General features: G+C 73.9%; 100 protein-coding genes (1 of these 100 running past the window's edge). 47 read left to right on the top strand and 53 right to left on the bottom strand.

The features are described 5' to 3' along the window. Positions 1–433 carry the end of a family 10 glycosylhydrolase gene (locus ABZ573_RS17520; protein WP_358119048.1) on the top strand. 1,592 nt of this gene lie to the left of the window's left edge, so only the last 433 of its 2,025 coding nucleotides appear in the window; its start codon lies off the left edge, out of view; its stop codon occupies positions 431–433. A gap of 132 nt (positions 434–565) precedes the next feature. Then, a complete protein-coding gene (locus ABZ573_RS17515) occupies positions 566–1,780 on the top strand; it encodes a PQQ-binding-like beta-propeller repeat protein (protein WP_358119046.1) in 1,215 nt (404 codons plus the stop codon). 43 nt (positions 1,781–1,823) lie between these two features. On the opposite strand, the gene glgB is transcribed toward ABZ573_RS17515, so the two are convergent. The 3 genes from glgB to ABZ573_RS17500 all read right to left on the bottom strand — a co-directional run bounded on the left by glgB (position 1,824) and on the right by ABZ573_RS17500 (position 6,533). Further along, positions 1,824–3,926: a 1,4-alpha-glucan branching protein GlgB gene (gene glgB / locus ABZ573_RS17510; protein WP_327031082.1), complete on the bottom strand. Its 2,103-nt coding sequence runs from the start codon at positions 3,924–3,926 to the stop codon at positions 1,824–1,826. Next, positions 3,914–6,007 (bottom strand): maltotransferase domain-containing protein, encoded by a 2,094-nt coding sequence (locus ABZ573_RS17505; protein WP_358119043.1) that lies wholly within the window; start codon positions 6,005–6,007, stop codon positions 3,914–3,916. The genes glgB and ABZ573_RS17505 overlap by 13 nt, the downstream gene beginning before the upstream one ends. A 298-nt stretch (positions 6,008–6,305) precedes the next feature. Beyond that, positions 6,306–6,533, bottom strand: a complete 228-nt coding sequence (locus ABZ573_RS17500; RefSeq protein WP_327027548.1) for a winged helix-turn-helix domain-containing protein — start codon at positions 6,531–6,533, stop codon at positions 6,306–6,308. A gap of 265 nt (positions 6,534–6,798) precedes the next feature. Here ABZ573_RS17500 and ABZ573_RS17495 point away from each other — a divergent pair, with 265 nt between their 5' ends. From ABZ573_RS17495 to ABZ573_RS17480, 4 genes are all read left to right on the top strand, one after another. Continuing rightward, on the top strand, positions 6,799–6,996 hold the full coding sequence (locus ABZ573_RS17495; RefSeq protein ID WP_327027549.1) for a hypothetical protein: 198 nt from the start codon (positions 6,799–6,801) through the stop codon (positions 6,994–6,996). A 16-nt stretch (positions 6,997–7,012) separates the two neighbouring features. Further along, entirely contained in the window at positions 7,013–8,188 is a 1,176-nt protein-coding gene (locus ABZ573_RS17490) for a helix-turn-helix domain-containing protein (protein ID WP_358119041.1), read from the top strand. Between the two features lie 70 nt (positions 8,189–8,258). Further along, positions 8,259–8,498, top strand: coding sequence for an AbrB/MazE/SpoVT family DNA-binding domain-containing protein (locus tag ABZ573_RS17485; protein WP_327027552.1), 240 nt, complete (start codon positions 8,259–8,261; stop codon positions 8,496–8,498). Continuing rightward, complete coding sequence (locus ABZ573_RS17480) at positions 8,488–8,943, top strand: type II toxin-antitoxin system VapC family toxin (RefSeq protein WP_358119038.1); 456 nt, start codon at positions 8,488–8,490, stop codon at positions 8,941–8,943. The genes ABZ573_RS17485 and ABZ573_RS17480 overlap by 11 nt, the downstream gene beginning before the upstream one ends. Positions 8,944–9,012: 69 nt before the next feature. On the opposite strand, the gene ABZ573_RS17475 is transcribed toward ABZ573_RS17480, so the two are convergent. After that, positions 9,013–9,528 carry a DUF3592 domain-containing protein gene (locus ABZ573_RS17475; protein WP_358119036.1) on the bottom strand — a complete coding sequence of 172 codons (516 nt, stop codon included), beginning with the start codon at positions 9,526–9,528 and terminating at the stop codon, positions 9,013–9,015. A gap of 70 nt (positions 9,529–9,598) precedes the next feature. Continuing rightward, positions 9,599–10,801, bottom strand: coding sequence for a glycogen synthase (gene glgA / locus ABZ573_RS17470; protein ID WP_358119034.1), 1,203 nt, complete (start codon positions 10,799–10,801; stop codon positions 9,599–9,601). 95 nt (positions 10,802–10,896) lie between these two features. Between glgA and glgC the strand changes: the two genes are divergently transcribed. Together glgC and pgm are read left to right on the top strand one after the other, a co-directional pair. Beyond that, on the top strand, positions 10,897–12,129 hold the full coding sequence (gene glgC, locus ABZ573_RS17465; protein ID WP_132235810.1) for a glucose-1-phosphate adenylyltransferase: 1,233 nt from the start codon (positions 10,897–10,899) through the stop codon (positions 12,127–12,129). Then, positions 12,126–13,772, top strand: coding sequence for a phosphoglucomutase (alpha-D-glucose-1,6-bisphosphate-dependent) (pgm, locus tag ABZ573_RS17460; RefSeq protein ID WP_358119032.1), 1,647 nt, complete (start codon positions 12,126–12,128; stop codon positions 13,770–13,772). Before glgC ends, pgm begins: the two co-directional genes overlap by 4 nt. 401 nt (positions 13,773–14,173) lie before the next feature. On the opposite strand, the gene ABZ573_RS17455 is transcribed toward pgm, so the two are convergent. Then, entirely contained in the window at positions 14,174–15,103 is a 930-nt protein-coding gene (locus ABZ573_RS17455) for an NAD(+)/NADH kinase (protein WP_151455447.1), read from the bottom strand. A 212-nt stretch (positions 15,104–15,315) separates the two neighbouring features. On the opposite strand from ABZ573_RS17455, the gene ABZ573_RS17450 reads away from it, so the two are divergent. The 5 genes from ABZ573_RS17450 (at position 15,316) to ABZ573_RS17430 (ending at position 21,339) form a co-directional block, all read left to right on the top strand. Continuing rightward, on the top strand, positions 15,316–16,260 hold the full coding sequence (locus tag ABZ573_RS17450; RefSeq protein WP_151455448.1) for an NAD-dependent epimerase/dehydratase family protein: 945 nt from the start codon (positions 15,316–15,318) through the stop codon (positions 16,258–16,260). A 220-nt stretch (positions 16,261–16,480) separates the two neighbouring features. After that, positions 16,481–17,419, top strand: a complete 939-nt coding sequence (locus ABZ573_RS17445; protein ID WP_225852284.1) for an NAD-dependent epimerase/dehydratase family protein — start codon at positions 16,481–16,483, stop codon at positions 17,417–17,419. Positions 17,420–17,433: 14 nt separating this feature from the next. Next, positions 17,434–18,831, top strand: a complete 1,398-nt coding sequence (locus ABZ573_RS17440; protein WP_327027557.1) for an oligosaccharide flippase family protein — start codon at positions 17,434–17,436, stop codon at positions 18,829–18,831. A 134-nt stretch (positions 18,832–18,965) separates the two neighbouring features. Further along, on the top strand, positions 18,966–20,183 hold the full coding sequence (locus ABZ573_RS17435) for a glycosyltransferase (protein ID WP_327027559.1): 1,218 nt from the start codon (positions 18,966–18,968) through the stop codon (positions 20,181–20,183). Beyond that, the gene (locus ABZ573_RS17430) at positions 20,161–21,339 is read left to right on the top strand and encodes a glycosyltransferase family 4 protein (protein ID WP_151455452.1); all 1,179 of its coding nucleotides are present in this window, start codon (positions 20,161–20,163) and stop codon (positions 21,337–21,339) included. The genes ABZ573_RS17435 and ABZ573_RS17430 overlap by 23 nt, the downstream gene beginning before the upstream one ends. On the opposite strand, the gene ABZ573_RS17425 is transcribed toward ABZ573_RS17430, so the two are convergent. Then, a complete protein-coding gene (locus ABZ573_RS17425) occupies positions 21,226–22,581 on the bottom strand; it encodes an O-antigen ligase family protein (RefSeq protein ID WP_327027561.1) in 1,356 nt (451 codons plus the stop codon). The genes ABZ573_RS17430 and ABZ573_RS17425 overlap by 114 nt on opposite strands. A gap of 194 nt (positions 22,582–22,775) precedes the next feature. Between ABZ573_RS17425 and ABZ573_RS17420 the strand changes: the two genes are divergently transcribed. The 4 genes from ABZ573_RS17420 to wecB are packed head-to-tail and all read left to right on the top strand — an operon-like array spanning position 22,776 to position 27,293. Beyond that, a complete protein-coding gene (locus tag ABZ573_RS17420) occupies positions 22,776–23,816 on the top strand; it encodes an SDR family NAD(P)-dependent oxidoreductase (RefSeq protein WP_305069292.1) in 1,041 nt (346 codons plus the stop codon). Next, entirely contained in the window at positions 23,810–24,937 is a 1,128-nt protein-coding gene (locus ABZ573_RS17415; RefSeq protein WP_358119027.1) for an NAD-dependent epimerase/dehydratase family protein, read from the top strand. Before ABZ573_RS17420 ends, ABZ573_RS17415 begins: the two co-directional genes overlap by 7 nt. After that, positions 24,934–26,172 carry a glycosyltransferase family 4 protein gene (locus tag ABZ573_RS17410; RefSeq protein WP_358119025.1) on the top strand — a complete coding sequence of 413 codons (1,239 nt, stop codon included), beginning with the start codon at positions 24,934–24,936 and terminating at the stop codon, positions 26,170–26,172. Before ABZ573_RS17415 ends, ABZ573_RS17410 begins: the two co-directional genes overlap by 4 nt. Then, positions 26,169–27,293 carry a UDP-N-acetylglucosamine 2-epimerase (non-hydrolyzing) gene (gene wecB, locus ABZ573_RS17405; RefSeq protein WP_151455457.1) on the top strand — a complete coding sequence of 375 codons (1,125 nt, stop codon included), beginning with the start codon at positions 26,169–26,171 and terminating at the stop codon, positions 27,291–27,293. Before ABZ573_RS17410 ends, wecB begins: the two co-directional genes overlap by 4 nt. A 62-nt stretch (positions 27,294–27,355) precedes the next feature. Here wecB and ABZ573_RS17400 read toward each other — a convergent pair whose 3' ends face one another. From ABZ573_RS17400 to ABZ573_RS17375, 6 genes are all read right to left on the bottom strand, one after another. Further along, positions 27,356–29,227, bottom strand: coding sequence for a nucleoside-diphosphate sugar epimerase/dehydratase (locus ABZ573_RS17400; RefSeq protein ID WP_327027565.1), 1,872 nt, complete (start codon positions 29,225–29,227; stop codon positions 27,356–27,358). A 149-nt stretch (positions 29,228–29,376) separates the two neighbouring features. After that, positions 29,377–30,021, bottom strand: a complete 645-nt coding sequence (locus tag ABZ573_RS17395) for an acetyltransferase (RefSeq protein WP_358119022.1) — start codon at positions 30,019–30,021, stop codon at positions 29,377–29,379. Further along, entirely contained in the window at positions 30,018–31,166 is a 1,149-nt protein-coding gene (locus tag ABZ573_RS17390; protein ID WP_358119020.1) for an aminotransferase class I/II-fold pyridoxal phosphate-dependent enzyme, read from the bottom strand. Before ABZ573_RS17390 ends, ABZ573_RS17395 begins: the two co-directional genes overlap by 4 nt. Further along, positions 31,163–31,858 (bottom strand): sugar transferase, encoded by a 696-nt coding sequence (locus ABZ573_RS17385; protein WP_358119018.1) that lies wholly within the window; start codon positions 31,856–31,858, stop codon positions 31,163–31,165. Before ABZ573_RS17385 ends, ABZ573_RS17390 begins: the two co-directional genes overlap by 4 nt. Positions 31,859–32,251: 393 nt before the next feature. Beyond that, positions 32,252–32,686, bottom strand: coding sequence for a hypothetical protein (locus ABZ573_RS17380; RefSeq protein WP_151455460.1), 435 nt, complete (start codon positions 32,684–32,686; stop codon positions 32,252–32,254). Between the two features lie 479 nt (positions 32,687–33,165). Beyond that, complete coding sequence (locus ABZ573_RS17375; protein WP_358119016.1) at positions 33,166–35,709, bottom strand: Tex family protein; 2,544 nt, start codon at positions 35,707–35,709, stop codon at positions 33,166–33,168. A 148-nt stretch (positions 35,710–35,857) separates the two neighbouring features. On the opposite strand from ABZ573_RS17375, the gene dgt reads away from it, so the two are divergent. Then, positions 35,858–37,369 carry a dGTP triphosphohydrolase gene (dgt, locus tag ABZ573_RS17370; RefSeq protein ID WP_327027573.1) on the top strand — a complete coding sequence of 504 codons (1,512 nt, stop codon included), beginning with the start codon at positions 35,858–35,860 and terminating at the stop codon, positions 37,367–37,369. A 30-nt stretch (positions 37,370–37,399) separates the two neighbouring features. Here dgt and ABZ573_RS17365 read toward each other — a convergent pair whose 3' ends face one another. The 7 genes from ABZ573_RS17365 to ABZ573_RS17335 all read right to left on the bottom strand — a co-directional run bounded on the left by ABZ573_RS17365 (position 37,400) and on the right by ABZ573_RS17335 (position 46,038). Next, on the bottom strand, positions 37,400–38,545 hold the full coding sequence (locus tag ABZ573_RS17365; RefSeq protein ID WP_151456734.1) for an MBL fold metallo-hydrolase: 1,146 nt from the start codon (positions 38,543–38,545) through the stop codon (positions 37,400–37,402). 110 nt (positions 38,546–38,655) lie between these two features. Beyond that, the gene (locus tag ABZ573_RS17360) at positions 38,656–39,657 is read right to left on the bottom strand and encodes a serine hydrolase (protein WP_225852431.1); all 1,002 of its coding nucleotides are present in this window, start codon (positions 39,655–39,657) and stop codon (positions 38,656–38,658) included. A gap of 86 nt (positions 39,658–39,743) precedes the next feature. Continuing rightward, the gene (locus ABZ573_RS17355) at positions 39,744–40,688 is read right to left on the bottom strand and encodes an SDR family NAD(P)-dependent oxidoreductase (protein ID WP_358119013.1); all 945 of its coding nucleotides are present in this window, start codon (positions 40,686–40,688) and stop codon (positions 39,744–39,746) included. After that, positions 40,685–41,869, bottom strand: a complete 1,185-nt coding sequence (locus tag ABZ573_RS17350) for a zinc-dependent alcohol dehydrogenase (RefSeq protein WP_327027576.1) — start codon at positions 41,867–41,869, stop codon at positions 40,685–40,687. Before ABZ573_RS17350 ends, ABZ573_RS17355 begins: the two co-directional genes overlap by 4 nt. Positions 41,870–42,606: 737 nt before the next feature. Continuing rightward, entirely contained in the window at positions 42,607–43,371 is a 765-nt protein-coding gene (locus tag ABZ573_RS17345) for a succinate dehydrogenase/fumarate reductase iron-sulfur subunit (RefSeq protein ID WP_132235856.1), read from the bottom strand. Further along, positions 43,368–45,305 (bottom strand): fumarate reductase/succinate dehydrogenase flavoprotein subunit, encoded by a 1,938-nt coding sequence (locus ABZ573_RS17340; protein WP_358119010.1) that lies wholly within the window; start codon positions 45,303–45,305, stop codon positions 43,368–43,370. Before ABZ573_RS17340 ends, ABZ573_RS17345 begins: the two co-directional genes overlap by 4 nt. Position 45,306: 1 nt before the next feature. Continuing rightward, positions 45,307–46,038: a succinate dehydrogenase cytochrome b subunit gene (locus ABZ573_RS17335; protein ID WP_151456382.1), complete on the bottom strand. Its 732-nt coding sequence runs from the start codon at positions 46,036–46,038 to the stop codon at positions 45,307–45,309. A gap of 35 nt (positions 46,039–46,073) precedes the next feature. Here ABZ573_RS17335 and ABZ573_RS17330 point away from each other — a divergent pair, with 35 nt between their 5' ends. Continuing rightward, positions 46,074–47,003: a LysR family transcriptional regulator gene (locus tag ABZ573_RS17330; protein WP_151456383.1), complete on the top strand. Its 930-nt coding sequence runs from the start codon at positions 46,074–46,076 to the stop codon at positions 47,001–47,003. Between the two features lie 153 nt (positions 47,004–47,156). Continuing rightward, positions 47,157–48,497, top strand: a complete 1,341-nt coding sequence (locus tag ABZ573_RS17325; protein ID WP_151456384.1) for an FAD-dependent monooxygenase — start codon at positions 47,157–47,159, stop codon at positions 48,495–48,497. On the opposite strand, the gene hrpA is transcribed toward ABZ573_RS17325, so the two are convergent. Beyond that, on the bottom strand, positions 48,464–52,486 hold the full coding sequence (hrpA, locus tag ABZ573_RS17320) for an ATP-dependent RNA helicase HrpA (protein WP_358119007.1): 4,023 nt from the start codon (positions 52,484–52,486) through the stop codon (positions 48,464–48,466). The genes ABZ573_RS17325 and hrpA overlap by 34 nt on opposite strands. 190 nt (positions 52,487–52,676) lie before the next feature. Here hrpA and ABZ573_RS17315 point away from each other — a divergent pair, with 190 nt between their 5' ends. Beyond that, positions 52,677–53,117 (top strand): cytidine deaminase, encoded by a 441-nt coding sequence (locus ABZ573_RS17315; protein ID WP_132235868.1) that lies wholly within the window; start codon positions 52,677–52,679, stop codon positions 53,115–53,117. 12 nt (positions 53,118–53,129) lie between these two features. On the opposite strand, the gene ABZ573_RS17310 is transcribed toward ABZ573_RS17315, so the two are convergent. Then, complete coding sequence (locus ABZ573_RS17310) at positions 53,130–53,489, bottom strand: YciI family protein (protein WP_151456386.1); 360 nt, start codon at positions 53,487–53,489, stop codon at positions 53,130–53,132. Between the two features lie 154 nt (positions 53,490–53,643). Here ABZ573_RS17310 and ABZ573_RS17305 point away from each other — a divergent pair, with 154 nt between their 5' ends. From ABZ573_RS17305 to ABZ573_RS17290, 4 genes are read left to right on the top strand one after another with little or no spacing between them, the layout of a single operon-like run. Next, entirely contained in the window at positions 53,644–54,690 is a 1,047-nt protein-coding gene (locus ABZ573_RS17305; protein WP_327027582.1) for an iron ABC transporter permease, read from the top strand. Beyond that, the gene (locus ABZ573_RS17300) at positions 54,687–55,778 is read left to right on the top strand and encodes an iron ABC transporter permease (RefSeq protein ID WP_358119003.1); all 1,092 of its coding nucleotides are present in this window, start codon (positions 54,687–54,689) and stop codon (positions 55,776–55,778) included. Before ABZ573_RS17305 ends, ABZ573_RS17300 begins: the two co-directional genes overlap by 4 nt. Positions 55,779–55,803: 25 nt before the next feature. Then, on the top strand, positions 55,804–56,652 hold the full coding sequence (locus tag ABZ573_RS17295) for an ABC transporter ATP-binding protein (RefSeq protein ID WP_358119001.1): 849 nt from the start codon (positions 55,804–55,806) through the stop codon (positions 56,650–56,652). Then, positions 56,652–57,596, top strand: coding sequence for an iron-siderophore ABC transporter substrate-binding protein (locus ABZ573_RS17290; RefSeq protein WP_358118999.1), 945 nt, complete (start codon positions 56,652–56,654; stop codon positions 57,594–57,596). The genes ABZ573_RS17295 and ABZ573_RS17290 overlap by 1 nt, the downstream gene beginning before the upstream one ends. A gap of 22 nt (positions 57,597–57,618) precedes the next feature. Here the strand turns inward: ABZ573_RS17290 and ABZ573_RS17285 are convergent, their stop codons facing one another. The 3 genes from ABZ573_RS17285 to ABZ573_RS17275 all read right to left on the bottom strand — a co-directional run bounded on the left by ABZ573_RS17285 (position 57,619) and on the right by ABZ573_RS17275 (position 61,491). Next, entirely contained in the window at positions 57,619–58,710 is a 1,092-nt protein-coding gene (locus ABZ573_RS17285) for a glycosyltransferase family 2 protein (protein WP_327027587.1), read from the bottom strand. A 57-nt stretch (positions 58,711–58,767) separates the two neighbouring features. Then, a complete protein-coding gene (locus ABZ573_RS17280) occupies positions 58,768–60,552 on the bottom strand; it encodes a hypothetical protein (RefSeq protein ID WP_225852255.1) in 1,785 nt (594 codons plus the stop codon). A 294-nt stretch (positions 60,553–60,846) separates the two neighbouring features. Beyond that, on the bottom strand, positions 60,847–61,491 hold the full coding sequence (locus ABZ573_RS17275; protein WP_151455206.1) for a hypothetical protein: 645 nt from the start codon (positions 61,489–61,491) through the stop codon (positions 60,847–60,849). A gap of 194 nt (positions 61,492–61,685) precedes the next feature. Here ABZ573_RS17275 and ABZ573_RS17270 point away from each other — a divergent pair, with 194 nt between their 5' ends. Together ABZ573_RS17270 and helR are read left to right on the top strand one after the other, a co-directional pair. Next, positions 61,686–62,069, top strand: coding sequence for a hypothetical protein (locus tag ABZ573_RS17270; protein WP_358118996.1), 384 nt, complete (start codon positions 61,686–61,688; stop codon positions 62,067–62,069). Between the two features lie 427 nt (positions 62,070–62,496). Continuing rightward, a complete protein-coding gene (gene helR / locus ABZ573_RS17265; protein ID WP_358119162.1) occupies positions 62,497–64,644 on the top strand; it encodes an RNA polymerase recycling motor ATPase HelR in 2,148 nt (715 codons plus the stop codon). Between the two features lie 61 nt (positions 64,645–64,705). Here helR and ABZ573_RS17260 read toward each other — a convergent pair whose 3' ends face one another. From ABZ573_RS17260 to trmB, 3 genes are all read right to left on the bottom strand, one after another. Beyond that, positions 64,706–66,076, bottom strand: coding sequence for an MFS transporter (locus tag ABZ573_RS17260; RefSeq protein WP_358118994.1), 1,371 nt, complete (start codon positions 66,074–66,076; stop codon positions 64,706–64,708). A gap of 357 nt (positions 66,077–66,433) precedes the next feature. After that, positions 66,434–68,938 carry a DEAD/DEAH box helicase gene (locus ABZ573_RS17255; protein ID WP_151455210.1) on the bottom strand — a complete coding sequence of 835 codons (2,505 nt, stop codon included), beginning with the start codon at positions 68,936–68,938 and terminating at the stop codon, positions 66,434–66,436. Between the two features lie 112 nt (positions 68,939–69,050). After that, complete coding sequence (gene trmB / locus ABZ573_RS17250) at positions 69,051–69,680, bottom strand: tRNA (guanosine(46)-N7)-methyltransferase TrmB (RefSeq protein ID WP_358119160.1); 630 nt, start codon at positions 69,678–69,680, stop codon at positions 69,051–69,053. 228 nt (positions 69,681–69,908) lie between these two features. Between trmB and ABZ573_RS17245 the strand changes: the two genes are divergently transcribed. Beyond that, on the top strand, positions 69,909–70,535 hold the full coding sequence (locus ABZ573_RS17245; RefSeq protein WP_358119158.1) for a hypothetical protein: 627 nt from the start codon (positions 69,909–69,911) through the stop codon (positions 70,533–70,535). 8 nt (positions 70,536–70,543) lie between these two features. Continuing rightward, positions 70,544–71,221 (top strand): class F sortase, encoded by a 678-nt coding sequence (locus ABZ573_RS17240; protein WP_151455212.1) that lies wholly within the window; start codon positions 70,544–70,546, stop codon positions 71,219–71,221. Positions 71,222–71,259: 38 nt separating this feature from the next. Here the strand turns inward: ABZ573_RS17240 and ABZ573_RS17235 are convergent, their stop codons facing one another. From ABZ573_RS17235 to ABZ573_RS17225, 3 genes are read right to left on the bottom strand one after another with little or no spacing between them, the layout of a single operon-like run. Further along, positions 71,260–71,574 (bottom strand): antibiotic biosynthesis monooxygenase, encoded by a 315-nt coding sequence (locus ABZ573_RS17235; protein WP_151455213.1) that lies wholly within the window; start codon positions 71,572–71,574, stop codon positions 71,260–71,262. 28 nt (positions 71,575–71,602) lie between these two features. Then, on the bottom strand, positions 71,603–72,400 hold the full coding sequence (locus tag ABZ573_RS17230; protein ID WP_151455214.1) for an exodeoxyribonuclease III: 798 nt from the start codon (positions 72,398–72,400) through the stop codon (positions 71,603–71,605). 37 nt (positions 72,401–72,437) lie between these two features. Then, positions 72,438–73,358, bottom strand: a complete 921-nt coding sequence (locus ABZ573_RS17225) for a PAC2 family protein (RefSeq protein ID WP_151455215.1) — start codon at positions 73,356–73,358, stop codon at positions 72,438–72,440. 417 nt (positions 73,359–73,775) lie between these two features. Between ABZ573_RS17225 and ABZ573_RS17220 the strand changes: the two genes are divergently transcribed. The 3 genes from ABZ573_RS17220 (at position 73,776) to ABZ573_RS17210 (ending at position 75,662) form a co-directional block, all read left to right on the top strand. Then, positions 73,776–74,618, top strand: coding sequence for a peptidase M23 (locus ABZ573_RS17220; RefSeq protein WP_358118990.1), 843 nt, complete (start codon positions 73,776–73,778; stop codon positions 74,616–74,618). A gap of 103 nt (positions 74,619–74,721) precedes the next feature. Beyond that, on the top strand, positions 74,722–74,865 hold the full coding sequence (locus ABZ573_RS17215) for a hypothetical protein (RefSeq protein ID WP_165947802.1): 144 nt from the start codon (positions 74,722–74,724) through the stop codon (positions 74,863–74,865). A 98-nt stretch (positions 74,866–74,963) separates the two neighbouring features. After that, positions 74,964–75,662, top strand: coding sequence for an EcsC family protein (locus ABZ573_RS17210; RefSeq protein ID WP_225852261.1), 699 nt, complete (start codon positions 74,964–74,966; stop codon positions 75,660–75,662). Between the two features lie 72 nt (positions 75,663–75,734). Here the strand turns inward: ABZ573_RS17210 and ABZ573_RS17205 are convergent, their stop codons facing one another. Both ABZ573_RS17205 and ABZ573_RS17200 read right to left on the bottom strand, forming a co-directional pair. Further along, on the bottom strand, positions 75,735–76,586 hold the full coding sequence (locus ABZ573_RS17205; RefSeq protein ID WP_327027603.1) for a GDSL-type esterase/lipase family protein: 852 nt from the start codon (positions 76,584–76,586) through the stop codon (positions 75,735–75,737). A 200-nt stretch (positions 76,587–76,786) separates the two neighbouring features. Continuing rightward, positions 76,787–77,410, bottom strand: coding sequence for an antibiotic biosynthesis monooxygenase (locus ABZ573_RS17200; protein ID WP_311412887.1), 624 nt, complete (start codon positions 77,408–77,410; stop codon positions 76,787–76,789). A 234-nt stretch (positions 77,411–77,644) separates the two neighbouring features. Between ABZ573_RS17200 and ABZ573_RS17195 the strand changes: the two genes are divergently transcribed. The 3 genes from ABZ573_RS17195 to ABZ573_RS17185 are packed head-to-tail and all read left to right on the top strand — an operon-like array spanning position 77,645 to position 80,354. Beyond that, positions 77,645–77,908: a DUF6343 family protein gene (locus ABZ573_RS17195; RefSeq protein ID WP_151456710.1), complete on the top strand. Its 264-nt coding sequence runs from the start codon at positions 77,645–77,647 to the stop codon at positions 77,906–77,908. Positions 77,909–77,920: 12 nt separating this feature from the next. Continuing rightward, entirely contained in the window at positions 77,921–79,333 is a 1,413-nt protein-coding gene (locus tag ABZ573_RS17190) for an NADP-dependent succinic semialdehyde dehydrogenase (RefSeq protein WP_327027605.1), read from the top strand. A gap of 55 nt (positions 79,334–79,388) precedes the next feature. Then, positions 79,389–80,354, top strand: coding sequence for a TIGR03885 family FMN-dependent LLM class oxidoreductase (locus ABZ573_RS17185; protein WP_358118986.1), 966 nt, complete (start codon positions 79,389–79,391; stop codon positions 80,352–80,354). A 52-nt stretch (positions 80,355–80,406) separates the two neighbouring features. Here ABZ573_RS17185 and ABZ573_RS17180 read toward each other — a convergent pair whose 3' ends face one another. The 3 genes from ABZ573_RS17180 to ABZ573_RS17170 form a co-directional block, all read right to left on the bottom strand. Further along, on the bottom strand, positions 80,407–80,940 hold the full coding sequence (locus ABZ573_RS17180) for a GNAT family N-acetyltransferase (protein WP_358118984.1): 534 nt from the start codon (positions 80,938–80,940) through the stop codon (positions 80,407–80,409). A 76-nt stretch (positions 80,941–81,016) separates the two neighbouring features. Further along, positions 81,017–81,931, bottom strand: coding sequence for a hypothetical protein (locus ABZ573_RS17175; protein WP_358118982.1), 915 nt, complete (start codon positions 81,929–81,931; stop codon positions 81,017–81,019). Positions 81,932–82,142: 211 nt separating this feature from the next. Continuing rightward, positions 82,143–84,755 (bottom strand): glycoside hydrolase family 9 protein, encoded by a 2,613-nt coding sequence (locus ABZ573_RS17170; RefSeq protein WP_358118980.1) that lies wholly within the window; start codon positions 84,753–84,755, stop codon positions 82,143–82,145. A gap of 228 nt (positions 84,756–84,983) precedes the next feature. Between ABZ573_RS17170 and ABZ573_RS17165 the strand changes: the two genes are divergently transcribed. Further along, on the top strand, positions 84,984–85,709 hold the full coding sequence (locus ABZ573_RS17165) for a protein phosphatase 2C domain-containing protein (protein ID WP_151456716.1): 726 nt from the start codon (positions 84,984–84,986) through the stop codon (positions 85,707–85,709). 86 nt (positions 85,710–85,795) lie between these two features. Here ABZ573_RS17165 and hrpB read toward each other — a convergent pair whose 3' ends face one another. Genes hrpB through ABZ573_RS17150 form a run of 3 tightly spaced genes read right to left on the bottom strand, consistent with a single transcriptional unit; the run spans position 85,796 to position 89,515 of the window. Continuing rightward, positions 85,796–88,402, bottom strand: coding sequence for an ATP-dependent helicase HrpB (hrpB, locus tag ABZ573_RS17160; RefSeq protein ID WP_358118978.1), 2,607 nt, complete (start codon positions 88,400–88,402; stop codon positions 85,796–85,798). Between the two features lie 30 nt (positions 88,403–88,432). Continuing rightward, the gene (locus tag ABZ573_RS17155) at positions 88,433–88,633 is read right to left on the bottom strand and encodes a DUF397 domain-containing protein (RefSeq protein ID WP_132235920.1); all 201 of its coding nucleotides are present in this window, start codon (positions 88,631–88,633) and stop codon (positions 88,433–88,435) included. Positions 88,634–88,672: 39 nt separating this feature from the next. Continuing rightward, the gene (locus ABZ573_RS17150; RefSeq protein WP_151456261.1) at positions 88,673–89,515 is read right to left on the bottom strand and encodes a helix-turn-helix transcriptional regulator; all 843 of its coding nucleotides are present in this window, start codon (positions 89,513–89,515) and stop codon (positions 88,673–88,675) included. Positions 89,516–89,641: 126 nt separating this feature from the next. Here ABZ573_RS17150 and ABZ573_RS17145 point away from each other — a divergent pair, with 126 nt between their 5' ends. The 3 genes from ABZ573_RS17145 to ABZ573_RS17135 are packed head-to-tail and all read left to right on the top strand — an operon-like array spanning position 89,642 to position 92,467. Beyond that, positions 89,642–90,283: a GPP34 family phosphoprotein gene (locus ABZ573_RS17145; protein ID WP_151456262.1), complete on the top strand. Its 642-nt coding sequence runs from the start codon at positions 89,642–89,644 to the stop codon at positions 90,281–90,283. A 40-nt stretch (positions 90,284–90,323) separates the two neighbouring features. After that, entirely contained in the window at positions 90,324–91,853 is a 1,530-nt protein-coding gene (locus ABZ573_RS17140; protein ID WP_327027615.1) for an APC family permease, read from the top strand. Continuing rightward, a complete protein-coding gene (locus tag ABZ573_RS17135) occupies positions 91,850–92,467 on the top strand; it encodes a GNAT family N-acetyltransferase (RefSeq protein WP_358118974.1) in 618 nt (205 codons plus the stop codon). The genes ABZ573_RS17140 and ABZ573_RS17135 overlap by 4 nt, the downstream gene beginning before the upstream one ends. A 148-nt stretch (positions 92,468–92,615) precedes the next feature. Here the strand turns inward: ABZ573_RS17135 and ABZ573_RS17130 are convergent, their stop codons facing one another. Further along, positions 92,616–93,443 carry a SigB/SigF/SigG family RNA polymerase sigma factor gene (locus tag ABZ573_RS17130; protein ID WP_358118972.1) on the bottom strand — a complete coding sequence of 276 codons (828 nt, stop codon included), beginning with the start codon at positions 93,441–93,443 and terminating at the stop codon, positions 92,616–92,618. Between the two features lie 376 nt (positions 93,444–93,819). Between ABZ573_RS17130 and ABZ573_RS17125 the strand changes: the two genes are divergently transcribed. Then, a complete protein-coding gene (locus ABZ573_RS17125; protein WP_358118970.1) occupies positions 93,820–94,563 on the top strand; it encodes a hypothetical protein in 744 nt (247 codons plus the stop codon). Between the two features lie 29 nt (positions 94,564–94,592). Here ABZ573_RS17125 and ABZ573_RS17120 read toward each other — a convergent pair whose 3' ends face one another. After that, the gene (locus ABZ573_RS17120) at positions 94,593–96,182 is read right to left on the bottom strand and encodes a phospholipase D-like domain-containing protein (RefSeq protein WP_358118968.1); all 1,590 of its coding nucleotides are present in this window, start codon (positions 96,180–96,182) and stop codon (positions 94,593–94,595) included. A 142-nt stretch (positions 96,183–96,324) separates the two neighbouring features. On the opposite strand from ABZ573_RS17120, the gene ABZ573_RS17115 reads away from it, so the two are divergent. Next, the gene (locus ABZ573_RS17115; RefSeq protein WP_255474758.1) at positions 96,325–96,453 is read left to right on the top strand and encodes a hypothetical protein; all 129 of its coding nucleotides are present in this window, start codon (positions 96,325–96,327) and stop codon (positions 96,451–96,453) included. Between the two features lie 81 nt (positions 96,454–96,534). Here the strand turns inward: ABZ573_RS17115 and ABZ573_RS17110 are convergent, their stop codons facing one another. From ABZ573_RS17110 to ABZ573_RS17090, 5 genes are all read right to left on the bottom strand, one after another. After that, the gene (locus ABZ573_RS17110; protein ID WP_151456267.1) at positions 96,535–97,521 is read right to left on the bottom strand and encodes a pirin family protein; all 987 of its coding nucleotides are present in this window, start codon (positions 97,519–97,521) and stop codon (positions 96,535–96,537) included. A gap of 10 nt (positions 97,522–97,531) precedes the next feature. Beyond that, positions 97,532–98,014 carry a MarR family transcriptional regulator gene (locus ABZ573_RS17105; RefSeq protein WP_151456268.1) on the bottom strand — a complete coding sequence of 161 codons (483 nt, stop codon included), beginning with the start codon at positions 98,012–98,014 and terminating at the stop codon, positions 97,532–97,534. 219 nt (positions 98,015–98,233) lie between these two features. Then, on the bottom strand, positions 98,234–98,818 hold the full coding sequence (locus ABZ573_RS17100; RefSeq protein ID WP_151456269.1) for a general stress protein: 585 nt from the start codon (positions 98,816–98,818) through the stop codon (positions 98,234–98,236). A gap of 52 nt (positions 98,819–98,870) precedes the next feature. Next, positions 98,871–99,680, bottom strand: coding sequence for a helix-turn-helix transcriptional regulator (locus ABZ573_RS17095; RefSeq protein ID WP_327027621.1), 810 nt, complete (start codon positions 99,678–99,680; stop codon positions 98,871–98,873). A gap of 77 nt (positions 99,681–99,757) precedes the next feature. Next, complete coding sequence (locus ABZ573_RS17090) at positions 99,758–101,122, bottom strand: glycoside hydrolase family 6 protein (RefSeq protein ID WP_358118964.1); 1,365 nt, start codon at positions 101,120–101,122, stop codon at positions 99,758–99,760. A gap of 159 nt (positions 101,123–101,281) precedes the next feature. Here ABZ573_RS17090 and ABZ573_RS17085 point away from each other — a divergent pair, with 159 nt between their 5' ends. Beyond that, complete coding sequence (locus ABZ573_RS17085) at positions 101,282–101,797, top strand: YfcE family phosphodiesterase (protein WP_358118962.1); 516 nt, start codon at positions 101,282–101,284, stop codon at positions 101,795–101,797. Here the strand turns inward: ABZ573_RS17085 and ABZ573_RS17080 are convergent. After that, a complete protein-coding gene (locus ABZ573_RS17080) occupies positions 101,791–102,006 on the bottom strand; it encodes a DUF3072 domain-containing protein (protein ID WP_327027624.1) in 216 nt (71 codons plus the stop codon). The two genes, ABZ573_RS17085 and ABZ573_RS17080, sit on opposite strands and share 7 nt — an antisense overlap. A gap of 164 nt (positions 102,007–102,170) precedes the next feature. Here ABZ573_RS17080 and ABZ573_RS17075 point away from each other — a divergent pair, with 164 nt between their 5' ends. Beyond that, positions 102,171–103,112: an FAD-dependent oxidoreductase gene (locus ABZ573_RS17075; protein ID WP_192581624.1), complete on the top strand. Its 942-nt coding sequence runs from the start codon at positions 102,171–102,173 to the stop codon at positions 103,110–103,112. 36 nt (positions 103,113–103,148) lie between these two features. Here the strand turns inward: ABZ573_RS17075 and ABZ573_RS17070 are convergent, their stop codons facing one another. From ABZ573_RS17070 to ABZ573_RS17060, 3 genes are all read right to left on the bottom strand, one after another. After that, positions 103,149–104,438: a cation:proton antiporter gene (locus ABZ573_RS17070; RefSeq protein WP_327027625.1), complete on the bottom strand. Its 1,290-nt coding sequence runs from the start codon at positions 104,436–104,438 to the stop codon at positions 103,149–103,151. A gap of 105 nt (positions 104,439–104,543) precedes the next feature. After that, positions 104,544–105,221 (bottom strand): HAD family hydrolase, encoded by a 678-nt coding sequence (locus ABZ573_RS17065; RefSeq protein ID WP_151455763.1) that lies wholly within the window; start codon positions 105,219–105,221, stop codon positions 104,544–104,546. A gap of 40 nt (positions 105,222–105,261) precedes the next feature. Next, positions 105,262–107,388 carry a SpoIIE family protein phosphatase gene (locus ABZ573_RS17060; RefSeq protein WP_358118959.1) on the bottom strand — a complete coding sequence of 709 codons (2,127 nt, stop codon included), beginning with the start codon at positions 107,386–107,388 and terminating at the stop codon, positions 105,262–105,264. Positions 107,389–107,577: 189 nt separating this feature from the next. Between ABZ573_RS17060 and ABZ573_RS17055 the strand changes: the two genes are divergently transcribed. Next, on the top strand, positions 107,578–108,444 hold the full coding sequence (locus ABZ573_RS17055; RefSeq protein WP_151455765.1) for a hypothetical protein: 867 nt from the start codon (positions 107,578–107,580) through the stop codon (positions 108,442–108,444). Positions 108,445–108,534: 90 nt separating this feature from the next. Here the strand turns inward: ABZ573_RS17055 and ABZ573_RS17050 are convergent, their stop codons facing one another. Then, positions 108,535–108,912: a DUF6401 family natural product biosynthesis protein gene (locus ABZ573_RS17050; RefSeq protein WP_358118957.1), complete on the bottom strand. Its 378-nt coding sequence runs from the start codon at positions 108,910–108,912 to the stop codon at positions 108,535–108,537. A gap of 162 nt (positions 108,913–109,074) precedes the next feature. Here ABZ573_RS17050 and ABZ573_RS17045 point away from each other — a divergent pair, with 162 nt between their 5' ends. After that, positions 109,075–109,524 (top strand): hypothetical protein, encoded by a 450-nt coding sequence (locus ABZ573_RS17045; RefSeq protein ID WP_151455767.1) that lies wholly within the window; start codon positions 109,075–109,077, stop codon positions 109,522–109,524. 79 nt (positions 109,525–109,603) lie between these two features. Here ABZ573_RS17045 and ABZ573_RS17040 read toward each other — a convergent pair whose 3' ends face one another. Next, positions 109,604–111,373, bottom strand: coding sequence for an ABC transporter ATP-binding protein (locus tag ABZ573_RS17040; RefSeq protein ID WP_327027629.1), 1,770 nt, complete (start codon positions 111,371–111,373; stop codon positions 109,604–109,606). Between the two features lie 74 nt (positions 111,374–111,447). Here ABZ573_RS17040 and ABZ573_RS17035 point away from each other — a divergent pair, with 74 nt between their 5' ends. Then, the gene (locus ABZ573_RS17035; protein ID WP_358118954.1) at positions 111,448–112,011 is read left to right on the top strand and encodes a TetR/AcrR family transcriptional regulator; all 564 of its coding nucleotides are present in this window, start codon (positions 111,448–111,450) and stop codon (positions 112,009–112,011) included. Positions 112,012–112,052: 41 nt separating this feature from the next. Here ABZ573_RS17035 and ABZ573_RS17030 read toward each other — a convergent pair whose 3' ends face one another. Beyond that, complete coding sequence (locus tag ABZ573_RS17030) at positions 112,053–112,265, bottom strand: hypothetical protein (protein WP_132235960.1); 213 nt, start codon at positions 112,263–112,265, stop codon at positions 112,053–112,055. A 154-nt stretch (positions 112,266–112,419) separates the two neighbouring features. Here ABZ573_RS17030 and ABZ573_RS17025 point away from each other — a divergent pair, with 154 nt between their 5' ends. Beyond that, positions 112,420–113,616, top strand: a complete 1,197-nt coding sequence (locus tag ABZ573_RS17025; protein WP_358118952.1) for an MFS transporter — start codon at positions 112,420–112,422, stop codon at positions 113,614–113,616. Positions 113,617–113,789 lie beyond the last annotated feature (173 nt).

Raw genomic sequence — 113,789 nt, 5'->3', positions numbered from 1 at the left:
GGTGGTCACCGGCACCGGCGGTACGTTCAGTGTGATCGTGGACAACGCCACGGCCGGCGGCTTCACGGCCGCCACCACCTGGGGCACGTCGTCGTACCTCCCGGCGCGCTACGGGGCCAACTACCGGTTCGCCAGCCCGCAGGCGGTCAGCGACCCGGCCTGGTTCACCGCGACGCTGCCCGCCGCGGGCTCGTACCGGGTCGAGGTCTGGTACCCGGCCGACCCCGGCTACAACAGCGCCACGCCGCACCTGGTGGCGACGGCGAACGGGAACGTCACCGCCACCGTCGACCAGCGCAGCGGCGGCGGGCAGTGGCGGGTGCTCGGCACCTACGACCTCGCCGCGGGGACGCGTCAGGTCGTCGGGGTCAGCCGCTGGACCAGCACCCAGGGGTACGTCGTCGCCGACGCCGTCCGGATCACCCGCCTCTGAGCATGCCCGTTCCCCGGGGCGTCCCGCCGCCCCGGGGAACGGGCCGGCCAACGCTAGAGTCGGGCCGACAAATACGTTTCCGTGACCGCGGGAGGGCTCATGCGCCGACGTGTTGCCGCCGGTTCGGCAGCCGTGCTGGCGCTGGCCGTAGGTGTCTCGGGATGTAGTGACGACACGCCACCGCCTCCGCCGAAGACCACCGCCACCGCGAGCCCTTCCGAGTCGTCGGCACTCGACCCTCCGCTGGCCTTCGCCGCGAAGCCGGTCCGGATACCGCTGCCCAGCAGGATGTTCCAGCTCCGGGACGGGGCCGCGTATCTGCTGGACGGCAAGAACGCCCTCGCCGCGTACGACCTGGCCACGGGTGCGCGTCGCTGGAGTGCGCCGCTGGCCGGTCCGCCGGTCAGGCTGGGCAACACCGGGCCGATGATCGCGGAGGTGGACGGCAAGCCGACCGCCTTCGTGACCTATCGGGTGGATATCGTAGGCAGCGGAACGGTTCCCGCCCGCACCGTGCTGCGGGTGGCGAGCTTCGGGCTGGCCGATGGCGTGCCCGGCTGGCAGTCGGATGTGGACGACAGGGGCATCCCCGAGGACGGCAGCCTCGGGGTCGACAAGGTGGTGGCGGCCAGCTCCGACCATGTCGTGCTGTCCACCGACTCGTACGACACGGGCGTCAGCGGCGACTTCACCGCCGTTCTCGACGCCAGGACCGGCAAGGTCCGGTGGACGAAGCCCGCCTTCCAGGCCCGAGCCCTCGACGGCGACGTCGTCGCCGGCATGACTTCCGGAGCGGATGCGCACAGGGTCCCGAGTTCGACGATCGGGCTCGCCGCCTCGGACGGTTCCCAGGTGTGGGCCCATGAGGAGACGAAGCCCGCCGGCAACCTGATCAACGGCCCACTCGGCGGCGGGCTGCTCCAGGTGTACCCGGTGGGCCGCCGCGGCGACGGGCCCAACGGGATCGTCGACATCAGGACCGGTCGCGAGGTCATCCGCCTGGAGACGGGAGGTGGCGCCAGCGTCTGCCGATACGACGACGAGAGCGTCGTCGTCTGCTCGCAGCACCTCGTCAGCCGGACCGGAACCATGGTCGCGTATGACACCACGTCCCACGAGCGACTGTGGCAGGTGCCCGGGAAGGATTCCGGGCGGGAGGCGCCCAAAATCACGGCCGCCCGACGTGGCGTGGTCTACGGATCCACCAGCAACGGGCCGCTGATCCTCGACGCGCGCACGGGGCAGGACAGGGTCACGGATCTCCCCTTCGTCCCCGAAGTCGTCGTTCCGGGCTTCGGGATCGACGTCGAACAGAGGGAGATGACGGTCCATCCCGCGATCGGCTGAGCCTTGCAGCGAGGAGGACGGCCGAGGCGTCTCCGGCGTACGGTCAGTCGCGGCGCAGCCAGAGCACGCCGAGCGGGGGCACCCGCAGCGCGGCCGAGGCGGGCAGCCCGTGCCACGGCACGTCCTCGGCGTGCACGGCGCCCAGGTTACCCACCCCCGAGCCGCCGTAGTGGTGGGCGTCGGTGTTGAGCACCTCCGCCCACGTGCCGCCGGCCGGCAGCCCGATCCGGTAGTCCTCGAGTGGCAGGGCGGAGAAGTTCGCCACGCAGACCAGGGTCGCGCCGTCGGGGGCGATCCGGACGAACGAGACGGTGTTGTTGGCGACGTCGTCGCCGGCGATCCAGCGGAAGCCGGCCGGCTCGGTGTCCTGCGCCCACAGCGCGGGGGTGTCCCGGTAGACGCGGTTCAGGTCGCCGACGAGCCGCTGCACCCCGGCGCGGGCCGGGTCGTGCAGCAGGTACCAGTCGAGGCCCCGCTCCTCGCTCCACTCCCGGTCGTCGGCCAGCTCGCAGCCCATGAAGAGCAACTGCTTGCCGGGATGCGCCCACATGTACGCCAGCAGCGCGCGTACGTTGGCCAGCCGCTGCCAGGTGTCGCCGGGCATCTTGCCGGCCAGGGAGCCCTTGCCGTGCACCACCTCGTCGTGGCTGATCGGCAGCACGTAGTTCTCGCTCCAGGCGTACGCCAGGGAGAACGTGAGCTGATGGTGGTGGTGCTGCCGGTGGACCGGGTCCTTCGACGTGTAGAGCAGGGTGTCGTGCATCCAGCCCATGTTCCACTTGAACCCGAAGCCGAGCCCGCCGTCGGCCGTGGCGCGGGTGACCCCCGGCCATGCGGTGGACTCCTCGGCGATCATCGTCACCCCGGCGTGGTGCTTGTAGACCGTCGCGTTGACCTCCTGCATGAAGGCGATGGCCTCCAGGTTCTCCCGGCCGCCGTGCCGGTTGGGCAGCCACTGCCCCTCCTGGCGCGAGTAGTCCAGGTAGAGCATCGAGGCGACCGCGTCCACCCGCAGCCCGTCGACGTGGAACTGGTCGCACCAGTAGAGCGCGTTGGCGACCAGGAAGTTGCGCACCTCCGGGCGGCCGAAGTCGAAGACGTACGTGCCCCAGTCGGGGTGCTCGCCCCGGCGCGGGTCGGGGTGCTCGTAGAGGGCGGTGCCGTCGAAGCGACCGAGGGCCCACTCGTCCTTGGGGAAGTGCGCCGGCACCCAGTCCAAGATCACGCCGATGCCGGCGGCGTGCAGCGCGTCCACGAGGTGCCGGAACTCGTCGGGATCGCCGAAGCGGGACGTCGGCGCGTAGTAGCCGGTGACCTGGTAGCCCCAGGACCCGCCGAACGGGTGCTCCATCACGGGCAGCAACTCCACGTGGGTGAAGCCCAGCTCCGTGACGTACGCGGTCAGCTGCTCGGCCAGCTCCCGGTAGCTCAGCCCGGGGCGCCACGAGCCGAGGTGCACCTCGTAGACGCTCATCGGCTCCTGGTGCGGCTGCCGCCGGGCCCGCCGCGCCAGCCAGTCGGCGTCGCCCCACTCGTACGTCGAGTGGTGCACCACCGACGCGGTGGCCGGCGGCACCTCCGCGTACGCCGCCAGGGGGTCGGCCTTGTCCCGCCACTGCCCGTCGGCGCCCAGGATCCGGTACTTGTAGCGGGCCCCCGCCCCGACGCCCGGGACGAACAGCTCCCACACCCCGCTGCCGCCGAGCGAGCGCATCGGCCAGCCGTCGTCCGGCGCCCAGCCCGCGAAGTCCCCGACCACCCGCACGCCGCGCGCGTTCGGCGCCCAGACGGTGAACGCCACGCCCTCGTCGAAGACCCGCGCGCCGAGGGCCTCCCAGAGCCGCTCGTGCCGGCCCTCGCCGATCAGGTGCAGGTCCAGCTCGCCCAGCGTGGGCGGGTAGCGGTACGGGTCGTCGTGGATCCGGCCGTCGACCTCGACGCGGTAGTCGAGCACCTCGCCCGCGACCTCCGCCTCGAAGACGCCGACGTCGTGCACCCGCCGCATCCGGTGCCGCTCGCCGTCGACGACGAGGGCGACGTCGGCGGCGCCCCGGCGCAGCGTCCGGACGACCGTCCGCCCGTCGGCCGGGTGCGCGCCGAGGACGGCGTGCGGGTCGTGCGTGGCGCCGGCGATCAACTGGTCCATCGGGCGTCGTCCTTCTGGGCGGGAGCGGTGGGGGCGGTGCCGCCCGAGAGGTCGTCGGGGACGTCTTCGACGGTCAGGTCCGGCGCCGCCTGCGCCGGCGCGGGGCCGACACCGGGGGCGGGTCGCCGCACCGTCAGCACGTGCGCCGGTTGCAGGTACGGGTCGAGGCGCACGGCGTTGCGCTGCCCCCAGTCGTAGCTGGCGCCGGTCAGCTCGTCGCGCACCGTGAACCGGTCGTGCCAGTCGAGGCCGAGCGCGGGCATGTCAAGCGTGGTGTTGCCCCACTGCACCTCACGCGAGTCGAACGAGCAGACCACGAGCACGGTGTTGCCCGTCTCCGGGTCGTGCTTGGACCAGCAGAGCAGCGCCGGGTTGTCGATGTCGTGGAAGACCAGGTTGCGCAGCTGGTGCAGGGCCGGGTTCTCCCGGCGTACGCGGTTGAGCACCGCGATGAACGGCGCGAGGGAGCGGCCCTGCGCCTGCGCGCCGGCCCAGTCCCGGGGGCGCAGCTCGTACTTCTCGTTGTCCAGGTACTCCTCCGCGCCGGGGCGGGCGACGTGCTCGAACAGTTCGTAGCCGGCGTACATGCCCCAGGAGGGGGAGAGCAGCGCGGCCAGCACCGCCCGGATCTTGAACATCGGCGGGCCGCCGTGCTGCAACGACTCGTGCAGGATGTCCGGCGTGTTCGGCCAGAAGTTGGGCCGCATGTAGTCGGCCGCCTCGACCAGCTCCTCGCAGTACGCCCGCATCTCCGCCGCCGACGTGCGCCAGGTGAAGTACGTGTACGACTGGGTGAAGCCGATCTTGCCCAGCCCGTGCATGATCGCCGGCCGGGTGAACGCCTCGGCGAGGAAGAGCACGTCCGGGTCGACCTTCTTCACCTCGGCGATCAGCCAGTGCCAGAAGTCGAACGGCTTGGTGTGCGGGTTGTCCACCCGGAAGATCCGGATGCCCTCGCCGACCCAGTGCAGCACCACCCGCAGGACCTCGGCCCGGATGCCCTCCGGGTCGTTGTCGAAGTTGACCGGGTAGATGTCCTGGTACTTCTTCGGCGGGTTCTCCGCGTACGCGATGCTGCCGTCGGCCCGGGTGGTGAACCACTCCGGGTGCTCGGTCACCCACGGGTGGTCCGGCGCGCACTGCAACGCCAGGTCCATCGCCACCTCGAGGCCCTGCTCGGCGGCGGCGGCGACGAAGTCGCGGAAGTCCTCCGGCGTACCCAGGTCGGGGTGGATGGTGTCGTGGCCGCCCTCGGCGGCGCCGATGGCCCACGGCGAGCCGACGTCGTCCGGCCCGGCGGTCAGCGAGTTGTTGGGGCCCTTGCGGTTGACCCGGCCGATCGGGTGGATCGGCGGCAGGTAGAGCACGTCGAAGCCCATCGCCGCGACGCCGGGCAGGCGCTCGACGGCGGTGGCGAACGTGCCGGAGCGCGCCGGCGCGTCGGCGGTGGCCGGGACGGCCCCCTCCGAGCGGGGGAAGAACTCGTACCAGGCGGAGAAGAGCGCCCGCCGGCGGTCCACCCAGAGCCGGTGCTCCGCGCCGGTGGTGACCAGCTCCCGGACCGGGTGCTCCCAGAGCAGGTCGGCCAGCTCCAGCGCGGGGGCGACCCGCCGGGGCAGCTCCCTGTCGGCGTCGCCCAGCGCCGCCACCGCCGCGCGGACCCGCCCCGCGTCGCCGGCCGGCACCAGCTCCACGGCCGCGGTCAGCACCCGGGCGCCCTCGGCGAGGTCGTTGGCCAGGTCCGCCGGCCCCTGCCCGGCGGCGATCTTCTTGGTGACCGCGTTCTGCCAGGTCAGGTACGGGTCCTGGAACGCCTCCACGGTGAACACCCACTCGCCGACCGCGTCGGGGCGGATCACCGCGTGCCAGCGGTCCTGCCCGGGCTCGCCGGGGCGCATCCGGGTGAACGGTCGGGCCCGCCCGTCGGGACCACGCCAGACCACGTTGCAGCCGAGCGCGTCGTGCCCCTCCCGGTAGGCGCGGGCCGACACCGGCACCGGCTCGTCGACCACCGCCTTGGCCGGGTAGCGACCGCAGGAGACGACGGGGGAGACGTCTTCGATCGGGAACCGTCCAGTCACCGGTTCAACCTACTGCGCGAGATCCTTTCGCGCGCGGCCAAGCACCCCATCGCCCTCCCTCCTGACGTGTCCAGAGAGGTCCGGTCAGGGCCCGGCGGACACCTGGTGCCCGCACCATCCGCCCGAGTCCGCCGTCGTCGCTCAAGGCGCGGTGGCTGGCGTGGGCACGGTGGCGGGGTGTGGATAGTGGCGTTGTAGATCTTGGTACCAAATGGCCCCTCCAAGGGCCGTTTCCTGCCAAGATCTACTGCAATCCCGAGATTCGGAACGCTATGCCCAGGGGGTGGAAGATTGGGGTTCAGGCGGGCGGTTCGGTTGCCACGAAGGAGCCCTTGCCCTGCCGGGTCACGATCCAGCCTCTCTCCTCCAGGATCCGCAGCGCGTATCGCACGGGCCATGCGCTCGATTGGTACTGCTCGCGCATCTCGGCGATAGACGGCAGCTTGTCGCCGGGCTGAAGGGTGCCCGCGCGGATTGAGGCCGTGACATCGGCGATGATCTGCTCATACAGCGGTGCTTGCGGCATGGTGGCGCCACCTCTCGTCAGCGAACCGATCTTCGCACCCGAGTGACGCGCCGTGCATGCTCTGTTGACTGTGAAGGCAGTGCCTTCTAAGTTGGGATGGCAGGGGTTCTCTCGTCAGCAGCGGAGCGCCCCGGGGCCGGGCGAGGGAACGCGGACCGTCCTCTCCACCGACCCGCCCTGGCCCACCTCGCCCTGATCCACACCGCATGCTTCGCGCACCTCGTCCTGACCGCACGCTTTGTACTCACCCGCAAGGAGGCTCACCATGCAGGAGCGTCCGCCCGACGGGCCGCTGCCGGCGGCACACCCGGTCCCGGGTGCCCGCGCTCGGCACCCCGACGGGGATCAGGTGCCCTGTCCGCCCCGCCCGCAGCGCGCGCCGCTCACCCGTCGCCAGTACGCCTACGGCATCACGGTGGCGCTGCTCGTACTCGTGCTCGTCGCGGTCGGGATCCTGCGGTGAGCGGGACGGGCCGGCGGTGACGGGCCTGCCGGTGGGCCGGCGGGTCGCCCAGTGGCGGGTGCGGCGCAACATGACCCAGCAGCAGTTCGCCGACCGTCTCGGCAAGTCGAAGAGCTGGGTGGACAAGGTCGAGCGCGGAGTGCGCCCGCTGGAACGGATGTCCAACCTGCGGGAGGTCGCCGAGGCGCTGCGGATCGACATGGAGGTGCTGCTCGCGGAGCGGATCGGGCAACCGGACGTCGCCGTTGCCGGTGTGGCGCGGATCCGGGCCGCTCTGGCCCGCTACCACGTCGAGGCGTCGTCCCGGCCGCCCGACGTCGCGAAGGTACGGGCTCGCCTCGACCACGCCGAGCAGAGCTACCGGCACGCCCGGTATCCGATCCTGCTCGGCCTGCTGCCCGGGTTGCTCGACGCCGCCCGCGAGGCGCGGGTTGCCCGCCCCGGCCGGGCTGCCGACGAGCTGCTGGTGTCCGCGTACGGGCTCGTCGCCCTGGTGCTTGTCAAGGTCGGTCAGGGGGAGTTGGCGTGGCTGGCCGCCGACCGGGGGATGGCCGTCGCGCTGGCCACGGACGACGCGCGGCTGGCCGCCGTCGCCACCGTACCGCTGAGTCAGGCGTTGCGGGCCGTCGGCCGGCGGCGCTCCGCGATGGAGACGGCGCTCGTGGCCGCCCGCCGTCTCCCGCCGCGCGAGTCGGCCGAGAGTGCCCTGTCGCCGGGCGGTGACGGTGCCCCGTCGCTGCGCGTGACGTTGCTGCTCCAGGCCGCCCTCGCCGCTGCCGGCCGGGGAGACGGGCGCCGGGTGGCCGGCCTGCTCGACCAGGCCGCGGCAGCGGTCGGCACCGTCGGCGGCGGCTTCGGCCGGGCGTCGGTCGAGGCGGCGCGGGTGGTGGCCGAGGCCGCCGTCGGAGACGTACAGGCGGCGACGGTACGGCACGAGCGGCTGGTCTGCGGTGAGCAGTGGCGGTGGCTGCCGCCCGAGCACCGGGCGGCGTACCTGCTCGACGTGGCCCGCGTACACGCTCTCGCCGGCGACATGGTCCGGGCGGGGCGGGCGCTGCTGGACGCCGAACGCACCGCGCACAGCGAGGTGCACGACCGCCCGGCGGTGCGCGACCTGGTCGCCACCGTGGCCCGGTACGCCGCCGCCCCCGCCGGCCTGGCCCGCCTCGCCGCCGCCCTGCACGCCACCTGAGGCGGCCTGTGGCCTGCCCGAACCCATCCCCGACACGTATCGTTTGTATTACGTGGTAGAGGGGGGCGTCATGAAACTCAACAGCAAGGGCCAGGTCACGATCCCGGCCGCGTTGCGGGCCCGACACGGGCTGCACGAGGGCGACGAGGTCGACGTCGTGGAGGAGGGCGGTGCGCTGCGGATCGTCCGGGTGAGTGGCGCGGAGACCAGGGGCCAGCGCCTGGTCCGGCACATGCGCGGTCGCGGCGGTGCGAAGCAGACCAGCGGTATGTCCACCGACGAGCTGATGGAGCTGCTACGTGGGGAGTGAGCGGCTCCGCGCGCTGGCACCGCGGCCCACCGACTCCGCCACGACGCTGGTGGACACGAACGTGTTGCTCGACATCTTCACCGAGGACCCGAACTGGGCGGGCTGGTCGAGTGACGCCCTCGCCGCCGCCCGGGACGCCGGCGCCCTGGTGGTCAACCCGATCGTCTACGCCGAGGTCTCCGTCCGGTTCGACACCATCGAGGAACTCGACGAGGCGCTTCCAGCAGCGGACTTCCTCCGCGAGGAACTGCCCTACCCGGCCGGGTTCCTGGCCGGGAAGGCCTACGCCAGATACCGCTCCCAGGGAGGGGTCAAGCGATCGCCGATCGCCGACTTCTACATCGGGGCGCACGCAGCGGTGTGCGGGTACCGGTTGCTCACCCGCGACGGCACCCGCTACCGCACCTATTTCCCGAAGCTCGATCTGATCACCCCGACGGGCTGAGGCCGCGCGGCCAGCGAGCCGGCCGGCGTTTCGCCGCCGCCCTGCACGCCACCTGACCCCGCTTCGCCATCAGGCGAAGCGGCGTCCGGATCGCCAGTCTTCGGCGTTCTCGCGCCATATCGGCCAGGTGCGCCACAGGAACACACCGCCACCCGATCCCAACGCCACGACCAGGCCGATGCCGACCCACGCCGCGTACCGGTCGTCGCCGATGCGTACGTCGCGCACGATCGCGTCGGGTGAGGCGGGGTCATAGACCACGGTGGCCGCATCGCCCACCCGCGGCCGTGGACGCCAGTAGTAGTCGCTGACCTGCGTGACGACGTCATGGCCGTCGGCGGTGGTGAACGAGGCCACCACGTACGAGTCCCGCTGAAGACCGTGCACTTCCAGCACCGTCGCCGTGGCGCGCACGCCGTACGTGTTCAACCGGTGCGTGCGGTACGCCGAGTCGATCTGGAGCAGTAAGAGCCCCACGGCCCCGACCAGCAGGACCACGAGGCTGAGCAGAGGGTGGCGCAGCCAGTACCCGGGCAGCCACCGGCTGCGCAGCCGGATCGGCGCACGTCTCCTCCGCCAGCCCATGCCGCCATTCTGCCCACCGTCGGCGACTGGGGTCTCGACGGTCAGGTGCCGGATCGACGACCCTGCCGACTCACTTCAGCAGCGAGCGGTAGAGGTCGAGGGTGCGGGCGGCGATGGTGTCCCAGGAGAAGTGGTCGACGGCGCGTTGCCGGCCGGCCCGGCCGAAGTCGGCGGTGCGAGCCGGGTCGGCGAGCAGCTCGTTCATCGCCGCCGCCAGGTCGGCCACGAAGCGTTCCGGGTCCAGCGGCCGGCCGGAACCGTCGGTGGCCTGCTCGATGGGGACCAGCAGCCCCGTCTCGCCGTCGGCGACCACCTCGGGGATGCCGCCGGTGGCGGTGGCCACCACCGCCGTCTCGCAGGCCATCGCCTCCAGGTTCACGATGCCCATCGGCTCGTAGACCGAGGGGCAGACGAAGACCGTGGCGTGGGTGAGCACCTGGATCACCTCGTGCTTCGGCAGCATCTCCGCGACCCACACCACCCCGGAGCGCTTCGCCCGCAGCTCCGTCACCAGGCCCTCCACCTCGGCGGCGATGTCCGGGGTGTCCGGTGCGCCGGCGAGCAGCACCAGCTGGGTGTCCGCCGGCAGGTCGCGCGCCGCGCGCAGCAGGTAGGGCAGGCCCTTCTGCCGGGTGATCCGCCCCACGTACACCACGCTGGGCAGGGCCGGGTCGATGCCGAGCCGGCCCACCACGTCCGTGCCGTGGTCCGGGGCGTACTGCGCCGTGTCGATGCCGTTGTGCACCACCCGGACCCGGTCCGGGTTCACCGCCGGGTAGGCGGTCAGCACGTCGCGCCGCATCCCCTCGCTGACCGCGACGACCGCGTCGGCCGCCTCGAACGCCGTGCGCTCGCACCAGGAGGAGAGCGCGTAGCCGCCGCCGAGCTGCTCGGCCTTCCACGGCCGCAGCGGCTCCAGGCTGTGCGCGGTCACCACGTGCGGCACGTCGTGCAGCAGCTTCGCCGTGTGCCCCGCGAAGTTGGCGTACCACGTGTGACTGTGCACCACGTCGGTGCCGGCGCAGGCCGCGGCCATCTCCAGGTCCACGCCCATCGTCCGCAGCGCGGCGTTCGCGCCGGTCAGGCCCGCCGGTTCGGCGTACGCGGTGACACCCGCCTCGGTGCGTGGCGCGCCGAAGCAGTGCACCCGTACGTCGGCGAGCCGGCGCAGCTCCCGGGCCAGGTACTCGACGTGCACACCGGCGCCGCCATACACCTCGGGCGGGTACTCACGGGTCAGCAGGTCGACGCGCAGCCCGGCGGAGTCGTTCATGAACGGCACCCTAGTGCAGAACGCGCCGCCGCACCCGGCTGTGGAACTGTGCCGTACGAGTGGTGAAGTGACGGCGGGGTAGATAGCGTCTGGACATGGCTGCCAAGGTGCTCGCGATCGTCCTGGCCGGCGGAGAAGGCAAGCGCCTGATGCCGCTCACCACGGACCGGGCCAAGCCGGCCGTCCCGTTCGGCGGGATGTACCGCATGGTCGACTTCGTCCTGTCCAACCTGGCGAACGCCGGCTATCTCAAGATCGTCGTGCTGACCCAGTACAAGTCCCACTCGCTGGACCGGCACATCACCAAGACGTGGCGGATGTCGACCCTGCTCGGCAACTACGTCACTCCGGTGCCGGCGCAGCAGCGCCGCGGCCCGTGGTGGTTCGCCGGCTCCGCCGACGCGATCTACCAGAGCTTCAACCTCATCCACGACGAGCAGCCCGACCACGTGATCGTCTTCGGCGCCGACCACATCTACCGGATGGACCCCCGGCAGATGGTGGAGGACCACATCGCCTCCGGCGCCGGCGTCACCGTGGCCGGCATCCGGCAGCCGTTGTCGATGGCCGACCAGTTCGGCGTCATCGAGGTCGGCGAGGACGGCCGGCGGATCCGGGCGTTCCGCGAGAAGCCCACCGACGCGGTCGGCCTGCCCGACGCGCCCGACCAGATCTACGCGTCGATGGGCAACTACGTGTTCAGCACCAAGGCGCTGTGCGAGGCGGTCGAGCGCGACGCGGAGGACAAGACCAGCAAGCACGACATGGGCGGCAGCATCATCCCGATGCTGGTGGAGCGCGGCGAGGCCAACGTCTACGACTTCCGCGACAACGAGGTGCCCGGCAGCACCGACCGGGACCGCGGCTACTGGCGCGACGTGGGGACGCTCGACTCCTTCTACGACGCCCACATGGACCTGATCAACGTGCACCCGGTGTTCAACCTCTACAACTTCGACTGGCCCATCTACACCGGGCAGCTGACGTACCCGCCGGCCAAGTTCGTGCACCAGTGGGGTGAGCGGGTCGGCCGGGCGGTCGCCTCGATGGTGTCGCCCGGCGCGGTGATCTCCGGCTCGCTGGTGGAGAACTCGGTCGTCTCGCCCAAGGTGAAGGTGCACTCCTGGGCGCACGTGGACGGCGCGGTGCTGATGGAGGGGGTCGACATCGGCCGGCACGCGGTCGTGCGCCGGGCGATCCTCGACAAGAACGTGATCGTGCCCGAGGGGGCCGAGATCGGCGTCGACCTGGAGAAGGACCGGCAGCGCTACACGGTCTCCGACAACGGCATCGTGGTGATCGGCAAGGGACAGAAGGTGGAACCGTGAGCAGTCATCCCCGGGCCGGCAAGCCCGCCCAGCCCGCCGACCTGGTCGACGTGCCGCGGCTGGTGACCGCCTACTACGCCGAGCACCCCGATCCGCAGGACCCGGCGCAGCAGGTCTCCTTCGGCACGTCCGGGCACCGCGGGTCGAGCCTGCGCCACGCGTTCAACTCCGACCACATCCTCGCGGTCACCCAGGCGCTCTGCGACTACCGCCGCGAGCAGGGCCTGGACGGGCCGCTCTTCCTCGGCCGCGACACCCACGCGCTCTCCGCCCCGGCCGCCGTGGACGCGCTGGAGGTCCTCGCCGCCAACGAGGTCTCCGTGCTGCTCGACAGCCGCGACGGCTACACGCCCACCCCGGCGGTGTCGCACGCCATCCTCACCCACAACCGGGGGCGTACCAGCGGGCTCGCCGACGGCATCGTCATCACCCCGTCGCACAACCCGCCCGACGACGGCGGCTTCAAGTACAACCCCACCCACGGCGGCCCGGCGGACACCGACGTCACGAGGTGGATCCAGGACCGGGCCAACGCGATCCTCGCCGACGGACTGAAGGAGGTCCGGCGGATCCCGTACGCCCGGGCCCGCGCCGCCGACACCACCGGGTCGTACGACTTCCTCGCCCGCTACGTCGACGACCTGCCGGCGGCGATCGACATCGACGCGATCCGCGACGCCGGGGTGCGCATCGGCGCCGACCCGCTCGGCGGCGCGAGCGTGGCCTACTGGGGCGAGATCGCCGAGCGGCACCGGCTGGACCTGACCGTGGTCAACCCGACGGTCGACCCGACCTGGCGGTTCATGACCCTGGACGGCGACGGCAAGATCCGGATGGACTGCTCCTCGCCGAACGCGATGGCCTCCCTGATCGCCGCCCGCGCCGACTACCAGGTCTCCACCGGCAACGACGCTGACGCCGACCGGCACGGCATCGTCACCCCCGACGGCGGCCTGATGAACCCCAACCACTACCTCGCGGTGGCGATCGGCCACCTGTTCCGCACCCGCACGCAGTGGGGCCCCGCCGCCGCCGTCGGCAAGACCCTGGTCTCCTCCTCGATGATCGACCGGGTCGCCGCCGACCTGGGCCGCCCGCTGCTGGAGGTGCCGGTCGGCTTCAAGTGGTTCGTCCCCGGGCTGCTCGACGGCGCGGTGGGCTTCGGCGGCGAGGAGAGCGCCGGCGCGTCCTTCCTGCGCCGCGACGGGGGCACCTGGACCACCGACAAGGACGGCCTCCTGCTCTGCCTGCTCGCCGCCGAGATCATCGCGACCACCGGCCGCACCCCCAGCGAGCACTGGGCGGAGCTGGCCGAGCGCTTCGGCGCGCCCGCGTACGCCCGCATCGACGCGCCGGCGACCCGCGAGCAGAAGGCCGTGCTCGGCAAGCTCTCGCCGGAGCAGGTGACCGCCACCGAGCTGGCCGGCGAGCCGATCACCGCGACCCTCACCACCGCGCCCGGCAACGACGCGCCGATCGGCGGGCTCAAGGTGACCACCGAGTCGGGCTGGTTCGCCGCCCGGCCGTCGGGCACCGAGGACGTCTACAAGATCTACGCCGAGTCCTTCCAGGGCCCGGAGCACCTCGCCCGGATCCAGCAGGAGGCGAAGGACCTGGTCTCGGAGGTCCTCGAACGGGCCTGAGCACCTGGCTCGCCTCCCACCGCAGCCGACACCGGTGTGCGCCGGACCGAGCGGCGCCGGTGCCGGCGTCAGAAGGCCGTGCGCGACTGTCGAGCTGCCCCATGCCCGAGGGCAGGAGGGGGCGCTCTCCGGCGCGGGCGCCTGCTGACGGGAGCGCTCCTGCCAGGCCCGCCGTGCGTGCCTGGCCGGTCGTGCTGGCCTGCCGTGCCTGCCGTGCCTGCCTGGCCGGTCGAGCCTGCCTCGCTGTCGAGCTGAGTCGTCTACGACATCAGCTCGACAGCGTGTGTCGGGCCCAGCGTGTGTCGGGCCCAGCGTGTGTCGGGCCCAGCGTGTGTCGGGCCCAGCGTGTGTCGGGCCCAGCGTGTGCCGGGCCCAGGCTGGCCTGGGTGCAGGTGGGCGGGTCAGCGGGGCGGGGGCAGCTCGCGGCGGTTGAACTTCTCCCGCAGGCCCTCCGGCAGCAGTTCGCGGAGCTGGTCGGGAAGCAGCGGCAGGTCCAGCAGGCTCAGCTTGAGCTGGTTGCGTTCCTGGTAGCGGCGCGGGTCCAGGCGGACGACCAGGCCGGCGTCGTGCCGGTAGCGGATCTGCACGACGCCCTCCGTCGCGGCGTCCCGGATGACCAGGCCGTCCACCTCCACCGCGACCGGGCCGGAGCCCTCGCGCAGTTGCAGGCGGACCGTCTCGTGGGGGGAGAGCACCAGCGCACGGGAGATGCCGGCCATCGGGGCGGACGGGGTCACCACCACCGCCTCGGTGGCCGGCGAGACGAGCGGGCCGCCGGCGGCGTAGCTGTAGGCGGTCGAGCCGGTCGGGGTGCTGACCACCAGCGCGTCGCAGCGGTAGTACCCGTACTGCTGCCCGTCGACGGCGAGGGAGGCGCTGACGAAGCCGGCACCGGGCTGGCGGATCAGCGCGATGTCGTTGAACGCGACGAGGTCGTCGCCGCAGACGTCGCAGGCCAGGCAGCTGTGGTTCTCCACCGTGAAGTCGTGCGCCACCAGCCGGTCCAGGGCCCTCGGTAGCTCCGGCGGCTCCACCTCGACGAGGAAGCCGAGCTTGCCGACGTGTACGCCGAGCACCGGCTTCGGATCGTGGACGGCCGACCGGAGCGCGCCGAGCATCGTCCCGTCGCCGCCGATGGCGATCAGCGCGTCCGACCGGTGGGCCACCTCGCCCACCGGCAGCGGTTCGACCGTGGCCGGTACGCGGTGCCGGTCCTCGGCGCGTACGGCCAGGGAGATGTGGTGTCGGGCGGCCCAGGTCACGATGGTGTCGACCACCGCGGAGACGTCCCGGGTGGGGTGCAGCACCAGCCCGAGCCGGCTCCGGTCCATGCCTACAGCTCATCACATCCCGGGGTCCCGGGACGGGCGTACCGCGAGGCGGGCGGGCGACCGCGCGACGTGTCACTTCGTCACGTCCGGAGCTTTCCGCGTGACGCGCCGGTGCACGGGTCGTTGGTGGAGACGGGAGCGGGTCCGCAGGGGCTCGATGTCCCGGGCCCGCGTGCAGGTGGCGCGCCGGGCGGGAACCACGAGGAGGATCTTTGAAGATCGTCGTTACCGGTGGCGCCGGTTTCATCGGCTCCAACCTGGTACGCGCCCTCGCCGACACGCCGCAGGTCACCGAGGTGGTGGCCGTCGACGACCTCTCCACCGGGTTGCTGGAGAACCTGATCGACCTGCCGGTGCGGCTGTTCACGGGGACGATCCTCGACCCCGATCTGCTCGACGAGGCGGTCAGCGGGGCGGCCGGCGTGGTGCATCTCGGCGCCCTCGGCTCGGTGCCCCGCTCCATCGACGACCCGCTGCGCAGCCACCACGCCAACGCCACCGGCACCCTGAGCGTGCTGGAGGCCGTCCGGCGCCACGGGGTCCCCCACGTCGTGGTCGCCTCGTCGTCCTCCGTCTACGGCGCCAACCCCGTCCTGCCCCGCCAGGAGACGCTGCGGCCGATGCCGGTCAGCCCGTACGCGGTCTCGAAGCTGGCCACGGAGGCCTACGCGCTCGCGTACGCCGCCTGTTACGGCATCGGCGTGCTGCCGTTCCGCTTCTTCAACGTCTACGGGCCCCGGCAGGCAGCCAACCACGCGTACGCCGCCGTGGTGCCGAGGTTCGTCTCGGCGGCGCTGGAGGGCCGGCCGCTCCAGGTGCACGGCGACGGCACCCAGTCCCGTGACTTCACCTACGTCGGCAGCGTCACGGACGTGATCGTCGACGCGGTCCTGCGCCGCGTCTGCTCCCCCGACGTGGTGAACCTCGCCTTCGGCGCGCGGCTCTCGCTGCTGGAGCTGATCGCGGAGCTGGAGGAGGTGCTCGGTCGCCGGCTCGAGGTGGAGCACGGCCCGTCGCGGGCGGGCGACGTGCGCCACTCCGACGCGGACGACGGGGTGCTGCGCGCGCTCTTCCCCGACGTGACGCCGGTGCCGCGCGCCCAGGCCCTGCGGGCGACCGTGCAGTGGTACGAGGCGCACGCGGAGCAGCTTGCCTGACGGCGGACCGGCCACCGGCCGGGGCGCGGGCGGCGGTGGCCGGTACCCGCCCGAACGGGTTGGCGGGAGCCGCCGGTGCGACGGCACCCCGTCCTGATCCGCAACCGTGACCTTGGGTGTTGCTTGTCGTTGACTGTCAAGAAGGGTGCAAAAAGGTCATTTCGCCTAGTTGGCGCCGGTAGGCGGCAACACGCGACATCGGGGGAAACAGTTGAAGATCGTGGTCAGCGGCGGGGCCGGTTTCATCGGTTCGAACCTGGTCCGGGCGCTCGCCGAGCAGCCGCGGATCAGCGAGATCGTGGTGGTCGACGACCTGTCGACCGGTTCGCTGGACAATCTGCTGGACGCGCCCGCCCGGGTCCTCGTCGGCTCGGTCTGCGACCCGGACGTGCTGGACGACGCGCTACCGGGCGCCGCGAGCGTCGTGCACCTCGGTGCCCTCGGTTCGGTGCCCGGGTCGATCGACGATCCGGCGCGCAGCCACCACGCCAACGCCACGGGAACGGTGAGCGTGCTGGAGGCGGTGCGCCGCCACGACGTGCCGCACGTGGTGGTCGCCTCGTCCTCCTCGGTCTACGGGGCGGCTCCGGGGATGCCCCGGCACGAGGCGCTGCGGCCGATGCCGGTGAGCCCCTACGCGGTCTCCAAGCTCGCCACCGAGACCTACACCCTCGCCTACGCTGCCTGCTTCCACCTCGCCGTGCTCCCGTTCCGCTTCTTCAACGTGTACGGGCCGCGGCAGGATCCCGAGCACCCCTACGCCGCCGTGGTGCCGAGGTTCATCGCCGACGCGCTCGACGGCCGGCCCCTGACGCTGCACGGCGACGGCCAGCAGACCCGCGACTTCACCTACGTCGCCGACGTCACCGACATCATCACCGACGCCGTGGTGCGCCGCGTCGGCGCGCCCGACGTGGTCAACCTGGCGTTCGGCACCCGTACGTCGCTGCGGGATCTGGTCGCCGAGCTGGAGGTCGTGCTCGGCCGGCGGCTCGAGGTGGAGCACGGCCCACCGCGGCCCGGCGACGTCCGCGACTCGCAGGCCGACTGCACCCGGCTGCAGGAGCTGTTCCCCGCCGCCCGGCCGCACTCGCTGCGCGCCGGTCTGGCGGCGACGGTCGAGTGGCACTCGGCTGCCCGCGCGCTGAGTCCGGTCTAGGGCGGCCGACCGCGATGCACCCCGCCGTCACGCAGCCGGCCGACGCCCGATCCGCGCCGGCCGACCCGGCTGCGGACGACAGGGGCCGTGACCGGAGGCTGGTCGCCGGCATCGCGACGACGGTGGGCAGTCGGGCGGTCGGTGCCGTCGTGCCGCTGCTGCTGCTCCCGCTCACCCATCGGTATCTCGGCACGGAGCTGTTCAGCCTGTGGCAGGCGGTGACGGCACTGACCGCGATGGCGGCCTTCGCCGACCTAGGCCTGGGCAACGGGCTGATGACCAAGTTGGCGGACACCCAGGCCCGGGGCGAGACCGCCCAGGCCAGACGCTACGTCTCCACCGCCTACCTGACCCTGGCCGGCGCGGCGGTCGCGGCCTGCGCCGCCCTCTGGATCGGGGCGCTCGCCATCCCGTGGACCTCCGTGTTCAACCTGCCCAGCGCCGAGCTGGTGCCGACCGCCCGGTCCATGACGCTGGTCTGCCTGACCGTCTTCATCCTCAACGTGCCGATGTCGCTGGTCATCCGGGTGCAGTACGGCGTCCAGCAGGTCGCCCGCGCCAACACGTGGCAGTTGGCCGGGTCCCTGCTCTGCCTTCCGCTGACCCTGGCCGCCGTGGCCCTCGACGCCGCGCCGGTGACCTTGGTGGCCGCCGTGGTGATCGGTCCGCTGCTGGGCAACGCGGTGAACAGCCTGTGGTTCTACATCCGGCGGATGCCGGAGCTGGCCCCGTCGTTGCGGTGCGTGGAGAGGGCCGCCGCCCGGGAGCTGCTCCGGCTGGGCGGGATGTTCCTGCTGCTCACGGCAGCGCTGACGGTCGCGACCAACGCCGACCCGCTGATCGTGGCACAGACCCGTGGCCTGGCCGACGTGGCCGTGTTCGCCGTGGCCGCCCGCCTGATCGCCCAGCTCGGGCTGCTCATGTCGATGGTGAGCGCGGCGGCGTGGCCGGCGCACGGTGAGGCGCTGGCCCACGGGCGGGTGGCCTGGATCCGCCGCCGCACCAGGCGGATGACCCTCGTGGCCGCGACAGCCGTCGGGCTGCCGAGCATCGTGGTGGCGCTCGTCGGTGGGCAACCGTTGGCCGCGCTGATGGGGATGACGCAGGCACCGGACCGGTGGCTGCTCGCCGGCCTCGGTGCCTGGTGGATGGTGCTCGCGGTGGCCTCGCCCTGGTTCATGGTGCAGAACGCCGCCGGGGTGGTCCGTCCGCAGCTCGTCGCCTGGGCGGCGTACCTCGTCCTGGCGGTGCCGCTGAAGTGGTGGGGCGCCGGGGCGCTGGGGATGGCCGCGGTGCCGTGGCTGGGTGCGGCAGTCGCACTGGTGACGGTGTTCCCGGCGGCGCTGCTGGGTTACCGCCAGGTGCTGGCCCGAGCCGGCCCGGCGGTCCAGGGCCAGCGGGTCGCGGCATGAGCGGACCGCCGGACCGGCCGCGCCTGGTCGCGGTGCCACCACAGCAGGGGCCCGGTGACCCGGGCTTTCGTCGCCCGCCCGGCGGAGGTCTCCGCCGTGGCCGTACCCGGCCCGGTGCCGGAGAGGACAGTGCCATGACGGATTCATCCGGTTGGGTGGCGTACGTGGGGCCGTTCCGCTACCCGTGGGGCGAGGCATGCTCCCGGCGGGTCGACGGGATCGCCCGGTCGCTGGCCCTGGCCGGCCGGCACGTGGTGGTGGTCGGCGGGGAGCACACCCCGGCCGAGCCTCGACCGGTCGACGTCGTGACGGGGCCGGGCACGATAACCCACGTCGGAGTGGGCGAGTTGCCGCCCGCCGGGGCGAGCCCGGCGGCCAGGGCGACCCAGGTGCTCCTCCGCTGGGGAGCGCGGACCGTCGCCTGGCTGGCGGCGCAACCGACCCGACCGTCACATGTCGTGGTCTACGGCGGCGGGACGCCGTACATGGTCCACCTGCGCCGGTGGTGCCGGCGCCACGGGATTCCGCTGGTGGTCGACGTGGTCGAGTGGTACAGCCCTCGGCAACTGGTCGGCGGAGCGCTGGGCCCCCTGCACCTGTCTGCGAAGCTCGCCCTGCGCCACCACTACCCGCGCTGCTCCGGCGTCATCGCCATCAGCACCCTGCTCGAGGAGCACTTTCGGCAGCGGGGCTGCCAGGTCGTGCGGGTGCCGCCGACCCTCGACGTGCGGCAGCTGGCGAGCACACCGGAGACCCCGGCCACCGGGTGGGACGGGCTCACCCTGGTCTACGCCGGCACCCCCGGCCGCAAGGACCTGCTCGGCACCGTCGTCGAGGCGGTCGAGGCGGTGGCGCGCTCCGGTGCGCGGCTGCGGCTGAGGGTGGTGGGGCCGTCCCGCCAACAGCTGCGCGATCTGCTCGGCGGCGACCCGCCGGAGATGGTGGAGGTGGTCGGCCGGGTGCCGCAGTGGACGGTGCCGCAGCTGTTGCGCGAGGCCGACTTCAGCGTTCTGCTCCGGCCGCCGGCGCGTTACGCCAACGCCGGCTTCCCGACGAAGGTCTGCGAGTCGATGGCGAACGGCACCCCGGTGATCTGCAACCTGACCAGCGACCTGGGCCGCTACCTGGAGGACGGCGTCAATGCCCTGGTCTGCACCGACCACTCCGTGGCCGCGCTGGCGGCGACGCTGCACCGGGCGGTGCGGCTGACCGCCGAGGAACGGCTGCTCATGCGCAAGGCCGCCCGGGAGCAGGCGCTGGACTCCTTCGACGTCCGGGCGTACGCACAACCGCTGGCCCGGCTGCTCGATTCTGTACAGGAGGTAACGGGTGCCGGACACCGGGGGCACTGAGATGCCGGAGCGGATGCGGGTGTGCGTGGTGGGGCCCCTGCCGCCACCGATGGGAGGCATCGCCCGCGGGGTGGCGATGCTGGTCGACCGGTTCCGCGACGATCCGGAGGTCCACATCGAGGTGGTCGACATCGCCCAGCGGTGGCGCGGCGTGCACGACCTCGTGCCGGGGCGACGCCTGACGGCGGGGGTACGCCAGCTCACGGCCGGCGCCGTGGCACTGCGCCGCGTCCTGGCCGCGGGCCGGACCGACGTCGTGCACCTGCATTCGTCCGGTGGCCCCGGCGTCCTCCGGGACCTGGCGTTACTGCTCATCACCCGGGTGTACCGGCGACCGGCCGTCTACCACCTGCACTTCGGGCGGATCCCCGAGATCGCGGGGCGCGGCAGTCGGGAGTGGCGGTCGATGGCCTCGGCGATGCGGCTGGCGACGGTCGTTCTGGTCCTCGACGAGGCGTCCGAGTCCACCGTCCGCAACCAGCTCCCCACGGTGTGGGTGCGGCGGATGCCGAACGGAGTGGACCTCGACCGGCTTCCGGCGCCACACCGGAACCCCGCGCCGGCGGAACGCACGGTGCTGTTCGTCGGCTGGTTCCTGCACGCCAAGGGGGTCGAGGACCTGCTGGCCGCGTGGCGGACGGCCGCGCAGCCGGGTTGGCGGCTGCTCTTCGTCGGCCCCGCCGATCCGGCCTACCTGCGATCGGTGACCGAGCGGCACCAGCCGCCGGCGTCGGTGTCCTTCCTGGGCGAGCTGCCGCACCCGGACGTCCTCGCCATGATGGCCCGCTGCGACCTGTTCGTCCTGCCCAGCCACACCGAGGGGTTCCCCAACGTGGTGGTCGAGGCGATGGCGCTCGGCTGCCCGGTCGTCGCCACCGACGTGGGGGCGACCGCCGAGATCCTCGGCGACGACAGCGGGGTGGTCGTCGCGCCCTCGGACCCCGCCGGCCTCGCCGCGGCGCTGCGGGATCTGATGACCGACCCGGCGCGCCGTGCTGAGCTGGCCGACCGGGCCCGGGCCCGGGTGCACCGGCTCTACGGGCTACAGAGCGTGCTGCGCCAGCACACCGACCTGTGGCGTCGGGTCGCTGGTTCCCCCCGGCACGACCGCCGGCCGCCGGCCGCCGCTCCGGGGAAGCACCCCGTCGGGTCCTGACCGGTGGTCTCTGCGGTGGTGCCGGCCGCCGGTGCCGTGCGGGCGGCTCGACGGGTCGGCCGTGAGGGCGGGCACGAGCGAGAACAACGCCAGCGGTAGCCAGGCGGCCAGGGCGGCCTCCCAGTGCCCGGTGAGCCAGATCGGCAGGAACATCACCAGGAACAGCCCGGCCAGCCGCGCGCCGAGCCGGGAGGCGCGCCCGACGGGCCAAATGGCGGCGGCCAGGACGGCCGCGTAGCACAGCACGCCCACGAGCCCGAGGTCGGCGCCGAGGGTGAGGACCAGACTGTGGGCGCCGATTCCCCAGGAGCTGACCGCCATGAACGCGCCCGCCCCGATCCCGGCGAGCGGGGACTGCCCCCAGACAGCGACGGCCTCGGGCCAGACCAGCATCCGGCCGGCGAGGTCACCGGTCGCCCGGTCGGCGACGAGGCCGTCGAGGCGCAGCATCGTCGCCTCGCCCAGGCCGAGCGGTACCAGGAGCAGGACCGCCGGGACGACCACCGCCGCGACCAGCCAGCACGCCCGGGGGGCCGCCCGGCTGCACACCAGGTAGACGGCGCCGAGCAGCAGCGCGGCCAGCGCGCCCCGCGTGCCGCTGAGCAGCACCGCGTAGCCCAGCAGCGGCACGCACGCGTAGAGCGCGAGGCGGACCGCGCGGGGCAGCCCACCGACGCTGCCCAGCAACACCGCCAGCAGGATTCCGGCGACCATCGTGTAGGCGGTCAGGTTGATGTTGACTCCCTCGATGCCGTACCGGACGCTGAGGTCGAAGGCTCCCGTCCGGTCGAGGTCGCCGCCGGTGGAGGGTGCCCGGATCAGCTCGACCGCCCGGATGAGACAGCCGGCGATGAACGCGACGCCGACCGCGAGCAGATCGCGGGTGGTGGTCACGATGTGCCGCACCGCGACCAGCAGCAGCAGGCAGGTGCCGTACAGGTAGACGGTGCTGCGGGTCGCCGAGGTGTCGAGCGTCCACCCGAGGCTGGCGACCACCCACACGCCGAGCAGCAGGGCGAGCACGTCGACCAGCCCCGGCCGGGGGATGCGACCACTGAGGACGACGGCGGCCAACAGGGCGGGGCCCAGCGGGGTCTGGTCCACCGACCAGCCCACCATCAGGGCGACGACGCTGACGATCGCGACGCTGACCAGTGTGGCGTAACGCCGATGGGCCCGTCGCCGGTGCGTGCCGGGCGAGCGGGCGGGTCCGGACAGGAGGCCTGGAGGTACGTCGCCCACGCTGTAGTCCTTCGTGTCGGTGGCCAGGCGGCATATCCGCTGCTCGCCGAGTCTCCCACCTATTCCTTAATGAAGCGGGCATTCGTAGCGATTGTCGGATGAAAGGCGTTTCTCCGGTACGGGAGTGGTCGTTCCTCACAACGAACCCGCCGGGCGTACGGGGCGGGGCACGGCGAACCGACATGGGAGCGGGAGTGACCACAAATTCCAACGGCCAGCGGGTACTCATCACCGGCGGCACGGGTTCCTTCGGCAAGACGATGGTCCGCCGCCTCCTCGACCGTGGCGTCGGCGAGGTCCGGGTGCTCAGCCGCGACGAGGCCAAGCAGGACGACATGCGCCGGCAGCTCGGCGACGACCGGGTCCGCTACCACGTCGGGGACGTGCGCGACTACGACTCGGTGCTGCGGGCCAGCCGGGGGATCGACTACGTCTTCCACGCGGCGGCGCTCAAGCAGGTGCCCTCCTGCGAGTTCTTCCCGCTGGAGGCGGTGCGGACCAACGTCCTGGGCAGCGCCAACGTCGTCGAGGCGGCGGAGCGTAACGGCGTCGGCTCCGTGGTCGTGCTGAGCACCGACAAGGCCGTCCACCCCGTCAACGCGATGGGGATGAGCAAGGCCATGATGGAGAAGGTCGCCCAGGCGCACGCCCGGAACAACCCGAACAGCGCGACGACGGTCTCCTGCGTCCGGTACGGCAACGTCATGTACTCGCGCGGCTCGGTGATCCCACTGTTCATCGAGCAGATCAAGGCGGGCCGGGCGCCCACCGTCACGGACCCGGGGATGACCCGCTTCCTGATGTCGCTGGACGACTCGGTGGAGCTGGTCGAGCACGCCTTCCAGCACGCCCGGCCCGGCGACATCTTCATCCGCAAGGCCGTCGCCTGCACCGTCGGCGACCTGGCCGAGGCGGTCTGCGAACTCTTCGACGTGCCCGCGAAGCTCGACGTGATCGGCGTACGGCACGGCGAGAAGCAGGACGAGACGCTGGCCAGCCGGGAGGAACTCGCCCAGGCGGACGACTTCGGCGACTTCCTCCGGGTGCCGCTGGACGCCCGTGACCTCAACTACGCGCTCTACGTCTCCGAGGGCGAGCTGGGCCGGGGGCCGCGGGAGGACTTCAACTCCGCCAACGCGCCGCGGCTGGGCGTACCGGAGATCGTCGAGCTGCTGAGGACGCTGCCGGAGGTACGCGCGGAGCTGGCCCTGCGGGACCCGGTGCTGGCGTGCTGAGGCTGGCGGTCACCGGCGCCGGCGGCTTCCTCGGCTGGCACGTGCGGGTGCTGCTGCGCGTCCTCGGCCGACCGGAGCCGGTCGTCGTCACCCGGGCCGACCTGACCGACCCGGAGCGGGTCGCGGCGAAGCTCGACGGCGTCGACCGGGTGCTGCACCTGGCCGGGGTCAACCGGGGCGAGCCGGCCGACGTCGCCGCCGGCAACGTGCAGCTCGCCGCCCAGCTCGCGCAGGGCCTCAAGCACTGCCCGACGCCCCCCGGCGCGGTGGTCTTCGCCAACTCGGTGCAGGCCGGCAACGGCACCCCCTACGGCGACGCCAAGGCCGCCGCCGCCGGCATCCTGGCCGACACGGGCCTGCCGTTCGACGACGTCCTGCTGCCCAACCTGTACGGCGAGCACGGCCGGCCGTACTACAACTCGGCGGTCGCGACGTTCTGCCGGCTGCTCGCCGAGGGCGGGCAACCGGAGGTGCACGGCGACCGCGAGCTGAGCCTGGTGCACGTCACCGACGCGGCGGCCCGGCTCGTCGGCGTCCCGGCCGGCGGCTCCTGGGACCCCGCCATGCCGGCGCTGCGGACCGGCGTACGGGCCCTCGCCGACCGGCTCGCCGACGTCGCCGCCACCTACCGCACGGGGGAACTGCCGGCCCTGGTGGACCGGCACGACGTGCGGCTGTTCAACACCTACCGCTCGCACTGCTTCCCGGCGCACTACCCGCTGGCGCTGCCGCGCCGGGCGGACGCCCGGGGCGAGCTGGTCGAGACGGTCCGGACGCACGGGGGAGGCGGCCAGACCTTCTGCTCCACCACGCGCCCCGGCATCACCCGGGGCGAGCACTTCCACCTGGCCAAGGTGGAGCGCTTCGTCGTGCTGCGCGGCACGGCGGAGATCAGCCTGCGCCGCGTCGGCGACACCGGGGTGGTGCGGTTCGCGGTCTCCGGCGACGAACCGGTGCTCGTGGACATGCCCACGATGTGGGCGCACAAGCTGGTCAACACCGGCGGCGACGACCTGGTCACCATGTTCTGGACGAACGAGCTGTTCGACCCGGAACGGCCGGACACCTGGCCCGAGCCGGTGGAGACGGGCCGGCCGGAGCGCGCCGTGGCCGTCCCGTGAGGATCGGCCTGGTCAGCCAGTGGTACCCGCCCGAAGGGGTGTTCATCCCCGGCAACCTGGCGCGGCAACTGGCCGAACGCGACCACGACGTGCGGGTGCTCACCACCTTTCCGAGCTATCCGCACGGCCGGATCTTCCCCGGCTGGCGGCAGCGCTGGCGACACACCGAGGTCGACGGGCCGGTCGCCGTGCGGCGGGTGCCCGCCTATCCCAGCCACGACACGTCCGCCGCCCGGCGCGCGCTGAGCCACCTGTCCTTCGGGGCCAGCAGCGCGCTGGGCGGCGTCCGCTGGTTGGCGGGCGTGGACGTCACCTACGTCTACCACCCGCCACCCACCTCGGCGGCCGCGGCGGCGCTGGTCCGCCTGGCCCGGCGTACGCCGATCGTGCTGCACGTCCAGGACCTGTGGCCGGAGTCGGTGCTCGGCTCGGGCATGGCGCCCGCCGGCCGGGCGGGCCGGGCCCTGGAACGCGGCGTCGCCGCACTGATGCGCGCGACGTACCGCCTCGCCGGCGCCGTGGTGGTGATCTCGCCGGCGATGGCCGACCTGGTCGTGGCCCGGGGCGCGGACCCGGACCGGGTGCGGGTGGTGTGGAACTGGACCGACGACGCGCTGTTCCGGCCGGTGCCGGCCACCGACGAGGCCCGCGCGGCGCTCGGCCACCGCGGGCGCTGCACGGTGATGTTCGCCGGCAACATCGGCCTCCTGCAGGGGATCGAGACCGCGATCCGGGCGGCGGCCGTCGTGCGCGACCGGATCGACCTGGTGCTGGTGGGCTCCGGTGCCGGCGAGGAGGCCGCGCGCCGGCTCGCCGCGGAGCTCGGCGCCGACAACGTGCGGTTCGTCGGCCGGCGGCCCGCCGAACGGATGGCCGCGCTGTACGCCGCCGCCGACTGGCAGCTGATCTGCCTGCGCGACCTGCCCGCGCTGCGCGGCAGCATCCCGTCGAAGTTGCAGGCCGCGCTGGCCTGCGGCAGCCCCGTGATCGCGTCGGTGGGCGGCGACGCCGCGGCCCTGGTCCGCTCGGCCGGGGTCGGCCTCGTCTCCCCGCCGGGGGACTGGCGTGCGCTCGCCGCGCGCTTCTCCGTCGCGGCGGCCGAGTCCGCGGACGCCCGGGCGGAACTGGGCCGCCGGGCCCGACGGGTCTACCAGGAGCGCATGTCGCTGCGGGTGGGCGTGGACCAGTTCGAGGACATCATGACCAAGCTGGCAGCAGAGAGAGGACGGGCATGACCCGGATCATGACGGTGGTCGGCACCCGACCGGAGATCATCCGACTGTCCCGGGTGATCGCCCGGCTCGACGACACCGTGGACCACCTGCTGGTGCACACCGGGCAGAACTGGGACAGCACCCTCTCCGACGTCTTCTTCAAGGAGCTGCGGCTGCGCGAGCCGGACCGCTTCCTGCGGGTGGACACCTCGTCGCTCGGCCGGGTGCTGGGCGGCGTGCTGGTCGGCATGGAGACGGCGATCGCCGAGACCCGACCGGACGCGCTGCTCGTGCTCGGCGACACCAACAGCTGCATCGCCGCGCTGATGGCCCGGCGGATGCGGGTGCCGGTCTACCACATGGAAGCCGGCAACCGCTGCTTCGACCTCAACGTCCCCGAGGAGACCAACCGGCGGCTCGTCGACCACGTCGCCGACTTCAACCTCGTCTACACCGAGCACGCGCGGCGCAACCTGCTGGCCGAAGGGCTGCACCCACGCCGGATCCTGCACACCGGCTCGCCCATGCGGGAGGTGCTGGAGCACTACCGCGCGGACGTCGCCGCGTCGGGCGTCCTGCGCCAGCTCGACCTCGCACCCGGCCGGTACTTCGTGGTCAGCGCGCACCGCGAGGAGAACGTGGACCAGCCGGACCGCCTCCAGCGCCTGCTCGACTGTCTCCGGGCCGTCCGCGACCGGTGGGGGCACCCGGTGCTGGTCTCCACGCACCCGCGTACCCGCAAGCGGTTGGAGGCCCTGGCGCCGGACGCCGCCGCCCTCGACGGGATCGCGTTCCACGAGCCGTTCGGCCTCTTCGACTATGTGCACCTGCAGACCAGGGCGTTCTGCGCGCTCTCCGACAGCGGCACGATCAGCGAGGAGGCCGCGATCCTCGGCTTCCCCGCGGTGACGCTGCGCGAGTCGATCGAGCGCCCCGAGGCGCTGGACGCCGGCGGGATCATCATGACCGGGCTCGACCCGCAGGGCGTCGTGGAGGCGGTCGAGGTCACCGTGGCCCAGGTCGCCGCCCAGGGGGTGCCGTGCCCCGTCGACTACCGGGTCCCGGACACCTCCCGCCGGGTGGTCGACTTCATCCTCTCCACCGTCCGCCGGCACCACGACTGGGCGGGCATCCGCCGCTGACCCGTACCGCGAGGGCCGGCGACCGGAAGCTCCGGTCGCCGGCCCTCACCGTGTGGCGCGCGTCAGCGGGACAACGGCACCTGCACCGAGGCGCGGGGGACCGGCACGACCGGGTGGTCGCAGAGCGCGGCGAGCTGCGCGGCCACCTTCTCCGGATCGTCGTACGGGTCGAGCCCGCTGACCTCGATCGGGTCCAGGGCCGGCACCGCTACATGTGACACCAGCGGGTGCAGCGGCCGGGTGTCGGTCTCGCCGGTGCCGAACAGGTCCTCGTGCAGCTTCTCGCCGGGGCGCAGCCCGGTGTAGACGATCGGCACGCCGCTCTCCGCCTGCTCGGCCATCTGCCGGGCCAGGTCGGCGATGCGGACGGGCTCGCCCATGTCCAGCACCAGCGCCTCCCCGTCGCGGCCGATCTCGGCGGCCTGCAACACCAGGTGCACCGCCTCCTGCACCGTCATCAGGTAGCGGGTCACCTCCGGGTGGGTGACGGTCAGCGGGTGGCCCAGCTCGATCTGCCGCTGGAACGCGGTCACCACCGAGCCACGGCTGCTCAGCACGTTGCCGAAGCGGACGCTGAGGAAGGTGCCGGGGAACCGGGAGGCAGCGTGCGCGGTCAGCCGCTCGGTGATCCGCTTCGAGTAGCCGAGGACGCTGATCGGGTCGGCTGCCTTGTCGGTGGAGATGTTGACGAAGCGGGCCACGTCGCGGCACGCGTCGAGCACGGAGAGGGTGCCCCAGACGTTCGTCTTCACCGCCTCGCCGGGGTGCCGCTGGAGCAGCGTGAGGTGCTTGAGCGCGGCGGCGTGGAAGATGACGTCCGGCCGGCGCTCGCGGATGATCCGCCGGATGCCCTCGTCGTCGCGGAGATCGGCGAGGATCAGCTCGGGGCCGTCCAGCAGGGCGCGGCCGGCCAGCGACATCTGCAGGCCGTGCAGGGCCGACTCGTCGCGGTCGAGCATCATCAGCTCGCCCGGGTCCGCCTTCATCACCTGCCGGCACAGCTCCGAGCCGATGGAACCGCCGGCGCCGGTGACCAGGACCCGTCGACCGCTGAGCCCGTTGCCGCTCAGCGCCATGTCGGCGACCACCTGCCGGCGGCCCAGCAGGTCGTCGATCTGCACGTCGCGGACGTCGGTGACGGTGATCCGGTGGTCGACGAGGTCCCGGACCGGAGGCAGCACCTTGAACGTCGCCCCGGTCCGGAGGGTGGCCTCGCGGATCTGCCGGATCAGCGCGGCGTCGGCGTTGGCGACGGAGAAGATCACCGTCGTCGCGCCGGTGCGCCGTACGGCCGCCGCCACGTCCTGACGGCCACCGAGCACGCGTACGCCGCCGATGCGCAGGTCCCGCTTGTCGGGGTCGTCGTCGAGGGCGCCCACGGGCCGGTAGCGTCCACGCGGATCGCCGAGCATGGCCCGCAGCAGCCCCTGCCCGGCGTCGCCGAGCCCGAACAGCAGCACGGGGTTGGAGGACCGGGCGTCGGGCCGCATGGCCAGGTCACGGCGGTGCCGGTAGGTGAACCGGGCGGTCAGCATGAACAACAGGGCCAGGGCGCCGCCGACCAGCGGCGTGCTCGCCGGCACCGGTCGTACGCCGGCCGGCAGCAGCCCGATCAGCATGATCGCGGCCGTGGTGGCCGCCGTGCCCGCGACCCCCTGCACCTCCTGGAGGCTGCCCAGCGGGTGGCGTCCGGAGTAGATCCGGCGAACCGCCGCGACGGCGACGTGCACGACGGCGGCGAGGATGCCGCAGGTGGCGGCGCGCGCGAGCTGGCCGGAGGCCAGGTCGAGTTCGTAACGGAACCAGACCGCTGCGGTGAACCCACCGACCCAGGCGGTGCTGTCGGTGGCGAGGAATCCGATTGTGCGGCGACGCGCCCTGGCCCGGTGTGAACTCTGTTCACCGAGTCGGGTGGCCTCTGTTTCGGGCGGCATCTGTGCTCCCTGTCCGTCTCCGAGGGCTTCCGCCACAGGGCGGAAGGAGCTTTAGGGCTCTTTAGGTTGATACATGCCCGAACATGATTTTTGGCGTCTTTCGGGTTGGATGACCGATTTTTCGTCCGCGGGGCCGAGGGCTCGTCGGGTCAACGGGCGGGCACGCCCTTGACCACGACACCGTCCGGCACGTCCCGGACGACGCAGGCGCCCGCCCCGACGGTGCTGTCCCGGCCCACCCGCAGGCCCTGCAATACGGCCGCCGTCGTGCCGACCAGCACCCCCTCCGCCAGGTGGCAGTCGCCCGAGACGGCGGCCAGCGGATTGACCGAGACGAAGTCGGCGAGGGTGCAGTCGTGCCCGACCGTGGCGTTCTGGTTGAGGTGCACGTGCCGGCCGAGCGTGACGTTGGTGGTGACCCGGGCCCCCGCGAAGGCGACGAGGCCCGGGCCGTGCACCGTGTCCGGCCCGATCGTCGCCGCCGGATGCACGAGGCTCGCCGCCGGCGTGCCGTACGCCTCGACCCGGGCGGCGACCGCCCGCCGGACGCGCGGGTCGCCGATGCCGATGACGTGGTGCGCGTCCGGGGGCGCGTCGCGCAGCCAGGCGACGCCGCCGAGATAGGGCACGTCGAGCCGTTGCACCCGCTTCAGGTTCTCCTCGGAGGGCCGGTCGTCGACGAACCCGAGGAGGCGCCAGCGTGGCCGGCCGGCGGTGACGTCCATCGCCCGCGCGATCGTGAGGACCTCCCGGCCGTGCCCGCCGCAGCCGACGACCACCAGCGGGACCGTCACGCCGTCGACCCTCCCGTACGGGCCGCCAGGAACTCGTCGACGGCGGCGAGGACGAGGCCGACCTGCCGCTCGTTCATCGCGCTGCCGCTGGGCAGGGCCAGCCCGTCGGCGAACAGCCGCTCGGCCACTCCGGTGACGAGGCACTCGGCGTCGGCGTACGCCGGTTGCAGGTGCATCGGCTTCCAGACCGGGCGGGTCTCGATGTCCCGCCCCGCCAGGTGGGCGGCCAGGTCGGCGGCCCGCCAGCCGGCCCGCCGCGGGTCGACCGCGATGGTGGTCAGCCAGCAGTTGGAGCCGGGGTCCTCCACGCCGAGCAGCCGCACACCCGGGACCGGGGCGAAGAGCTTGGCGTACTGGTCGCGCAGGTGCCGGCGCCGGGCGATCATCCCGTCCAGCCGGACGAGCTGGGCGCGGCCCAACGCGGCGAGCAGGTTGCTCAGCCGGTAGTTGTAGCCCGTCTCGCGGTGCTCGTAGTGCGGCGTCGGCTCGCGGGCCTGGGTCGACAGGAACCGGGCCCGGGCCAGCAGGGCCGCGTCGTCGGAGACGAGCATCCCGCCGCCCGAGGTGGTCATGATCTTGTTGCCGTTGAAGGAGAGGATGCCCACCTGCCCGAAGGAGCCGGCGGGCCGGCCGTGATGGGTCGCGCCGAGGGACTCCGCGGCGTCCTCGACCACCGGTACGCCCGCCGCCGCGCAGACCGGGGCCAGCGCGGTGTGGTCGGCGCAGCTGCCGAAGAGGTCGACGGGGACGACCGCGCCGACGCGCTGGCCCCGGAGGACGAGTGCCCGGATCAGCTCGTCCACGAGGGCCACGTCGAGGTTCCCGGAGTGCGGGTCGCAGTCGACGAAGACCGGCCGGGCACCGGCGTAGCGGACCGCGTTCGCGCTCGCCACGAACGTCAGCGTCGGCACGATGACGGCGTCGCCGGGCCCGACTCCCACTCCGAGCAGCGCCAGGTGCAGCGCGGCCGTGCCGGAACTCACGGCGACGGCCCCGTGCGTGCCCACCCGCGTGGCGACCTCGCGCTCGAACGCGTCGAGGTCCGGGCCGACGGGCGCGACCCAGCCGGACCGCAGGGCCGCGACGACGTACGACTCCTCCAGCGGCCCGACGTCGGGCGGGGACAGGTGGATGGTCCCGCTCATCGGCCACCTCCGGCGGGGACGGTGAGGGTGGGGTCCGGTCCGGGTACTGCCGGGGCGGGCGGGGGCGTGCCGAGGAACTCGGGAGCCGTGGCCGAGCCCGCCGCGGAGATCCCCTCGCGGCGCAGCACGGTGCGGACGGTCGCGGCGAGGATCGACAGGTCCAGCCGCAGGCTGCGGTGGTCGACGTACCAGACGTCCAGGTCCAGCTTCTCCTCCCAGCCCAGGCTGTTGCGGCCACGCACCTGGGCCAGCCCGGTGACGCCCGGCCTGACCTCGTGCCGGCGGGCCTGGGTGGGGGAGTAGCGCGGCAGGTACTCGGTGAGCAGGGGACGGGGGCCGACCAGGCTCATGTCGCCGCGCAGCACGTTCCACAGCGTCGGCAGCTCGTCCAGGCTGGTGGAGCGCAGGAAGCGCCCCAGCGGCGTCAGCCGGTCCCCGTCGCGCACCCGTCCCCGCAGCGGATCCGGCGGGAGCATGGTGCGGAACTTGACCAGCTCGAACACCCGGCCGTGCCGCCCCGCGCGGGGCTGCCGGAACAGCACCGGCCGACCGAGTCCCGCCGCCACCAGCACCGCCACGACGAGGACCAGTGGCGCGGTCAGCACCAGCAGCACCGCGGCCGCCAGCACGTCGATCGCCCGCTTCAGGGCCTCCGGTCGGGGCCGCTCCGCGAGGCTTCCAGGCGTGTCCACGGAACCAGGCAAGGCTTCGACCTCCAGGGGCAGAGTCGGGCACCAGTTGACAAACACGTTCTAACAGGGATGAACACGCCAGCGGTGCGAAATCGCGACACTCGCCGCCGATCCCGACAGGTCAACCGCGCAACGGCCCGTCAGGACGCGGCCCGACGCCGAAGACGTGCCCCTCGACCCGCGTCGCGGCCCTGGTCGGGCGGCACGTGGGCCGACGCCGGCCGGTGCCGCCGCCCGCGACTGCGCAAGGGACCGGCCAGCCCCGCGCCCTCGGCGGGCCGCTACCCACCCGCCGGCTGATGGTCGGCGCACCCGCCTGCCGATGCCACGGCACCCGCCTGCCGAAGTCACCGCACCCGACTGCCGATGTCCGGCGCTCCCGCCTGCCTACGCTCAGGGCGTCGCGTCGCCGCCTTCGAGCCGGCGGACCAGTAGCGTGCGCAGGGGGATCGACTCGCCGTCGCGACCACCCGCGCCGACCACGAGCGGCGGCGGACTCGGCTGGGGCTCGGCCCCGAACAGCAGGGCGCGCGGTCCGCCGGCCACGGTCAGCAGGTGGAACCGCCCGTCGACGTCGACGGCCCTGGTGCGGGCCCGGTCGACGTACCAGCCGCGCAGCCCCGTCCGGTAGCTGCCGCGCCCGTCGAGGCCCCGGGCCGTGAGCCGTTCCGTGGGCAGGCCGCGCCGGGTCGCCTCGGCGACGAACCAACCGACCAGCTCCGCCGCCTCGGCGTGCTCGGCCGCCCGCCGGCGCTCGTCGGCCGCCGCGTGCGCCCGCACCGCCCGCCGCTGCCGTTCCCGCCACTCCAGGCCGTCGCCCCGATCCACGACCGCGACGGTACGCCCCACCGCCCGTCACCGGAAAGCACCACCGCGCCCTGTCGCCGGTCCGGCCGGTCGACAGGCGCGCCCGCCGGGCGCTGATGGCCGTGGGTAGGTCCGCGGGCGATTAGGTCGGCACGACGCTGTCGAGCTGAGTCGTTTGCGACGACGGGCGCTGGTGGTCGTGGGTGGGTCCGCGGGTGAGAGGTCGGCGTGACGCTGTCGAGCTGAGTCGTTTGCGACATCAGGCGGTTGCCTGAACCGTCGTTGAATCGTCTACGACATCAGCTCGACAGCGTCGCGCGTGCGTCCCGTGCCGCCCTGGAATCCGGCCGGCCTGGCCCTACATGCCGCCGTCGCTCCGTCCGGGCGACCCGGGCCGTGTCGGGCCAGTGCGGCCTGGGCGGTGTCAGGCCAGTGCGGCCCGGGCCGTGTCGGGCGAGTGCGGTCCGGGCCGTGTCGGGCGAGTGCGGCCCGGGCCCGTGTCAGGCCAGTCCGGCCCGGCGCAGCGCGTCCGCCATGGCGTCGTTGGCCGGCGCGGGTCCCGCTGCGCCACGGCCCTGCCGTTGCGCCCCGCCCCGCCCGCCGCCCTGCCCGGACTGACCGCCCTGACCGCCGCGCCCGCCGCCGCCCTGACCACCACCGGACTGGCCGCCGCGTCCGCCGCCCTGGGCGCCTTGGGCGCCCCGGTCACCGCGTCCACCGCCCTGGCCGGGCTGGCCGCCCTGACCCGCCTGGGCGACCTGGCCGCCCCGCGAGGCGCCCCGGTCGCCGCGCGGTCCGCCCTGCCCGCCACGTTCGCGGCGCCCGCCGTCCGGGCCGCCGCGTCCGGCGCCCGCCTCCGCGTCGTCCTCCAACCGGAGGGTGAGCGAGATCCGCTTGCGGGGCACGTCGACGTCGAGCACCTTGACCCGTACGACGTCGCCCGACTTGACCACCTCGCGCGGGTCCTTCACGAACGTCCGGGACATGGCCGAGACGTGCACCAGCCCGTCCTGGTGCACGCCGACGTCCACGAACGCGCCGAACGCGGCCACGTTGGTCACCACGCCCTCCAGCACCATGCCGGGCACCAGGTCGCTGATCTTCTCCACCCCCTCGACGAAGGTGGCGGTGCGGAACTCCGGCCGCGGGTCGCGGCCCGGCTTCTCCAACTCGGCGAGGATGTCGGTGACGGTGGGCAGGCCGAAGGTGTCGTCGACGAAGTCGGTGGCCCGCAGCCCCCGCAGGATGGCGCTCCTGCCGATCAGCGACCGCAGGTCCTGCCCCGTGGTGGACAGGATCCGGCGGACCACCGGGTACGCCTCGGGGTGCACGCTGGAGGAGTCCAGCGGGTCGTCGCCGCCGGGGATGCGCAGGAAGCCGGCACACTGCTCGAAGGCCTTCGGGCCGAGCCGGGCGACCTTCTTCAGCTCCGACCGGGTGCGGAACGGACCGTTCGCGTCGCGGTGCAGCACGATGTTCTCCGCCAGCCCGGCGCCGATGCCCGAGACCCGGGTCAGCAGCGGCGCGGAGGCGGTGTTGACGTCGACGCCGACCGCGTTGACGCAGTCCTCGACCACCGCGTCCAGCGACCGGGAGAGCTTCACCTCCGACAGGTCGTGCTGGTACTGGCCGACCCCGATCGAGCGCGGGTCGATCTTGACCAGCTCGGCGAGCGGATCCTGCAGGCGGCGGGCGATGGAGACCGCGCCGCGCAGCGAGACGTCCAGCCCGGGCAGCTCCTGCGAGGCGTACGCGGAGGCGGAGTAGACCGACGCGCCGGCCTCGGAGACCACCACCTTGGTGAGGTTGAGCTGCGGGTACCGCTTGATCAGCTCGCCGGCGAGCTTGTCGGTCTCCCGGCTGGCGGTGCCGTTGCCGATGGCGACCAGCTCGACGCCGTGCGCCCCGGCCAGCCGGGCGAGGGTCTCGATCGAGGCGTCCCACTGCCGGCGCGGCTCGTGCGGGTAGATCGTGTCGGTGGCCACCACCTTGCCGGTCGCGTCCACGACGGCGACCTTCACGCCGGTGCGCAGGCCCGGGTCCAGCCCCATCGTGGGCCGGGTGCCGGCCGGCGCGGCGAGCAGCAGGTCCCGCAGGTTGGTCGCGAAGACCCGCACCGCCTCCTCCTCGGCCGCCTGCCACAGGCGCATCCGCAGGTCCGCCCCGAGGTGGATGAGGATCCGCGTACGCCAGGCCCAGCGCACCGTGTCGGCCAGCCACCGGTCCGCCGGCCGGCCCTTGTCGGTGACGCCGAACCGCCCGGCGATCGCCGCCTCGTAGCGGCTCGGCCCAGTGACCACCGCGTCGGCCTCGCCGGCCTCCTCGGACTCCATGGTCAGGTCGAGCACGCCCTCCTTCTCGCCCCGGAACATGGCCAGGATCCGGTGCGAGGGCAGCTTCGGGTACGGCTCGGCGAAGTCGAAGTAGTCGGCGAACTTCGCGCCGGCCGACTCCTGCCCGTCGCGTACCCGGGAGGCCAGCCGGCCCCGCGACCACATCTGCTCGCGCAGCGTGCCGATCAGGTCGGCGTCCTCGGCGAAACGCTCGATGAGGATCGCGCGGGCGCCCTCCAGGGCGGCGGCGGCATCGGCCACGCCCTTCTCCGCGTCCACGAAGCCGGCGGCGGTCTGGCGTGGGTCCTGGCCCGGGTCGGCCAGCAGCGACTCGGCGAGCGGCTCCAGCCCGGCCTCGCGGGCGATCTGCGCCCGCGTGCGGCGCTTGGGCTTGTACGGCAGGTAGATGTCCTCCAGGCGGGACTTCGAGTCGGCCGCCATGATCTGCGCTTCCAGGGCCTCGTCGAGCTTGCCCTGACCACGGATCGACTCCAGCACCGCCGCGCGCCGCTCGTCCAGCTCGCGCAGGTAGCGCAGCCGCTCCTCCAGGGTGCGCAGCTGGGTGTCGTCGAGCAGGCCGGTGGCCTCCTTGCGGTAGCGGGCGATGAACGGCACGGTCGCACCGCCGTCGAGCAGCTCCACGGCCGCCCGTACCTGACGCTCGGCGACGCCGATTTCCTCGGCGATCCGCTGATGAACAGAGAGGGTCACGATCTCGATCCGCCTTCGGTGTGGGTTCCGCCCTGCATTGTGCCGGCCCGCACCGACGGCCGTCGCCGCCCCCGGCCCGGCGAGCCGCCCCACCCCTTCCTTGCACCGCCTCGCCCGCGACGCCGCCCGCTGCGCTAGCGTGGCGATCATGGAACAGCCCGTGGACCCGCGCGCCCGGCGGCTCTTCGGCGGCAGCGCCCGGGCGCTCGGCGACCTCGCCGCCAGCCCGTTCCGGGCCGACCGCGACCGCATCGTGGCCTCGCCGTTCTTCGCCCGGCTCAACGGTGTGACCCAGGTGGTCAGCCCCGGCGGCTCCGGCCTGCTCGTGCACAACCGGCTGACCCACAGCCTCAAGGTGGCGCAGGTGGCGCGCGCCATCGCCGAGCGGCTCACCGCCGACGAGGCGCACCGCGACCTGCTGGAGAAGCTGGGCGGCTGCGACCCGGACGTGGTGGAGGCCGCCGCGCTCGCGCACGACCTCGGCCACCCGCCGTTCGGGCACCTGGGGGAGCGGGTGCTGGACCGGCTGGCCCGCCAGCGGCTCGGGCTGACCGACGGGTTCGAGGGCAACGCCCAGTCGTACCGGATCGTCACCAGCACCGAGATCCGCGGCGCGGCGACCACCGGCCTGGACCTCACGGCGGCGGTGCGGGCGGCGCTGCTGAAGTACCCGTGGACGCGGCTGGACCACCCCGACCCGCACCCCCGGCTGCTGGACCCGCCGCCGCGCGGCGCCACCCCGCCGCCGGACGACCCGGACAGCGGCTCGTCGAAGTTCGGGGCGTACCGGACCGAGCTCGGCGACCTGCGGCAGGCCCGGGAGCCGTTCGTGGGGCGCATCCCGGACTGGCAGCAGACCCCCGAGGCGTCGATCATGGACACCGCCGACGACGTCGCGTACGCGATCCACGACGTGGAGGACTTCTACCGGGTCGGGGTGCTCCAGCAGGGCGCGGTGGCCGCCGAGCTGATGGCCTGGCAGCGCGAGAGCGGGCACTTCCGGGCCATCACCGACGCGGCCCTGGCCGCCGCCGCCCGCCGGCCCGGCTCGGCGATCGAGCGGCTGCGCCGGCAACTGCACCGCAAGGACGCCTGGATCGCCGACGACGACGCGTTCGCCGCCGCCGTCGAGCACGTCCGCGAGGAGTTGGTGGAGGGGCTGCTCGCGATGCCCTTCGACGGCTCCATCGAGGCGGAGCAGTACGTGGCCCGGTTCTCCGCCCGGTGGACGACCCGCTTCGTCGACGCGATCACCGTGGTCGAGCAGCCGGCGGTCCGCTCCGGTCACGTGCTGCTCGCCCCCGCGCAGTGGCACGAGGTGCAGGTGCTCAAGTTCGTCCACCACCGGTTCGTGCTGGCCCGGCCGGACCTGGCCCTGCACCAGCGCGGGCAGGCCCGGCTGCTGGGCACCCTGGTGGAGGCGCTGCTGGAGTGGCTGCTCGACCCCGAGGAGGAGTCCCGGCTGCCGCGCCGCCTGCACGACCTCGTGGAGCTGGCCGAGGCGGAGCTGCACCCGCGTACGCCGGACCGGATCGGCAAGGCCCGCGGGCGGGCGATCGTCGACTTCGTCGCCCAGCTCACCGACGGTCAGGCGGTCGCCATGCTGGACGCCCTGTCGGGCCGCTCCGGGGCGCTCTGGACCGACGCCTTCGTCCTCTGAGGGGCGGCGCCGCGGCACGCCCCACGGCGCTCAGGCGACGGCCTGCCACCAGCCGTCGACGGCCGGCGGGTCGTCCACCACCACCCGCTCCCCGGGGCGGGGCACGGCCAGCCGTACGTCCCGGGCCTTAGCCTCGGCCCAGATCCGGTCCACCGGCTCGGACCAGTCGTGCAGGGCGAGGTTGAACGTCGCCCAGTGCACCGGTACGAGCAGCCCGCCGCGCAGGTCGAGGTGGGCGGCGACGGCCTCCTCGGGGAACATGTGGATGCTCGGCCAGGCCCGGTCGTACGCCCCGATCTGCACCAGCGTGACGTCGAACGGCCCGTGCCGCTCGCCGATCTCGGCGTAGCCGTCGAAGTAGCCGGAGTCGCCGGTGTAGAAGACCTTCCGGTGCGCGCCGGCGACCACCCAGGAGCTCCAGAGCGTCCCGTCGCGGCGCAGCCCCCGGCCGGAGAAGTGCTGCGCGGCGGTGGCCGTGATCTCCAGCCCCGCCGCCCGGTGGCTCTCCTCCCAGTCCAGCTCGACGATCCGCCCGGCCGGTACGCCCCAGCGGTCCAGGTGCGCGCCCACGCCCAAGGGCACCAGGAACGGCGCCGACTGCAGGGCGGTCAGCGCCTGGACGGTCGCCATGTCGAGGTGGTCGTAGTGGTCGTGCGAGATCAGGATCGCGTCCACCGGGGGCAGTTCGTCGAGGCGTACCGGCGGCTCGTGCAGGCGGCGCGGGCCGACCAGGGCCGACGGGGAGCACCGGTCGCTCCACACCGGGTCGACCAGCACCCGGCGGCCCTCGATCTCGATCAGCGCGGAGGCGTGGCCGTACCAGACGATGTTCAGCTCACGCCCGGCGTCGGTGGCCGGGGCGGCGCCCGGGCGCGACAGCGGCACGGCGGCGCCCGGCCGGCGCTTCTGCTTGCCGAAGATCAGCTCGCGGATCAGGTTGCGGTCGGGGGTGCCGGCCATCGAGCGGGAGCCGCCCGGGTTGCGGAAGGCGCCGTCGTGGAACCGGGGCGAGCGGGCAGCCCGCTCCGCGCGGGCGCCGGTGAGCCGGCCGCCGAGCGCCGCCGGCACGTCCCGGGCCACCCACGCGAGCCCGGCGAGCGCGGCCAGCCCGGCCGCTCCGCGTAGCCGCCGCCCGAGTGCCCGGTCGGGTCCCGCGCGTTCCGGTGCTGCGCCCATCGTCGTCCCTCCGCCGTGTCCCGTCGTACACGGTAGCCCGGCCACCAGGGGACCGGCGGAAGGTCGGCGGGGCCCGCCGGGACGGCGGACCCCGCACGTCGCGGGGCGGCTCAGCCGCCGTTGCTGGGCCGCTGGGCGGTCGGCCGGTGGGTGAGGCCGGTGCCGGTGAGGCGGTCCACCGAGGCCAGGAAGCGCCGGCCCATCCGGGCGCGGGCCTCGACGGCGGGATGCGTGGCGCCGTAGTCGGCCGGCTCGGCCTGCCCGTCGGCGAAGAGGGCGTACGTCAGCACGGGCGCACCGGCCGTGTCGAAGATCACCCCGGCCTCGTGCCGGGCGTCGGCGAACCAGCCGGCCTTCGTGGCGACGCGGGCCCGCTCGGTCGAGGACATCACCCGCCGGATCCCGTCGGTGTACGCGACGGGGGCGCGCAGCAGCCGCAGCACGAGCGCCGTGCCGGCCGGCGAGAGCAGCGTGCCGGCCACCAGCGCGCGCAGCAGGTCGTGGGTCTCCCGGGGGGTGCTGGTGCCGAGGAAGAACCGGTTGGGGTTGGCGACGGGCTGCACCTGCGTGTTCGGGAAGCCCTTGTCGCGCAGGATCCCGTTGAGCTCGGCGGCCGGGCAGACCAGGCCGCACAGCCGTACCGCCGTGTCGTCGGAGACGGTCAGCAGGTTGGCCAGCACGTGCCCGAGGGTCACGAAGCTCGGGTACGCCCCGTCGAGGCTGAACATGCCGTCCCCGCCGGGCACCACGATCGCCTCGGTCACCTCGACCCGCTGGTCGAGCGTCAGCAGTCCCCGGTCGACCTTGTCGAGCACCGCCACGGCGACCGCGATCTTGTTGACGCTGTACGCCTCGATGCGCCGGTCCGGCTCGTCGGACACGGCCACCACCGGGGCACCCGCCGGGTCGGCGACGCTGACGTACGCCTGCCAGTTGCCGCCCGCTGCCACCGTCTGCCGCTCGTAGATCGCGGCCACCCGGCGGGCGGCCTGCCCGGGCGTCGCCGGCGCCGGTTCGGCGACCTCGGGGGCGGCGGACGCCGGCGCGGCGGCGCCGAGCACCGTTCCCGCCGTGGCCACCGTGCCCAGTCCCAGCGCGGTCCTGCGGTTCACCCGGATAGTCAATCGTCTCTCCCGTCGTGGTGGGCCGGCCCACCACCCTAGGCGAGACGATCGACGCCGGTGATCCCGCGCTGCGCTCACGGCAGCCGGCGCCGGACGGCCGCCACGACCGGGCCGGGCAGTTCCCCGATGGCCCGCGCCACCCGCTGGAGGTCGGGCAGCCAGCCGCCGCGCACCGACGCGGCGGCCGGGTCCGGCGCGAACACCGTGCCGTCGTGCGGTGCGACCGGCCGGTCGGTCAGCCCGAGCAGTCGCATCAACGGCCCGACGAGGGCGTCGTAGACGCCCGGCAGCATGGTGAAGCCGATCCGCATGACCAGGTTGACCCGGCCCACCGACACCTCCCGGCGGGGCCGGTCGGCGCAGTCCACGATGGCCCGCGCCACCCGCTCCGGGGTGGTGACGGGCGGCGGGGGCCGGCCGGCCCGGCCGAGGTGGTTAGCGGCCCGCTGGTAGACCGGGGTGTCCACACTGCCCGGGTTGACGATGCAGACGTGCACCCCCGGGGTCTCCCGGGCCTCCTGCTGCAGGGTACGGGTCAGCCCCTGCAACCCCCACTTGCTAGCCACGTAGCCGCTCATGTAGGGCGCGGTGATGTGGCCCAGCACCGACCCGGTGAGGATCAGCGTTCCACCGCCGTCCGCCGAGAAGCGGCACAGCGCCACCCGGGCCACCGCGGCGGCGGCGAGCAGGTCGGTGCGCACCACCTGCTCGAAGACCCGCTCCGGGGTCTCCTCGAACCGGCCGTACGCCATCACCGCCGCCGTGTGCACCCAGACGTCGATGCCGCCGAACCGGTCGAGGGCCGCGTCGGCGAGCGCCGTCAGCGCGCCGTCGGCGGTGATGTCGGTAGGCACCTGGAGCACCTGCGCGCCCGCCGCCCGGCACTCGTCGCGCACCGCGGCGAGGGTGACGGGGGAGCGGGCGGCGAGCACGAGACGGTCCCCGCGTGCCGCGAAGGCCCGGGCCGCCGCCCGGCCGATCCCGCTGGTCGCGCCCGTCACGACCACCGTCCGGGTCACGGTGCCAGCACGACCTTGACGCAGCCGTCCTCCTTCTTCTGGAACATCTCGTACGCCTGCGGCGCCTCCGCCAGTGGCACCCGGTGGGTACGCAGGTCCATCACGCCCAGCGGGTCGTCGTCGCCGGAGAGCAGCGGGATGATCTCGTCGGTCCACCGGCGCACGTGGCACTGCCCCATCCGCAGCTGGACGCCCCGGTCGAACATCTCCATCAGGGGCATCGGGTCGACCTCGCCGCCGTAGACGCCGGAGATGGAGACCGTGCCGCCGCGGCGGACGGCCTTGAGCGCGGCCTTGAGCACGACCAGCCGGTCGACGCCCGCCTTGTCGGTCATGGTCTGCGCGAGCTTGTCCGGCAGCAGCCCGGTGGCGGCCTGGGCGAGCTTGCCGAGGGGCGCGCCGTGGGCCTCCATGCCCACCGCGTCGATGACGGCGTCGGGGCCGCGCCCGTCGACGAGGTCGATCAGCGCGCTGGGCACGTCGTCCAGTTGGCTGACGTCGAGCACCTCGATGCCGTGTCGGCGGGCCATCGCCAACCGCTCCGGCACCAGGTCCAGCCCGATGACCCGGTCCGCGCCGAGGTGCCGGCCGATGCGGGCGCAGAGCTGACCGACCGGCCCGAGCCCGAAGACGGCGAGGGTGCCGCCGCGTGGGGTGTCGGCGTACTTCACCGCCTGCCAGGCGGTCGGCAGGATGTCGGACAGGTAGAGCCAGCGCTCGTCGGGGCCGGTGTCGGGCACCTTGATCGGGCCGAACTGGGCGTGCGGCACCCGCAGGTACTCCGCCTGCCCACCGGGCACCGAGCCGTAGAGCGACGTGTAGCCGAACAGCGCGGCGCCCTTGCCCTCGGCCGTCACCTGGGTGGTCTCGCACTGCGCGTACAGCTGCCGGTCGCACATCCAGCAGGAGCCGCAGGAGATGTTGAACGGCACCACCACCCGGTCGCCCGGCTTGAGCCGGGTCACCCCCGCGCCCACCTCCTCGACGATGCCCATCGGCTCGTGACCGAGGACGTCGCCGGGCTTCAGGTACGGCCCGAGCACCTCGTACAGGTGCAGGTCGGAGCCGCAGATCGCGGTCGAGGTGATCCGGACGACGGCGTCGGTCGGCTCCTCGATCCGCGGATCGGGCACCTCCTCCACCCGTACGTCCCGCTTGCCCTGCCAGGTCAGTGCCTTCATGTCGCGTCGTCCCTCCTCGTGCCGTCCCCGGGTTTGCTACCCGCCCCCGACGACTTGAACCGGCACGGAGCGCCGAGGTGGCCGATGGCGGGCGGGTCGCGATGGCGGGGCCGGGGGCGGGTCGCGACAGCCGGGCCGGGGGCGGGTGGTTCGGGCGGCATCGAGGGCCGGGATCGCGTGGGTGACGGCCCGCAGCCGCCGCGGGGATGGTCGAAGCCGGATGCGCATGGTCGGGCGTCGTTCCCGAAGCGGCTCCGGCCCGGGTCCGGTGGCCCGGCGTTTGGTGGCCCGGTGTCCGGTGGCCCGGTGTCCGGTGGCCCGGCGTTTGGTGGCCTGGCGTCCGGTGGCCCGGCGGTCCGATGGTGCGGCGTCCGGTGGTCTGGTGGTGCGGCGTGCGGCGTGCGGCGGTCTGGTGGTCCGGTGGCTGCCTGTCGAGCTGATGTCGCAGACGACTCAGCTGATGTCGCAAACGATTCAGCTCGACAGGGCGCGAGCAGGGAGATCCGACGGGCGGGACAGTGGGCCGTATCGGGGCAGACCAAACTCCGTCGAAGTCGAAGTCGAAGTCGAAGTCGAAGTCGGGGCGCGGGCGTCGCGGTGGGGAGGGGGACGGCGGGCCGGCGATCGGCAGGTGCTACGGCGAGGGTCGCCGCGATCGGGTGGGTGCTACGGCGAGGGCCGCCGCGTTGGAAGACGCGGCGGCCCTGTGCCGATCTCGCCGGCGTGAGGTGTGCGGCTCAGGAACCGGGGGTGTTGTCGCCCCGCTTCGAGGTGGCCATCAGGAAGTCGCGGTTGAGCCGGCCGATGGTGTTCAGCGGGATGCCCTTCGGGCAGACCACGGTGCACTCACCGGCGTTGGTGCAGCCGCCGAAGCCGGCCTCGTCGTGCGCGTCGACCATGCCGATCACCCGGGTGTAGCGCTCCGGCTGGCCCTGCGGCAGCAGCGAGAGCTGGGTGACCTTCGCGGCCGTGAAGAGCATGGCGGAGCCGTTCGGGCAGGCCGCCACGCAGGCGCCGCAGCCGATGCACTCCGCCGCCTCGAACGCGGCGTCCGCGTTGGCCTTGGCGACCGGGGTCGAGTGCGCCTCGGGGGCGCTGCCGGTCGGCGCGGTGATGTAGCCGCCGGCCGCGATGATCTTGTCGAAGGCGCCCCGGTTGACCACCAGGTCCTTGATGACCGGGAAGGCCCGGGCCCGCCACGGCTCGATGTCGATCGTCTCGCCGTCGGAGAACTGCCGCATGTGCAGCTGGCAGGCGGTGGTGCCGCGCTGCGGCCCGTGCGCGTCGCCGTTGATCATCAGGCCGCACATGCCGCAGATGCCCTCGCGGCAGTCGTGGTCGAACGCCACCGGCTCCTCGCCGGCGAGGATCAGCCGTTCGTTGAGGACGTCGAGCATCTCCAGGAACGACATGTCCGGGGAGACGTCGTCGACCTTGTAGGTCACCATCCGACCCTTGTCCTCGGGGCCGGACTGGCGCCAGATGCGCAGGGTCAGGTTCACTTGTAGCTCCGCTGCGTGGGGTGGACGTATTCGAAGTTCAGGTCTTCCTTGTGCAGCACCGAGGGCTCGCCGGTGGCGGTGAACTCCCAGGCCGCCACGTACGCGAAGCGGTCGTCGTCGCGCTCCGCCTCACCGTCGGGCGTCTGGTGCTCGGCCCGGAAGTGACCGCCGCAGGACTCCTCGCGGTGCAGCGCGTCGATGCACATCAGCTCCGCCAGCTCGAAGAAGTCGGCCACCCGGCCGGCCTTCTCCAGCGACTGGTTGAGCCCCTCGCCGGTGCCCGGCACCCGGACCCGCTGCCAGAACTGCTCGCGCAGCGCGCGGATCTCGTCGATCGCCTTGCGCAGCCCGGCCTCGCTGCGCTCCATGCCGCAGTGCTCCCACATGATCTGGCCCAGCTCGCGGTGGAACGAGTCCACGGTCCGGTCGCCGTCGACGGCCAGCAGCCGCTGGATCCGGTCCTCGACGTCGGCGCGGGCCTGCACGGCCGCCGGGTGCGTGGCGTCGACCTTCTCGAACGGGCCGGACGCCAGGTAGTGGGCGACGGTGTTGGGCAGCACGAAGTAGCCGTCGGCCAGGCCCTGCATCAGCGCCGAGGCGCCGAGCCGGTTCGCGCCGTGGTCGGAGAAGTTGGCCTCGCCGATCACGAACAGGCCCGGGATGGACGACTGGAGGTCGTAGTCGACCCAGAGGCCGCCCATCGTGTAGTGCACGGCGGGGTAGATCCGCATCGGCACCTCGTACGGGTCCTCGCCGGTGATCCGCTCGTACATCTCGAAGAGGTTGCCGTACTTGGCCTCGATGGCCTTGCGGCCGAGCCGGTCGATTGCGTCGGAGAAGTCGAGGTAGACGCCGAGCCCCGTCTGGCCGACGCCGCGCCCCTCGTCGCAGACGTTCTTCGCGGCGCGCGACGCGATGTCGCGGGGGACCAGGTTGCCGAAGGAGGGGTAGATCCGCTCCAGGTAGTAGTCCCGCTCGTCCTCGGGGATGTCCCGCGGGCTGCGGGTGTCGCCCTTGGTCTTGGGCACCCAGACCCGGCCGTCGTTGCGCAGCGACTCGCTCATCAGGGTCAGCTTCGACTGGTGGTCGCCGGAGACCGGGATGCAGGTCGGGTGGATCTGCGTGTAGCAGGGGTTGGCGAAGTACGCGCCCTTGCGGTGGGCCCGCCAGGTGGCGGTGACGTTGCAGCCCTTGGCGTTGGTGGAGAGGTAGAAGACGTTGCCGTAGCCGCCGGAGGCGAGCACGACGGCGTCCGCGAACTCGGTGGTGATCTCGCCGGTGACCATGTCCCGCACGACGATGCCGCGGGCCTTGCCGTCGACGACGATCAGCTCCAGCATCTCGTGCCGGGTGTTCATCTCCACGTTGCCGAGGCCGATCTGCCGCTCCAGCGCCTGGTACGCGCCGAGCAGCAGCTGCTGGCCCGTCTGGCCCCGGGCGTAGAAGGTGCGCTGCACCTGCGCGCCGCCGAAGGAGCGGGTGTCCAGCAGGCCGCCGTACTCGCGGGCGAACGGGACGCCCTGGGCGACGCACTGGTCGATGATGTTGACCGAGACCTCGGCCAGCCGGTGCACGTTGGACTCCCGGGAGCGGAAGTCGCCGCCCTTGACGGTGTCGTAGAAGAGGCGGTGCACCGAGTCGCCGTCGTTGCGGTAGTTCTTGGCGGCGTTGATGCCGCCCTGCGCGGCGATGGAGTGCGCCCGGCGCGGGCTGTCCTGGTAGCAGTAGGTCTTGACCCGGTAGCCCTGCTCGCCCAGCGTGGCGGCGGCCGAGCCGCCGGCCAGGCCGGTGCCGACCACGATCACGGTCATCTTGCGGCGGTTGGCCGGGTTGACCAGCTTGGCCTCGAAGCGGCGGCGTTCCCAGCGGGTCTCGATGGGGCCGTCGGGAGCCTTGGTGTCGGCGATCGGGTCGCCCTCGGTGTAGAGATCCATGTCAGGACACCAATCCGGTGAGTACGGCGAACGGGACCGCCAGGTAGCCGGCGCAGAGCACGACGGCGAAGCCCAGCGCCACGGCTCGGGCCCGCCGCTCGCCGCGCGGGCTCTGCTGGCCGAGGCTGCGCAGCGCGCTGAACAGGCCGTGCCGCAGGTGGAAGCCGAGGGTGACGACCGCCAGGGTGTAGAAGAGCGTGACGTACCAGCGTTCCGGGGCGAAGTCGGCCACCACGTTGGCGTACGGCCGGCTCGGGTCGCCGACCGGGTTCAGCGTGCCGGTGGTGAGGTCCAGGATGTGGTAGATCACGAAGAGCAGGATGATCACGCCACCCCAGCGCATGGTGCGGGCCGCGTAGCTGCCCTGCACCTTCTTGCGGTGCGCGTACTGCACCGGGCGGGCGGCGCGGGCGCGCACGGCGAGGGCGGTCGCGGCCCAGATGTGGCCGAGCACCGCCGCCAGCAGCCCGATCCGCAGGATCCACAGGAACCACACGCCGGGCAGGATCGGGGCGCCGATCTCGCGCAGCCAGTGCGCGTAGTGGTCGAACGAGGTCGCCCCCGTGAAGATCTTCAGGTTGCCGAGCATGTGCGCGATGAGGAACAGCACCAGGATGATGCCCGTCACCGCCATGACGGCCTTCAGGCCGACGCTGGAGCGGATGGGCGACCGAGTTCTCGTGACTACCACGCGATCGACGCTAGGAGCACTTGATTCAGTCGTCCAATGCATCGAACTCGCAGTCTTGATAGCTATAGGCTATGTAGATGCAGCTCCATCAGCTGAAGTACTTCGTTGCGGTGGCGGAAGTACGACATTTCACCCAAGCCGCCGACATCGTGGGCATCACCCAGCCCTCGTTGAGTAAGCAAGTTCACGCCCTCGAGGACGGCCTCGGCGCCCCGCTGTTCGAGCGGGTAAGGGGCAACATCACGCTCACCGCGGCCGGTGAGGTGCTGCTGCCGCTGGCCAAGCGGATCCTCGCCGACGTCGACACCGCGACCCGCGAGGTGCAGGAGCTGGTCGGCCTGCGCCGTGGTCGGGTCCGGCTCGGCGCCACCCCCAGCCTCGCCACCTCGCTCGCCCCACCCGTGCTGCGCCGGTTCCGCGACGCCCACCCCACCATCGACCTTCGGGTGGAGGAGAGCGGCTCGCAGGACCTGGTCCGCGGCCTGCTCCGCGGCGACCTCGACCTGGCACTGATCATCATGCCGGCCCAGGGCACCGACCCGGGGCTGCGCGCCGACCCCATCCTGCGGGAGAGCCTGGTGGTCGCCTCCGTCGAGGAGCTGTCGGTGAGCCCGGAGACCGGTCAGCTGCGCGTCGCCGACCTGCGCGACCAGCCGATGGTGATGTTCCGGGAGGGCTACGACCTGCGCGACGCCACCCTCCAGGCCTGCCGGGAGGCCGGCTTCGAGCCGACCATCGCCGTCGACGGGGGCGAGATGGACGCGGTGCTGAGCTTCGTCGAGGCCGGGCTGGGCGTCGCGCTGGTCCCCGGCATCGTGGTGGCCCGGCGCCCCGGCGTACGCGTCACCCGGCTGGCCCCACCCGGCGTCCGGCGGACCATCGCGGTCGCCCGGCGCCGCGACGTGGTGCCCACCCACGCCGGCCGGGAGCTGCGCCGGATACTGCTGGACTACGTCCGCGACGCCACCACCGGCGGGGACCTGCCGCCGGGCGTCGAGCCCCTCTGACGCCGCCGGCACGCTGGTCCCACGGCGCCGGAACGCGCCGGTCCCACGCCGCCCGGCCGTGCCGTCCCAGGCCGCCCGGCCGCGCCATCCGACGCCGCCAGGTGCGCACGACGGAAGACGACCGGGCCCCGCCGGCCTGCCTACGCTGCCCGCATGGCAACGGGCAGCGCCGTGGTGATCGGCGCGAGCATGGGCGGGCTGCTGACCGCCTGCGCACTCACCGAGGCGTACGAGCGGGTCACCCTCGTGGACCGTGACCTGCTGCCCGAGCAGGCGGAGAGCCGCCGGGGCGTACCGCAGGGGCGGCAGTTGCACGTCCTGCTGACCCGGGGCCGGCAGGCGTTCGAGGAGCTGCTGCCCGGGATCTCGGCGGAGCTGAGCGCGCGGGGCGTGCCCACGGTCGACCTGCACGAGCAGGTCCACTGGTACAACAACGGCCACCGGATGCGGCGCGCGCCGTCCCCGCTGTTCGCCCTCGGGGTCAGCCGGCCGCTGCTGGAGCAGGTCGTCCGGGAGCGGGTGGCCGCCCTGCCCGGGGTTCGGATCGTGGCGGGCTGCGAGGTGGAGGGGCTGACCACCACCCTCGACCGGGGACGGGTCACCGGCGTACGGCTGCGCCTCCGCGACGGGGACCCGACCACCGTCGCCGCCGACCTCGTCGTCGACGCCGGCGGCCGGGGCACCCGCAGCCCGGTGTGGCTGGCCGAGCTGGGCTACCGGCCGGCGCCGGAGGAGCGGGTCAAGGTCGGCGTCACCTACCTCACCCGCACCTACCGGCGGGAGCCGCACCACCTGGAGGGGCTGCTCGGCGCGCTGACCAACGCCGTGCCCGGCCAGCCCCGGGGCGGCATCGTCGCCGTGCAGGAGCAGGGCCGGTTCGCGGTGGCGCTCAGCGGCATGCTCGGCGAGGAGCCGCCGGCCGACGACGAGGGGATGACCGCCTTCGCCGAGACCCTCGCCGCCCCGCAGATCGCCGACCTGCTGCGTACGGCGCGGCCGGAGAGCCCACCGGCGACGATGAAGTTCCCGGCCAGCGTGCGGCGGCGCTACGAGCGGCTGCGCCGCTTCCCGGCGGGCTACCTGGTGGTGGCCGACGCCGTGTGCAGCTTCAACCCGGTCTACGGGCAGGGCATGACGGTGGCCGCGCTGGAGGCCCTGCTGCTGCGCCGACTGCTGCGACGGCCGTCCGACCGGCTCGCCCGGCGGTTCTTCCGGGGCGCGGCCCGGCTGATCGACGGGCCGTGGTCCATCGCCGTCGGCACCGACCTGCGCTTCCCCGAGGTGCCCGGCCGCCGCTCGCCGCGGGTACGCCTGGTCAACGCGTACGTGGGCCGGCTGCACGAGGCGGCGACCCGGGACCCGGCGCTGGGCGCGGCGTTCCTGCGGGTGGTGAACCTCGTCGACCCGCCGACGCGGCTGCTCTCCCCGCCGGTGCTGTTGCGGGTGCTGCGCGGGTCGCCCTACCTGCCCTCGGCCTCGTCCATCGCCCGGTAGATCCGCTGCTCCGACACCGGGTACGGGGTGCCCAGCGCCTGGGCGAAGACGTTCACCCGCAGCTCCTCGACCATCCAGCGGATCTGCCGGACGGCCGTCGACTGCCGGCGCCCCGGCGGCAGCGCGGCGAGCATCTCCTGGTACTCCTTCTGCACCACCGCCACCCGGTCCTGCTGCTGCTTGTCGCGCTGCGGGTTGCCCGGCAGCCGGTCCAGCCGCCGCTCGATCGCGGTGAGGTAGCGCAGCAGGTCGGGCAGGCGCGCGTAGCCGGTCTCGGTGACGAAGCCCTTGTGCACCAGGCCGTTCAGCTGCGCCCGGATGTCGGCCAGCGCGGCCACCACCGCCAGGTTCCGCGTGGCGCCGAGGCGCTGCTCGACCGCGTACGCGGCGGCGAGCACCCGGCGCACCCGGTCCATGATCTCGACCACGGTGTCCACCAGGTCGGCCCGGACCTTGTCCCGCAGGGCGGCGAAGCCCTCGGCGTCCCAGGCCGGGCCGCCCGCGTCGCCGATCAGCTTGTCGATGGCCGCCCCGGCCGCGTCGGAGATCAGCTCCTGCACGCCGCCGTGCGGGTTGCGGCTCAGCGCCAGCTTCGCCTCGTTGGACAGCCGCCCCTGGAGGAACTTCGCCGGCGACGGCACGGTGAGCCGCAGCAGCCGCCGCGTGCCCGCCCAGTGCGCCGCCTCCTGCTCGGCGGGCGAGTCGAAGACCTTCACCCCGACGGTGTCGCCCTCGTCGACCAGGGCCGGGTACGCGGTCACCGCGTACCCGGAGCGGACCTGCTCGATGGTGCGAGGAAGATCGTCGATGCTCCACGTACGGAGGCCCGTCCGGGCGACGTCGGGTGCGGCGGCGGCCACGACCTGGCGTACCTCCGCCTTGAGCTGGCGTTGCAGGGCCGGCAGGTCCTTGCCCTCGGCGACCGGCTTGTTCTCCTCGTCGAGCACCCGGAAGCGGACCCGCAGGTGCGGCGGCAGCTTCTCCGGCTCCCACGCGTCCCGAGGCACGGTGACGCCGGTCATCCGGCGCAACTGCCGGGTCAGCGCGTCCAGCAGCGGCTCCTCGCCGGCGGGCATCGCGGCCAGCGCCGCGCGCGCGAAGTCCGGCACCGGGACGAAGTTGCGGCGCACCGCCTTGGGCAGCGAGCGGATCAGCGCGATCACCAACTCCTCGCGCAGCCCGGGCACCTGCCAGTCGAAGCTCTCCGCCGGCACCTGGTTGAGCAGGGGCAGCGGGATGTCGACTGTCACGCCGTCGGTCGGGGTGCCCGGCTCGAACCGGTAGGTCAGCGGCAGCGTCACCCCGTCGGCGGACCACTCGTCGGGGTAGTCGGTCTCGTCCACGCCGGTGCGGCCGGCGTTGACCAGCAGCTCCCGGGTGAAGGTGAGCAGGTCGGGCTGCTCCCGGCGGGTCTTCTTCCACCAGGCGTCGAAGTGCCGCCCGGAGACCACGTCGGCCGGGACGCGCGCGTCGTAGAAGTCGAAGACGGTCTGGTCGTCGACGAGGATGTCGCGGCGCCGGGCGCGGTGCTCCAGCTCCTCGATCTCCGCCAGCAGCCGCTGGTTGTCGGCCCAGAAGTGGTGGTGGGTCTGCCAGTCGCCCTCGACGAGGGCGTGCCGGATGAACAGCTCCCGGGACAGCGCCGGGTCGATCCGGCCGAAGTTGACCTTGCGTGAGGTGACCAGCGGGATGCCGTAGAGGGTCACCTTCTCGTAGGCCATCACGGCCGCCTGCTTCTTCTCCCAGTGCGGCTCGCTGTAGCTGCGCTTGACCAGGTGCTGGGCCAGCGGTTCGACCCACTCGGGCTCGACCCGGCCGGCGACCCGGCCCCAGAGGCGGGAGGTCTCCACCAGCTCGGCCGCCATCACCCAGCGCGGCGGTTTCTTGAACAGCGCCGAGCCGGGGAAGAGCGCGAACTTCGCGCCCCGGGCGCCCAGGTACTCGTGCTTCTGCGCGTCCTTGAGCCCGACGTGCGACAGCAGGCCGGGCAGCAGCGACTGGTGCACCTTCGGGGTGTCGATCTCCTCCGGCAGGTCCGCGCCGCCCCGGCGCCCGCCGCCGCCGTCGGCCGGTCGCCCACCAGCCTGTTCGGTGGTACGCCTCAACTGGCTGACGATGTCCTGCCACTCGCGTACCCGCAGGTAGTTGAGGTATTCGGCCTTGCACATCCGTCGGAACGCGCTGGAGGAGAGTTCGCGCTGCTGCTCGCGCAGGTGCCGCCACAGGTTGAGCAGCGACACGAAGTCCGACTCGCGGTCGGTGAACCGGGCGTGCGCCTGGTCGGCCTGGGCCTGTTTGTCGGCGGGCCGCTCGCGGGGGTCCTGGATGGACAGCGCGGCGGCGATCACCATCACCTCGGTGGCGCAGCCGTTGCGCTCGCCCTCGACGACCATCCGGGCCAGCCGCGGGTCGACGGGGAGCTGCGCCAGCCGCCGGCCCAGCGGGGTGAGCCGCTTCGCCGGGTCGGCCTCGGCCGGGTCCAGCGCGCCGAGCTCGTGCAGCAGGTTGACGCCGTCGGCGACGTTGCGCCGGTCCGGCGGGTCGATGAACGGGAACGCGGCGACGTCGCCGAGCCCGATCGAGGTCATCTGGAGGATGACCGAGGCGAGGTTGGTGCGCAGGATCTCCGGGTCGGTGAACTCCGGGCGGGACAGGAAGTCCTGCTCGTCGTAGAGGCGGATGCAGATGCCGTCCGAGGTGCGCCCGCAGCGCCCCTTGCGCTGGTTGGCCGACGCCTGCGAGACCGGCTCGATCGGCAGCCGCTGCACCTTGAGCCGGCTGCTGTAGCGGGAGATGCGGGCCGTACCCGGGTCCACCACGTACTTGATGCCGGGCACGGTGAGCGAGGTCTCCGCCACGTTGGTCGCGAGCACCACCCGGCGCCCGGCGTGCGGGGCGAAGACCCGGTGCTGCTCGGCGGTGGAGAGCCGGGCGTACAGCGGCAGGATCTCGGTGCCGCGCAGCGCCGGCTTCTTCTCCACCAGCTTGCCCAGCGCGTCGGCGGTGTCGCGGATCTCCCGCTCGCCGCTGAGGAAGACCAGGACGTCGCCGGGGCCCTCGGCGGCCAGCTCCTCGACGGCGTCGCCAATGGCCTGGACCTGGTCGCGGACGTTCTCCTCGTCCTCCCCGTCGTCCTCGCCCTCGGCCACCTCGACCAGCGGCCGGTACCGCACCTCGACCGGGTACGTGCGCCCGGAGACCTCGACCACCGGCGCCGGTACGCCGTCGGGCTCGTCGGCGGTGGGCGGGCCCGCGAAGTGCCGGGCGAACCGCTCGGTCTCGATGGTCGCCGAGGTGATGATCACCTTGAGGTCGGGGCGGCGGGGGAGGAGCTGCCGGAGGTAGCCGAGGATGAAGTCGATGTTGAGGCTGCGCTCGTGCGCCTCGTCGATGATCAGCGTGTCGTACTGGCGCAGCATCCGGTCGGTCTGCAACTCGGCGAGCAGGATGCCGTCGGTCATCAGCTTGACCAGGCTGCGGTCGCTCACCTGGTCGCTGAAGCGCACCTTGTAGCCGACCACGTCGCCCAGCTCGGTGCCGAGCTCCTCGGCGATCCGGTCCGCCACCGTACGCGCGGCCAGCCGGCGCGGCTGGGTGTGCCCGATCAGCCCGGTGATCCCGCGCCCCAGCTCCAGGCAGATCTTCGGCAGCTGGGTGGTCTTGCCGGAGCCGGTCTCGCCGGCCACGATCACCACCTGGTGGTCGCGGATCGCGGCGGCGATGTCGTCCTTGCGCTCGCTGACCGGCAGCTGGGCCGGATAGGTGACCACCGGTACGGCGGCGCGCCGGCTCGCCAGCAGCGCCTCGGCCCGCGCCACGTCGGCGGCGATCTCGTCGAGCGCCGACTCCCGGCGCTGCGGGTCGCGCAGCCGGCGCACCCCGTCCAGGCGCCGTTGCAGGCGGCGCTGGTCGCGGAACATCAGGGGACGGAGGCGGCGGTGCAGCTCGCGGACGGGGTCGGTCGCGGCGGGTGCGGCTGGATTCTGCATGTCGTCGCCAAGGATAGGCAGCCGACGGCCGGACCGCCCCCGGGTTACCGCCGCACCGCCCCGGCCCGCGCGCGCCCACGCCCGTCGGGGGCGCGCGGCGGCGTCGCCTCGGACCGGCCGTCGGGGGCACGCGGCGGCGTCGCCTCGGACTAGAGTGGGGCGTCGACCGACCTTGGCCACGGGGGACTGGATGACGATGCGCGACACCGACCGGGCCCTGGTGCAGGCCGCCACGGCGGTCGCCAAGCTGCGCTGCCGCAGCGACAACCACACGGTTGCCGCCGCCGCGCGGACCACCGACGGCCGGGTCTTCACCGGGGTCAACGTCTACCACTTCACCGGTGGGCCCTGCGCCGAGGTGGTCGCGGTCGGCGCTGCCGCCACCCAGGGCGTCACCGAGCTGGAGACGATCGTCGCGGTGGGCGACCGGGGGCGCGGGGTGATCCCGCCCTGCGGGCGCTGCCGGCAGGTGCTGCGCGACTACTTCCCCACCGTCCGGGTCATCGTCGGGCCGATGGACGCGCTACGCGTGGTGCACGTCGCCGAACTGCTGCCGGAGACGTACGTCTGGGCCGACCAGCAGCTCGACGGGCCCGCCGGCCCGCTCCCCGCGCCGCGACCGGCCGACTGACGTCCCGGGCCGTCAGTCGCCGGCGGCGGCCGCCAGGATCGACCGGGGCAGCGGCACGCTCTCGAACCGCACGATGCCCTCCGGCACCATCCAGCTCATCACCTGCACGCTGAGCCGCCCGGCCCGCACGGCCGGGTCGTTGTGGTAGAGCTCTCGGGCCTCCTGCGGGGAGATGGAGAGCACGACGAACCCGCGCAGCCGCTCGTCGTCGGCGTCGACGAAGGGCCCCGCGGCCAGCACGAGCCCCTGTTCCACCAGCCCCGCGTGGTGAGCCAGGTGGGCGTCCTGCAACCGGTCGGCCGCGTCCAGCGGTAGCTGCGGCGCGTCCGTCGGCCGGCTCAGGAGCACCACTGTGTGCTGGTCGAATCGCATGCCCACAACCCTAGGGCGGCCGGGGCCGCCGCCCGACCGGATCCGGCGCTGTCCGCCCTGCTCAGCGCCGCCCGGATCGACGACGGCGAGTTAGGCCCGGCCAGGGCGTTCCGCTACGGTAAGGCGACCCTAAGCCCGAACGTGCAGGAGCCTCGTGACCACCCTCGCCACCCGACCGGCACCTGCCGGCACCCGGCCCCGGGCGCGTGGGGGCCGTCGGCTCGCGGTCACGGTCGCCGCCGCGCTGGTGCTGCTGCTGGCCGTGCTGGCGAGCTTCGCGCTCGGCAGCCGGGCGCTGGCCGTCGACGAGGTGTGGCGCGCGCTCATCGCCCCGGACGGCGGCGAGGCCGCCACCATCGTGCGGGAACTGCGGATGCCGCGCACCGCGCTGGGCCTCGCCGTCGGGCTGGCGCTCGCCGTCGCCGGTGTCCTCTTCCAGGCCCTCACCCGCAACCCGCTGGCCGAACCGCGGATCCTCGGCATCAGCGCCGGCGCCTCGTTCGGTGTGGTGCTGGCCATCTCCGTCTTCGGCGTGAGCACGCTGGCCGGGTACGTCTGGTTCGGCATCGCCGGTGCGCTCGGGGCCGGCGTGCTGGTCTTCGCCGTCGCGGCCAAGGCCCGCGAGGGCGCCAGCCCGGTCACCCTCGCGCTGGTCGGCGCGGCCCTCGACGCCAGCCTCGCCTCCGTGGTGTACGCGCTGCTCAGCATGGACGCCCGCACCTTCGAGGAGTACCGCTTCTGGGTGGTCGGCGGGCTGACCGGCCGGGACCTCACGGTGGCCGCCCAGGTGGTGCCGTTCGTGCTCGCCGGGCTGGTCCTGGCCGCCCTCGTCGCCCGGGGCCTGGACGCGCTCGCCCTCGGCGACGACGTGGCCCGGGGCCTCGGGCACCGGATCGGGCTGGTCCGAATCGGCGGCGGCGTCGCCGCGGTGCTGCTCACCGGGGCGGCCGTCGCCGCCGCCGGGCCGATCGCGTTCGTGGGGCTCGCGGTGCCGCACCTGGCCCGCGCCCTGGTCGGCGCCGACCACCGCTGGACCCTCGCGGTCTCGGCGCTGCTCGGGCCCGCGCTGCTGCTCGGCGCCGACGTCGTCGGGCGGCTCGTCGCGCCGCCCGGGGAGGTGCCCGCGGGCATCGTCACCGCGCTGATCGGCGCCCCGCTGCTGGCCTTCCTGGTCCGCCGCGCGAAGGTCGTGACGGCGTGAGTGCCCCCACCGCCCCCGCCGCCGGGCGGCCGGCGGGCCGTCCCCGGGTGGGCGTCACCGCGCTGCCGGGGCGGTCGCTCGTGCGGATCGGCCCGGTCAGCGTGCAGGTCCGCCGCCGCTCCGTGCTGGTCGCCGCCGCGCTGGTCGTGCTGCTGCTCGCCGCAGGGGTGCTCAGCCTCTCCCTGGGCACCCCGTACGTCGCCCCGGCCGACGTGCTGCGCGCCCTCTCCGGCGCCGGCACCCCGTACGACCTGGTGGTCCTCGACCTGCGACTGCCCCGGCTGGTGCTGGCCGCGGTGGCCGGCGCGGCCTTCGGGGTGGCCGGCACGCTGATCCAGAGCGTGGCCCGCAACCCGCTCGCCAGCCCCGACGTCGTCGGCATCACCCAGGGCGCCGGTCTCGCCGCGACGGTGGCCCTGACGACTGGCGCCGCGGCGGTGCTCGTGGCCCCGGCGGCGCTGCTCGGCGGGCTGGTCGCCGCCGCGCTGCTGTTCCTCCTCGGCGCCCGGCACGGGCTGGCCGCCCAGCGGTTCGTGCTCGCCGGCGTGGCGGTCGCCTTCGCGCTGCGGGCCCTGACCGAGGTCGTCCTGCTCACCGCCGACCCGATCGACGGGCTGCGCGCGCAGATCTGGCTGATCGGCACGCTCGCCGGCAAGGGCTGGAACGAGAGCCTGTGGATCGCCCTCACCCTCGCCGCGCTCCTGCCGGTGCTGGCCTGGGCCGGCTGGGCGCTGAACAGCACCGCCCTGGACGACGACACCGCCCGGGGGATCGGCCTGCGCCCGGCGGCCCGCCGGGTCGGCCTCGCCGGCACCGGGGTGCTGGCCGCCGCGATGGTCACCGCACAGGTGGGCGCGGTGGACTTCGTGGCCCTCGTCGCCCCGCAGCTGGCCCGCCGGCTGGTCCGCACCGAGCGCCCGCCGCTGCTCTGCGCCGCGTTGCTCGGGGCCCTGCTGCTGGTGCTGGCCGACCTGGGCGGCCGGCGGCTGTTCGCCCCCACCCAACTGCCCGCCGGGGTGCTGACCGCCGCCATCGGCGGCCCGTACCTGATCTTCCTGCTGCTCCGCGGCCGGCGGCGGCCCTCGTGATGTCCCACCCTGGCAAGGAGGCGTGATGCTCTCCACCCGCGACCTGGTCGCCGGCTACGACGAGCGGACCGTGCTGGACGGGCTCGACCTGGAGCTGCCCGGCGACGCGTTCACGGTGATCGTCGGGCCGAACGCCTGCGGCAAGTCCACCCTGCTGCGCACCATCGCCCGCCTGCTCACGCCCCGGCGCGGCGCCGTGCTGCTGGACGGCACCGCCATCCGGGACCTGCCGACCCGCGAGGTCGCCCGCCGCCTCGGCGTCCTGCCGCAGAGCCCGCTGGTGCCCGAGGGGGTGACCGTCGCGGACCTGGTCGGCCGGGGCCGGCAGCCGTACCAGCGGTGGTGGCGGCAGTGGTCGGAGTCCGACGGGGCCGCCGTCGACCGGGCCATGGCGCTCGCCGACGTGACGGCGCTGGCGGACCGGCCGGTCGACACCCTCTCCGGGGGCCAGCGGCAGCGTGTCTGGATCGCCATGACCCTCGCCCAGGACACCGAGGCGCTGCTGCTGGACGAGCCCACCACCTTCCTCGACCTCGCCCACCAGGTGGAGGTGCTGGACCTGCTGCACCGGCTGCGCGTCGAGCGGGGCCGCACAGTCGTCGCCGTACTGCACGACCTCAACCAGGCCGCCCGGTACGCCGACCACCTGATCGCCATGCGCTCCGGTGCCGTGGTGGCCGCCGGGCCGCCCCGGGAGATCCTCACCGCCGACCTGGTCCGGGACGTCTTCGGCCTCGACTGCGTGGTCGTGCCCTGCCCGGTGACCGGGGCGCCCCTGGTGGTGCCCGCGCTCACCAGTCCCTCCCTGACCCGCCTGCCCGCCGGGGACGCGGCGACGCCGCTGACCGGCTCGCACCCTTCGAAAGGAATCTGATGCGTCGTCTCGCCGCCGCCCTCACCGCGGCGCTGGCCCTCGGCGTCGGTCTCACCGCCTGTGGTGAGAGCGACCCGGTCGCCGACACCACCACCGGGGAGACCCGGGAGATCGTCCACGCCATGGGCACCACGAAGGTGCCGACGGAACCGAAGCGTGTCGTCGTGCTCGACACAGACAAGATCGACACAGCCCTGACACTCGGCGTCACACCGGTCGGCGCCGCCACCGCCGGCGAGGCGAAGAGCTGGCCGACCTACTTCGGCGAGGAGAAGCTCGCCGGCATCAAGGAGGTCGGGGTGCTCACCGAGCCCGACCTGGAGGCCATCAACGCCCTCAAGCCGGACCTGATCCTGGGCAGCAAGTTCCGCCAGGAGAAGTTCTACGACGAGCTGGCCGCCATCGCGCCGACCGTCTTCACCGAGAAGGTCGGCATCACCTGGAAGGAGAACTTCCTCTTCGACGGCGCCGCGCTCGGCAAGGAGCAGCAGGCCAAGGACCTGCTGGCCGCGTACGAGACCCGGGCCAGGGAGTTCGGCGGCAAGCTCGGCAACGCCGCCGACCGCAAGGTCTCCATCGTCCGCTTCATGCCGACCGAGATCCGGGTGTACGGGCCGGACTCGTTCTCCGGCATCGTCATCGGCGACACCGGGCTGGGCCGCCCCGAGCGCCAGCAGCTCACCGGCAAGGAGGACCGGCGGATGGACCGGGTCAGCCCGGAGCGCATCGGCGAGGTCGACGGCGACGTCATCTTCGTCACCGCGTACGGCGAGAAGGCCGCCGCCGAGCAGGCCAAGGTCACCGGCGGGACGCTCTGGAAGGGGCTGTCGGCGGTCAAGGCCGGCAAGTCGCACGTCGTCTCCGACGAGATCTGGATGACGGGCATCGGCATCGGCGCCGCCAACAAGATCCTCGACGACCTGGCGAAGTACCTCACCGCCTGACCCGTGTCGCGCGCGGCAGCCGCTACGGCTGCCGCGCGTCACCCGTCACGGACTCGCCGGCGGCACGCCGCAGCGAGCGGTACCGGGAGAGGTCCTCGCGGGCCGGCCCGCCCTGCCGGAACCGCTCGGTCGGGTGCACCGCCGGCTGCTCCGGCACCCGGGGCGTCTCCCCGTCCTGCGTGACCAGGTCCTCGGTCTCCTGGACCAGGTAGTGCGGCCGACGCTTGGTCTCGTAGTAGATCCGGCCGATGTACTCGCCGATCACGCCCAGGATCGTCATCTGGATGCCGCCGAGACCGATCACACTGACGATGATGGTGGTGTAGCCGGGAACGTCGATTCCCTTGCTGACGGCGTCGGCGACCACCCAGGCCATGTAGACCACCGCGATCAGGGTGAGGAACAGGCCGCCGTAGATCGCCAGCCGCAGCGGCCGGTTGTTGAACGACAGCAGCCCGTCGAACGCGTAGTTGAACAGCTTGCCGAACGTCCACCTGCTCCGGCCCGCCTGCCGGGTCTCGTTGCGGTGCGCGACCACCACCGTCCGGAAGCCGATCCAGGAGAACAGCCCCTTGGAGAAGCGGTTGTACTCCGGCATCGCCAGCACCGCGTCCACCGCCAGCCGGGACAGCAGCCGGAAGTCACCCGCCCCGTCCAGCAGCCGCACGTCGATCCACCAGTTGACCACCCGGTAGAAGGACCGCGAGGCCAGCATCCGGACGAGGCGGTCACCACGCCGGTCCCGGCGCGCGATCACCTGGTCGAAACCCTGCCGGTACAACGCCACCATGTCGGGCAGCAGCCGGGGCGGGTGCTGGAGGTCGGCGTCCATGATGACCACCGCGTCGCCGGTGGCCCGCTCCAGCCCGGCCAGCATCGCCGCCTCCTTGCCGAAGTTGCGGCTCAGCGACGTGTAGCGCACGGCGGGATCGGCGGCGGCGAGCCGGCGCAGCGCCACGAGGGTGCCGTCGGAGCTGCCGTCGTCGACGTAGACGACCTCGATGTCGACGTCGGTGAGCTCCGCGACCGCGGCGGTCACCGCCGTGTGCAGGCGCTCCACCGAGGCCTCCTCGTTGAAGCAGGGCACCACCAGCGAAAGGCGCACCTGCGTCACCCCGCCCGGCCGGCGCCCGAGGACGCCCGCCCCGCGCCGCGCCTCGCGCCGCCCCGCTCAGAGGCGGTAGACCAGCACACCATCGATCTCCTCCCGGGTGATGCCGAGCCCGTCGATCGGCCGGTCCGCGATGCCCTCCCAGGGCGTCCCGGCGGTCCAGCCCGGCAGGGCCACCACGGACCGCACCCCGATGCCCCGCAGGTAGGCCACGCTGCCCGCATCGGGGAAGGTGGGCGTCGCGGCCCGGGTCTGCGCCTGGGTGACCGGCTCGAACCCGCCCAGCCCATTCGTGACCCGGGGGAACCCGTCCGTCGTCCACAACATGAAGATCAGGTCGACCGCGCCGCCGGCGGGCAGCACCAGCATCGGTTCCGCCGCCGTACGCATCGCGGCCGGCGGCGTCGGCACCACCGGATGCGGCGTCCGGTTGACCCCCTCCAGCCCGACCAGGGCCAGCGGGACCAACAGCAGCACCGGTGCCAGGAGCCTGGCCCAGCCCCGGGACGACCAGCGCCGCACCGCCGTGGCGAACACCGTCACCGTGCCCGCCGCCAGCACCGCCAGCAGCAGGCTCGTCCAGTGCATCATCCGGCCCGGCGTCCGCAGCGCGTCCCAGCCCGGCAGGTGCTTCGACAGCGTCAGGTAGCCCGGATCGCCGTCGCCGCCGAGGGTGACGCCCAGGCCCAGCAGCACCGTGCCGAGCACCCCGAGCGCCAACGCGACCCGGTGCCGGGCCGGGTACACCGAGACGAACAGCCCCGCCGCGGCCAACGCGAGCAGAACCATCCCGGGCAGCAGCGCCATCTCCGGCGGCCAGGACAGCTGTTCCCGCGCCGCCGCGTGCCGCTCGCCCCACCACCACGAGTCCGCCGGGGCGGTGACGAAGCCGATCAGCGGCGGCGAGAACATCTCCGTCCAGGCCAACGACCGTTCGGCCTGCGGGTTGAGGTCGACGACCTTCAGGTAGACCAGGCCCAGCAGGAGCGTCACCGCGCCGAAGACGGCGCCACCGGCCACGTCGGCGACCAGCAGCCGTCGGCCGAACGCGGGTCGTCGCCCGCGCCGCCACCAGGACCAGCCGTAGCCGCCGGCCCCGACCAGCACCGCGGCCAGCAGGAAGTAGACCAGTGGCAGCCCGATGCCGAAGCCCAGGCTGATCTGCCAGGCGGCGACGAGCCAGCCCGCGAGGGCCCAGCCGGGTCGCCGCCGCTCCGGCCGGTAGCCGTGCCGCAGCGACCAGCCGTGGCCGCGCGCCAGCATCGCCAGGCACAACGCGATCCCGCCGCTGGACAGGATGTTGAGGTGGCCGGAGTGCGCCAGCCGCCAGGGCGCGTACGCCCACGCGATTCCGGCGACCGCCCCGCCCAGCCGGCCCGCCCCGAGCTGCCGGGCCAGCGCGTACGCCCCGACGAAGGCCAACGCGTGCACCAGCACGTACATCACGTTGTAGCGGACCAGGGCGGCCTCGAAGCCCGAGCCGAGCATCCCGAACGGGGCGTAGCCGAGCAGGGTGTCGCTGTAGACGTACGTGTAGGTCTCGGGGAAGAACGTGTTCGAGTGCCAGAGACCGGTCGGGTTGTTGAGCACGGCGTGCCCGGCCCAGGCCATCTGCCACGCCTGCAACGTGGGGTCGCCGATGTCGCCGGGGATGGTGCTCGCCGGATGCCGCATCGTCGGCCAGGTCAGCACCACCGCCAGCAGCAGCCCGCCGAGCACCGCCAGTGTCCATTCGTGGCGCAGCCAGCCCCACCGGTCCCGTCGGCCGGGGTCCCCGGGGTCGGGAACCTGGTCGTGGTCGGAGATTTCGGCGGACGGTCGGGCGTCCGTGGACCCGGTGGTCATGAAGATAGATGATTCACGATGGTGGCCGCCGTGTCGATCCGCCGCCCGGGATGTGGGCTTCCGGGCGGGTTGGCCGACCCGCCCGGGGCGCCGCCGCACATGCTCCGACCCGCCGACCCGCCGACCCGCCGACCCGCCGACCCGCCGACCCGCCGACCCGCCGACCCGGCGGCGCGTGTCGCGGATCCCGGCCGCGCTGCCCGGCCGGCGGGTGTCACGGGCTCCCGGTCGGCGCCCGGCCCGGCCACGTCGGCCGGACCGGGCGAGCGGGATCGGGTGGGTGGTGGGAAGGGATCAGGCGGCGGTGGCCCAGATGGCCCGGAAGGCCGCCGCCTCGCCGGCCAGCCAGCGCTCGATCTGCTCCGGGCGGGCGTCGGTGGGCATGCGGTGGGCCTCGCCACGGCGGACGTCGACCAGGACCGGCTCGGCGTGCGGGAGCACCGCGTCCATGTGCCGGGCCATCAGGTGCAGGGTGGCGAGCGTCGCCTCCTCGCTGGGCGGCGCCTCGTCGAAGTGCAGTCGGACGGCCTCGACGCGACCGTCGGCGTGCCGTACGCCGAACTGGGGGTTGACCTTGACGGGCAGGTCGCCCAGCATCGCGAGCGCGTCGCGGGTCTGGGCGAGGTCGACGGCCCTCGGCTCGCCGAGGGAGCGCAGCCAGGTCGTCGCGCCGGGGACGAGAGCCTGGTAGAGCGGTCGCCAGCGGGGCTTGACCACGTCGACCACCTGGTCGAGGTGGGTGCCGCCGGTGTGGAAGGCGATGTCGGCCTTGAGCGCCTTGACGAACTGGCCGTGCGGGTTGAAGCCGGAGCGGCTGGCCCGCTGCTTGCGCAGGCCCCCGACGAAGGTGGCCTTCGTCGGGCCGATGCGGTCGACGTAGCGGGTGAAGCCGAGCAGGGTCGCGTAGGGGGTGGGTGGGGCGGAGGCGGGCGTGCTCACGGGCGTCCTCCCAGGTCAGGACCTCGATTAGTACACACATTCTAATCGACGGGTGTGACATCTCCCAGGGTTCGCAGGGACTCTCTTGCCCGGTCCGCCGACGGCCGACCGGCACCGGCCATCGAGGTGCGGGGGAGCGCGGGACACGCGAGGAGGTGAGGTGCCGTGGGCCGGTGCTCGGATACGGTGAGCCGATGCAGCGGCTCACCGATGAGACGGTCCTGGCAGTCGGCAGGCTGACGTTGGCCGCGGCCGAACTCGAGTTCTTCCTCGCGCGGATCGTGGCTGACCAGGCAGGCGACGATCCGGCGACCGTCTTCGCGGTCCCCGGAGATCCCCTGCTGGCCGCACGCGACCTGGTCCGGTTCGCCGCCGCGGACCGCCACGACGAGTTCAGCAGGTTGCTCGACTCCGCGGAGCTGTATCTGACGCAGAGCCAGCGAGCCGTTCGGGCGCTGTGGTCGGAGCACGGCCGGGTGGACGCGGTGACGTTCGACGAGATCACCGGCCTGCTGCTGCGCTGCCGGAATCGACTGCAGGAACTCTTCGACGACGTGGTCCGCGTACCCAGCGCATAGCTGCCGCCCGAGGGCGGGCGCCCGGGAAGGCCCCCGACGCGCACGCGGGAGAGCCGTGCCGACGGCCCGCGCCGAGGCGTGCCCCGCTGCCGCCTTGTGCGGTGTCGATTCCGACGGGTCTTCCGCCCCGGAAAAAACATTCCGCCCGGAAAGAAACAAAGGGAAAGGGAGTGTGGCCACCCCTTTCCCTTTTCAAGGTATATCGCACCCGGGGGCTTGCGGCAAGACCCGGTCCGTGCCGCAGAATCACCCGGCCAAGGCCGCGAGCTGCGGAAACGGGACCGACGAAAGCGGGGGTCGCCGTCGACGTACGGCCGAGTGCAGACGTCGAGCCGATGGCGGACGCCCGGTGCGCGCGTGCGGCGCACGGCATCGCGAGCCGGGAGCCGGGAGCCGGAACGAGAGTGGAGTTGCTGACGTGGATCGCCTGACGACCAGTGTGTTCGACCTTCCCGACCACCTCGCCGCCAAGGCCGATCCGACGCTGATCGCCGCCGACGAGCAGCACTTCGCGGCCGTCGCGGGGAGCATCGAGCGGACGAGCACCGAGTTGTCCGACCGCCTCGACGCCGAGCGCCGGGCCCCCGGCGGCAAGGGCCGGCAGGCGGTGGACCGGGACATGGAGGTCCGTCGGCTGGCCGCCCGCCTGCGCACACTGCGCCGCTTCGGCGTGGACCTGTGCCTCGGCCGGATGGTCGGCGCCGACGATCCCGCGCCCGCGTACGTCGGTCGGGGTGGCCTCACCGACGGCGCGGGCGGGCGGCTGCTGCTCGACTGGCGTTCCCCCGCGGCCGAGCCGTTCTTCGCGGCGACCCACGCCAACCCGATGGGCCTGGCGAGCCGCCGCAGGTACCGCTGGACGCGCGGCCGGATCACCGACTACTGGGACGAGGTGTTCACCCCGGACGCCCTCGAGGGGCACGCCGCCGCGCTCGACGACCAGTCCGCCTTCATCGCCAGCCTGGGCGCCAGCCGGTCGCCGCGGATGCGCGACGTGCTCGGCACGATCCAGGCCGACCAGGACGCCATCATCCGCGCGGGGTCGAGCGGGGCGCTCGTCGTGGACGGCGGTCCCGGCACCGGCAAGACCGTCGTCGCGCTGCACCGCACGGCGTACCTGCTCTACGCCGACCCGCGCCTCGGTCACCGCCGGGGCGGCGTGCTGTTCGTCGGGCCGCACCAGCCCTACCTGGCGTACGTCTCCGACGTGCTGCCCAGCCTGGGGGAGGAGGAGGTGCAGACCTGCACCCTGCGCGACCTCGTACCCGAGGGCACCTCGGCGGGCGTCGAGACCGACCCGGAGGTGGCCCGCCTGAAGTCGTCGGCGGAGATGGTGAAGGCGATCGAGTCGGCCGTCAGGTTCTACGAGGAGCCGCCGACCGCACCGATGACGGTCAGCACGGACGAGGCCGACATCCGGCTGCGCGCCGCCGACTGGGCCGAGGCGTTCGAGGCGCCGGGCCCCGGTACGCCCCACAACGAGGCGCGTGACGAGGTCTGGGAGGAGCTGCTCACGATCCTGGTGGGGAAGTACGACGGCGACGAGCCCGACGACGTGGTCCGCGCCTCGCTGCTGCGCAACCGGGAGCTGCGTACGGCGTTCAACCGGGCCTGGCCGCTGATCGAGGCGACCGACCTCGTCGGCGACCTGTGGTCGGTGCCCGCCTACCTGCGCCGGTGCGCTCCCTGGCTCAGCCCCGACGAGGTCCGCGCCCTCCAGCGCCGCGACGCCGGGGCGTGGACGGTGTCCGACCTGCCGCTGCTGGACGCGGCCCGGCAGCGGCTCGGCGACGCGGAGGCGTCCGGGCGCAGGCGCCGGCAGGAGGCCGTCGTCGCCGTCGAACGCGCGCGCATGGCCGCCGTCGTCGACGACCTGATCGAGGCCGACGCCTACGACGACGGCGAGGGCGTGCTGTCGAGCCTGCGCCAGCTGGACCTCCAGGACGCCCTGGTCGACGGGACCGCGCTGCCTCACGTGGAGCCGGACCTGCTCGCCGGACCGTTCGCCCACATCGTGGTGGACGAGGCCCAGGAGCTGACCGACGCCGAGTGGCAGATGCTGCTGCTGCGCTGCCCGTCGGGGAGCTTCACCATCGTCGGGGACCGCGCCCAGGCCCGGCGCGGGTTCACCGAGTCGTGGCGGGAACGGCTGGAGCGCGTCGGGCTCGACCGGATCACCGTGACCTCCCTGACCGTCAACTACCGGACGCCGGAGGAGGTCATGGCGGAGGCCGAGCCCGTCATCCGGGCCGTGCTCCCCGACGCCAACGTGCCGATCTCCATCCGCGGCGGCGGCGCTCCCGTCGTACGCGGATCCGCCGCCGATCGGGACTCGATCCTCGACACCTGGCTCGCCGCCCACGCCGAGGGGACCGCCTGCGTCATCGGCGACCCCACGTTCCGGGCGACGTCCCGCGTCCGGTCGCTGACCCCGGAGCTGGCGAAGGGGCTCGAGTTCGACCTGGTCGTCCTCGTCGACCCGGAGGCGTTCGGCGCCGGCGTCGAGGGAGCGGTCGACCGCTACGTCGCGATGACCCGGGCGACCCGGCAGCTCGTCGTCCTCACCACCTCCTGACGACGCGCCCGCCGCGCGTCCCGGCACGTGGCGGGCGCCGGGACGGGCGGCGTCAGCGCCGTCACGCCGCCGGGCGCCCGGCATCCCGTCGTCGCAGGAGGAGACCGACAGCGACGGCGGAGGCGGCGCCGAAGCAGCCGAGCGCCGTCGCGACGACGCGCAGCGCGGCGGTGAAGCCGTCGCCGGCGAGGTGCCCGCCGCTGACGATGGCGAGGGTGGAGCCGACGAGCGCGAGCGCGATCGTCTCGGTGACGAGCCGGCCGGTGTTGAACAGCCCGGCCACGGTGCCGGCCCGTCGGACGGGCGCGCTGGAGATGGCGAGTCCGTCGATCACGCCCGTGGTGGCGCCGACACCGGTCCCGATCAGCAGCAGCGGGAGCAGGAGGGAACCCGGTGTGCTGTCGGGCCCGATGGTGGTGAGGGTGAACATGCCGGCCGTGCCGAGGGCGATCGCCCCGACCGACAGCAGGCGGGGCGAGCGATGCGCGACCGCCGCGCCGACCGGGGGCAGGGCCACCGAGGGCAGGGTGAGCATGAGCATCCACAGCCCGGCTCGTCCGGCGTCGAGGCCGGCGACGTCGATGAGGTAGGAGGGCAGGTAGACCAGAAGGGGAACGAGCAGTCCCATCATGGTCGCGGCGACCAGCGAGTACCCGACGAAGCTCCGGTCGCGAAGGAGGCCGAGGTCGAACATCGGGTCGGTGCCGCGCTTCTCGACGCGTACGAACGCGATCCCGCAGATCACGAGGGCGAGAAGCGCGGCGAGCACCGACGGATGCGAGGCTCCCAGGGCGGGTGCCTCGACGAAGGCCCAGATGAGGAGCGCGAGCGCGGCGGTGAACAGCGCGCCGCCGGCCCAGTCGATCCTCCTTCTCGCGCCAGGCAGGGCGGGCAGGAAGGGGCACACCAGCAGCACGACTCCCGCCAGCGCGGCGGGGACCGCGAAGACGGCCCGCCATCCGAGCGCGTCCACCAGCAGGCCGGAGATCGTGGGTCCGAACGCGAGGCCGACGCCGAGGACCGCGCCGAGCGCGCCGAACACCCGGGTCCGGGCCGGTCCGCCGAAGGTCGCCGCCAGGATCGACTGACCGGTCGCCGTCGCCGCTGCCGCACCCGTGCCGGCGAGGACGCGTGCGAGGTTGAGGACCGTGGCGTCCCGGGCCAGCACGCACAGCACGCTGCCGGCGAGGAAGACCGCGACCCCGGCGGTGAAGAGGCGGCGCTTGCCGAGCAGGTCCGCGAGCGAGCCGCCGAAGGCCAGGAACGCCGCGAAGCAGAGGTTGTAGCCGTTGACGACCCACTGCGCCGTCGTGAGCGACGTGTCGAGGTCGTGCTGGATGCCGGGAAGCGCGACGGACGCCCCGGTGATGGTCAGCGGGAACGACAGCGACGACAACAGCACCGCGGTCAGGGTGAGGGCACGCGCGTTCACCGCGACCACCGACCCGGGACGACGACGGTCAGGAGGAGACGGAAGCGGGGAGCGTCACAGGGGACGGGACAGGTGGATGCAGAATTGTTCACGAAAGGCTCCGGACATCGCATGCGGAGCCGGGCAGCTCGGACGGCCACACCGGCGAAGGGTCGCTGATGCGGCGGAGCGGAAACGCAGAGCGTTCGGCAGTCTGGGGTTTCGCGCCGCCGCTAGGGGCGGCGCACCCTGTCCGAGGCGGGCACGGGGTCAACCTAGTCCAGGGCGGTTCACCCCGGCAACGCGATACCTGCCTGCGGGCACCCGGAGCACCGCGGTGGGGCCGGCCGGAGCCGGCCCCCACGGTCGAGGCGGTGGCTAGAGCTGGCCGACCGAGGTGATCCGGACGACCGCCGCGCCCGCCTCGTCGGAGGCCGCGAGGTCGATCTCGGCGCTGATCCCCCAGTCGTGGTCGTCCTCGGGGTCGTCGAGGATCTGCCGGACCGTCCACCGCTCCCGGCCCTGCTCGATCATGAGCAGCGCCGGGCCGCGCGCGTCCGGCCCCACCCCGATCGAGTCGTACGCCTCGAAGTACGGCTCCAGGGCGTCGGCCCAGGCGTCCGCGTCCCAGCCCGACGCGGCGTCCAGCTCGCCGAGGTCGTACCAGCGGCGCAGGGCGGCCAGCTCGACCCGGCGGAACAGGGCGTTGCGCACCAGCACCCGGAAGGCCCGGGCGTTGCGGGTGACCGCCGGCACGCGGTCGTCCAGGGCCTCGGCCGCCTCGGCGGCGTCGGTGGGGTTGCGCAGCCGCTCCCACTCGTCGATGAGGCTGGAGTCGACCTGCCGGACCAGCTCGCCGAGCCACTCGATGAGGTCGACCAGCTCCTCGGTCTTGGCGTCCTCGGGCACGGTCTGCCGCAGCGTCTTGTACGCGTCGGCGAGGTAGCGCAGGACCAGGCCCTCCGACCGGGTCAGCCCGTAGAACTGCACGTATTCGGTGAAGGTCATCGCCCGCTCGTACATGTCCCGGACGACGGACTTGGGGGAGAGCTGGTGGTCGGCCACCCAGGGGTGCCCCTGCCGGTACATCTCGTACGCCGAGTCCAGCAGCTCCGCGAGGGGCTTCGGGTGGGTCACCCCGTCGAGGAGTTCGAGGCGGGCCTCGTACTCGATGCCCTCGGCCTTCATCGCGGCGACCGCCTCGCCGCGCGCCTTGAACTGCTGCGCGGAGAGCACCTGGCGCGGGTCGTCCAGGATCGACTCGACCACCGAGAGCACGTCGAGGGCGTACGCGGGGGACTCGACGTCGAGCAGCTCGATCGTGGCCAGCGCCAGCGGCGAGAGCGGCTGGTTGAGGGCGAAGTCGAGCTGGAGGTCGACGGTGAGGCGGACCCGCCGCCCGGTCTCGTCGGGCTCGTCGAGCTGCTCGACGACCCCGCCCGCGCGCAGCGCCCGGTAGATGGCGATGGCCCGCCGGATGTGCCGGCGCTGGGCGGCGCGGTCCTCGTGGTTGTCGGTGAGCAGGTGCCGCATCGCGGCGAACGCGTCGCCGGGACGGCCGATGACGTTGAGCAGCATCGAGTGGCTGACCTGGAAGCTGGAGGTGAGCGGCTCCGGCTCGGCCTCGACCAGGCGGTCGAAGGTGGGCCTGCCCCAGCCGATGGAGCCCTCCGGCGGCTTCTTGCGCACCACCTTGCGCCGCTTCTTCGGGTCGTCGCCGGCCTTGGCGAGCGCCTTCTCGTTGTCGATGACGTGCTCGGGGGCCTGCACGACCACCCGGCCGACGGTGTCGAACCCGGCCCGCCCGGCCCGGCCGGCGATCTGGTGGAACTCGCGCGCCTTGAGCAGCCGGGTGCGCACCCCGTCGTACTTGGACAGGCCGGTGAAGAGCACGGTGCGGATCGGCACGTTGATCCCGACGCCGAGGGTGTCGGTGCCGCAGATGACCTTGAGCAGGCCGGCCTGGGCGAGGGTCTCGACGAGCCGACGGTACTTGGGCAGCATCCCGGCGTGGTGCACGCCGATGCCGTGCCGGACCAGCCGGGACAGGGTCTTGCCGAACCCGGAGGTGAACCGGAAGTTCCCGATCGCGGTGGCGATCATGTCCTTCTCGGCGCGGGTGCAGACGTTGACGCTCATCAGCGCCTGGGCGCGTTCCAGGGCGGCGGCCTGGGTGAAGTGCACGACGTAGACGGGTGCCTGCTTCGTCTCCAGCAGCTCTTCCAGGGTCTCGTGCAGCGGCGTCATCGCGTACGAGAAGATCAGCGGGACCGGCCGCTCGGCGGAGCGGACGACGGCGGTGGGCCGGTCGGTACGCCGGGTCAGGTCGTCGACGAAGCGGGTGGTGTCGCCCAGCGTGGCGGACATCAGGACGAACTGGGCCTGCGGCAGCTCGATGATCGGCACCTGCCACGCCCAGCCCCGGTCGGGCTCGGCGTAGAAGTGGAACTCGTCCATGACCACCTGGCCGACGTCGGCCCGGTCGCCCTCGCGCAGCGCCAGGTTGGCGAGGATCTCGGCGGTGCAGCAGATGATCGGCGCGTCGGCGTTGACGCTGGCGTCGCCGGTCAACATGCCCACGTTGTCCGCGCCGAAGACCTCGCAGAGGGCGAAGAACTTCTCCGACACCAGCGCCTTGATCGGCGCGGTGTAGAAGGTCGTCCGGTCGTCGGCCAGGGCCGCGAAGTGCGCCGCGATCGCGACCAGGCTCTTGCCGGAGCCGGTCGGCGTATTCATGATCACGTTGGCGCCGGAGACGATCTCGATGACCGCCTCCTCCTGGTGGGGGTAGAGGTCGAGGCCGCGCTCCTTCGCCCAGCCGGCGAACGCGTCGAAGAGGGTGTCGGGGTCGGCGCTTGTCGGCAGCGCGGCGGTGAGCGTCATAGCGCGTCCATGGTGCCTGGGTCATGCCCCCGAGCGCCAACCGGATCCGTGCGCCCAGGGTGTCAGCAAGGGCCCCCGTGCAACGGAATCCGTTGACAGGGGGCCCTTCCTCTCACGACCGGCGGTGGATCAGGTCGAAGATCGGGCGATCGGCCCGCAGGGCCCGGCGTTCGAACTTGGTGACCGGGCGGTGGGCGGGGCGGGGGGCGAAGCCGTCGTGCGCGTCGACCAGCCCCGGGTCGGCGTCCAGGGTCTGGCGCATCGCCTCGGCGTACTCAGCCCAGTCGGTCGCGCAGTGCAGGGTGCCGCCGGGCGCCAGCCGGGAGCGCAGCAGCGCCACGTGGGCCGGCTGGATGATCCGCCGCTTGTGGTGGCGGGACTTGGGCCAGGGGTCGGGGAAGAAGACGTGCACGGCGTCCAGCGACGCCTCCGGCAGGCCCGTGACGAGGTCCAGGGCGTCGCCCTGCGCCACCCGTACGTTGCGCAGGCCGTGCCGGTCCACCAGGTCCAGCAGGTTGGCGATTCCGGGCGTGTGCACCTCGACCGCCAGATAGTCTCGACCGGGGTCGGCGGCGGCCATCTCGGCCGTGGTGTCGCCCATCCCGGAGCCGATCTCCAGCACCAGCGGGGCCCGCCGGCCGAACAGGCCGGCCAGGTCCACCGGCGTGCCGGGCCGCTCCGGCACGTCCAGGCCGTAGACCGGCCAGAGCCGGTCGAGGGCGTCCGTCTGGCGGCTGCTCATCCGGCCACGGCGCGGATGGAAGGTCCGGATCGTCCGGGCGGCGGCGGGCGCGGGGACGGCGGCGGCGGGGGAGTCGGTGAAGGTCACAACGACCCGAGGGTACGCGACGACCGCGCCGAATCGGATGTGATGTTCGCCCGGGGATGAGAGGATCCATCCCGTACGGCAGACCGGGTGTCTGGTGTTGCCCGGCACTGCCCCAACGCGCCGGGAGGGGGCGTCGTGTCGGTGCACCGCGGCGGTGTGGCGCTGGCGATCGTGACCGTGGTCGCCGGTCCCCTGCTCGCGGCCGCCCCGGCCACCGCCGCTCCGCCGTCCGGCGTCGCCCTGTCGTCCACCACCGTCCTTGCCGCCCTGTCGTCCCCGCCGTCCGGCGTCGCCTCCAGGTCCGGCGGCGCTCTGCTGGCCCGGGCCGGCGCGCCCCAGCCGGGACCGCCGGGGCCGCGCGTCTTCGTCGAGGTCAGCCCGAGCACCGTCGAGCCCGGCTTCCTGGTGGGGATCCGGGCCAGCTGCCAGGACAATTCGGTCCCCGCCACCGTGGTCTCGGACGCCTTCGGCCGGGTGCAGGTGCAGCCGCAGCACGGCACGCTGACCGCCGCGCCGATGGTGCGGGAGCGCACCCGGCCCGGCAACTACCGGATCAAGCTGGAGTGCCGCGACGGCGAGACCGCCTCGACCATGCTCCAGGTCGTCAAGGCCGTGAAGCCCAGTCGCGGCCCGGCGACCGGGTTCGGTGGTGGTGGCGGCGGTGGCTTCACCGGCGGGCTGCTGCTTCCGGGTGGCCTCGCGCTGATCGTGACCGGCATCGTGCTCGCGGTCCGGTCGGCGCGCCGCCCGCGTACCGCCCGTCGCTGAGCCCGGTCATGGTCCCCGCACCCGCCCCGCAGTCGGCCACCACAGCGGCCCGCAGCCCACGGCCGCCCGGACGCCGCCCCTGGTCGGTGCCGCTGGCGGTGGTGCTGGTGCTGGCCGGGGTCTTCGCCACCGGCGCGGGCCTGGGGCGCACCGCCGGGCCGTTCGACTGGGCCGCCGGCGGGGGACAGGACCGGCCGGCCCGCAGCGAGAACGGCGCGCTGGCGGCCAGCCGGCCGGTGCGCCTGTCGATTCCCGCGATCAAGGTGTCCGCCCCGGTGGCTCCCGTCGGCCAGGCCCGGGACGGCTCCATCGCCGTCCCGCCGCTGGAGCGGGCCGACGAGACCGGCTGGTACGACCGGGGCCCCACCCCGGGCGAGCCGGGCCCGTCGGTCATCGTCGGGCACGTGGACACCAAGCGCGGCCCGTCGGTCTTCTACGACCTGCACAAGCTGCGCCCGGACGACACCGTCGAGGTGGCCCGGGCGGACGGATCGGTCGTGGTGTTCCGGGTCGACTCTGTGGAGCACTTCCCCAAGGAGCGGCTGCCGGCGGAGCGGGTCTACGGCGACGAGGGCCCCGCGGGCCTGCGCCTGATCACCTGCGGCGGCGACTGGCTCGGCGGCCGGACGGGCTACGCCGACAACATCATCGCCTTCGCCACCCTGCTCTCCTCCCGCAACCCCTGAACGCAGGCTCCCACTCACGTACCGCCTCGCGCGACGGGTCAGGGGCGGGGTGGGACCTGCTGGACGACCTCGAACTCCAGGAGGGTGGCGCCGGAGGCGACCGGGGGACGCTTCTCGCCCGTCCCGGCGTGGGCGGCGCGGGAAGGCCCGGCGGCCCACGCCCGATAGGCCTCCTCGGTCTCCCAGCGGGTGTACACGAAGTAGCGGTTCTCCCCGGCCACCGGGCGCAGCAGTTCGAAGCCGAGGAAGCCGGGGGAGTTCTCCACCGCCCCGGCCCGGGCGGCGAACCGCTTCTCCAGCTCCTCGCCCGCGCCGGGAGGGACGTCGATCGCGTTGATCTTCACGACTGCCATGGCTCCACCCTAGCGACGGGGCCGGGGCTCAGAACGACTCGACGGCCGGAACCAGGTCGGCGTCGACCACGATCGGCGCGTGGTCGGAGGGCCCCTTGCCCTTGCGCGCCTCCCGGTCCACGTACGCGGAGCGGACCGCCCGGGCGAACGGCGCCGAGGCGTACACGAGGTCGATCCGCATGCCCTTGTTCTGGTGGAACATGCCGGCCCGGTAGTCCCAGTAGGTGAACGGGTGCGGGCCCTTCATCGGCGTGGGCACCACGTCGGAGAGCCCGAGGTCGCGCAGCGCCGCGAGGGCCGCCCGCTCGGCGGGGGTGACGTGCGTGGAGTGGGTGAACAGCGCCGGGTCCCAGACGTCGGCGTCGGTGGGCGCCACGTTGAAGTCGCCGCAGACCGCCAGCGGCGGGCCGCCGGTCAGCTCCGCCTCGACCGCGTCCCGCAGCGCCGCGAACCAGGCGAGCTTGTACGCGTAGTGCGGGTCGTCCGGGGCCCGGCCGTTCGGCACGTACACAGACCAGACCCGGACCCCGTCGCAGGTCGCCGAGATGGCCCGGGCCTCGGGATCGGGGAAGCCCGGCTCGCCGGGGAACCCCACCGTGACGTCGGCCAGGCCGACCCGGGACAGGATTGCCACCCCGTTCCACCGGCCGTCGCTGTGGCTGGCCACCGTGTAGCCCAGCTCGCCCACCTCGGCCACCGGGAAGGCGCCGTCCGGGCACTTCGTCTCCTGGAGGCAGACGACGTCGGGGCCCGTGCCCGCCAACCAGTCCAGCAGCCGGGGCAGGCGGGCCTTCACCGAGTTCACGTTCCAGGTCGCCAGGCGCATGTGACCAGCCTGCCCCATCCCCGCGCGTGTCGCCGGTTCAGCTGCCCGGGGTGTCGCCCGGGCGGGTCTGCTCGGCCAGGAACCGCTCCAGTTCGGCGCCCAGCTCGTCGGCGGTGGGCAGTGGCCCGGCCTCGGCGGCCAGCAGGTTCCTCTCGCCCCGGCCGCGCGCGAACGCGTCGTACTGCTCCTCGAGGGCCTGCACCAGCTGGGCGGCGTCGTCGGTCTGGGCGACCTGCCGGTCGATCTCCACCCGGACCACCTCGGCCGCCGAACGCAGCCCGTCGCGGGGCAGCAGCAGCCCGGTGCTGCGGGACACGGAGGCGAGCAGCACCTCGGCGGCGGCCGGGTACTCCGTCTGCGCCACGTAGTGCGGCACGTGGGCGGCGAAACCGAGGGCGTCACGGCCCAGCTCGCCGAGGCGGTACTCCAGCAGGTGCCCGACGCTGCCCGGCACCTGCACCCGCTGCAACCACGGCTCGTAGCCGGCGATCAGCTCGCGGCGGGTGGCGTGTGCGGTCACCCCGGCGGGCCGGGTGTGCGGCACGGCCATCGGGATCGAGTTGAGCCCGACGGTGAGCCGGACGTCCAGCCGCGCGGAGATGCCGGCCACCGCGGCCACGAAGCGCTCCCACTGCAGGTCCGGCTCCGGGCCGGTGAGCAGCAGGAAGGGGGTCTCGTCGTCGTCGCGGAGCAGGTGCAGCTCCAGCGCCGGGGCGTCGTACGACTCCCAGTGGTCCTCGACGAAGGTCATCACCGGGCGGCGCGAGCGGTAGTCGAAGAGCTGGTCGACGTCGAACCGCGCGATCGGGCGGGCGTCCAGGGAGGTGAGCAGCTGCTCCCTGGCCAGTCGGGTGGCGCTGCCGGCGTCGACGAAGCCGGTGAGGGTCTGGATCAGGACCGGCTGACCGAGGTCGGGCAGATCGTCGGTGAGCTCGTAGAGCTCGTGTGGGTCGAGCACCGGTGCGGACCTCCCTGGTCGTGCGTACGGGTCGCCGCGCGAGGGCACCCGGTTCGGGGAACGTACCCGCCATCCTCGTGCATTCCTCGCCGCGCCCCGCCGCGGGTCGTCACCTGTCCGGTAATCGGGCGTATGCCCGCAAGCCCACCGGCGGACGAGGAACGTTGACCGTCAGGACGACCAGGCTATCGGCCGAACGGGCGAGTTTGGGGATCATGGGCCGGACGGTGGGGGTTTGTCCGTGTTCCGGGCGCGCAGGGGCGGGCCGGGGCGACCCGGAGGTCTGACCGGTCCGCGAGGTCCGTCCCCCGGGCTGCCCGGGGCGGCAGGGGCGTCCACCCGGCCCAGCCCATATCGTGAGGAAAGCCACGAGATCACCCGGGGTGATCGGCGGGTGGGCCTGCCTAGCCTCGGCTGATGCGTGACGACCGCACCTTCGACGACCAGATCGCCCCCGGTGACCCGGTTGGCCGTTCGAACGATACCCCCTCGTACGTTCGGTCAACCGCCCTCCGCGCTGCCGGGGCGTACGCCCACCTGCTGACACGCGGGCCCGCCCGGGCCCGGATCGCCCTCGCCACCGGCGTGCTGTGCTGCCTCGGCCTGACCGCCGTCGCCCAGGGCGCGGGGGACGACTCCGCCGACCCGGCCCCCGCCGCCGCCCCCTCCGCGCTCGCCGAGCGCGCCGAGCCGGACCCGGCCTCCCGCAAGGTGGAACGCGTCGCCACCTCCGCCAGCCCGACCCCGACCCGCGCCGCCGACCCGGACACCACCACCCCGGCACCGGAGAAGACCACCCGCAAGCCGATCGACCCCGCCCCGGTCGTCGGGCTCGACGACGCCCAGATGGAGAACGCCGAGGAGATCGTGCGGACCGGGCGCGAGATGGGGATGCCCCGGCGCGCGCTGGTGATCGCGGTCGCCACCGCGATGCAGGAGAGCAACCTCTACAACGTCGCCAGCGGGGTGCTCCCCGAGTCCCGCGAGTACCCGCACCAGGGCATCGGGTGGGACCACGACTCGGTCGGGCTGTTCCAGCAGCGCTCCAGCAGCGGCTGGGGCGAGGTCGGTGAGCTGATGGACCCGGAGTTCGCCACCCGACAGTTCCTCTCGGCGCTGGCGCGGGTGCCGGGCTGGCAGCAGATGCGGCTCACCGACGCCGCCCAGGCGGTGCAGATCTCCGCCTACCCGGAGCACTACGCCAAGCACGAGTGGCGCGCCTCCAAGGTCGTCGCGGCGTGCCTGGAGGCCGGGCAGTAGGCTTCTACCAACCACAGTGGACGGTTGCGGTTCGCGCATCCGGGGTACATGTGTTGTCGCTCCGAGGTACACATGGAACAGGCACCACCGACTGGAGGACGACATGTCACTGATGCAGCGGATCAGCACCTTCCTGCGTTCGCCCAAGGGTCAGCAGATGGTCGACCGTGGCCGTCGCGAGCTGGCCAAGCCCGGCACCCAGCAGAAGCTCCGGGGTCTCGCGGCCAAGCTCCAGAACCGCCGCTGACCCGTCACCGCCGACCTCTCCGACCCCCGGGAGACCCTGTGACCGATCCCGCGCCCGCCGACGACCAGCGCGTCGCCGGAGGACCTCAGCCGCCGGCCGTGGTTCCGGCACCGACGCAGGAGGCCACCGAGGCGCCGCCGCTGAAGCTCTGGGACCGGATGCGGGAGGACCCGCAGTACGCCCCCGAGCACCTCGCCCTGGAGGCCGTACGCCGGCTGGGGCCGGAGGCGGCGCAGTGGGCCGCGCGGGCCCGGGCCGAGCAGCCCGGCGTCTCCGCCGAGGCCCTGGCGGAGCAGGCGGTACGCAAGTTCGTCAACCACGCCCGGCTCTCCGGGGCGGTGTCGGGCGCCGCCGGGCTGCCCGGCGCCGTGATCGACGTGGGGATCCTGGCCTGGACGCAGGCCCGGATGGTGCTGCACGTCGCCGCCGCGTACGGGGTCGACCCGCTGCACGGCGACCGGGCGACCGACCTGCTGGTGCTGCAGAAGGTGCACAAGGTCGCCGAGAGCGCCCGGCTCGCGCTCGGGGTGGCCGCCGGCCGGGAGCGCGCCGGGGCCCTCTTCGGCAGCGGGGGGCAGAACCCGCTCGGCAAGGTCATGCTGCGCCTCGGCGTGCGACTGGCCCAGATGGCCGGGGTGCGCGCGGCGAAGCGGGTCTTCGCCAAGGTGGTGCCCGGCGCGGCGATCGTGCTCGGCACCTGGGCCAACTCGTCGGCCACCAAGGATCTCGCCGTGCGCTCCCACGCCCTCTACCGCCAGCACGGCGGACCGACCGTCCCCGAGCCCCGCCGGCCCTGAGCCGGTCGTCACCCGCCATCCCGCCGCCCGTCCGCCCGCCCGCCCCTGCGGGTGTGCGGTCGGCCGGCAGGGTCAGGAGCCGAGGCCCGAGGCGCGCCACGCCACGTCGGCCAGGCGGTCCTGCCCGGCGGCGTTGGGATGGAACCAGTCCAGCGGGTTGACCAGCTCCAGGTCGAACCGCACGCGGTGCACCGCCCCGCCGTCGTGCCGGCAGCGCGAGCCGTACGCCTTGCAGGCGGCGGCGAGCTGGGCGTTGTAGTCGGCGATGCGCTCCCGCACGGCCGCCCGGCGGGCCCGGTCGAGCGGGTCCGTCGAGGTGGGGTTGGCCAGCAGCGCCGGGCAGACGCCCCGCTTCCAGGCCCGCACCGCCCGCGCGTCGGTGTGCCCGACCTCCCAGAGCCGGTGCAGGTTGGGCACGCTCACCACCAGCACCCTGGCCTTCGGTCGCCCCTGCCGCAGCACCCGCAGGCCGCGGTCCACCTCGGCGCGGAACTGCTTCACCGGGGTCATCGCCTCGATGCCGCCCCGGCACACGTCGTTGGCGCCGATCAGCACGGTGACGTGGTCGACGCGGTCGCGTACCGCCCGCTGGGCCTGCCCCTCCAGCGACGCCGCGCGGGCCCCGGGGCTGGCGTGGTTGTGGGCCTTGCCCCGGATCGCCGGGTTCCGGTCGAGCAGCCGCCGGTAGAGGCTGTCGACGCGCAGCCCGTCGCCGGTGGACCAGGAGTTGCGCTCGCACGAGACGAGCACCAGGCAGGAGCCGAAGCCGGTGCTGATCGAGTCGCCGAGGGCCGCGATGCCGCCGGGCGAGCCGGGCGACGGCGTCTCCCGTGGCGGGCGGGAGCCGGGCTCCCCGCCGCCCTCGCAGGCGAGCGCGACCAGCGCCAACAGGCAGGCGGCCACGGTGACCCAGCGTCGAGGCATACCATCCCCAGTCCCGCAGCGGAGAGCGACAGCGCGGTAACTCTAAGCGTGGCCCCGGTGGGGCAGCCCGCCGCTGTCGACAATGCGGCAGAGGGCTGTTCCCGCGCGGCTTCGCATGCTAGCGGATCGATACGTCAGGCGGGGCCAGCGTGGCGGCAGGGGCCAGCGCGCGAGGCGGAGGCCGGTGGGCCGGGCGGGGGTCAGCGCGCCAGGCGGGGGTCGGCGCGCCAGGGCGCGGGCTGGCCGTGCAGCCACCAGTGCAGGGTCCGGGTGATCCGGGGCAGCACCAGGTAGGTCATCAGCGGGGTCAGCGTGAGGGTCATCATCAGCACCCGGGCGGCCAGCGGCACGTCCGGGAGGAAACGGCTGGTGAGCAGCGTCGCGGTCAGGCTGAGCGGGAAGAACGCCAGCCAGATCGTCACCGCCTGCTTCCAGCGCGGCGGGGAGGGCGGCGGGACCGTCGGCTCGGCGCTGACCGGCACGGTCTGCGCCACGTGCTCCGGCGGCGGGTCGAACCAGCCCTCGACGCCGGTACGCCGCTCGACCCGCGTGTGCTCGACGATGCCCTGCGCCGAGGAGAGCCACCAGTGCCGCTGCGGGGACTCCTCCCAGCGGCGCAGCGTGTCGTGGTCGGCGAAGCGGTAGATGATGTGCCACTCCCCGGAGCCGGGCGCGCTGCGTACCCAGCCGGACCCGAGGAACCCCGGGAACGCCTCGGCCAGCGCCGTGCCGGCCCGCATCCAGGCCACCATCTCGCTGGTCCGGGCGGGGTCGGTGCGCCGGGCGACGGCGACGGTCACCGGCAGCGCGTGGGTCATCGTCATACCGGCCATCCTCTCCGCTCGGAGCCGGTTCGACAGGCTCACGGGCCACCGGTATGACGCACCCCACCAGCGGGGTGACGCGGCCCACCGCGATGGCCGGCGCGGCAGGACCGGCGGGGCCGACGCGGCCCACCGGCGGGGTGGCGGCCGGCCAACCCGCGCGGGGGACGAGGGGGAGCCCGGGGCCCACCGCCGGGGCGGGTTAAGCGGGTCGATCGGGGGTAGGTCGGTGAGATGACGAGATCGCAGCCCCGGCGCGCCCGTGGCACGGTCGGCCACGCCTACAGCGCGCTCAACATGCGGCTCGTGCTCGCCGGGTTCGGTCTGGTGACCATGACCGTCTTCGCGGTGCTGGCGTTCAACGCCGACCTGGTGTGGCTCGGGGTCCTCTGCGTGGTCTTCGCGGTGGTCGCCGTGGTCGACCTGATCATCATCCAGCGGCGCCGCGCCGCCCGCCGCCGGGAGGAACCGGGAGCCCGCCACTCACTCTTCGAGTGACAGGAGTACGAGATGCCCATCGCGACCACCAATCCCGCCACGGGACAGACGCTCAAGACGTACGAACCGATGTCGCCGGAGCAGATCGACGCCGCGATCGAGCGGGCCGACCTGGCGTACCGCCAGCTGCGCGGCACCACCGTCGACCAGCGCGGGCGCTGGCTGAACGCGGCGGCCGACCTGCTGGAGGCCGAGCGCGACGAGATCGCCCGGCTGATGACCACCGAGATGGGCAAGACGTACGCCTCGGCCCAGGCGGAGGTCACCAAGTGCGCCGCCGCCTGCCGCTTCTACGCGGCGAAGGCGGCCGAGTTCCTCGCCGACGAGCCCGCCGACGCCGGAGCGGTCAAGGCCACCCGCGCCTTCGTCCGCTACCAGCCGATCGGGCCGGTGCTCGCGGTGATGCCCTGGAACTTCCCGCTGTGGCAGGTGCTGCGCTTCGCCGCGCCGGCTCTGATGGCCGGCAACACCGGCCTGCTCAAGCACGCCTCCAACGTGCCGCAGACCGCGCTGCTGCTGGAGGACCTGTTCCGCCGCGCCGGCTTCCCGGAGGGGGCGTTCACCACCCTGCTGGTCGGCTCGGCCGAGGTCGACCGGGTGCTCAGCGACCCGCGGGTACGCGCGGCGACGCTGACGGGCAGCGAGGGCGCCGGCCGGTCGATCGCCCAGATCGCCGGCCGGGAGCTGAAGAAGACCGTGCTGGAGCTCGGCGGCAGCGACCCGTTCGTGGTGATGCCGTCGGCGGACCTGGACCGGGCCGCCGAGGTCGCCACCACCGCCCGCTGCCAGAACAACGGCCAGTCCTGCATCGCGGCCAAGCGGTTCATCGTGCACGCCGACGTCTTCGACGCCTTCGCCGAGAAGTTCGCCGCGAACATGGCGGCCCTGCGGGTCGGCGATCCGATGGACCCCGGCACCGACGTCGGCCCGCTGGCCAGCGAGGGCGGGCGCGACGAGATCCACGCCCAGGTGCGGGACGCGGTCGACAAGGGCGCCACCGTGCTCTGCGGCGGCGAGCTGCCCGCCGGCCCCGGTTGGTTCTACCCGCCGACCGTGGTCACCGACCTGAGGCCGGAGATGCGGATGTGGTCCGAGGAGGTCTTCGGGCCCGTCGCGGGCCTCTACCGGGTGTCGTCGTACGACGAGGCGATCGAGGTGGCCAACGGCACCTCCTTTGGCCTGGGGTCCAACGCCTGGACCCGGGACCCGCAGGAGCAGGAGCGCTTCGCCGTCGACCTTGACGCCGGGAACGTCTTCGTCAACGGGATGACCACGTCCTACCCGGAACTGCCCTTCGGCGGGGTGAAGAACTCCGGCTACGGCCGCGAGCTCTCCGCGCTCGGCATGCGGGAGTTCTGCAACACCAAGACCGTCTGGGTGGGCGAGGGGGCCGCCTCGGCCGGCGCCGGGGCGCACGCGGAGTAGCCCCGCCCGGCTCCGTCGGCGTAGCCGGACGCCGTCGTGGGTACGGAGTGACGCCATGACGGTGTTCGGCTTCCACGCGTCCCACGAGCAGATCCATCCCCGCGCCCTGCTGGAGGCGGTGATCCACGCCGAGCGGGCCGGCTTCGACGCCGCCATGTCCTCGGACCACTTCGCGCCCTGGAGCGAGCGGCAGGGCCAGTCCGGCTTCGCCTGGTCCTGGCTCGGCGCCGCGCTCCAGGCGACCAACCTGCCGTTCGGAGTGGTCAACGCCCCCGGGCAGCGCTACCACCCGGCCATCATCGCCCAGGCGATCGGCACCCTTGGGGCGATGTACCCGGGCCGGTTCTGGGCCGCCCTCGGCACCGGCGAGGCGAGCAACGAGCACATCACCGGCGACGACTGGCCGCGCAAGGACGTCCGCACCGCCCGGCTGCGCGAGTGCGTGGACGTGATCCGCGCGCTGCTGGCCGGCGAGGAGGTCAGCCACGACGGCCTGGTCCGGGTGGACCGGGCGAAGCTGTGGACCCGGCCGGAGCAGCCGCCGGCGCTGATCGGGGCGGCGGTCAGCGTGGCCACCGCCCGCTGGTGCGCCGAGTGGGCGGACGGTCTGATCACCGTGAACGCCCCGACCGCGCACCTGCGGCAGATGATCGACGCGTACCGGGACGCCGGCGGGCGCGGCCCGCTGCACCTCCAGGTGCACGTGAGCTGGGCGCCGGAGCAGGCCGAGGCCGAGCGGCTCGCGTACGACCAGTGGCGCAGCAACGTCTTCGCCCCGCCGGTCTGCTGGGACCTGGAGACCCCGGAGCACTTCGACGTGGTCTCGCAGGACGTGCCGATGGAGAAGGTCCACGACGTCGTGAACGTATCCGCCGACCTCGGCCGGCACGTCGGCTGGCTGGAGGAGTACCTGGAGCTGGGCTTCGACCAGATCGCCCTGCACCACGTCGGGCAGGAGCAGCGGGCCTTCATCGACGCGTTCGGCGCCGAGGTGCTGCCGAAGCTGCGCAGCGCCGGCTGAGCGGTCCCGTCCCGGGCCTGCGCGGTGCCGGCCCAGGGTGAGCGGACCGGCGTCAGGGCAGGCGGCGGACGAGGACCTGCCCGGGCCACGGGTCGCGGCCCGGGCGCTCGACCGTGAACGGGTCGGTGGCGATGAAGCCCTGCCGCTCGTACCACCGGACCAGCGCGCCGTCGTCGCCCGCGTAGCAGTCCACCCGCAGCAGGCCTAGCCCGCGCTCCCGGGCCAGCTCCGCGGCGTGCGCCAGCAGCCGGCCGCCGATGCCCGACCCGGCGTGTGCGCGGTCGGTGACCAGCAGGTTCACGTACAGCTCGGGTTCGGTGGCGGGTGGCACGTACTCGGTCGCCGTCCCGACCACCAGTGCGCCGACCGGTCGGTCGTCGAGCGTCGCCAGCCACAGCCCGCCGCCGCTCGTCCAGGCCTCGGCCTGTGCGATCCGCCGCGGGTCGGTCGAGGCCGCTTCGGTGCCCCACTGGCCGGTGCGGCCCCGCGCCGCCAGCCAGCCAATGGCGTCGTCGAACAGTCGCAGCACGGCGGGCGCGTCGGCGGGGCCGCCGGGACGCAGACTCGGGCTCCGCGGATCGCTCATGACGGACATGCTGCTACACCCGTCCCCGCCCCTGCCGCCCCTACTGCCTCGCGCTGGGGACGGGGGTTGGGGTGGGTCAGGGGGTGAGGGTGGTCAGGCGCTCCGTGTTCAGGCAGGAGGTCAGGCAGCGTTCCTTGGCGTCGCTGGTCATCCTGGCGGTCCAGTCCGTGAAGCCGCCGTCGCCGAGTTCGACCTCGTCGGCGCCGTTGCCAGCGGTGATCCGCAGCGCCGCGTCGACGTAGTAGCCCCGGCCGCGTCGGCGCTCCGGTTCGTCCACCAGCGGCACGCCCGACGGGCCCAGCGTCGGCCGGACGGTGTCGGCGATCCGTTCCCCGACCACGGGGCTGTCCAGCAACGTCAGGCGCACCCGGGCCGCCGCCGACGGCGGCAGCAGGGTGGCGAGCACCGTGCGCCAGTACGCCAGGTGCAGGGTGAGCAGCCGTGCCTCGGTGCGCCCCGAGCCGGTGTCGCGGGCGCTGGAGACCAGCGTGAAGAGCCGGAAGTGCGCCGACCAGGTCGGCCCGAAGTCCTGCGCCCGCAGCACCCGGTGGCAGGCGGCCAGGTGCACGGTGCCGCCGGCCGGCTGTTCCCGGCGGCGCACCGCGGCCTCGATCGCGAGCGCGTTGGTGGGGTCGCTGAGCACCTCGGTGGCGCGGAAGGTGGTGACGATGCGGTTCTGGCTCATCGGCGTGACGACTGAGCAGGTGCCGATCGGCGCGACGGGGGAGAGGTCGACGCCGGCGAACTCCGCCGGGAGTAGTTCCCACAGGCGGGCCTCGACGGCGGCCAGCGCGCGGGGGTCGGCCGCCGCCGGCCGGGTGAAGCGGTCCGTGCGCCAGCGGCGGACCAGGTCCGCCGGGCGTACCGCCGCCGCCCGGTCCCGGGCCACCGCCAGCAGCAGCGTGCGCAGGTCCGCCGGGCTCAGGCCGGCCAGGGCGCTCCGGGTGTCGTCCGGCAGTCGCGACCAGACCCGCCGCTCCGCGTCGTCCATGCCGGCAACCCTGTCGTACGCCCCGCCTGCCGTCCACCGGATTCGGCGGCTGCCGGCCGCACGGCCCGCGTCGCGGCCGGACCCGGTGGTGGCCTCCCCCGGGGACCCGGGGGAGGCCGTTACGCGGGCGACGCGCTCGTCACCTGGGACGATCCGGGCCGGTGCGGCCGAGGCGACGGATCGCCTGGGCGCGCACCGGACCACGGGTCGGTCAGGAGAGCGCGCAGGCCGCGCCGTTGACGGTGATCAGGCCGGGCGCCGGGTTGGCGCCGCCGCCGGTCACCGCGTTGAAGCCGAAGGTGACGGTGCCGCCCGGGGCGATCCTGGCGTTGTACGACTCGTTCTTCGCGGTGACCGTGGCCCCCGCCTGGGTCGCCTTCGCCAGCCACGCCTCGCGTACCTTCTGGTCGCCGGTGAAGGCGAAGCGGGCCGCCCAGCCGTCGATCGCGCTGGTGCCGGTGTTGCGGATGGTCACCTGGGCGGTGAACCCGGTGCCGCCCTGCCAGGCGCCGTAGTTGGTGTACGTGGCGGAGCAGGTGGGCGCCGGCACCGCCTTCGAGTCGCCCTGGTCGGCCAGGAACGAGGCGATCCAGGCCAGCGCCGAGTTCCAGTTGATGGCCACCTCGTTGGTCGCGTACGAGTTGATGTCGTCGACGTAGCAGAACATCGGCTTGCAGCCGGCGAGCAGCTTGGCGGCGAACGGGTCCTGGAGGGCGGCGTTCGGGCCGCCGGCCAGCGAGCCGGCGGGCGGCTTCGGCAGGTCCGGGTCGAGCTGGTGGCCGAAGATCCGGCTGTGCTGGTTCTCCGCCGCGTGCTCGCCCCACCCGGTCACGTACGAGATGTTCAGCGCGTTGCGGCCGAGGACGTAGTCCATCGCCTGCACCGCGCCGTCGCGGTACTTCGCGTCGCGGGTCAGGTCGAAGGCGGTGGCCAGCACGACCGCGTTGTTGATGAGGTTGCCGTTGCCGCCCCAGAAGTAGCTGTCCGGGTCGCCCGGCATCGGCAGCCCGTACGCCTGCCGGCCCGCCTCGGCGAGGTGGGCGTCGGCGGCGGCGGTGACGGAGGCGCGCACGCGGGCCAGGTCGGCGGCCGGCAGTCCGTTCGGCACGGTGGCCAGGTCGAGCCGGCCCAGCGCGGCGACGCCCTGCCAGCCGAAGCCGCGCGGGTCGAACACGTTGCCGGTGTGGTGCGGCGACGCGGTCAGGTCCGCCAGGTACGGCTGCTCGCCGGTGGTCAGGAAGAGCTCGGCGGCGGCCCAGTAGAACTCGTCGGTGACGTTCGTGTCGTCGTACGCGCCGCCGCCGGTGCTGTCGGCGGGGCTGGCGTACCGCGTCGGGTTGGCCTTCGCCGCGGCGTAGGCCGTCTTTGCCGCCGTGCCGCAGCGCGTCGCGAAGGCCGCGTCGTAGGGGGCGAAGAGCCGCGCGCACTGGGCGGCGACGGCGGCCAGGTTGAGGGTGGCGGCGGTCGACGGCGGGTGCAGCTCGCGCTGCTCGGGGTCGTCGTGCGGGGCGAGCGGCAGCCCGGTCCAGTTCCGGTCGTGGATCTTGTGGTGGGCCATTCCGGCGAGCGGCTTGCCGGCCGGCACCTGCATGCGCAGCAGGAACTCCAGCTCCCAGCGGGCCTCGTCGAGCACGTCCGGTACGCCGTTGCCGCGCTCGGGCACCCGCAGCGTGCTGTCGCCGAGGGCCGCGCCGTGCCCGGCGGTGGCGGCCGTGCGGGTCCGCTCGAAGGTGTTCAGCAGCTGGTAGGTGGCGATGCCGCCGTTGACCACGTACTTGCCGTGGTCGCCGGCGTCGTACCAGCCGCCGCGCACGTCGAGGGAGTAGTCGCAGACGCCCGGCTGGCAGGGCACGGAGGTGTCGCCCTTGTTGGGCGCGACGCCGAGGTGCCCGGCCGGGCGGGCGTACTCCGCGCCGATCAGGTCGCCGTCGATGGCGATGCCGCTGCGCTGGGCGTAGAAGAACTGGAGGGAGTCGGCGCGTAGCCGGTCGTAGAGGGTGCCCGAGATGTCGAAGGGGTGGCTGGTCTCGCCGTCGACGGTCAGGGTCAGCCCCGTCCCCGGGGTCCGGTACGACGAGAAGTCGAGCGTCTGCACGTTCTGCCCGGAGGCGGCGTCGACGCCGCGCGGGGTGGTGCTGCCGCTGGCCAGGACGGTGCCGGCGGCCGACTTGAGCTGCCAGGGCAGGGCGTCGGTCGCCGACGTGACCACTGTGGCGTTCTTCGGTCCGCCGGGCAGGTAGCCGACCTGGTTGACCCGCACCCGTGGCCCGGTGTCGGGCACGTACGGCGCGGGCGGGTCGCCGCCGCGCAGCGAGACGTCGTCCAGGCAGACGGTCTGCTCGGCCGCGTTGCCGCCGACCTGGAAGATCAGTTGGGCGGCGGGGTTCGCCTCGGGCACCGTGAACGTCTTCTCGAACCGCTGGGCGGTGCCGCTGGCGGTGGCGTCGACGCTGGCGTACGTGGTGTAGGGGGCGGTGCCCAGTTGCAGGACGGCCTTGACGGCGGTGCCGGGGGTGGCGGAGACGTCGAAGCCGAGCGTGTACTCGGCCCCGGCGACCAGCGGCACGCCGTCCTGGCCGATGCCGGCGTCCCACGGGTTGGCCAGGCCGCCGGGCACGGTGGCGCAGAGCCGGCCGTCGGTGACCGCGAGCGGGCCGGTGCCATAGGAGAACCAGGGGGACACGCCGGCGCTGAAGTCGCCGTTGTCGATCTGCTCGGGGGCGTCGGGGGGCGGTTCGGCGTGGGCGGTGCCGGCGGTGGCTCCGGTCAGGGCGAGGACGGTCGCGGTCGCGAGCAGTGCGAGGCGACGTCGGGATGGCGTCACGGGTGTTCCTTCCGGACGACTGCGGGGACGGGGGATGGCGGTGGTGACCTGGGAGCGCTCCCAGGCCCTGTCGATGGTTCCAGTGCCGCCGGCACCCTGTCAATCGATCCGGCTGGATGGCGTGGACCCGCCCGACGGGCCTCCGGGACAGTGAGATTCACCGCGCGACGCGCCGAGGTCCTGATCTCCTAGAGACAACTGAGCCCTCCGCCTGGCAGGCTGCCACCCATGACCCTGAAGCTGCGCTCCGTGGGAACGAGCGACCGTGGGCTGATCCGCAGCGGAAACCAGGACGCCCTGCACGCCGGCACCTGGCTCGTCGCCGTCGCCGACGGCATGGGCGGGATGGCGGCTGGCGACCTGGCCAGCGCGATCGCCATCGACGCGGTCGCTCCGCTGGACGTGGAGACCCCGGAGCACGCGCTGGTGGCCGCACTGCAGAGCGGCATCCAGCTCGCCACCGAGCGGATCCACCAGGCGGTCGCCGAGGATCCGGAACGCCAGGGCATGGGCACCACGCTGACCGCCCTGCTCTTCGCCCGGACGGGCAGCTGCCTGGCCCTCGCCCACGTCGGCGACTCCCGCGCCTACCTGTTCCGCGAAGGCGTGCTCAAGCAGATCACCCGGGACGACACGTTCGTGCAGATGCTCGTCGACCAGGGGGTGATCACCGCCGACCAGGCCAGCAGCCACCCACGCCGGGCCGTGGTCACCCAGGCGTTGCAGGGCGAGGAGGTCTCCCCCTCGTACGCGACGATGGTGCCGTGGGCCGGGGACCGCTGGCTGCTGTGCAGCGACGGGCTGTCCAACGTCGTCCGCCCGGACACCCTCGCCGAGGTGCTCGCCGAGCACCCCGACCGCGCGGACTGCGCCCGCCGGCTGATCGACCTCGCGCTGCGCGCCGGCGGGCCGGACAACGTCACGGTGGTCGTCGCCGACGTCGTGCAGGAGTGAGCGAGCGTCGCGAGCGAACCAGCCGGTTCAGCGCTCTGGAGCCTCGTGGCGTCGCCGACCGCAGGGAGGCGACGACATGAGCCCGCTCAGCGCCGGCGCGGGGTGGCGTGCCGGGTGGGCGGGGCCGTGGTCGGGTCCTCCGGCCACGGGTGGCGCGGGTAGCGCCCGCGCAGCTCCCCGCGTACCTGCGGATAGCCGGTGCGCCAGAAGGAGGCCAGGTCGGCGGTGACCGCCACCGGCCGCCCGGCCGGCGAGAGCAGGTGCAGCAGCACCGGCACCCGGCCGTCGGCGATGCGCGGCGCGTCCCGCCAGCCGAAGGTCTCCTGGAGCTTGACCGCGAGCACCGGCGCCGCCGGGTCGGCGTAGTCGAGCCGGATCCGCGATCCGCTCGGCACCGCGATCCGCTCGGGCGCCACCTCGTCCAGCCGCGCCGCCAGCGCCCACGGCAGCAGCCGGCGCAGCGCCCCGGCCACGTCGAGGCGGGCCAGGTCGGCGCGGCGGCGGGCGCGGGCCAGCTCCGGGCCCAGCCAGGCGGGCGCGTCGGCGAGCAGCGCCTCGTCGCCCACGTCGGGCCAGTCGCCGCCGAGCGACTGCCGACAGAACGCCAGCCGCTCGCGCAGCGCCCGCGCCGCCGGGGTCCAGGTCAGCAGACTGAGGCCGGTACGACGCAGGCCGGTCAGCAGGGCCCCCGCCACCTCCGCCGGGTCGGGCCGGGCGATCGGCCGCTCGACCAGCTCGATCGCGCCCAGCCGCAGCACCTCCCGGGCCACCACGTCCTCGCCGGCCCAGCCGACCTCCCGCTCGGTGCGCAGCAGCGGCCCGCCCGCCTCCCGGGCGGTCGCCTCGTCGAGCGGGGTGGCCAGCCGCACCCGGGCGGTCGGCGCGCCGGGGGAGCGGTCCGCCACCGCGACCGCCAGCCAGTCGGCGCCGGCCAGCCCCGACCCGGGCGACAGCTCCGCCGCGGTCCCGCCGCTCATCAGGTACGCCGAGCCGCCCGGCCGCCGCACCCGGGCCAGCCGCTCCGGGTGGGCCAGCCCGACCAGCAGCCCGGCGGCCAGGTCGTCGGTCAACCGGCCCGCGTCGCCGGCCCGTGCGGGGTCGCCGGCTGACCTCGCCCGGCCGGGGCCTCCCGCCGTTGCGTCAGAAGCAAGGGGCGGGCGGCCCCGGTCAGGCCGTCGCGACTGCGCGTCGGGCAGGGCGGCGCGCAGTCGGCGTACCTCCGAACGCCAGCGGGCGGTGGCGCCCGGGTCCGCGCCCGCGCGTAGCCGGCGCCACGCGGCGGTCAGGTCGTCGCCCGGCCCGGCGGCGGTGTCCTCGGCGAGCAGCGCCACGACCTCCGCCGCCCGGTCCGCCCCCACCCGGGCGGCCCCGTCGAGCAGCGCCCGGGCCAGCCGGGGATGCGCCCCGACCGCGGCGATCGCCCGGCCCCGGTCGGTTATCCGCCCGTCGGCGTCGAGCGCGCCGAGGGTGGTGAGGGTGTCGCGGGCCACCGTCATCGACGCCGCCGGGGGCGGGTCGGGCAGGGCCAGCCCGGCGCCGTCCGGCGAACCCCAGGCGGCCAGCTCCAGGGCGAAGCCGGTCAGGTCGGCGGTCGCTATCTCCGGCTCCGGCTGCGCGGCCAGCCGCTCGTGGGTCGCCGCCGACCAGCAGCGGTAGACGTGCCCGGGCGCCTCCCGGCCCGCGCGGCCGGCCCGCTGGGTGGCCGCCGCCCGGGACACGCCGACGGTGACCAGGGCGCCCAGGCCCCGGGCCAGGTCCATCCGGGCGACCCGGGACAGCCCGGCGTCCACCACCACCCGGACGCCCGGCACGGTCAGGCTGCTCTCCGCCACCGCCGTCGCCAGCACCACCCGCCGCCGGTCGGCCGGGCGCAGCGCCGCGTCCTGGTCGGCGCCGCGCTGCCGGCCGTGCAGCGGCAGGACGGCGACCGCGTCGCGCAGGTCGGCCAGCCGGCCCGCGACGGCACCGATCTCGCCGGCACCGGGCAGGAAGACCAGCACGTCACCGTCGCACTCGCGCAGGGCCCGGCGCACCGTCGCCGCGACGTGGTCGAGCAGGCCCCGGTCGACCGGGCCGGCCCCCGGCGCGGCCACCGGCCGGGGCGGCGGCGCCCAGATCCGGGTCACCGGGTGCATGGCCGAGGACGCCCGGACGATCGGCGCGGGAGCGCCACCGCCGCCGAGCAGCGCGGCGAAGCGGTCCGCCTCGGGGGTGGCCGACATCGCCAGCAGCCAGAGGTCGGGGCGCAGCGCGGCCCGGGCCTCCACCGCGAACGCGAGCGCGAGGTCGGCGTCGAGCTGCCGCTCGTGGCACTCGTCGAGCAGCACGGCGCCGGTGCCGGCCAGCTCGGGATCGCGGTGCAGCCGCCGCACCAGCAGCCCGGTGGTGACCACCTCGACGCGGGTCCGCGGTCCGCTGCGGCGCTCGCCGCGCACGGCGTACCCGATCCGCTCGCCGAGCGGCTCGCCGAGCAGCGCGGCCATCCGGCGGGCCGCCGCGCGGGCCGCCACCCGGCGCGGCTGGGCGACCAGCACGCGACCGGGGACCTCGTCGGCCACGGCCAGCGGGGCGAGGGTCGTCTTGCCGGTGCCGGGCGGGGCGACCAGCACCCCGGCGCCGGCGCCGCGCAGCGCCGCGACCAGCTCCGGCAGCACCGGGCGTACGGGCAGGTCGAGGGGTACGTCCGAGAGCACGGCCCAGTCTCGCACCGCCCGGCGAGCGGCTCAGCCGGGGCGTACCCCGTCGACGCCGGTGACGAAGGCGCGCCAGGCCGACGCCGGGAAGGCCAGCACGGGGCCGGGCCGGTCCTTGCTGTCCCGGACGGCGATCCGGTCCCCGGCGGCGGCGACCTCCACGCAGTTGCCGTTGCCCACGCTGCGGCTGCTGGTGCGCCACTGGGCGCGGGTCAGGTCGAGCGCGCTCATCGCGGTACCCCCGTCTGTGCCGGCGCGCCGCGTCAACGGTCACGCAAAGTGACGAGAAGCTTCCGTCAGGCGGGTCAGGGACGCCTCCGGACCGAGTGCCATCCGGCACATCTCCTCGTGCACAAGGCTATACCCGCGCACCTGTCCGGCCTCCTCCAGAGCCAGCCCCATCGTGAGGTTTTCCAGGTAAACCACGGCCGCGTCGGCGGTGTCGGCGAACGTCAGCACGACGTACGGCGCGTTCATCGCCGGATGCCCGCCGGCGGAGAACGGAAGTACCTGGAGGGTCACGTTCGGTAGTTGAGAGACCTTCGCGAGGTGGGCCATCTGGTCGGCCATCACGGCGTTGCCGCCGACCGGGCGGCAGAGCACCGCCTCGTTGAGCACCACGGACAGCTCGACCGGATTGTCGCGGTGCAGCACGTTCTGCCGATGCAGCCGCGCGGCGACCTTGCGCTCGATCCCGTCCTCGCCCGCGGTGCGCCGGAAGACCTCCCGCGCGTACGCCTCGGTCTGCAACAGCCCGGGCACCGCCTCGACCTCGTACGTGCGCAGGCTCGCCGCCTCCGCCTCCAGCCCGACGTAGAACTCGAACCACTCCGGCAGGACGTCGCTGTACTTCTGCCACCAGCCGCGCTGCTGCGCCCCGCGGGCGATCTCGATGAGCGCCTCGGCGTCGGCCCCGGTCACCTCGTACAGCGCCAGCGCGGCCCGGACGTCGCGCGGCTTGATGCCGATCTGGGCGTTCTCGATGCGGGAGAGGTTGCTCTTGGACATGTCCAGTTGCCGGGCGGCGACGTCCAGGGTCATGCCCGCGCGCTCGCGCAACTGGCGGAGTTCCCGGGCGATACGGCGGCGGCGGACGGTGGGGCTCGCGGTCACCCTCCGAGTCTGTCACGGCAAGATCCGCAGGTGGGCCCAGCACGGAGTGCAACTTCCATAAACGGGAGTTGCGTTGCAGTCACGGCCGGTGCATCCTTGCCCGGTTGCGATCACTGTGGACAACCCGTGCGGGAGGACCGGTTGCTCATCGCCGACGAGTTCTTCCTGATCACCCACAACGACAGTCGGGGCAAGGCGAAGCTGCACCCGACGGCGACCGGTCTCGGCCTCGCCGCAGGGCTGCTCGGTGAACTGGTCCTGCGTGGACACGCCACCGTCTCCGCCGGGCTCGTCACGGTGCTCGACCGTCGCCCGCCGGCGGACGCGCTGGCGCACACCGTGCTGGACCAGCTGGTCGGTGAGACGCAGCAGCACCCGGTGCGTACCTGGCTGAGCTTCCTGGCGCAGACCGCCACCACCTCGGTGGGCGAGCGGCTGGTCAGAGCGGGGGTGCTGCGCCGGCAGGAGACCCGGCGGCTGCTGCGCACCACCGTCAGCTACCTGCCGATCGACCTCAACGCGGTGGCCTGGCCGGCCACCCGGCTGCGCGCCCTGCTCGACCGGCCGGAACCGCCGAGCGTGCCCGACGGGACGCTGCTGGGTCTGGTCGTCGCCGCCGGGCTGAGCCGCGAGGTGCTGTGGAGCGCCGGCCCCCGGGCACACCACCGGCTGGGCGTGCTCATCCCGGCGCTGCCCCCGCCGCTGCGGGAACTCGTGACGCACACCGAGGCCGCCGTCGGCGCCGCCGTGCTGCGCGGCGTCGGCTGACGCCCTCCACCCCTCCCTCCCCTCGAACCGGAGTCCGCGTATGTCGACACCAACGCTCGACCGACCGAGCAACGTCTCCGAGGCCCTGGCCCGCGGCCGGCTCGGTGTGCCGTCGGTGATCTTCTTCGTCCTCTCCGCCGCCGCCCCGCTGACCGTCGTGGCCGGCGTCGTCACCACCGGCTACGGGGTCGTCGGGGTGCTCGGCATCCCGCTGGCATTCCTGACGGTGGCCGCGGTGCTCGCCCTCTTCTCCATCGGATACGTGGCGATGGCCCGGCGGATGGCCAACGCCGGCGCGTTCTACGCCTACGTCGCCCGCGGGCTGGGCCGACCGGCCGGCGTCGGCGCCGCCTGGGTGGCGCTGATCGCGTACAACGCCCTTCAGGTGGGGCTCTACGGCACCATCGGCGCCGCCGCGGAACCGGTGCTGGGCCGCCTGTTCGGGGTGGCCCCGGCGTGGTGGGTGGTGGCGCTGGTCGCCTGGGCGACGGTCGGCGTGCTCGGTCTGCTCCGCATCGACCTGAACGGCCTGGTGCTGGCGGCGCTGCTGGTCGCCGAGATGGTGGTGATCGTGGTCTTCGACCTCGGGCAGCTGACCCACCCGGCTGGCGGGGACGTCAGCTTCGCCGCACTGTCACCGGAGAACCTCGTCGTGCCCGGCGCCGGCGCGGTGCTGGTGCTGGCCATCCTGGGCTTCGTGGGCTTCGAGTCCGCCGTGGTGTTCAGCGAGGAGAGCAAGGACCCGCGGCGGACGGTGCGGTTGGCCACCTATCTCTCCATCGCCATCATCGCGGGGATCTACGCGCTGTCGTCGTGGAGCATGACCGTCGCCGTCGGGCCGGACCGGATCGCCGCCGAGGCGGGCGAGCAGAGCATCGGACTCATCTTCAACCTGGCCGAGGCGCACCTCGGGGGCACCGCCGTCACCATCGGCCAGGCGCTCTTCCTGACCTCGGTGCTCGCCGCGATGATCTCCTTCCACAACACCACCGCCCGGTACACGTTCGCGCTCGGCCGGGAGCGGGTGCTGCCGGCCGTGTTCGGGCAGACCTCGCCGCGCACCGGCTCGCCCCGGGCCGCCTCCCTCGCGCAGAGCGCGCTCGGCCTCGTGGTGATCCTGCTCTACGCGCTCAACGGCTGGGACCCGGTGGTGCAGCTGTTCTACTGGGTCGGCACCGCCGGCGGCTTCGGGGTGCTGCTGCTGATCGCCACCACCTCGGTCGCGGTGATCGCCTTCTTCGCCCGCAACGGAGTCAACGAGACGCTGTGGCGGCGCGCGGTCGCCCCCGGACTAGCCGCCGTGGCCCTGGCCGTGATCGTCCTGCTTGCGGTGGTCAACTTCGCCGACCTGCTCGGGGTGGCCCCGGACTCGCCCCTGCGCTGGGCGGTCCCGGCGGTCTACCCGGTCGCCGCGCTGCTCGGCCTGCTGTGGGCGCTGGTGCTGCGCGGCAGCCGCCCCGACACGTACGCCCGGATCGGTCTGGGCGCGGAGAGCGTGGCGGTGACGGCGCCGCCGCCGGCCGGGCACCTCGGCGGGCCCGTCCCGAGCGGGACGGCGGCGCGGCGGTGAGCGAGGTACGCATCGAGCGGCTCGGGCAGCGGGAGACGTCGCTGGTGGCCGGCCGGATCGCCGAGGCGTTCATGGCCCTCGACGCGCCCCGTTGGCTGGTGCCCGACGCCGGGCGGCGGCAGTCCGTGCTGGCCGGCAACTTCGCGATCCTGGTGGACCACGCGATGCGGTACGGCCTCGTCCACGCGACCGCGGACCGGGCGGGGGTCGCGGTCTGGTTCCCCTCGGTGGGCGACCCGGCCCCGCCGCCGGAGGACTACGACGCCCGGCTGGCCGCGGCCTGCGGGGAGTGGACCGACCGGTTCGCCCACCTGGACAAGCTCTTCGAGGCCCACCACCCGCACCCCGACCACCACCACCTGGCGTTCCTCGCCGTCGCACCGGACCGGCAGGGACAGGGGCTGGGCAGCGCGCTGCTGCGGCACCACCACGCCGTCCTCGACGCCGATGGGGTGCCCGGTTACCTGGAGGCGGCCAGCGAGACCGGCCGCGACCTGTACGCGCGGCACGGCTACCAGGTCGCCGAGCCCTTCCACCTGCCCGACGGCACGCCGTTCTGGCCGATGTGGCGGGAGCCCGCCCGCGCGGCGACGGCGGCCGGGCAGCCCGCCTGAACGACGGCGCCCTGTCCCACCAGTCCGAGCGGCGACGCCCGGGTCACCCCCGCGAGAGGGTGACCCGGGCGTCGTGCCGCCGTGGCGAGGCGTCCGCCCCGGACACGACGATGGCCGGGCCCGCCGGCCCGGCCATCGCCCACCACCCCTAGTACGTGCCGTCGAGCTGTCCCCGCAGCTTGGTCAGCGCGCGGGCCAGCAGCCGGGACACGTGCATCTGCGAGACGCCGATCTGATCGGCGATCTGCGACTGCGTCAGGTTGCCGTAGAACCGCAGCGTGAGGATCTTCTGCTCCCGCTCGTCGAGCGTGGCCAGCGCCGGGCCGAGGGCGACCCGCAGCTCGGCCAGCTCGAACTCGCCGTCCACTCCGCCGAGCATGTCGCCCAGCTCGGTCGCGCGGTCGCCGTCGCCGGTCGGGGTCGAGAGCGAGACCGCGTTGTAGGCGCGGGCGCCCTCCAGGCCCTCCAGCACCTCTTCCTCGGTGAGCTTGAGGTGGGCGGCGATGTCGGCCACCGTGGGCGAACGGCCCAGGGTCTGCAACAGCGAGCTGTTGGCGTCGGAGATGGCCAGCCGCAGCTCCTGGAGCCGGCGGGGGACCCGGATGTCCCAGGTGCGGTCGCGGAAGTGCCGCTTGAGCTCCCCGATGATGGTGGGGATCGCGTAGCCGGCGAAGTCGACGCCGCGGGACGGGTCGAACTTGTCGATCGCCTTGATCAGGCCGACCGCGGCGGTCTGGGCCAGGTCGTCGGTGGGCTCGCCCCGGCCGCTGTAGCGGTGCGCGAGGTGGTTGGCGAGCGGCAGCCAGGCCTCGATCGCCTTGTCGCGCAGGGCGGCGCGGGACGGGTGGCCGGCCGGCAGCGCGGCCATCGCGTTGAGCAGGTCCGCGGCGCTGTCGGTGAGCGCACGCGGGTCGAGCTTCTGGGCGGTGCTCGGCGCTGTCGTGGCCGCCGGCTCGCTGATCGTTGTCGCGGTCATGGGTGGTCCTCCCTGCACCTCGTCCGCGGATGAAAGACGTGACGCTTAGGTTTAAGTTCAGATGTCCGTTCGGAAGTCACCTTAGCCCGATCGGTCTGACGAAATCTAGCCGAAAGTACGATGTACTTAAGTGATTTTCCGGCACGGACGGCGTGAATCGGGCGAAGCGGCCTCGGATTGTGGGCTGTCTTACGTCGGGCGTACGGTCAGCCGGCCCCGCCGGACATCGACGATGTCGCATCCGGGCGGCCCGGACCGGCCGGCCGAGCGGTCACGGTCACCCCGGATGACCGGCGCCGATTGTCGGCTTTCCGTCGTTGTCCCGTCCACGAGACGGGCCGTAGCGTGCGGGTACCCGCCCCGCTCCGGAGGTGCCGTGCTCGACCCCGCCGCCCCCCATCTCGTCGTCAACAGCCGCACGCTCTTCTTCGGCTGGCTGCCGGCGGACCCGGACGCGGTCGCGGCGCTGGTCCCGGCCGGGCTGCGCCCGTCGGCCGACCGCCTGGTCTTCATGAACCAGTACGTGGTCGACGACGAGAGCCAGACCTCCGGCTTCGGCGCGTACTCGCTGACCTACCTCGGGGTGGCGCTGGCGGGGGTGGACGCGCCGGGCGGGATGAACCCCGGCGGCTGGTGGACGGACTACGTGACCTGTAGCGCACGGGTCCGCGCCTACGCCGCCGCGCGGGGGGCGCCCGCCGTCGTGGGCCGGACCCGCATCGAGCACCACGACGGGGAGATCGTCGCCGAGACGGAGATCGACGGCGTACCGGTGATCCGGGCCCGCTGCCAGGTGGGCGAGACGGGCCGGGCGATCAGCAGCGGCCACCACCGCTACTTCACCGCGCGCGACGGGCAGCTGCTCAGCGCCGTCTACCCGTACGTCGCCGAACCGGTCGACCCGTTCGTGATCGAGTCGGTGGAGTTCCTGGAGCCGGCCCACCCGATCTACGCGCTCCGCCCGGAGAATCCGCTGACGATCGGGTTCGGCTTCTACTCCCCGCGCGCCTCGTTCGCCTACCCCGGCGGGCTGACGGTGCACCCCGCCGACGCCGACGCCGACGCCGTCCAGGCCGTGCCCGCCCGCAGCCGGGCCGACGCCCTCTTCGTGCCCGCCTGACGATCAGCCCCCGTGCCGGGCCGGAGCGCTCACCACGTGCCCGCCCGACGGGCCCGCAGCGGCCGGCCGTCCGGGTCGTAGACCAGCCGGTACGCCGGCAGCGCCCAGGCCCGGGTGTACCAGGGCAGCCGTTCCGCCCGGTGCGGCAGCAGCCGGCCCGGGGGCCGGGGACCGGCCTGCCCGTCGTCGTACCACCGTTGCAGCGCGTCGGCGGCGGCCCTGATCGCCGTTACGGCGTCGGCCGGGTCGATCAGGTCGGCGTCCTCGCCGCCGTCGGGGTCGCGGTCCAGGTGCTCGCGCCACAGCCGCAGCCGCAGGTCCCGGGCGAAGACCCGGGCGCCGTCGCCGAGGCCGGCCGGGTCGGTCGGCGCCCGGTCGTCCCGGGTGCCGTCCAGCACCGCGCAGGACAGCTCGCTGTCGTGCGTCCAGGACCGGCGGTTGAAGTTGTCGCTGCCCACGCTGGCCCACACGTCGTCGACCACGCAGACCTTGGCGTGCACGTAGACCGGGGTGCCGGCGTGGTTCTCCACGTCGAGCACGTGCACCCGCTCGGGGGCCGCCCGCTCGCAGAGCGACAGCGCCTGCTCGCGGCCCACCATGTTGGGCGGCAGCGCCAGCCGGCCGTCCACGTCCGGGAACCGGGGGACCACGGCGACCAGGTGCAGGTCGGGATTCTCCCGCAGCGCCCGGGCGAACAGGTCGGCCACCTCGCTGGACCACAGGTACTGGTCCTCCAGGTAGATCAGCCGCCGGGCCCGCCGGACCGCCTTGGTGTAGCCGCGGGCCACCGTGCGCTCGCCGTCGGGGGCGAAGGAGTAGCGGGGCCGGACCGCCGGGTAGGTGCGGAGCACCTGGACGTCGTGCGGGCCGCAGGGCGGCGGGTCGGCCGGCTGCGGCGGCAACGGGTCGGGCCGTAGGTCCGCGCCGCGCAGCCGGTCGCGCAGGTAGGCGAGGGGGTTCTCCGAGTCCAGCGGCATCGGGTCGGTCCAGCGCTCCCGGAAGGTGGTGTCCAGCGCGCCCACCACCGGCCCCCGCACCGCGAGCTGCACGTCGTGCCAGGGCGGGTGGTTGCCGTAGCGGGCGGACATCTGCACCGCCTGCGGGTCGCCCCGGTGCGCGGCGTCGTCGCGGCGGCTGTGGCACAGGTCGATCCCGCCGGCGAAGGCGACGTCCCGTTCCGGCGCGCGCAGGTGCCGCAGCACCACCAGCTTCTGGTGGTGCGAGCCGCCCCGGCGGACCCGCTGGTCGAGCAGCACCTCGCCGCCGGCGGCGGAGACCGTCTCGCTCAGGTTGCGGTTCTCCGCCTCGCTGTAGGCCAGGAGGTCCAGGTGGGAGCGCCAGATCAGGCCCTTGACCACCACGCCCCGCTGCGCGGCGCGCGCGAAGAGCTGCGCCACGGTCGGCCCGTCCGGGCGCAACCGCTGGTCCGGGTCACCCCGCCAGTCGGTGAAGAACAGGTGGTCGCCGGCCTCCAGCGCCTGCACCTCGTCGACCAGCCGGTCGAAGTACGCGGCACCGTGAATTAACGGCTCGGCAAGGTTTCCGCTGCTCCAGACGGGTAACTCTGACACCGGGTTGGCGCGTTCGGCTGCGCTCAGGAACCAGTTGCGCGGTGCCACCGTTCCAGCCCCCCGAGGTCGACAACGTCCTCACGGTAGGACCCGTGTCGCGGGTCCGCATCCCGGCCGGCACTCCGGTGACCGGTCGGACGGCCCCCGACAGCCCGCCCGATCACGACGCGAACACCGAGGAGGCAACACCATGCCCGGCGAGACGACGAACCCCGTGACCGAGTACCGCGAGCAGGCGGTCGAAAGCGAGCGGGGCGCGCTGGTGACGGTGTTGCTCATGGTGATCCTGGGAGTCGCGGGCATCTTCGCCGTCTCCTGACGCGCCGGTGGGCGCCACGTCCCGACGCGCCGGTGGGCGCCACCCGGCCGTGCCGGGGGCGCCCACCGCCCGCGCGTGGGATCAGGGCCTCGGGGCCTGGCCGTCGGTGTGCGGCAGCCGCTCGGCGGGGACGACACCGAGCCGGCCGGCCTTGAAGTCCTCGAACGCCTGGAGCAGCTCGTCGCGGGTGTTCATGACGAACGGGCCGTAGTGCGCCACCGGCTCCCGGATCGGCTCGCCGCCCATGATGTAGAGGTCCAGCGTCGGGGTGTGGCCGTCCTGGCTGGCGTCCGCGGTGAAGGTCAGCGCGTCGCCGGGGCCGTGCACGGCGAGCTGCCCCGTGTGCACCGGCCGCCCGTCGGTGCCCACCGTGCCCCGTCCGCCCAGCACGTAGACCAGGGCGTTGAAGTCCGGCCGCCACGGCAGGTCGACGCGGGCACCCGGCTGCACGGTGACGTGCGTGATGGTGATCGGGGTGTGGGTGGAGCCCGGCCCCCGGTGCCCGGCGATCTCGCCGGCGATCACCCGGATCAGCGCGCCGCCGTCGGGCGTGGTCAGCAGGGCCGCCTCGCGACCCCGGATGTCCTGGTAGCGGGGCGGGTTCATCTTCGCGGCCCGGGGCAGGTTGACCCAGAGCTGGGTGCCGTGGAACAACCCGCCACTCATGACGAGGTGCTCCGGCGGCGCCTCGATGTGCAGCAGGCCGCTCGCGGCCGTCATCCACTGGGTGTCGCCGTTGGTGATCGTGCCGCCGCCGCCCTGCGAGTCCTGGTGGTCCATGATCCCGTCGATCATGTAGGTCACCGTCTCGAAGCCGCGGTGCGGATGCCAGGCCGTGCCCTTCGGCTCGCCCGGGGCGTAGTCCACCTCGCCCATCTGGTCCAGGTGGATGAACGGGTCCAACTCGCTCACCGGCACGCCGGCGAACGCCCGGCGGACCGGGAAGCCCTCGCCCTCGTAGCCGCTGGGCGCGGTGGTCAGCCGGCGGACCGGGCGGAACGCGGTGGACTCGTCGAGCCTGGGCAGGCGGGGCAGGACGAGCACGTTGTCGACGGTGATGGCGGGCATCGGGGGCTCCTCAGCTGTGCGGGTGGGCGGTCGACGCGTCGCGGTCCGCGCGCAGGCGCCGGCCGAGTCGCTCGAAGATCCGGGTGAGGCAGGCGACCTCGGCGTCGTCGAGGTCGTCCATCAGGTGGGCGCGCACCGACCGCAGGTGGTGCGGGGCGGCCTCGCGCAGGGCCAGCAGCCCGGCGGCGGTGAGCACGGCCTCGCTGCCGCGGCGGTCGTCGGGACAGGACTCCCGGGCGACCAGGCCGCGCCGCTGCATGGTGGTGATCTGGTACGTCAGCCGGCTGGGCGAGAAGACCAGGCGGCTCGCCAGCTCGCCCATCCGCAGCCGCTGGCCCGGCGCCTCGGAGAGCAGGACGAGCACGTGGTAGTCGGCGAAGGTGAGCGCGCTCTCGGCGCGCAGGTCGTCCTCCAGCCGTGTGTAGAGCCGCTGGCTGGCCTCGATGTAGGCGCGCCAGGCGGCGAGTCGGGTGCTGTCCAGGCTCTCGGTCACGCCATGACAGTAGCACTATTTCAAAATTTAACTAGTGTCCTGTGGGCGCGGTCACCCGCGACGCGGCGATTCCGTTCAGCTTTGAAGGGGGTACCCGGACCGGGGCGGGGCCGCCGCCGACCCGGACCGGCCGGCGCCGGCGTCCGCCCGGGGCGGACGCCGACGTCCGGACGACGGGCCCGGGGCGGTCGCGGCCGGCGGACGCCACCGGCGTGGGCCTCAGCGGGCGGGCGGTGCGGCCGCCATGTGCATCCGGCCGAGCAGCTGACGCGCCTGCTCGGCGAACTGGGCGTCCACGAGGACGGCGTACTGGCCGGCGCGCAGCGAGCTGGCCGAGGTGAAGTCGCGCCGCCCGCCGGTCATCGCGTGCGCGACCGCGCCGAACACCGCTCCCCAGATCGCGCCGACGACGAGCCCGACCAGGATCGCCGCGACCCAGTTGCCGGCGGTGAAGATGCCGAACAGCAGCCCGATGAAGAGTCCGAACCAGGCCCCCGTGCCGGCACCCGCCAGGGCCGCCCGCCCCGTCGTCATCCGGCCGAGCACGGTCTCGACCAGGGTGAGGTTCGTGCCGACGATGGCGCTGTGTTCGACCGGGAACCGGTTGTCCGCCAGGTAGTCGACGACCCGCTGGGCGGACGGATAGTCCGGATACGAGCCGATCGTCACGGTGGGCGGACCGGTCTGTGGGCCGTGCCCGTCGTGACCGGGGCCGCTCGGGCGGCCGGCCGGACCGGACGGGAGGGTGTCGCCGCCCGGCATCCCGGGCCGCCATGCCGAGGTGGGACTCGACGGTGTGGTCATGAGTTCCTCCTTCGTCACCGCCCGCGTTCCCGCCGCCGTCGCGAGGTAACGCTCAGCGGGCGGCGGCGCGCAGGTACGCGGCGGTGGCCTCGTCGGCGGGGAAGAAGGACTCGATGGAGAGCTCCTCGACCGTCACGTCCAGCGGGGTGCCGAAGGTCGAGACGGTGCTGAGGAAGGCCAGCTCGCCGCCCGGGTGACGCAGTCGCAGGGGCACGACCACGTCCCCGGCGCGGGGCAGGCCCGCCTCCGGGTCGGCCGGCCCGCCCGGGTAGCCGCGCAGCTCGTCGTGCAGCGCGCCCAGTTCGGGATCGTCGGTCAGCGCCAGGTGCCGGCGCAGCCGCCCGAGCAGGTGGGCCCGCCACTCGCCGAGGTTGGCGATCCGGGGCGCCATGCCCTCGGGGTGCAGCGTCAGCCGCAGCGCGTTGGCCGGCGGCCGGAGCAGGTGCGCGGCGACACCCTCCGTGAGCAGCGGCAGGGTGGCGTTGCCGGCCACCAGGTTCCAGCGCCGGTCCACCGCGACGGCCGGGTACGGCTCGTGCGCCCGCAGGACCCGGCGTACCGCGTCGAGGACCCGTCGCAGCTCGGGGGAGTCCAGCGGGGCGTGGGAGTAGACGGGGGCGTACCCGGCGGCCAGCAGCAGCCGGTTGCGGTCACGCAGCGGCACGTCCAGGTGCTCGGCCAACCGCAGGACCATCTCCCGGCTCGGCGCGGAGCGCCCGGTCTCCACGAAGCTGAGGTGCCGGGTGGAGATCTCCGCCCCGACCGCGAGGGCGAGCTGGCTGAGCCCGCGCCGTCTGCGCCACTGCCGCAGCAGCGCCCCGACCGGCGCCCGCCGCTCCTCCACCGCCACGGCCACGCCCACGCGCCGATTCTAGGCCGCGCCGCACGGGACGGCCCCGGGCCTCGCCCGCCCCGTGCGGGACGGGCGAGGCGCGGCGGTCAGGAGCAGGCGGTGCCGTTGAGGGTGAACCCGGTCGGGGTGGGCAGGGCGCCGCCCGGCCAGGTGCCCTGGAACCCGAGCGAGACCGTGCCGCCCGTGGGCAGGCCGGCGTTCCAGGCGGCGTTGCGCACGGTGATCCGGTCGCCCGACTGGGTCCAGTCGCCGTTCCAGCCGTTGGTCAGCCGGACCCCGGCGCCGGGGGCGAACGTGAGCGTCCAGCCGGTGAGCGCGGCGCCGTGGTTGGTCACCCGCAGCTCGGCGGTGAAGCCACCGGACCACGAGTTCGGGGTGTACGACACCGTGCAGCCGCCGGTCGGCGGGGGCGTCGTGGGCGGGGCGGTGGTCGGGGGCGCCGTCGTGGGCGGGGCGGTGGTCGGCGGGGCGGTGGTGGGGGCCGGACCGGCGGCCAGGGCCATGTCGTACGCCCGCTGCGGCACGAACTGGCCGGCCGGCGCGATGCAGCCGTCGGCCTCGCCGGGCAGCTTCACCCACAGGTACGCGTCGATGGCGGAGTCGCCGGTGGCGGTGGTGCTCGGGGTGCCGATGGCCCGCCCGGCCGGATCGCACCACTCGGAGCCGGCCGGCCCGTTGCCGTTGCGGCTGGTGTCGACGACCGCCTTGAGGCGGGACAGCCCGGTCGCCGCGATCACGGCCTTGGCGTAGGCGACCTCGTCGGCGGTGCGCCGGTAGTTGGAGACGTTGAGCGAGATGCCGTCCGCGCTGTTGGCGACGTCCGCGCCGAGCAGCCGGGAGGCGGCCTCGCCGGGGGCGAGCCACGCGGAGTGCCCGATGTCGAAGTAGACCCTCGCGGCGGCCGAGCCCGCCTTGAGCTTCCTGCCGGCGTACGCCATGGAGGCCTTCGTCTCGGCCTGCTGGGCCGCGTTCTGGCAACTGGTCATCAGCGGCAGCACGTCGGGTTCCAGGACGATGGTCGCCGGCCGTCCGGCCAGGCCGGCCGCGACCTGGTCGACCCACTGCCGGTACGTGGCGTGGTCGGGCGCGCCGCCGCCGCTCGCGCCGCTGCAGTCCCGGTTCGGGATGTTGTAGACGACCAGGATCGGCACCTTCCCGGCAGCCGCCGCCGCGCCGACCAGGGCGTCGACCTCGGACCGTACGGTCGAGGTGTTGGTCCGGGTGAACCACCGGCCCTGGGGAACGTTCGCGATCCGGCCGGATATCACGGCGGCCCGGGGGTCGCCGGGGTTGGCGGCGACCCAGGCCGCCGCGGCCGTCGCCGGGTCGACGTAGAACGCCGAGTCGGCGGCGACCGCGGCGGGTGCGCGGACGATGCCGACGGTGACGGTGGCGGCGACGGTGAGCGCCGCCGCGGCGCTCAGCGCGGCGAGTGCGGGTCTGCTTCTCACGGGATCTCCCATCCATCGAGGAGCACCGCTGGAAGCGCTCCCATGCATCGCCGTCAAACTACGTGTTGTTTGCGGCGATGTGAAGGGTCCGCGTCGAGGTCGCGACTTTCCGGGGCGGCGGGCCGGCCGCGGCGCGAGGTCCGCGGGGAGAATGGCGGGATGCGCCTGGTGATCACCGCCGACACCCACGTGCCGAAGCGGGCCCGGGACCTGCCGGAGCCCCTCTGGGCGGCGGTCGACGCCGCCGACGTGGTGCTGCACGCGGGGGACTGGGTCGACGAGGCGCTGCTGGACGCCCTCGCCGCCCGGGCCCGCCGCCTCGTCGGGGTGTACGGCAACAACGACGGGCCGGCGCTGCGCGCCCGGCTGCCGGAGGTCGCCCGGGTGGAACTCGACGGGCTGCGGATCGCCGTCGTGCACGAGACCGGCCCGAAGACCGGGCGGGAGAGCCGCTGCGCGGCCCGCTTCCCCGACACCGACGTGCTGGTCTTCGGCCACTCGCACATCCCCTGGGACACGGTCGCCCCGGGTGGCCCGCGGCTGCTCAACCCCGGCTCGCCCACCGACCGGCGGGCCCAGCCGCACGCCACGTACCTGACGGCGCGGGTGGCGGCGGGACGGCTCGACGAGGTCGAACTGCACCGCCTGCCACCGCGCCGCCCGCCCGGTCACTGACCGCGGCCGGTCTCCTCCTGGAGCTGGTCGATCCGCTTGGAGGCCTCGGCCTTCGTCAGGCCCTCCGGCGGCTCCTCGCCGGCCTCCCGGGCCAGGGTCGCCAGGTAGGACTCCTGGGCGGCGGTCGGCGGCTCCTCGCCGGTGACCCACTCGTCCGGGTCCTTGATGGCGCTCTGCGGGTCGGCCTGGCTGCTGCTGCGGTCCGTCATGGTCTCCACCTTCCTTCGAACAGACGTGCCAATACCCCGTGCGGCACCGATCCATGCCGCCCTCCGGCGCGTCGTACGCCCGGACGCGTCGGGCGTGTCTCCGGCCGTCCGGGCGACGCGGGCGCGCATACGATCACCGGATGACGGCGGCGCAGCGGGCGGGTGTGGTGGTGGTCGGCGCGGGCATCGCCGGAGTGGCGTGCGCGACGGAACTGGCCCGCGCCGGCATCCCGGTGGAGATCCGCGAGCGCGCCCGGGTCGCCGGCGGCCGGATGGCCAGCCGCCGCTTCGACGGCCGGCCGGCGGACACCGGCGCCGCCTACTTCACGGTCAGCGATCCGGACTTCGCCGAGGTGGCCGAGGGATGGCGCGCGGCCGGCCTGGCCCGCGAGTGGACCGACACCTTCGTCGCGTACGGCGCCGACGGCCGGCGTGCGGCGCCCGGCCCGATGCGCTGGGCGGCGACCCGGGGGCTGCGGACGCTGGTGGAGCACCTGGCCCGGGACCTGCCGGTGACCGTGGACCGGCTCGTGCTCGGCGTCGCGCCCGGACCGGTGGTGGACGGGCGGCCCTGCGAGGCGGTGGCGCTCGCCATGCCGGGGCCGCAGGCGGCCCTGCTGCTCGACCCGGCCCTGGCCGCCGCCACCCGGGCCACGCAGGTCCAACGCTGGTCGCCGTCCCTGGCCGGGGTGCTGCGTTTCCCGGCCCGCCGGTGGGCCACCTTCCGGGGCGCCTTCGTCAACGACCACCCGCTGCTGAACCTCGTCTGCGACGACGGCGACCGTCGCGGCGACGACGCGCCGGTGCTGGTCGCCCACACCACGCCCGGGTTCGCCGCCGGCCACCTCGCCCAGCCCTCCGGCGCCGGCCCGGCGATCGAGGAGGCCGTCCGGGACCTGCTGGGGCTGCCCGAAGCGGCGGAGCACGTGCACGTGCACCGCTGGACGTACGCGAAGCCCACCGAAGGCCCCGGCGGGACGTACCACCTCGACGCCGACGGCGTCGGGCTGGCCGGCGACGCGTTCGGCGCACCCCGGGTGCAGAGCGCCTGGCTCTCCGGTCGCGACCTCGGCCGCGCCCTCGTCACCCGCCTGGGCGCAGGGTGAGGAAGCGGCCCCTGCGCACACCGGCGGGCCGGGCGGTCAACCCCCGGCGGTGACGGGCTCGCCGGCGTGGCGGCGTTCGGACGGGTCGGACGTGCGTTCCCCCGCCCGGTCCAGCAACTGCATCACCGGGGTCGCCGCGATGCCGTGCACCACCACCGAGACGATCACCACGAGGCCGACGGTCGCCCAGAGCAGGTCCGCCTGGGGGAAGTCGGTCTTCGCGGTCGCGTACGCGATGTAGAAGAACGAGCCGACGCCCCGGATGCCGAACAGGGCGATCACCCAGTGCTCGGCCGGCCGGCCGGGCGCCCCCCGCAGCGACAACCAGCCGAGCAGCGGGCGGACCACGAAGACCAGCGCCAGTCCGACCGCGGCGGCCGGCCAGGTCAGCGGGCCCAGCAGGCCACCCACCACGGCGCCGCCGAAGAGCAGCAGCAACAGCACGGTGAGCAGCCGCTCCACCTGCTCGGCGAAGTCGTGCAGCACGGCGTGGAACTCGTGGGTGCGCTCGGCGGCCCGGATCGCCCGCGCGGCCACGAACACCGCCAGGAAGCCGTACCCGCTGACGACCTCCACCAGCCCGTACGCCAGGAAGGTCGCGGCCAGCGCGAGGAAGCCCTCCGAGTGCCGGGCCAGCCGCAGCTTGCTCGGGGCCCGGAAGAAGAGCTTGCCGAGCAGCCACCCGACCAGCCACCCGCCCGCCACCCCCGCCGCCACCTTCCAGAGCACGTCCACGCCGAGCCAGTGACCCAGCCAGTCGCCGGGGGCGAGGCTGGTGGTGGCGATGGCGATGGCCGCGTACACGAAGGGGAAGGCCAGCCCGTCGTTCAGCCCGGCCTCGGAGGTGAGGGCGAAGCGGACCTCGTCCTCGGAGTCCTCGACGTCGGTGGGCTCGCCGACCTGCACGTCGGCGGCGAGCACCGGATCGGTCGGGGCGAGGGCCGCCCCCAGCAGCAGCGCGGCGGCCGGGACCAGCCCGGCCCACCACCAGCCGAGCACCGCCACCGCCACGATGCACAGCGGCATGGCGATGGCCAGCAGCCGCCAGGTCGACGACCAGCGGGCCCAGCTCAACGGCCGGTCGATCTTCAGCCCGGCACCCATCAGCGCGACGAGGACGCCGATCTCGGTGAGGTGGGTGGCGATCTCCGGGTGCGCGAGCGGGTCGGGGTCCGGCAGCCCGATGGGGAGGAGGAAGACCAGCATGCCCAGCCCCAGGAAGGCGATCGGCATGGACAGTGGCCGGCGTTCGAGCACGCGGGGCAGGATCCCCGCCAGCAGCGCGCCCAGACCGACCACCGCGAACGCCACGTCTACCGGCTCCACGACCCCACCTCTCCGCCTCGCCCACGGCGTGCGGGCAGGTGGTGCAAGTCCTTGCCCCCGGAAGACTTCTCGTATTCCTCTTCGGAGCGACGGAGCCGGCGGCGGTCACCCCGCCCGGGTGACCGGCGAGTCGTCGAGGGCGGCGAGCAGCGCGGCGGGATCCTCGTAGACGGCCACCGCACCGGCCCCGGCCAGCTCGCCCCGGCCGGTGCCGCCGCAGGTCAGACCGACGCAGGGGATGTCCAGCTCGCCGGCGGCGGCGACGTCCCACACCGAGTCACCGACGAAGACCACGCGTTCGGCGGCGAGCCCGGACTGCTCCAGCGCGGCGACCAGGATGTCCGGCGCCGGCTTGCTCTCCCGCGCGTCCGCCGAGCTGGTGATCGTGTGGATCACGTCGTCGGCGGCCAGCGCCCGGCGCAGCGCGGTCACCTCGTGCTCGGCGGCGGAGGTCGCCAGCACCACCCGAAGTCCCCGCTCCGCGCAGGCGCGCAGCAGGTCGGCGGCGCGGGGCAGCGGGACCAGCCGCTCCCAGTACTCGGCGAAGAGGGTGTCATGGGCGGCGCGCAGCTTCTGGTCCGCGCTCCGGTCGCGCTCCGGGCCGAGCAGGTGGTCGAGCAGCTTGTCCGAGCCCATCCCGATGGCGCGGTGGATCGTCGCCATGGGTACGGGCCGGTCGGTCTGGCGCAGCGCCTCCCACCAGCTCACGGTGTGCAGGTAGGTGGTGTCGACCAGGGTGCCGTCCACGTCGAAGAGGACACCGGTGGGCTTGTCGGTGGGCATACGGTCCTCCTACCCCGTCGGGCCGGGCTGACGCCCCCGCTCACGCGGGCGGGATGAGGATCTCGAACCAGACCGTCGAGCCGCGTACGGTCGGGTCCGTCCCCCACGCGTCGCTCAGCTCCTCGATCAGCCCCAGTCCCCGGCCCCGACTGCTGAGCGTGTCGGTCTGCGCGCGGGTCACCGTGCCCCGGGTGCCCGAGTCGGCGACCGACACCAGCAGCCGCTCCGGGCTGAGGTCGATCTCCACCCGGGCGGCCGTGCCGGCGTGCAGCAGGGCGTTGGTGGTCAGCTCGCTGGTGCAGAGCACCGCCGCGCCGATGATCGACTCGGGCACCTGCCACTCCGCGAGCTGGGCGGTCATCCAGTGCCGTACCCGGCTCGGCGCGGTCGGCTCGGCCGGCACCTCCATGCTCGTCGACCGGGACGGCCGCAGCGCGTGCTCCACCGCCAGCACCGCGACGTCGTCCTCGGTGGCGCCGGGCACCGCCGCGGTGGCCACCGCGCACAACGCGCGGGGGTCGCCGCTGCCCGCGCCGGCCACGGCGACGGCCAGGGCGTCCAGGCCGGTCGTCAGGTCCTGCCAGCGCCGCTCCACCACACCGTCGCTGAACAGCAGCAGCGTGTCGCCGGGGGCGAAGGGCACCGTGACGGTGCGCGGCCGGCAGCCCAGGCCCAGCGGGGCGCCCGCGGGCACGTCGAGGTACTCGGCGACCGGGTCGCCGTCCGGGGCGCACCGGCGGATCAGCGGCGCGGGGTGACCGGCGCTGGCCAGGGTGAGCCGCTGCCGGTCGACGTCGACGACCCCGAAGACCACCGTCACGAACAGCTCGTGCGTGTCGCCCTCGGCGCCCAGGCTGGTCACCAACCGGTCGAGCCCGGCCAGCACGGCGTCGGGGCGGGGGTCGGTCAGCGCCAGCGCCCGCAGCGCCGCGCGGACCTGACCCATCCGGGCCGCGGCCTGCACGTCGTGGCCGGCGACGTCGCCGAGCACGATCCCCAGGCCGCCGTCGGGCAGCAGGAAGGCGTCGTAGAAGTCCCCACCGGCGGCGTTGCCGTCGACGCCCGGGTCGTAGCGGGCGGCGATCCGCATCCGGGGCAGGTCGGGCAGGTGCTCCGGCAGCATGCTGCGTTGCAGCAGCTGGGCCGTGCCGTGCTGGGTCTCGAACCGGCGGGCCCGCTCGGCGGCCTGGCCGACCAGCTCGGCCGACGCGGCCAGCAGCGCGCGCCGGGCGGCCGACCAGACGTGCGGGACCTGGTAGCCGACCGTCAGCCCGCCGCGCACCACCGAGGCCCGCAGCGGCACCGCCGCGAGCGAGCGGACCTTCTGGTCGTGCCGGTCCACCGAGATGTCCCGCAGCGGCTGGCCGTCGTCGACGAAGTACGGCACGCCGCTGCGGGCGGAGGTCACCACCGGCCCCAGCCAGTCCGGCGGGACGCGCCGCCACAGCGGGGGGAGTCGCTCGTCGGCCTCGTCCATCAGCTCGCCACGGATGCGCCGGACCATCCGCCAGCCGCCGCCGCCCTCGTCGACGGCGAACGAGACCCGGTCGGCGTCGAACACGGTGATCGCGTAGCGCAGCGCGACCCGGGCCACGTCGTCCAGGGTGAGGGTGCCGGCGAGCGCCGCGGCGAAGTCGCTGAGGCTCTGCAACTGCTGGGTGACCTGGGTGGTCTCCGCGGCCACGGTCAGCACGCCGACGATCCGCCCGGCGCTGTCGCGCACGGGGGAGTAGCCCCGGGTGAAGACCGACTGCTCGACCAGGCCGGGACGGCGGTGCAGCGGGAGCGTGGTCTCCTTCTCCAGGAACGGCTCCCCGGAGCGGTAGGTGTGCGCGATGGCGTCCCCGACGCCGGGCAGCGGCCAGGACTCGGCGAACACCTGGGCCGCCGGCCGGCCCACCGCGTCGGGGTGCCGGTCGCCGATCAGCTCCGCGTACGCGTCGTTGTAGACGAGCAGGTGCTCGTCGCCCAGGGTGAGGGCCATCGGCACGGGCGAGGCGAGGAGCAGTTCGGTGGCGGCCCGGACCGCCGGGTCCCACGTCCGCCACGCACCGAGCGGGGTGCCACCCCAGTCGTGGCGCGGGACGGCGGCCGCCATGCCCGACGCGGAGGGCGTTCCCGAGACCGGGGCTGGTGGGTTCGGGACCCGTCCGACCGTTCCTGGCATGAGCGCAGCCTAGCCGGAGGGTCCGTCGGCAGTTTCCGATCATGCCCCGCGCGTCGCCGGGGCCGGACGTTCGGGCAGGTCAGGGCCATTCTGCGGTGACATGTCGGGAAAAACCCGGGGACTCCGACGGCGTGCCGCGTCGGTGGCGGGGTAAGCGCGCGGCGCAGTCCATGCGACAGGAGGGACATCATGCCGGAAAGCCTCGCGGTCAGGCAGGTCGACATCGGCAACGCCGTGGCCGACATGTGGAGGTCGGTGCTGCTCTTCATACCGCGGGCCATCGCGTTCATCGCGATCCTCGTGGTCGGATGGCTCATCGCCAGAGCCGTGCTCAAGATCGTGGACACGGCGCTGGAACGGGTCGGGTTCGACAGGGCGGTGGAACGGGGCGGCATCAAGCGTGCGCTGGAACGCACCAAGTACGACGCCAGTGACATCCTGGCGAGACTGGCGTACTACGCCGTGCTGCTGTTCACCCTGCAGTTCGCCTTCGGGGTGTGGGGACCCAACGCGATCAGTGACCTGATCAGCGGCGTGGTCGCCTGGCTGCCACGCGCCTTCGTGGCGATCATCATCATCGTCGTGGCCGCCGCGATCGCCAACGCCGTCCGGGATCTGGTCACCGGGGCGCTGGGCGGGCTCGCGTACGGCAAGGTCCTGGCGGACCTGGTGGCGGTCTTCATCCTCGCGCTGGGTGTGATCGCCGCGCTGAACCAGGTGGGCATCGCCACCACGGTGACCACACCGGTGCTGATCGCGGTGCTCGCCACCGTGGCCGGCATCCTGATCATCGGTGTCGGCGGTGGCCTGGTGCGGCCGATGCAGAACCGCTGGGAAGGCTGGCTGAACCGGATGGCCGAGGAGTCGCGGGCGGTGCAGGAGCACCGCCGGGCCCGGGAGGCCGGTCAGACCGACGTCGGCCGGCAGATGGCGGACCGGACGGCGGCCGAGCGCACCGAGGTCATGCCCCGCGGGCAGGAGTCCGCGACGGCCGGCGGGCGCGGCACGTACCAGTCGGGGAGCGTCAGCGACGAGACCCAGCAGTTCCGCCGCTGACCTGGTGGTGAGCGAGACGGGGAGGGGTGTCCGCGGACGTGCGGGCGCCCCTCCGGCGTGTCCGGCCGGGGTCCGGGGCCCGCCCGGGCTTCAGATCAGCGGGAGCGGAGCGGTCGCCGGGGCCCCGAGCGAGCGGGTCAGCGCGCAGACCGCGAGCAGCCGGGTGAGCAGCCAGTCCGGTGCGGACCAGTCCACCGGGGCCGCCGGCGGCTGCCAGCCGTGCTCCAGCGCGGCGGCGCGGACGCCCTCCGCGTAGCCGGCGAGGGCGGCGGCGCTCAGCGGCCGGCGGTCGCCGTCCAGGCTCTCCCGCACCGCCGCGGCGTGCTGGTCGACCAGGGCGAGCAGGCCCGGACGCGCGGCGGCGGCGGCCAGTCCTTCGGCGCCGACCGAGGTGGACAGGAGAGCGAGGGTGGCTCGCGCCGAACTGGCGGCGGAACGGGCCTCGACCCGGGTGAACGGCACACGCATGGTGACCGAGGCTATCCGGCCGTGACCAGGGTCGACCTCGGCCGGTCGGCGGGTTTTTGACCCTCCCCCGAACGGTCAGCGGGCGGCGCGGGGGGTTGATCCGACGCGGGTGGGGCAGGAGAAAACCGCCCGGACGGGCACAGCGCAAACCTGGAGGAACGGATGGGACGACACGAGGACGGGCCGGACGAACGGCACCGCAGGCCCGCCGGGGTCAGCGACGAGACGGTGGCGGCGCTCGGCAAGCTGAGCGAGGCGCTGGAGTGCGTCGAGCGGGTCCGCGGTCACCTCTACTCGCTGCACCAGCTGGTGGGGCACGCCGACCTGATGCTCGACGACGCCGTGGAGATGTTCCGCGCCGCCGGGCACGACCGGATCGCCGACCGGATCGACACCGACCTGCTGGGCCGCAACGTGATCGCCGGACGGTGGACGTTCCAGATCGTCGAGGACTTCGACGACAACTACTACGCCCTCTTCCGTGACCTGGACCGGGCCGCCCGGGAGGAGCTGGTCGGCGGTCGCCGGCACCTCTACGAGGCGGAGATGAAGGAGCGGCGGCGCAGCCGGGGCCGACCCGGGCACGAGGCACGCCCCGACGGCGGAGGCTAGCCGCGTGCGCCCCCGCCGTGCGCGCGGCGGGGGCGCACGCCGCGTCGGCGGGTGGGCTGGCTGTACGGCCCAGGGACAGCTAGCGCGCCGCGACCGGGTGCTCCTCGGCCGCGATGCGCAGCGCCTCGACCAGGCGGCGGTAGAGGTCGTCGCCGGCCAGCAGCTCGGCGTGGGTGCCCTGGGCCCGGATCCGGCCGTGCTCCAGCACCACGATCCGGTCGGCGTCGAGCACCGTGGAGAGCCGGTGTGCGATGGTCAGCACGGCGCCGACCGCCGCGCGCTGCCGGACGCACTCCTGCAACGCCGCCTCGGTCAGCCCGTCGACCTGCGCGGTCGCCTCGTCGAGCAGCAGCACGTCGGGGGTGCGCAGCATGGCCCGGGCCAGGGCGATGCGCTGGCGCTCCCCGCCGGACACCTCCGTCGACGACAGCGACGTGTCCAGTCCGTCCGGCAGTGAGTCGATCTTGTCGTCGAGCCGGACGGCGCGCAGCACCGCCCGGATCTCCTCCTCCGTGGCGTCCGGATGGGTGAACCGCAGGTTGTCGCGGATGGTGCCGGGCACCACCGGCGTCTCCTGCTCGACGTACGCCAGCCGGGCCCGCACCTGGTCGTGCCCGTGGGCCGCGTACGGTCGGCCGTCGAGCAGCAGTTGCCCCCGCTCAGGCTCGAGGAAGCGCAGGATCAGCGAGAAGAGCGTGGTCTTGCCGGCTCCCGAGGGCCCCACGATCGCGGTGTGCCCACGCCGGGGGACGGCCAGGTCGATGTCCCGCACCGCCGGGGGCGCCTCCGGGCCGTACCGGGCGGTGACCCCGCGGAACACGAGCACCGGCTGCTCCGCGTCGGGCGTCGGCGCGCGTTCCGCCGGGGCGGGCGCCGGTCCCGCCGGCTCGGTCGCGATGGTCTCGACCTCGCGGATCCGTCCCGCCGCCGCGATCCCCGCCTGCAACGCCGTGGTGTTCTGGGTCAGCTCGGTGATCGGCCCCATCAGCTGGAACGTGTACAGCAGGAAGGCGATCAGGCTGGAGATCTCCAGCAGGCCGTGCTGGGCCCGCCAGGCGCCGATGCCCAGGATCGCGATCACCGCGAGCTGGATCCCCGTCCAGGCGATCGTCCAGACCGACGCCGTCACCCGCGCGGCCCGTACGCTGTGCGTCGCCGCCTGTCGGGCGTCGGCGACGATCCGCTCGGTCAACCGGGCTTCCGCCCGGCTGGCCTTGACCGTGCGGATCGCGCGCAGCGCCCCCTCCAGGACGCCGCCCAGCGCGCCCGTCGACTCCTGCGCCGCGGCCTGCGCCTGCCCGATGCGGGGCATCAGTGCGCCCATGACCGCGGCGACGACCAGCACGGCGGCCACGGTGCAGCCGAGCAGGAACAGGTCGAGCACCCCCATCAGCACGAGGGTGCCGGCCAGGGCGATGCCGGCGTTGACCAGGCCGACGATGCTGCCGGACGCCTCGCGTAGCAGCTGGGTGTCGGAGGTGGCCCGGGTGACCAGTTCGCCGGTGGGGCGGCGTTGCAGGTCGCCGACGCGGGCCTGGAAGTAGTGCCGGACGATCGAGGCCCGCGCGTCGAGCACGACGCGCTCGGCCAGCGTTCCGAGCAGCCGCCACTGCCACAGCGAGACGGCCGCGCCGACGACGACGAGCGCCAGCAGGGCGCCGATCGGGCGGGCCATCGACTCGCCGGCGCCGAGCGTGTCCAGGACCCACTTGGTGACCATCGGCGTCGCGAGCCCGGCCGCGTTGGCGGCGAGCCCCAGCACGAGACCGAGGAGCATCGTCCGCCGGTGCGGGACGAGGAACGAGGTGAGCGTGCGCAACCGGGAGAACGCCGGGGCGGAAGGAGTCATGCCCTGAATGGAACACCAGTGTTCCATTCAGGGCAACCGGTATTCCGAAAGGACGTGTTGGTATCCTCGCCGACGTGACCGACCAGCAGGTGTCCGGCAGTCGCGCCCGGACCCGCCAGGCCATCGTCGACGCGGCGATCGAGGTGTGGGGGCGCAACCCCGCCGCCTCCCTCGGCGACATCGCCGCCGCCGCCGACGTGGGGCGTACGACGTTGCACCGCTACTTCGCCGAGCGGGCCGACCTGTTCGGGGCGGTCGGCGCCGAGGCCGGCGCCCGGCTGGACCGGGCGACCGCCCAGGCGCGGATCGCCGAGGGCACCGGTGCGTCGGCCGTGCGCCGGCTCTGCCAGGAGTACTTCGACCTCGGCACTCTGCTCTCGCTGATCTTCACCGAGCCGGAGACCGGTGCCGGTTCCATCGACGGCGGGTGCGACCCGAACTTCGTCGCGATGGTCGAACGCGGGCACCGCGACGGCACCATCGACCCGGAGCTGCCGGCGGGGTGGGTGCAGAGCCTGATCTGGTCCCAGTTGTACGCCGGCTGGGCCTACCTGGCCGAGACCGGTGCCTCCCGGCACGAGGTGCTGCGCCTGATCCTGCGCACCGTCGACGGCGCGATCGCGGTCAAGCCGGGATGATCCGGCCGGCGCGGCGGGATGCCGTCGCGCCGGCTGCCGCGTCACTCCATGGAGCGGGCGTCCGCCGGGCGGCGGCGGGCCGCGTCGTCGGCGATGATCACGGTCGCCACCATCAGCGCGACGCAGAGGCTGAACAACCAGGAGTCGTCCGATGCCAGCTTGGCGGAGACGGGAGCCTGCAGCGCGGCGAGGAGGAAGCCGAGCCATGCCAGGCGGCGCTGACGCGTGGAGAGGATGCCGGAGCCCTGATGCATCCCGAAAGTCTTGCGCGCGACCCGGCGCTTGCCGTCAGCCGAACGGCCGATTCTGGATGAGCTGTCCGTTTTACCGCCCGTCCGGACCGTAATCTTCGTCCCACCGGGGGAGGCGGACTGGCGCCGCCGCCGACTCAGGGCAGGATGTTCCTCCGTGTCCACCGCCCCGCCCCGCGCCTCGCTGCTCCTGCTGGCCTACCTCGCCTTCGTCAGCCTCGGCCTGCCCGACGGCCTGATCGGCGTGGGCTGGCCCTCGATCCGGGCCGACTTCGGCGTGCCCACCGAGGCCGTCGGCCTCGTGCTCACCGCCGGCACCGCCGGGTACCTGACCTCCAGCGTGCTGGCCGGCTTCACGCTGGCCCGGCTCGGCGTCGGCTGGCTGCTCGCCGGCAGCACGCTGCTGGCCAGCCTCGCGCTCACCGGCTACGCGTCGACGCCCGGGCTCACCCTGATGGTGGGCTGCGCGCTGGTGCTCGGCCTCGGCTCCGGCGCGATCGACTCCGGCCTGAACGCGTACGCCGCCGGCGCCTTCGGCCCCCGGCACATGAACTGGATGCACGCGTTCTTCGGCCTCGGCGTGGCGCTCGGACCGTTGATCATGACCGGTGCGCTCAGCGCCGGGCTCTCCTGGCGCTGGGGCTACGGCCTGGTGGCGGGGGCCCAGTTCGCGCTGGCCGCCGCGTTCGCGCTGACCGTGCGGGCCTGGCGGGACCGCGCCCCGGCCCGCGAGCCCGCCGGGGAGGCGGCCGTCGCCCCACCGACCGTCACCCGGGTACGCGAGACGCTGCGCCTGCCGGCGGTCTGGCTCGGCGCGTCGGCCTTCGCTGTCTACGTGGCCATCGAGGTGGCGGCCGGGCTCTGGGCGTTCCTGCTGCTGACCGAGGGACGCGGCCTCGGCGCGGCCGTTGCCGGCGTCTGCGTCTCGGGCTACTGGGGCAGCCTGTTCGTCGGGCGCGTGGTGCAGGGCGTGGTGGCCGAACGGCTGGGCGCGGCGGTGGTGCTGCGGGGCAGCCTCGCCGGGATGGCGGTCGGCGCGGTCCTGATCGCGCTGCCGGCACCGGCCTGGGTCGCCGTGGCCGGGCTGTTCGTCGTCGGCTTCGCCGCCGCACCGGTCTTCCCGCTGCTCACCCTCACCACCGCCGAGCGGGTCGGTGCGGCGCACGCGGACCGGACCATCGGGCTCCAGATCGCCGCGGCCGGGCTGGGCGGCGCGCTGGTGCCCGCCGGCATCGGGGTGCTGCTCGGCAACACCTCGGTCGAGCTGCTCGGGCCGGCGCTCGTCATCCTCGCGCTGGGCCTGATCGCCCTGCACGCGGCCGGCACCCGCCGGCCGGCCCCCACGCCCCGCTGAGCGGCGCGGACCGTCGCGTCGAGCGGCCCGGACCCGTGGCCTCGGACGGCCCGGACCTTTCGCGTCGAGCGGCGGGGGGGGGGGGGGCCCGGGGGGGGCCCCCCCCCGCCCCCCCCCGGGGCCCACGCCGGGCGAGCGCGCCCGCCCGGCGCAGAAGAGAAAAGAAGAAAAAG

This window comes from Micromonospora sp. NPDC007220, from assembly GCF_040634035.1.
Classification (GTDB): Bacteria; Actinomycetota; Actinomycetes; order Mycobacteriales; family Micromonosporaceae; genus Micromonospora; species Micromonospora reichwaldensis.
The sequence above is the reverse complement of the archived record's forward strand: the minus strand, read 5'-3'. Positions and strand labels throughout refer to the sequence as shown.

What these genes read in the sequence shown, in the direction of transcription:
- glgB (WP_327031082.1), bottom strand. Translation starts at nt 3,926, where the DNA reads ATGGACCAGTTGATCGCCGGCGCCACGCACGACCCGCACGCCGTCCTC.
- ABZ573_RS17500 (WP_327027548.1), bottom strand. Translation starts at nt 6,533, where the DNA reads ATGCCGCAAGCACCGCTGTATGAGCAGATCATCGCCGATGTCACGGCC.
- ABZ573_RS17495 (WP_327027549.1), top strand. Translation starts at nt 6,799, where the DNA reads ATGCAGGAGCGTCCGCCCGACGGGCCGCTGCCGGCGGCACACCCGGTC.
- ABZ573_RS17485 (WP_327027552.1), top strand. Translation starts at nt 8,259, where the DNA reads ATGAAACTCAACAGCAAGGGCCAGGTCACGATCCCGGCCGCGTTGCGG.
- ABZ573_RS17475 (WP_358119036.1), bottom strand. Translation starts at nt 9,528, where the DNA reads ATGGGCTGGCGGAGGAGACGTGCGCCGATCCGGCTGCGCAGCCGGTGG.
- glgA (WP_358119034.1), bottom strand. Translation starts at nt 10,801, where the DNA reads ATGAACGACTCCGCCGGGCTGCGCGTCGACCTGCTGACCCGTGAGTAC.
- glgC (WP_132235810.1), top strand. Translation starts at nt 10,897, where the DNA reads ATGGCTGCCAAGGTGCTCGCGATCGTCCTGGCCGGCGGAGAAGGCAAG.
- ABZ573_RS17455 (WP_151455447.1), bottom strand. Translation starts at nt 15,103, where the DNA reads ATGGACCGGAGCCGGCTCGGGCTGGTGCTGCACCCCACCCGGGACGTC.
- ABZ573_RS17440 (WP_327027557.1), top strand. Translation starts at nt 17,434, where the DNA reads ATGCACCCCGCCGTCACGCAGCCGGCCGACGCCCGATCCGCGCCGGCC.
- ABZ573_RS17435 (WP_327027559.1), top strand. Translation starts at nt 18,966, where the DNA reads ATGACGGATTCATCCGGTTGGGTGGCGTACGTGGGGCCGTTCCGCTAC.
- wecB (WP_151455457.1), top strand. Translation starts at nt 26,169, where the DNA reads ATGACCCGGATCATGACGGTGGTCGGCACCCGACCGGAGATCATCCGA.
- ABZ573_RS17400 (WP_327027565.1), bottom strand. Translation starts at nt 29,227, where the DNA reads ATGCCGCCCGAAACAGAGGCCACCCGACTCGGTGAACAGAGTTCACAC.
- ABZ573_RS17390 (WP_358119020.1), bottom strand. Translation starts at nt 31,166, where the DNA reads ATGAGCGGGACCATCCACCTGTCCCCGCCCGACGTCGGGCCGCTGGAG.
- dgt (WP_327027573.1), top strand. Translation starts at nt 35,858, where the DNA reads ATGGAACAGCCCGTGGACCCGCGCGCCCGGCGGCTCTTCGGCGGCAGC.
- ABZ573_RS17365 (WP_151456734.1), bottom strand. Translation starts at nt 38,545, where the DNA reads ATGGGCGCAGCACCGGAACGCGCGGGACCCGACCGGGCACTCGGGCGG.
- ABZ573_RS17350 (WP_327027576.1), bottom strand. Translation starts at nt 41,869, where the DNA reads ATGAAGGCACTGACCTGGCAGGGCAAGCGGGACGTACGGGTGGAGGAG.
- ABZ573_RS17340 (WP_358119010.1), bottom strand. Translation starts at nt 45,305, where the DNA reads ATGGATCTCTACACCGAGGGCGACCCGATCGCCGACACCAAGGCTCCC.
- ABZ573_RS17335 (WP_151456382.1), bottom strand. Translation starts at nt 46,038, where the DNA reads ATGCATTGGACGACTGAATCAAGTGCTCCTAGCGTCGATCGCGTGGTA.
- ABZ573_RS17330 (WP_151456383.1), top strand. Translation starts at nt 46,074, where the DNA reads ATGCAGCTCCATCAGCTGAAGTACTTCGTTGCGGTGGCGGAAGTACGA.
- ABZ573_RS17325 (WP_151456384.1), top strand. Translation starts at nt 47,157, where the DNA reads ATGGCAACGGGCAGCGCCGTGGTGATCGGCGCGAGCATGGGCGGGCTG.
- hrpA (WP_358119007.1), bottom strand. Translation starts at nt 52,486, where the DNA reads ATGCAGAATCCAGCCGCACCCGCCGCGACCGACCCCGTCCGCGAGCTG.
- ABZ573_RS17315 (WP_132235868.1), top strand. Translation starts at nt 52,677, where the DNA reads ATGACGATGCGCGACACCGACCGGGCCCTGGTGCAGGCCGCCACGGCG.
- ABZ573_RS17310 (WP_151456386.1), bottom strand. Translation starts at nt 53,489, where the DNA reads ATGCGATTCGACCAGCACACAGTGGTGCTCCTGAGCCGGCCGACGGAC.
- ABZ573_RS17295 (WP_358119001.1), top strand. Translation starts at nt 55,804, where the DNA reads ATGCTCTCCACCCGCGACCTGGTCGCCGGCTACGACGAGCGGACCGTG.
- ABZ573_RS17290 (WP_358118999.1), top strand. Translation starts at nt 56,652, where the DNA reads ATGCGTCGTCTCGCCGCCGCCCTCACCGCGGCGCTGGCCCTCGGCGTC.
- ABZ573_RS17280 (WP_225852255.1), bottom strand. Translation starts at nt 60,552, where the DNA reads ATGACCACCGGGTCCACGGACGCCCGACCGTCCGCCGAAATCTCCGAC.
- ABZ573_RS17270 (WP_358118996.1), top strand. Translation starts at nt 61,686, where the DNA reads ATGCAGCGGCTCACCGATGAGACGGTCCTGGCAGTCGGCAGGCTGACG.
- ABZ573_RS17255 (WP_151455210.1), bottom strand. Translation starts at nt 68,938, where the DNA reads ATGACGCTCACCGCCGCGCTGCCGACAAGCGCCGACCCCGACACCCTC.
- trmB (WP_358119160.1), bottom strand. Translation starts at nt 69,680, where the DNA reads ATGAGCAGCCGCCAGACGGACGCCCTCGACCGGCTCTGGCCGGTCTAC.
- ABZ573_RS17240 (WP_151455212.1), top strand. Translation starts at nt 70,544, where the DNA reads ATGGTCCCCGCACCCGCCCCGCAGTCGGCCACCACAGCGGCCCGCAGC.
- ABZ573_RS17235 (WP_151455213.1), bottom strand. Translation starts at nt 71,574, where the DNA reads ATGGCAGTCGTGAAGATCAACGCGATCGACGTCCCTCCCGGCGCGGGC.
- ABZ573_RS17230 (WP_151455214.1), bottom strand. Translation starts at nt 72,400, where the DNA reads ATGCGCCTGGCGACCTGGAACGTGAACTCGGTGAAGGCCCGCCTGCCC.
- ABZ573_RS17220 (WP_358118990.1), top strand. Translation starts at nt 73,776, where the DNA reads ATGCGTGACGACCGCACCTTCGACGACCAGATCGCCCCCGGTGACCCG.
- ABZ573_RS17215 (WP_165947802.1), top strand. Translation starts at nt 74,722, where the DNA reads ATGTCACTGATGCAGCGGATCAGCACCTTCCTGCGTTCGCCCAAGGGT.
- ABZ573_RS17205 (WP_327027603.1), bottom strand. Translation starts at nt 76,586, where the DNA reads ATGCCTCGACGCTGGGTCACCGTGGCCGCCTGCCTGTTGGCGCTGGTC.
- ABZ573_RS17200 (WP_311412887.1), bottom strand. Translation starts at nt 77,410, where the DNA reads ATGACGATGACCCACGCGCTGCCGGTGACCGTCGCCGTCGCCCGGCGC.
- ABZ573_RS17195 (WP_151456710.1), top strand. Translation starts at nt 77,645, where the DNA reads ATGACGAGATCGCAGCCCCGGCGCGCCCGTGGCACGGTCGGCCACGCC.
- ABZ573_RS17190 (WP_327027605.1), top strand. Translation starts at nt 77,921, where the DNA reads ATGCCCATCGCGACCACCAATCCCGCCACGGGACAGACGCTCAAGACG.
- ABZ573_RS17185 (WP_358118986.1), top strand. Translation starts at nt 79,389, where the DNA reads ATGACGGTGTTCGGCTTCCACGCGTCCCACGAGCAGATCCATCCCCGC.
- ABZ573_RS17180 (WP_358118984.1), bottom strand. Translation starts at nt 80,940, where the DNA reads ATGAGCGATCCGCGGAGCCCGAGTCTGCGTCCCGGCGGCCCCGCCGAC.
- ABZ573_RS17175 (WP_358118982.1), bottom strand. Translation starts at nt 81,931, where the DNA reads ATGGACGACGCGGAGCGGCGGGTCTGGTCGCGACTGCCGGACGACACC.
- ABZ573_RS17165 (WP_151456716.1), top strand. Translation starts at nt 84,984, where the DNA reads ATGACCCTGAAGCTGCGCTCCGTGGGAACGAGCGACCGTGGGCTGATC.
- ABZ573_RS17155 (WP_132235920.1), bottom strand. Translation starts at nt 88,633, where the DNA reads ATGAGCGCGCTCGACCTGACCCGCGCCCAGTGGCGCACCAGCAGCCGC.
- ABZ573_RS17140 (WP_327027615.1), top strand. Translation starts at nt 90,324, where the DNA reads ATGTCGACACCAACGCTCGACCGACCGAGCAACGTCTCCGAGGCCCTG.
- ABZ573_RS17130 (WP_358118972.1), bottom strand. Translation starts at nt 93,443, where the DNA reads ATGACCGCGACAACGATCAGCGAGCCGGCGGCCACGACAGCGCCGAGC.
- ABZ573_RS17115 (WP_255474758.1), top strand. Translation starts at nt 96,325, where the DNA reads ATGCCCGGCGAGACGACGAACCCCGTGACCGAGTACCGCGAGCAGGCG.
- ABZ573_RS17110 (WP_151456267.1), bottom strand. Translation starts at nt 97,521, where the DNA reads ATGCCCGCCATCACCGTCGACAACGTGCTCGTCCTGCCCCGCCTGCCC.
- ABZ573_RS17100 (WP_151456269.1), bottom strand. Translation starts at nt 98,818, where the DNA reads ATGACCACACCGTCGAGTCCCACCTCGGCATGGCGGCCCGGGATGCCG.
- ABZ573_RS17085 (WP_358118962.1), top strand. Translation starts at nt 101,282, where the DNA reads ATGCGCCTGGTGATCACCGCCGACACCCACGTGCCGAAGCGGGCCCGG.
- ABZ573_RS17080 (WP_327027624.1), bottom strand. Translation starts at nt 102,006, where the DNA reads ATGACGGACCGCAGCAGCAGCCAGGCCGACCCGCAGAGCGCCATCAAG.
- ABZ573_RS17065 (WP_151455763.1), bottom strand. Translation starts at nt 105,221, where the DNA reads ATGCCCACCGACAAGCCCACCGGTGTCCTCTTCGACGTGGACGGCACC.
- ABZ573_RS17060 (WP_358118959.1), bottom strand. Translation starts at nt 107,388, where the DNA reads ATGCCAGGAACGGTCGGACGGGTCCCGAACCCACCAGCCCCGGTCTCG.
- ABZ573_RS17055 (WP_151455765.1), top strand. Translation starts at nt 107,578, where the DNA reads ATGCCGGAAAGCCTCGCGGTCAGGCAGGTCGACATCGGCAACGCCGTG.
- ABZ573_RS17050 (WP_358118957.1), bottom strand. Translation starts at nt 108,912, where the DNA reads ATGCGTGTGCCGTTCACCCGGGTCGAGGCCCGTTCCGCCGCCAGTTCG.
- ABZ573_RS17045 (WP_151455767.1), top strand. Translation starts at nt 109,075, where the DNA reads ATGGGACGACACGAGGACGGGCCGGACGAACGGCACCGCAGGCCCGCC.
- ABZ573_RS17040 (WP_327027629.1), bottom strand. Translation starts at nt 111,373, where the DNA reads ATGACTCCTTCCGCCCCGGCGTTCTCCCGGTTGCGCACGCTCACCTCG.
- ABZ573_RS17030 (WP_132235960.1), bottom strand. Translation starts at nt 112,265, where the DNA reads ATGCATCAGGGCTCCGGCATCCTCTCCACGCGTCAGCGCCGCCTGGCA.